A 115,343-nucleotide genomic window follows, 5' to 3' on the forward strand; every position below is an offset into this window, starting at 1 on the left:
CGGGTGCAGGCCATGGATGGCCTGCAAGCACCGCAGGGCCATGGATGGCCCTTCGGTGCGCCCCGGCGGGAGCAATGCCGGAGGGAAGGGACCCGGAGCGAAGCGTAGGGCCGGATGCAGGGACGCACGGTTTGCGCCACTTTGCCAAGACAAAGTGGCCCGCCGTAAGGGCGGAAGGGGCCAGCAGCGTCACTGCATCAAATGGATCAGCTCGCAACACGCCAGGCCAAAACGCTGGCACTGAAGACGATGAGCATATCCTTGCCTTGCAGCGGCGCTGCTGGCTGGTTGTGCCTTTGCTTTTGCTGTTTGTACATCGCCAGCCCAGACGACACGGTTCGTCCCTTCAGGAGGCTGAGTGGAGGCATTGTGTAGCTGGGTGCAGGCCATGGATGGCCCTTCGGTGGGGTCAGGTGTCCAACATTTGGGGGGCAGGTCACGTAAAGGCGAAAAGGTGACTCAGCGCCACCCTAGCAAATGGATATGCCCTCAAACTTCAAGGCCAACTCCAAGTACGATCACCCGCAGCCAGGATTGCGACCGCTTCGCGGCCGATCGCAGCCTGGCGGCAGCGGCTACAAGTCGGGATCCCTCAGCAACGGTGCAAACCCCCTCAACAAAATTGCGACTTGCAGCCATCCCGCCGACACGGGAAGCTACCCCCCTGCCCCTGTATCGGAGACCTGGCCTTGGACTGGCACACCCTGCTCACCCGCGAGCGACTCGGCAAGCCCCTGCACAGCCCTGAAGAACTGGGCCGCAGCCCCTTCCACAAGGACCACGACCGGATAATATTCTCCGGCGCCTTCCGCCGCCTCGGCCGCAAGACCCAGGTGCACCCGGTGTCGAGCAACGACCACATCCACACTCGCCTTACCCACTCCCTGGAAGTCAGCTGCGTCGGCCGCTCACTGGGCATGCGCGTGGGTGAAACCCTGCGCGATCAATTGCCACAATGGTGCGAACCGAGCGACCTGGGCATGGTCGTGCAATCGGCCTGCCTTGCGCATGACATCGGCAACCCACCCTTCGGCCACTCCGGCGAGGATGCCATTCGCCACTGGTTCCAGCAGGCCGCAGGGCGCGGCTGGCTGGACGCCATGAGCGAGGCCGAACGCGCCGACTTTCTCAATTTCGAAGGCAACGCCCAGGGCTTTCGTGTCCTCACCCAACTGGAATACCACCAGTTCGATGGCGGCATGCGCCTGACCTACGCAACCCTCGGCACCTACCTGAAGTACCCCTGGACGGCCCGCCATGCCGATGCCCTCGGCTACAAGAAGCACAAGTTCGGCTGTTACCAGAGCGAGCTGCCGCTGCTCGAACAGATCGCCCGCAAACTGGGCCTGCCGCAGCTGGAAGACAACCTATGGGCCCGCCATCCGCTGGTGTACCTGATGGAGGCCGCCGACGACATCTGCTACGCCCTGATCGACCTCGAGGATGGCCTGGAAATGGACCTGCTCGACTACCCGGAAGTGGAGTCGCTGCTGCTCAGTCTGGTCGGCGACGACCTGCCGGAAACCTATCGCCAACTGGGCCCTGGCGACTCGCGTCGGCGCAAGCTGGCGATCCTGCGTGGCAAGGCGATCGAGCACCTGACCAACGCCGCCGCCCGCGCCTTTGTCGAGCAACAGGATGCCTTGCTGTCAGGACAACTACCGGGCGATCTGGTCGAGCATATGCACGGCCCGGCCAAACGCTGCGTCCTGCAGGCCAAGGACATCGCACGTAAGAAAATCTTCCAGGACAAACGCAAGACCCTGCACGAGATCGGCGCCTACACCACCCTCGAAATTCTGCTCAACTCCTTTTGCGGCGCGGCGCTGGAACAATATGGAGGGCGTACACCTTCGTTCAAGAGCCGGCGCATCCTCGACCTACTCGGCAACAACGCCCCCAACCCTTCGGCATCCTTGCACACGTCGTTCCTGCGCATGATCGATTTCATTGCCGGGATGACCGACAGCTACGCCAGCGAAATGGCCCGCGAGATGACGGGGCGTTCGAGCCCGGTGTAAGGAGAGAAAGGCCAGGACCACCTGCCAATAACACGTGTGGACCTGGCCATTTTTGCATGCACCTGTCAATGGAATGCGACTACAGCAAGTTCAACGGGTTAAACACACCGAATATTTGGAAACGCCCCGTTACCAATCACACCATTGACAACTTCCATACACACTACCATTTGTAAATACTTCCTCATTTTTTAGTAGGAAATTTCCGATATAAGACTTACCCACCCTTACCTCAATGTGCGGCCCGTTCTATCTGCGCTAAGGTGCAGTTTCATCCTTGCACCTTACCTGGAAAGTTCACCATGCATTCTGTATTCATTATCGACGATCACCCGGTCATTCGCCTGGCAGTGCGCATGCTTCTGGAGAATGAAGGCTATCGCGTGATCGGAGAGTCGGACAACGGTGTGGATGCCATGCAGATGGTTCGTGAATGCATGCCAGACCTGATCATCCTCGATATCAGCATTCCCCGGCTGGATGGCCTGGAGGTGCTGTCGCGCTTCCATAGCATGGCCATTCCACTGAAGATCCTGGTATTGACCGCACAGTCACCGGCATTGTTCGCCATACGCTGCATGCATTCCGGCGCCGCCGGTTATGTATGCAAGCAGGAAGATTTGAGCGAACTACTCAGTGCAATAAAAGCGGTACTGTCCGGTTACAATTACTTCCCAAGCCAGGCAATCAATCAACCCCATCACCCTGATGAGTCGCCCTGCGAACTGGAACTGTTCAAACAGGTCAATGATCGGGAACTCATGGTATTGCAATTATTTGCCCAGGGCCGAAGCAACAAGGAAATAGCCCAGGGCATGTTCCTCAGCAACAAAACCGTCAGTACTTACAAGAAGCGCCTGATGCAAAAACTCAAGGCCGGCTCCCTTGTCGAACTCATTGAAATGGCCAAGCGCAATGCACTGGTTTGAGGCCACCAATGCCTAGCCGCGGCCTGGTGTTTCTGTGCCTGCTCAGTGTCGCAGCCGAACTGTTCTCGGGATTGACGGCACAGGCTGATGACGCCCAGGCGGCTCAGTACCGATTGCTCAGCCGCTCGGAAGCGGCGAGTGTGACCCTGCCCCTGAGCGCATCGCAGCGGCACTGGATCGAAGGAAAAGGACAATTGGTGCTCGGGACCTCGGCCCCCGACTACCCGCCATTCGACATGACGGCCAGTGGCCGTGACTACGAAGGCATGACGGCAGACTTCGCCGGCATCCTCGGTCGCGCACTGGGCATGCCGATCCACGTGCAGCGCTTTGCCAACCGCCAGGAGGCGGTCAAGGCGCTGACCCTGGGACAGATCGACCTGCTCGGCAGTGCCAATGGCTTCGAGGCCGCCACCCCGGGGGTGGTGCTCTCCAGGCCCTACGCGGTGGATCAACCGGTGCTGGTCACCCGCGAGGACGAAAACCGCCCCCTGGACACCGGGATGGCCGGCCTGCGCCTGAGCATGGTCTATCACTACCTGCCCCTGGAGGAAGTCCGCAGCAGCTACCCCAAGGCGACCATTCAGTCCTACCCCTCCTACCAGAATGCCCTGAATGCGGTTGCTTTCGACCAGGCCGATGTCTTTCTCGGCGATACCATTTCCACCCACTACCTGATCAACCAGGGCCACCTGCAGAACGTAAAGATGGCCAATTTCGGCAAACACGAGCCGGTAGGGTTCAGCTTTGCCGTGCAGCAGAGCAATCGGGTCCTGTTGCAGTTGATCAACAGCACCCTGGACAACATCCCCAGCAGCGCCCGCGAAGCCATTTTCAAGCGCTGGAGCGCCGGCAGCGATGTGTTGTTGACTGACCGCAAGCTGCAGCTCTCCCAGCGCGAGGAGCGTTGGTTGATAGAGCACCCGGTGGTGCGCGTCGTGGTCAACGAAACCGCCGCACCGCTGACGTTTTTCGACACTGCCGGCAACTTTCGCGGGATTGCCGCCGACCTGCTCGAACTGATTCGCCTGCGCACCGGCCTGCGCTTCGAAGTACAGCGTGCCAGCGGCATCAGCGACATGATCGATCGCCTGAACCACGGCAAGGCCGATGTCATTGCCGCCATCTCCCCCAGCCTGCGCCGGGCAAGCACCCTGGCGATCAGTCGCCCGTACCTGGAGAACTCCTACGTGCTGCTGACCCGCCAGGGAGCGGATCAACCCATGACCCTGGAGCAATTGCAAGGACGCCGGGTGGCCCTGACCCGCGACAGCCCCCTGGTCGACGACTTGCGTCAGCGCGTGCCCGGCATCCAGCTGGTGGAAACCGAAAGCACCTATTTCTCAACCTCCCTGCTCGCCAGCGGTAATGTCGATGCCGCCATCACTGCACTGATCAACGCCAACTTCAGCCTGGCCTCCCAGCGCGACCTGACCATCCGCACCTCGGTCGGCGCGGAGCCGGCAACCTTCTCGATGGCTACCGCACGAGGCGCACAGGAGCTGGCCTCGATCCTGGACAAGGCACTGCTGAGCATCGCGCCCGAGGAACTGGGCATCATCAACAGCCGCTGGCGTGGCTACAGCACTGAAACCGATGCCTACTGGCGAAAGTACCAGCGCCTGATCCTGCAGATCATCCTGGGCACCAGCTTGCTGCTGCTGTTGTCACTGGCCTGGAACGCCTGGATGCGCCACCAGATCAAACAGCGCGAGGCCGCCGAACGCGCCCTGGGCGACCAGCTCGAGTTCATGCGCGCACTACTCAACGGCACACCTCATCCGATGTACGTCCGTGACCGCCAGGGGCTCTTGCAGAGCTGCAACGACAGCTACCTGGAGGCCGTACAGATGAAGCTCGACGAAGTCCTCGGCAAGGGCATCCAGCACTGCGCCCTGGGGGACATTTGCCATGCCAGCCAGATCCAGGCTGACTACCAGCAGGTGATGCGCGAAGGTGTGCCGTTGATCGTCGACCGCCCGCTGCTGCTCAACGACAAGGCAATGACCATCTACCACTGGATCCTGCCCTACCGAGACTCACTGGGTGAGGTCCAGGGCATCATCGGTGGCTGGATCGACATCAGCGAACGACGTCAGCTGATCCAGGACCTGAGTCTGGCCAAACAGCAGGCCGACGACGCCAACCGGGCCAAAAGCACCTTTCTGGCCACCATCAGCCACGAAATCCGCACACCAATGAACGCCATCCTCGGCATGCTCGAACTGACCCTGGAGAAAGCCCACCAAGGCCAATTGGATCGTCCGGCGGTGGAAGTTGCCTACAACTCGGCCAAGGACCTGCTGGCCCTGATCGGGGACATACTCGACATCGCCCGGATCGAGTCCGGACACCTGAGCCTTGCGCCGGAACGGGTCAGCCTGGCGGCGCTGGTGGAGTCGGTGGGCCGGGTGTTCGACGGCCTGGCACGGCAGAAGAACCTGCGCCTGCTGGTGCGGATAGCACCGGCCGCGCACTGTGATGTACTGCTGGACCCGCTGCGTTTCAAACAGATCCTGTCGAACCTGGTCAGCAATGCGATCAAGTTCACCGAACGGGGTCACGTCATCCTCGACTTGAGTCTGGCAGCGGGTGCCGGGGCGGACCTGACCAACCTGAAGCTGAGCGTCCAGGACAGCGGTATCGGTATTCGCCAGGAAGACCAGCAGCGGATTTTCCTGCCCTTCGCCCAGGCCAACCCCGACAGCCCTGTGGCGCGCAGCGGTACCGGCCTGGGCCTGGCGATCAGTCGCGACCTGTGCCAACTCATGGGCGGCAGCCTGACCTTGCACAGCGAACTCGGCCAGGGCACCAAGGTACAGATCAGCATGCCCCTGCAGGTCCTGGCCAGCCTTCCCGCGGCCCCCGCGCCCAGCTCGGAACCCTGTGCAGTCGTTGATGCGCTGAAGGTGCTGGTGGTCGATGACCATCCGGCCAACCTGCTGCTGCTGACCCAGCAACTGAACTACCTGGGCGTGCATCATCGCAGCGTCGACAATGGCCCCGCGGGCCTGGATCTGTGGCGAAGCGAGTCATTCGACGTGCTGATCGTCGATTGCAACATGCCGCGGATGAATGGCTACCAGTTCGCCCAGGCCGTGCGCGCCCGGGAAGCCAAGGAACAACGGCCACCCAGCACTATCCTGGGCTACACCGCCAACGCCCAGCCGGAGGTTCGTGAACGCTGTCGGCAGGCCGGCATGGATGACTGCCTGCTCAAGCCCATCAGCCTCAAGATCCTGGGCAAACGCCTGGCCGGGATTAAACCCTTGCCTCCACGCACCACGACGACATCCACGGCGCTATTCGACCTGCAGGGTCTGGAGCCGGTAGTGGGCAATTGCGGGGCCGACTGGTACAAACTGCTCGAACAGCTGCAACAAAGCCTGGCCAGGGACCGGATGTCCCTCGAGGCGCTCGACCCGGCCCGTCAACCCGAGCAATTGAAGGACGAAGCCCATCGCATCCTGGGTGCGGCACGAATCATCCAGGCCAGCGCACTGATCGATGCCTGTGAACAACTGGAAGCCGGTTGCCTGAGGCAGGCATCAGCGCCCACGCTCGAACGCCAGCAGCAACAGTTGATGGCAGCCATGACCGCCGTGGAGCAGGCGCTTCAGGCACACCTGCAGCCCCCGGACGCAACTGACGCTGCGGCCTATACGGGCTGAAAAAAAACGGCGGCCACTCGGGCCGCCGTTTCTTCGGGCATCAGGAAGCTGGATTGACCGGGTTTTCCGGGTACCAGGCGTCCAGCAGCGGGCTGACTTCGATCTTGGTCAGTTCGTTGCGGCCCTTGAGCCAGGCTTCAACAGTGGCGCGCTGCTCTTCGCTGACCGAGCCACGCTTGGCCAGGCAGACCAGACCGAAGTCGTCGCCGCCAACGTAGTCCAGGCCATTGGCATCCATGGCATCAGCCAGGAATGCATCGAGGAAGGCATCAATGGCTTCGTCGGACAGGTCTTCCTTGAAATCCAGGTTCAGCTCAAAACCCAGCTCCTGGAATTCATCCACGCAGAGTTTTTTGCGCAGACGGCGGGAACGGTTAGTGGCCATGAAACAATCCTCTTGAGTAATAACGCGCGGCACTTTACCAGTTTCGCCACAAGGTTGCCGGAATAAAAGCCGATAAGGCGCCCTTTCACACTCCCCCATCGGCCTGCGCCTTGGGGCATAATGCGCATTACATTTTTCTTGCCGGAGCCTTCACCTTTTCTCGCTCCGTTTTTTTTCACCCCTCGCTTGCAGGGTTTTATCGCACATGATCAGATCGTTTCGTCCTCTTCTGCTTGCCGGCCTGCTTCTGCCCGCGGCACTCACCGCCCAGGCCGCAGCCGTCAACACCACCCTGTCGCCCAAGGTCCAGCAGGCGCTCAAGACCAACAAACTGCAGGAATCGGCCCTGTCGCTGGTGATGCTGCCGCTCAATGGCCCAGGCACGCCGACCGTGTTCAATGCCGACGTCTCGGTCAACCCGGCCTCGACCATGAAGCTGGTGACCACCTATGCGGCCCTGGAGCTGCTCGGCCCGACCCACCAGTGGAAAACCGAGTTCTACAGCGACGGCCCGCTGCGCAACGGTACCTTGCAGGGCAACCTCTACCTCAAGGGCGGCGGCGATCCCAAGCTGAACATGGAAAAGCTCTGGCTGCTGATGCGCGACCTGCGTGCCAACGGCGTGCAGACCATCAGCGGAGACCTGGTGCTTGATCGCAGCCACTTCGTCCAGCCCGTGCTGCCGCAGTTCAATGATGACGGCGGCGACGAGAACAAGCCCTTCCTGGTCAAGCCCGACTCCTTGCTGATCAACCTCAAGGCCCTTCGCTTCGTCGCCCGCAACGATGGCGGCAAAGTGCTGGTATCGGTCGAACCGCCGATTGCCAACATTCGTATCGACAATCAGGTCAAGGCGGTGAACAGCAAGCAGTGCACCGGCGATGTGCGCTACAACCCGGTTCCCCAGGCTGACGGTGTCAGCGTGGTGGTCAGCGGCCAGCTGGGCGACGGCTGCAACTCGCAGACCTACCTGTCGCTGCTCGACCACCCGACCTACGCCGCCGGCGCGGTGCGGGCGATCTGGAGCGAACTGGGCGGCACCATCCAGGGCCGTGACCGCATCGACACCGTGCCCAAAAGCGCCCGCCTGCTGGCGCGCGCCTTCTCGCCGGACCTGGTCGAGATCATTCGCGATATCAACAAATACAGTAACAACACCATGGCCCAGCAGTTGTTCCTGAGCCTGGGCGCGCAGTTCCGCACCGATGCCGATGGCGACGACGCCCGTGCCGCACAACGCGTGGTGCGCCAGTGGTTGGCGAAAAAAGGCATCACCGCACCGCACCTGATCATGGAAAACGGCTCCGGGTTGTCCCGCGCCGAACGGGTCAGCACCCGGGAAATGGCAGCCCTGCTGCAAGCCGCCTGGAAGAGTCCCTATGCCGCCGAGTTCATCAGCTCCATGCCGCTGGTCGGCATGGACGGCACCATGCGCAAACGCCTCAAGCGCACCGCCATGTCCGGTGAGGCCCACATCAAGACCGGTACCCTGAATACCGTGCGGGCCATCGCCGGCTACAGCCGCGACAGCAACGGCAACACCTGGGCGGTCGCGGCGATCCTCAACGACCCGAAACCCTGGGGTGCCTCGGCCATCCTCGACCAGGTACTGCTGGACCTCTACCGCCAGCCGAAGCTGGTCAACAGCACCGCCTCGGTACAACCCTGAGGCGTCAGGGCAGCTCGGCCTCGACCCGGTCGCGGCCAGCCTGCTTGGCCGCATAGACCCCCGAATCGGCACGCAACAGCAAGGCATCGGCGCCCTCCCCCGGGCGCCAGCCAGCCACACCGAAACTGGCGGTGACCCGACCAACGCCTTCGACCTCTATGCTCCGTACTCCCTGCCATAGTTCCATGGCCAGCAAATACGCCTGGTCGGCGCTGCTGCCCGGGCACAACACCATGAACTCCTCGCCCCCCAGGCGACAGAACACATCCGTGCGCCGCAGCCGGTTGTTGATGCGCTGGCAGATGCTGCGCAGCACATGGTCGCCCATGGCGTGGCCGTACTGATCGTTGATCTTCTTGAAATGGTCGATGTCCAGCATGATCACCGCCAGGTCCTGCTGCTCACGCTGCACACGTTCCAGCTCGGCTTTGAGGCGCTCCTGGAAATAGCGCCGGTTGTGGATGCCTGTCAGTGCGTCGGTCACCGACAGGGCCCGCAGCTCTTCCTCAACCCGCTTGAGGTCGGAGATATCGGTCAGGTAGCCATGCCAAAGCGTGCCGCCATCGTCCATCGGCTCCGGCGTGGCCTCGCCCCTCACCCAGCGCAGGCCCGCCTGTGGCAGCAGCACCCGGTACTCTTCGCGCCAGGCCGTCAGGTGCTCGGCCGAATAGCGAATCGAGGTACGCACCCGGCCCAGGTCATCGGGATGGATGCGTTCGAACACCGCCGTGGCATCCTGGCGCAACAGCTCCGGGTCGATCTCGTAGATATCGCGCAAGCCCTCACTGGCGTAACTGAAGCAGGACGTGCCGTCCGGACGCAGACAAAACTGATAGATACCACCGGGCACCTCGGCGCTGAGCTTGTCCAGCAGACGGTCGCGGGCCGCCAGGGCCTCATGGATGCGCTTGCGCTCAGTGACATCGATGCAGATGGCCAGGTGCCCGACCCACAGCCCATGCTCATCGAGCACCGCCGTCACCAGCATGTTGGCCAGCAGGTGGCTGCCGTCCTTGCGCTGCAGCGTCCACTCGCCAGGCACGCTGCCGCCCTCCTGGATGGTTTCGGCAAACATCGCCTGGGCCATGCTCACCTCGCGACCATAACGCAGGCTCAGGACTCGCGCCCGCTGGTGCAGCTCCTCGGGCGACACCAGGGCTTCGAGGGTCAGGCTCCCCACGGCTTCGGCGCTGCTGTAGCCGAGCATGCGCTCAGCGCCCGCATTGAAGGTACTGATCACCCCGCGCAGGTTGGTGGCGATGATCGCCACCTGGGTCGCGGCATCCAGCACGCTGCGCAACTGGTTATGGGTGTCGCGCAGGGATTGCTCGCTGACACGCAGCTCGCCGGTGCGTTGCTCGACCAGGGTCAGGGCGCGCTGGCGCTGGCTGAACAGGCTGAACAACAAGGCGCTGAGCATCAGGCTGAGCAGCCCGCCGAGCAACACCACGGCATTGACGGCCGAAGAGCGGTTGGCCTGCATGAAGGCCAGGCTCGGACGGATATCCAGCTGGTAGTCATGATCGGCCAGGTGCAACAGGTGACTGGCCGCCAACGGCGAGGTGGTGCCCTTGTTATCCGACTGGAACAACAGCTCGTGCTGACCGTCCTGGTCCGACAGGTCATGAATGCGCACGACCAGGTTGTCTTTTTCCGCGCTGGGCAAGCCTTCGGCCATCAGTTGGCGCATGCTGATCACCGCCATGACATAACCCCGGGGATGCGCTTCAGGCTGGCGTGGCGAGAACACCGGCGCCGCCATCAGTACTCCGCGGGCGTACTGCGGGTCGACATCGGTGAGATTCAGCGGCGCCGAAACCGCCATGCTGCCAGGCTGGGAGGCGCGCGCCAGGGTGTCCTGGCGCTCAGCCTGGGACAGCAGGTCCAGACCGAACGGTTGATCCTTGAGGCTCAATGCCTGGGTGAACAGCACCGGGTAATACAACGGACGCTCGGATGCCGGTTGCAAGCTGCCGCTGTCGGTCAGTTGACGAATCTGGTAGGCAAACTGCAGCGTCTGGCTGGCCCGCTGTTCAAACTCTCTGCGCGTCGCGCCTTGCACCCGCGGTGCCCAGGAATAGGCCTGGGTGCGATGCAGCAAGGGCCGTGCATAGCCGTTGAATTCTTCAAGGGTGATTTCGGTGGCAAAGACGAAGAAGCGGCGCAGCCCGTCCAGCCGCTGCACCTGATCCTCGAAGCGCTCTTCGATACGACTGTAGCGCTCGCTGGCCAGCAACTCGAAGCGTTGGCGCAACTGCTGCTGGTACAACCCATGGGTTGCCAGCGCCAGTATCGCGGTCAACAGTCCGCCGGCCACCAGAGCCACAAGGGCCACCAGCCAGGCGGACACTTCTTCGCTGACAAAGCCGAGCATCTTTGGACGAACGCCATGCTTCGACATAGATAACACTCATAACGCCAGCATGCAGCGTTTCCCGGGCCCTGCTTCAGTTATAGCCATTAGCCACTAATGAAGCAATTGCCGGCCCGGGAGAAATTGCTCAGCGCGCCTGAATGCGCCAGGCCCGGTGGATCTTGCTGTTGCGGGCAAAGTCCGGGTCCAGGGTCTGGGCGCTGATTTCCTCCACCTTGTAGCGCTCGGCCAGATGCTCATCGAGCTGGAATTTGCGGAAGTTGTTGGAGAAATACAGCACACCACCGGGCGCCAGTCGCGCCACGGCGAGGTCAAGCAGCTCGATGTGGTCGCGCTGGACGTCGAACACGCCTTCCATGCGCTTGGAGTTGGAGAAGGTCGGCGGGTCGATGAAGATCAGGTCGAATTCGTCGCGGCACGCTTGCAACCAGGCCATGACGTCACCCTGCTCCAGGCGGTTCTTGTCGGAGAAACCGTTGAGCGACAGGTTGCGGCGGGCCCAGTCCAGGTAAGTGCGCGACAGGTCGACGCTGGTGGTGCTGCGCGCCCCGCCCTTGGCCGCATGCACACTGGCCGTGGCGGTGTAGCAGAACAGGTTGAGGAAGCGCTTGCCGGCCGCCTCGCGCTGGATGCGCATACGCATCGGGCGGTGGTCGAGGAACAACCCGGTGTCCAGGTAGTCGGTCAGGTTGACGAGCAACTTCACCCCCCCTTCACGGACTTCCAGGAACTGCCCCTGGGTGTTCTGCCGCTCGTACTGGCGAGTGCCGCTCTGGCGCTCGCGACGCTTGACCACCACCCGGCTCTGGTCAATGCCCAGGGCCTGGGGAATGGCAGCCAGCGCATCGAACAGGCGAGCCTGGGCCTTCTCCGGGTCAACCGAGCGCGGCGCGGCGTATTCCTGCACGTGCACCCAGTCCTGGTAGAGGTCGATGGCCAGGGCATACTCGGGCATGTCGGCGTCATACAGGCGGTAGCAACCGACCTGCTCGCGCTTGGCCCATTTGCCCAACTGCTTGAGGTTCTTCTGCAGACGGTTGGCGAACATCTGTCCGCCTTCGCTCAGGCGCGCCGGCTCGCTGGCCACTGCCGCAGGCGAGCGCTGGCCTTCGTTGCCATGGGTGTCACGTTCGGGCTGGCGGCGCTCGCCGGTCACAAACTGGTCGGGTTGAACCTTGATCAGCAGCAGCTTGCACGGCAGCGCGCCGTTCCAGAACGCATACTGCTTATGGCTGCGGATACCCATGCGCTTGCCCAGGTCCGGCGCGCCGGTGAACACCGCCGCCTCCCAGTTCAGGCAGGCCTGGCGCAGGCGCTCGCCGAGGTTCTGGTAGAGGTACAGCAGGCTGGCTTCATCACCCAGGCGCTCGCCGTAGGGTGGGTTGCAGATCACCAGGCCTTTCTGGTTCTGGTCCGGACGCGGTTCGAAGGTGCCCACCTCGCCCTGGTAGATCTTCACCCAGTCACTCAGGCCCGCGCGCTCGACGTTGTTGCGCCCCGGCTGGATCAGTCGCGGATCGGCTTCGTAACCACGGATCCACAACGGTGGACGGGCAAGGCCGGCCTGGGCACGGGCCAGGGCTTCGTCATGCAGCTTGCGCCACAGGGCCGGCACATGACCGAGCCAGGCACTGAAACCCCAGCGCTCACGCTTGAGGTTCGGCGCGATATCGGCGGCAATCATCGCCGCCTCGACCAGGAAGGTACCCACACCGCACATCGGGTCAGCCAGGGCACCGCCCTCGGCGGCAATGCGCGGCCAGCCGGCACGGATCAACACGGCAGCGGCCAGGTTTTCCTTGAGCGGGGCGGCACCTTGCTGCAGGCGATAGCCGCGCTGGTGCAGGCTGTGCCCGGACAGGTCCAGGGACAGGATCGCCTCACCACGCTCCAGGCGCAGGTGCACGCGCAAGTCCGGATTGAGCTTGTCCACCGACGGGCGCTCGCCGTCACGGGTGCGCAGTTTGTCGACGATGGCATCCTTGACCTTCAGGGCGCCGAAATGGGTGTTGTCGATGCCCGAGCCATGACCGCTGAACTCCACCGCCAGCGAGCCGCTGGGTTCCAGGTGGTCCTGCCACTCGACCTCGTGGACGCCGTCGTACAGCTCGTCGGCATTCTTCATGGTGAAGCGCTTGAGCACCAGCAGCACGCGGTTGCCCAAGCGAGACCAGAGGCACAGGCGGTAGGCGGTTTCCATGTCGGCCGAGCCGCGAATGGCCGAGGTGTGTTCACGCACCTCTTCAAGGCCAAGGCCGCGCGCTTCTTCGGCAAGCAGGCCTTCAAGGCCTTTGGGGCAGGTGAGGTAGAGTTCGAAACGGTCCGACATGAGGTATCCAGTGCCTTGAGCAATAAGTGGAGGGCAAACGCATTGCCCTGCCGATGTTTAATCGAACGCCTTTCCAGCGAGCGCTCGAATGGCACTGCGATGAGTGCCGGGCCGCCCGTAAATCCGGCCTTTTGCCTGGGGCAGAAAACCTTTGATCACCGGGCAGAATGAAAAATTCACGATTATCAGGGGGAAAAATGACCCTTCGTCGTATTGACTGCCTTGTTACAAATTATCACCCGGCAATGGCCAAGTGACTTCTTCTCCGATCAAACCCTGATCATAGCGGGCTTTGCGTCGCATCCTCTTCAGACGCATTTATTTACTTATCCTGTGACCCTCAGAAAGGTTACGCCCTTATGACAAAACGATCATTCACACTGTGTCGTGCATTGGTTAGAACTCATCTCAGGTTGTCACCGCAACGGGGCAACACTTTCGCTCGCGACGCCGGCAGCGAGCGCAAACCGGCAGAACGATTCTGCCCGGCCTCCTAGAGGCCGACGGGACATTACAGTCAACAAGTGAGGGCAACACCCTATGAGAAGACTTAAGCGTGATCCGTTGGAACGAGCATTTTCACGTGGCTACCAATATGGGGTCACCGGCAAATCCCGCGAGCTTTGCCCCTTTACTCTACCGTCTGTACGCCAGGCATGGATCAATGGCTGGCGCGAAGGACGCGGCGACAACTGGGACGGTATGACCGGCACTGCGGGTATTCATAGACTCAACGAACTTCACGCCGTTGGCTGAGCGAGGAACTGAATTCATTTACCATGCGCGCCCCATCCGGGCGGCGGGCTAAGGCCCAGGGGCCCCTTCAAGGGGCCCTTTTTTATGCCTGCGCTTCAGCGCGGCATGGCGGCGATGGCATCCACGGCCTCGCGAATCAGCGCAGGCCCCTTGTAGATGAACCCCGAATAAATCTGTACCAGGCTGGCACCGGCAGCGATCTTCTGCGCCGCGTGCTTGCCCTCGGTGATCCCGCCAGCGGCGATGATCGGCAGCTTGCCGCCCAGTTCACCGGAAAGCACCTTGACGATGTGGGTGCTCTTTTCCAGCACCGGCGCACCGGACAGGCCACCGGCCTCATCACCATGCTGCAGGCCTTCGACCCCTTCACGGCCAAGGGTGGTGTTGGTGGCGATCACCGCGTCCATGCCTGATTCGATCAGCGCCGAAGCCACCAGTGCGGTTTCCTCGTCGCTCATGTCCGGCGCGATCTTGATCGCCAGCGGCACATGCTTGCCGTACTGGGTTGCCAGTTGCCCACGGCGCTCGGCCAGGGCATCGAGCAGTTGCTTGAGCGAATCGCCGAATTGCAGGCTGCGCAGGCCCGGCGTGTTCGGCGAGCTGACGTTGACGGTGATATAGCTGGCCTGGTCGTAGACCTTCTCCAGGCAGATCAGGTAGTCATCCACCGCGCGCTCGACCGGGGTGTCGAAGTTCTTGCCGATGTTGATGCCCAGCACGCCGCGGTATTTGGCCGCACGCACACGGCCCAGCAGGTTGTCGACACCCAGGTTGTTGAAGCCCATGCGGTTGATGATCGCCTCGGCTTCCGGCAGGCGGAACAGACGTGGCTTGGGGTTGCCCGGCTGCGGACGCGGGGTCACGGTGCCGATCTCGACAAAACCGAAACCCAGCTGGGCGAAGCCGTCGATGGCCGCGCCGTTCTTGTCCAGCCCTGCCGCCAGCCCCACCGGGTTGGCGAACTCCAGGCCCATGACCGTGACCGGCAGCGATGCCGGGGCCTTGGTCAGCAGCCCGTTCAGGCCCAGGCGGCCACCGGCGCCGATCAGGTCCAGGGACAGGTCATGGGAGGTCTCCGGAGAGAGCTTGAACAGCAGCTGGCGGGCCAGGGTATACATGGGCGGGCTTAGCTCGACGTGAGTGAGGTGGGCGATTATAGCGGCGGCGTCGTCCGGGGGACAGCGCCGCCTTGGCATATGCGTTGCTTTGTTACAGACAACCCCGGCCCGCCATAAGGCACGGCCAGACCTCGATACGGGCACGACCTTGTGAATACAGACACCCCCACTTCCCCCCTGGCCTGGGTCAACGGCAGCGACGCGCCGGAGAAGCACAGCCTGGATATCGGCTTCATGGCCCTGAGCGATTGCGCTTCGGTGGTGGTGGCCGCCACCCAGGGCTTCGCCCAGCCCTACGGCCTGAGCCTCAACCTCAAGCGCCAGAGCTCCTGGGCCGGCCTGCGCGACAAGCTGGTCAGTGGCGAGCTGGACGCCGCCCATAGCCTGTACGGGCTGATCTACGCCGTGCACCTGGGCATCGGCGGCATCGGTGCCACCGACATGTCGGTGCTGATGGGCCTGAACCAGAACGCCCAGGGCATCAACCTGTCGCCGGCCTTACAACGCCAGGGCGTGACCACTCCAGAGGCACTGAAGCGTTTCGTGCACCAAAGCAGTTCAAAACTGACCTTTGCTCAGACCTTTCCCACAGGTACCCATGCCATGTGGCTGTATTACTGGCTGGCCAGCCAAGGCATCCATCCCTTGCACGACGTCAGCAGCGTGGTCGTACCGCCGGCACAGATGCTTGCCCATCTGCAGGCCGGGCGCATCGACGGCTTCTGCGTCGGCGAGCCCTGGTCGGCGAGCGCCGTCGACCAGGGCCAGGGGTTCACCCTGGCCTGCAGCCAGTCCATCTGGCCGGACCATCCAGAGAAAGTCCTGGGCTGCACCCGCGCCTTTGTCGAGCAGTACCCCAACACCGCCCGGGCCCTGGTCATGGCGATCCTGGCCGCCAGCCGGTTCATCGAGCAAAGTCCGGAAAACCGCCGCAGCACCGCGCAACTGCTCAGTGGCAAGGCCTATCTGGACACATCGCTGCGCAGCATCGAGCCGCGTTTGCTGGGCGACTACCACGACGGCCTTGGCAATCGCTGGCACGACCCCCATGCCTTGCGCCTGCATGACCAGGGCCGCGCCAACCTGCCCTATCTGTCCGACGGCATGTGGTTCATGACCCAGTTCCGCCGCTGGGGCCTGCTGCGTGAAGACCCCGACTACCTGGCCGTGGCACAGCGGGTCCAGCAACTGGCGCTGTATCGCGACGCCGCCAGCGCCCTTGGCGTGCCGTGCGATGAAAGCAACCTGCGGCGCAGCCAGTTGATCGATGGCACCTGGTGGGATGGCAGCGAGCCGGCCGCCTATGCCCGCAGCTTTGCCCTGCACGCGCTGGCCGAGTCGCCCGCCGCCCTCGCCTGCCGCTGAGAAGGAGACGCTTTGATGCTGCGAATCCTGTTGATCGATGACACCGCAAAGAAAGTCGGACGCCTGAAGGCTGCGCTGGTCGAGGCCGGCTTCGAGGTTATCGAAGAGTCCGGGCTGACCATCGACCTGCCGGCACGCGTCGAAACGGTGCGTCCGGACGTGGTGCTGATCGATACCGAATCACCGGGCCGTGATGTCATGGAACAGGTGGTGCTGGTCAGCCGCGACCGACCTCGGCCGATTGTCATGTTCACCGACGAGCACGATCCCGGGGTGATGCGCCAGGCGATCCAGGCCGGCGTCAGCGCCTACATCGTCGAAGGCATCCATGCCGCGCGGCTGCAGCCGATTCTCGATGTGGCCATGGCCCGCTTCGAGAGCGACCAGGCGCTCAAGGCCCAGTTGCAGGCCCGCGACCAGCAACTGGCCGAACGCAAGCGCATCGAACTGGCCAAGGGCCTGCTGATGAAGATGAAGGACTGCAACGAGGAGCAGGCCTACACCCTGATGCGCCGCCAGGCCATGAGCAAGCAGCAGAAGCTGATCCAGGTGGCCGAACAGATCATCGCCATGAGCGATCTGCTGGGCTGAGGCGACTCTGGCCCGGCTCTTGCTAAATCATTCGTACCGGTAGCCAACGGCGGTTGCCCCTCCACGACAAAGACGTCGCCCCCCCCACTCGCACACGCGGGTCGGGTGGCGACGTCTTTTTCGTTTCAGCCCCTGTTCAACGAGGTGTTCGATGAATACGAGTTTCTGGAAGTCCGGGCATGTCCCCACGCTGTTCGCCGCCTTTTTGTACTTCGACCTGAGCTTCATGGTCTGGTACCTGCTCGGCCCGCTGGCGGTGCAAATCGCCACCGACCTGCACCTGACGACCCAGCAACGCGGCCTGATGGTGGCCACGCCGATCCTGGCCGGGGCCATCCTGCGCTTCATCATGGGTGTGCTGGTCGATCGACTGTCGCCGAAAACCGCCGGGCTGATCGGCCAGGTGATCGTCATCGTCGCCCTGTCCTGTGCCTGGCACCTGGGCGTGCACAGCTATGAACAGGCCCTGCTGCTGGGTGTGTTCCTCGGTGTCGCCGGCGCCTCCTTTGCCGTGTCCCTGCCGCTGGCTTCGCAGTGGTACCCGGCCCAGCACCAGGGCAAGGCCATGGGCATCGCCGGTGCCGGCAACTCCGGCACGGTGTTCGCCGCCTTGCTGGCGCCGGTGCTGGCGGCCAGCTTCGGCTGGAACAACGTGTTCGGCCTTGCCGTGATTCCGCTGCTGCTGACCCTGGTACTGTTCGCCCTGCTGGCGCGCAATGCCCCCGAGCGGCCCAAGCCCAAGGCCATGGCCGATTACCTCAAGGCCCTGGGGGATCGCGACAGCTGGTGGTTCATGTTCTTCTACAGTGTCACGTTCGGCGGTTTCATCGGCCTGGCCAGCGCCCTGCCCGGCTACTTCAACGACCAGTACGGCCTGAGCCCGGTCACTGCCGGCTACTACACCGCCGCCTGCGTCTTTGCCGGCAGCCTGATGCGCCCCCTGGGCGGCGCACTGGCGGATCGCTTCGGCGGTATCCGCACCTTGTTGGCGATGTACAGCGTGGCAGCGGTGTGCATTGCTGCGGTCGGCTTCAACCTGCCCAGCTCGGTGGCAGCGCTGGCCTTGTTCGTCAGTGCCATGCTAGGCCTCGGTGCAGGCAATGGTGCAGTGTTCCAGTTGGTGCCACAGCGCTTTCGCCAGGAAATCGGGGTGATGACCGGCCTGATCGGCATGGCCGGCGGCATCGGCGGCTTCCTTCTGGCCGCAGGTCTGGGCGCGATCAAGCAGCACAGCGGCGACTATCAGCTGGGCCTCTGGCTGTTCGCCAGTCTGGGCATCCTGGCCTGGTTCGGCCTGCACGGCGTCAAGCAACGCTGGCGCACCACCTGGGGCTCGGCCGCCGTGACCGCGGCCCGGGTCTGAGGCCCCACCATGAGCTTGCAACTGAGCTTCGCCCAAGCCAGCGCCACCGGCCCCCGGGAAGAGAACCAGGACGCCCTGCGCCTGGTCACGCCCAACGCCGAGCTGGCCGCCAGCAAGGGCTACCTGTTCGCCCTGGCCGACGGCGTCAGCCAGTGCGCCGATGGTGGGCTGGCGGCGCGCGCCAGCCTGCAGGCCCTGGCCCTGGACTACTACGCCACCCCCGCGACCTGGGGCGTGGCCCAGGCCCTGGACCGACTGCTGCTGGCACAAAACCGCTGGCTGCGCGCCAACGGCGGCGGCCAGCCGCTGCTGACCACCCTCAGTGCCCTGGTGCTGCGCGGCCGACGCTTCACCCTGGCACATGTCGGCGACTGCCGGATCTATCGCTGGGGCGCCGGGCAGCTGCAACGCATCAGCGAGGACCATGTCTGGGACCAACCGGGCATGCAGCACGTACTCAAGCGCGCCCTGGGGCTGGACCAGCATCTGCAGGTCGACTACCTGGAGGGCGACCTGCACGCCGGCGAGTGCTTCGTCCTGCTCAGCGATGGTGTCTGGGCCAGCCTCAGCGAATCGCAGATCAGGGCCGTACTGCGCGAACAGATCGACCTGCAGGACGCCGCCCGGACCCTGGTCAGCTGCGCCCATCACAGCGGCAGCCAGGACAACGCCAGCGCCCTGTTGGTCAGGGTCGACCAGTTGGGCGCCAGCAACCTCGGCGACTCCCTGGCGCAACTGCAGCAATGGCCGCTGCCCCCACCCTTGCGCCGCGGCCAACTGATCGATGGCTGGACGGTGGAGCAACAGGTGGGGCACAGCCGGCAATCGTTGCTGTATCGCGTGCGCGACAGCCAGCAGCAGGCCTGGCTGTTGAAAACATTGCCCGTTGAACGCAAGGACGAACCCGGCGCCTTGCAGGGCCTGCTGCTCGAAGAATGGTTCCTGCGCCGGGTCGCCGGGCGCTACTTCCCTGAAGCGCACCCGGTCAGCCAGCGCCAGCACCTTTACTACGTGATGCGCGAATACCCCGGCAAGACCTTGGCCCAGGTGTTTGCCGAAAACGGGCCCTTGCCGCTGGCCCAGTGGCAATCGCTTGCCCAGCAACTGCTGCAGGCGGTGGGCCTGTTGCACCGGCGCAATATTCTGCACCGCGACATCAAACCCGAGAACCTGCACCTGGGCGACGACGGCCAGTTGCGCCTGCTGGATTTCGGCCTGGCCTTCTGCCCCGGCCTGTCCGAGGACCGCGCCCACGAACTGCCGGGCACCCCGTCTTTCATTGCCCCGGAAGCCTTCGAGGGTATACCGCCAAGCCCCCAGCAGGACCTCTACAGCGTCGGCGTGACGCTGTTCTACCTGCTGACCGGCCACTACCCCTACGGCGAAGTCGAAGCCTTCCAGCGCCCACGCTTCAACCAGCCGGCCAGTGCTGCGCGCTATCGCCCGGACCTGCCCGAATGGCTGGAGCACAACCTGGGCCTGGCGCTGGTCGCCGATCCGCAACAGCGCTTTGAAACGGCCGAGCAATGGCTGTTGCTGCTCGAACAGGGCGAACGCCAGCAACTGACCGTCCGCCCGCGACCGCTGCTGGAGCGCGAGCCGCTGAAAGTCTGGCGTGGCCTGGCACTGCTGTCGCTGCTGCTCAATCTGATTCTGCTGCTCAGTCTGTTCAAAGGCTGACGGCCAACATTGCCAATGAGGAAGTCACTATGAATGCAAAAGTCTGGCTGGTAGGCGCGGGCCCTGGCGATCCGGAGCTGTTGACCCTCAAGGCGGTACGTGCCCTGGCCGAGGCCCGGGTGGTACTGATCGATGACCTGGTCAACCCGCAGATCCTCGAACACTGCCCGCAGGCGCGGGTGATTGCCGTGGGCAAGCGCGGCGGCTGCCGCTCCACGCCGCAGGCGTTCATCCAGCGCCTGATGCTGCGTCATGCCCGCCAGGGCCGTTGCGTGGTGCGCCTGAAGGGTGGCGATCCGTGCATCTTCGGCCGTGGCGGCGAAGAAGCCTGCTGGCTGCAGGCGCACGGTGTGGAAGTCGAGGTGGTCAATGGCATCACCGCCGGCCTGGCGGGTGCCAGCCAATGTGGTATTCCCCTGACCCTGCGCGGGGTCAGTCGCGGCGTTACCCTGGTTACCGCCCACACCCAGGATGACAGCCCGCTGAACTGGCAGGCGCTGGCAGCGGGGGCCACCACCCTGGTGATCTACATGGGGGTAGCGCGCCTGGCCGATATCCAGCAGCAATTGCTCGCCGCCGGAATGCCCGGCAACACGCCGGTGGCGATGATCGAGAATGCCTCGCTGCCCCAGCAGCGCGCCTGTCGTAGCCAACTGCACCGGTTGCTGCAACGTGCCGCCACCTTCGAACTCAAGAGCCCGGCGGTGCTGGTCATTGGCGAGGTGGTCAATGCCGCCAGTGCGCTACAGCTGCAGCCACAAGCGCTCGACAGTACGGCGCTCGACCTCCTCTTCACTCAACCAGATGCGCCGCTTGCGCTGCTCGCGCAGTAGCGGTATCTGATCGTCATAGTGCTTGCCGGGGCTGCCATCGGCGGCGATAAAGCCGGATTGCCCTGGCGCCGCCAGCTCGAAGCCGGTCACGTTGCGCCCATCGAGCACGACCATGTTGTTTTCCGTGCCCAGGTTCATGCTTGGCGCCAGGGCATGCTCTTCGCTTTCCAGCGCTTGTGGAACGCCGAGGAAGTTCTTGTGGGCAAAGCGCAAGGTCGAGACCCCCTGGCGCCAGGCTGCCACCTGCGGACCCTGCTCGCGCTTGAGCTGGGCGACGCTCAGGCGCAAGGCCTGGAGCATCAGCTCGTCGACATCGCGCCCCTTGAACAGATCGAACGGCAAGGCCTCGCCCTGCTCTTTCGCCCGGATCGCCCGGTACAGGACCTTGGTCCCTACTGAAATATTGTGGCTGCCCGGCGAGCTGGCGCCAGGTGCGCTGTAACCGCTGTCGGTAAACCAGCCGGCCTGCGCGGGCGGCAGTTGATCGGCCAGGGTCAAGCTGAGCATCTGTCCAAGCCAGAGACGAAAAATCGCTGTGGCGGGCTGGTCGTAGAAACCGTCGCGATTGCTGTCCAGGTCTTGATAATCCCAGGCCGCCAACGCCTGGCGGACCGCTGCAAACTCCGCGGGCGAACGCTCGCTCAGCGCCAGCAAGCGCGGCACGAAATAGCGCGCATTGGGGTCCTCGAACGCGGCCTCCATCATCAGGCTCCAGGCTTGCTCCGGGGTGAAGCGGGCCTGCTGCAGCCGCCCGTCGAGAACCTCGTTACGATCGGCAGCGCCCCAGGCGTACCACCACTGGTCCGGCCCCGGAAAGCCTTCTGCAGGCTTGTTGTTCCAGTTGGCAATGTAGCCGCTGGCCGGATTGAAGACCTGCGGATTGGAAGCAAACGGCAGGAAGCCCTGCCACTCGTAGTTGCCATCGCCCGGCATCGGCAGGCGATTGTCATGCCCTTGCAGACGCACCGGATAACGACCGCCAAGCGCATAACCGATGTTGCCTTGCTGGTCGGCGTAGTACCAATTGACATTGATCGCCGAGCGCTCGACCTGGGCCAGCCACTGCCCATGGTCACCAGCCTTGGCGACCTTGTTCCAGGCCATCAGGGTCGCCAGCTCCTGGCCCTCCCAACCGCGTCGGCGGGCGTAGGCCACGCCCTGGTCGGGCAGATGCTCGAACACCGCGCCCTGGACGCTGCGATACACCGTCAGTTGCTCGGCCTCCTCACCGTTGACCAGGATCCTTTCGACACGCTGTTCAAAGTCTCGGTAACGCCCCTGGAACCAGTACTGGTTCGGGTTCTGCGGGTTGAGCTGAAGTTGATAGACATCGACGTTGTCACCTGCGCCCCAGGTGCTGCCCCAGGATATCTGGCGATTGTGCCCGAACTGGATCAGCGGGTAACCAGACGGGCTGTTACCAACGGCATCATAGCCCGCCCCGTGCAGGCCGACGGAGTAGGTATAGGCCGGCTGGAAGAAGCCGAACTGCGGGCCGTTGACCATGATCGCCCGGGCGTCCTGACTCTTTTGCGCCCCCAGCACGATGATGTTGCTGAAACCGCGCCCGACACTCGGGTCAACCCCCTGAACAGCACGCACGGGCAGCGGTTGCCCAAGCGCCTTGTCGCCCGCTCGGAACACCACGGCTGCGCTGCGCCGCAACGGGTCCCACTCGCCCCGGGCAATGGTCGTCGGCGCCTGTGGGTCATCACTGGTCAGCAGCAGCTCGAACAAGGCCTGGCCAGGTTCCAGTCCGTGTTTTTCGATCAGCCCCGCCAACAGGTTGTGGTTATCCAGTTCGGTGTTGTAGTCACCAAAACGGTTGATCATGGAGCCGACGTAAACCATCGCCACATCGAAGGCCGTCCAGCGCTCGGGAGTGAAGCCGTGCACCGTGAAAGGCTTGGGCAACAAGGTGCCGGGCTGCTGTTCGACTTCGCCAAGGTGACGATTGATGCCATCGGCATAGCCCTGGAGTATCTGCAGGTCATGTGGCGCCAGCGCTGCCAACTGCTGGGCAATGGCCTGGGGCGAATACTGACGGCGAATAGCCTGGTCGAAGGCCAGATACTCCCGACCCAGCACCTCTGCCACCCGGCCCTGTGTGGTGCGCCGTGACATCTCCAATTGAAACAGACGATCCTGGGCGATGGCGTAACCGTAACCATAAAACAATCGGTACGGGCTATTGGCGTAGATATGCGGCGTGCCCCATTCATCGCGCTTGATCAGGATGTCACCCTCGGGCAAGTGCGGGGCAAGCTGACAGCCCGCCAAACCCATGGACATAGCCAGTACCACCTGCAGACGTAACACGCGACCCATAAACCCTCACATCGAGATACAGATTATCAATTTTATTTATGAATACTGTATCTCTTTAGCGCGCCTCCTCCGCCCGGAAAAGTTTGACCACGGGTTACAGAGCCTCCTCTACGAGACCCTGGACTAAACTGATTGCACTCCGCAGGGACGTGAGAGCGACAGTAAGTACTCGGAGCCTACTGTACTTCGGAGGAACCGATCATGAGTGTTACCGTTATCTGGAACTGGCCCAATTCCGTGCGGGCGCCCAAACGCGAGACCATTGGCAACCTGCTGGCGCGATCGCGGCATTACCGTCATCCCGACTCTGCACAAATTGCCTACCCCAAGACCGTAGAGATACCGCTGGGCACCTTGCCCAATGGGAGCTACCGCATTGCCATCGTAGGAGCGGGAACCGCGGGCATCACTGCGCTGTATGAACTGGCGCGGCTGGCGGGCCCAACCAAGCACATTGTGGTCGACCTGTTCGAAAGCGACCCCGACCACTTCCTCGCGCCTGCGCACCCTTCCACCCACTCGATCAGTACAGATCGGCTTAGAGCCGGCCGTGTGAGTGCGGCACATGCTTTCAGAAGCGGCGAAACCACCGCCAGCTCTGTGTATGAAGTGGGTGCCATGCGCTTTCCCGAGATTGCTGGACTGACCTGGCATTACGCGGCAAAGGCGTTTGGAATGGAGACCACGGTCAATGAATTTCCAAACCCAGGCAAAGTCCCAACCGAGTTTGTCTTTGGCGATCGCGTCGACCGCTATGAGAACGGTGTATGGCTCGACCCGGCGTCCCCCACCCGGGCCGTCTTTGCCCTGGTGATCAAATATTTTCCTGGCGTGGATATCGACAACGGCGAGCTGACGGGCGCTGCACTGTTCAAGATAGGCGGTCGCGATCCAGCGGTAGTGGCCGGCCTCCTGGCCTCGGAGAACACCCCTATACCTGATCTGGAACAGATCGGAAGGGACTGGCAAGCGTTCGTTGCCAGCCATGACCACACAACCCTGGCAGGTGCCATCCGACAGATTATGGAACACGCCGGGAGTAAAGGTGAGCTCCCCAATATCCCCGGCCTGGGGGCGGCGGAGACAGTCAATTATTGTGTAGAGCTGTTTGGCCGATTCGGTTTCGGCACCGGCGGCTTCAAACCGCTGTACAACATTTCCCTGGTGGAGATGATGCGCCTGGTGCTCTGGGATTACAGCAATGAGTACACCTTGCCGGTTGCTGAAAACAGCCAGTTCATCCGCCGCTTGTACGAGCAGTCCCGTGATATCGGCGGACCCAACCTGCAGATCAACTTCATCCCGGGCCGGGTCTGTGATGCCTATCATCATTTTCCTGCAGATAGCGGCTCACCCCGCCGTGCCAAGGTCTGGCACTACCCAACAGACAACTCGGCGCTCATCGAGAGCGAGCATGACTACGTGGTATTGGCGATGCCTCAACAGCAACTGACCCCCGTGATACGGCGCAGTGGCTTCAATCCGCAGGGTAGAGTGCATACCCGGGTCGGTGATGACCACCTGGGTTTGCCTACAGCCTCAGCCACCCAGGTTTACCCGGCACTGCAACTGGACCTCGCTACCCGCTCGGCCACCGAGCGTATTGTCAGCGCCATAGGGCAGTTGCACATGACGCGATCCTCGAAAGTGTTCGGCCTGATGTCGGATGTGGATGCAAACGACCCGCTCATCCCCCGCTTCCAAGGCAGGCCGATTCAAGCCATCGTCAGTGATACCGGTCTGTCTGCCAGCTACATGGTGCCCAGCACCCTTGGCAATAGCGACTACCTGAGTTTTCTCGTCAGTTATACCTGGGAAAATGAAACCACAGTGTTGCAACAAGACTTCGGCGACTACCCGCAAAACCCGCAATCGGCGGACGATCACGCCAGCGCCCATCAGATGTACCGGACCATGATCAACCGCGCGGATCATGACGTGTACGACCCTCAAACCGATAGCTACCAACGCTGGTGGCTGAGCACGCTGCTACCCAGGACCCAGGCCCAGAGCCATTTCGTCTACGACTGGAGCACCAATGGCAGCGCCGGTGGTTTCAAGCTGGATATGACAGGTGACCACTACCAGAGCAATTTGTGTTTTCGCTACCACACTCATGCTCAGAACCCGTCACTGAACAACCGCTTCTTCCTCGCCTGCGACAGCTACAGCCACCTGGGAGGATGGATTGAAGGGGCGTTCATGAGTGCGATCAACGCGGTGGCGGGGGTAATCGTGGCAGCCAACAGCGGCCAGGCGACCAGCCTGAACCTGGAAGCACGCAAACTGTTCACCACCCTGGATCCGGTTGCCTGAGGGGCAAATCGCAGGCAAAGAAAAGCCCGGCCTAGGCCGGGCTTTTCAGTAGGGCTTCAGACCAATTACTTGGCTTGGGCTTCTACTTGAGCTTCTACGCGACGGTTAACAGCGCGACCAGCGTCGGTGGCGTTGTCAGCAACCGGACGGGTTTCACCGTAGCCAACCGACTCAACGCGGCTCGACTCAACACCGTACTCGCTGGTCAGAACCTGCTTGACGGCGTTTGCACGACGCTCGGACAGCTTCTGGTTGTAAGCGTCAGGACCGACGGAGTCAGTGTGACCTTCAACGGTGGTGGTGGTCTGTGGGTACTGCTTCATGAAGTCAGCCAGGTTCTTGATGTCGCCGTAGCTGTTCTGCTTGACGACCGACTTGTCGAAGTCGAACTTGACGTCCAGCTCAACGCGTACGACTTCGGCAACAGCCGGGCAGCCGTCAGCGTCAACGGTAACGTTGGCTGGGGTGTCAGGGCACTTGTCGACGTTGTCGCAAACGCCGTCGTTGTCGCTGTCGGCGCAGACTTCAGCAACTGGAGCCGGAGCAGGAGCAACCTTGCCACCGCTACCACCGAAGTTCAGACCCAGACCAACGGTCGGACCCCACTCGGTGTTGCCGTTGTCGATGTTGTACATGGCTTCAACGCCAGCACGGGCGAAGAACATGTCGGTGATGTACCACTTGGCGCCAGCGCCCAGGTTGGCGAAGGTGGAGTGGTCACGGCCGTTGTTGAAGCTCTGGCCCAGGCTCTCGTGTGCGAAGCCGGCCGAAACGTACGGACGCAGTGCGTCGCCGACGGTACCGAAGTGGTAGGTAGCGTCCAGCTTGGCCTTGGAACCTTTGATGTCCTTGTTGAAGACATCGCCACGAACGTTGTGAGTTTCGTTGTAGCCCAGATCCAGGGACAGGTCGTCTGTCAGGAAGTAACCGAGGCGAACACCAGGGTTGGTGCCGTCGTTCTGAAAGTTGCGCTCGCTATCGTAGTACTGCTTGGTAACGTTGCCTTCAATCTCGACCGCGCCTTGGCCTTGTGCCAGAGCGCCGAGCGAAGTTGCGGCTACAAGAGAACCAATGGCCAAGCCCAAGGTGTTTTTCAATTTCATCCGTTAAATCCCCATCTGGTGATAGTTAAGCAGTCCCACCAACATCCGGGGGACAACTCGACGACAAGTCTAGCAGAACTTGCCGGTACGTTAGAGATATTTGCGCGCGACTAAGTTTCAGCCAGGCCCGCAAATTTCTCACGTAGCTTGTCAAGCGCACGCTTGTACCGCATTTTCGTTGCGCTCAGGCCCATATGCATGATATCGGCGATCTCCTGAAATTCCAGTTCTGCGACAAATCGTAGCACCAGGATTTCACGGTCAATCGGATTCACATGCACTAGCCATTTATCCAGCCCGCCTTTCTCTTCCGGTTTTGGCGCCTTCTCTTCCGAGGCTTCCTCGAGTGGATCAAGACTCAAGGCATCCATCAGTCGACGCTTGCGCCGCTCCTTGCGGTACTGGGTGATGCATTCGTTGTAGGTGATGCTGTAGAGCCACGTCTTGAACTTGGATTTACCCTCGAAGTTCTTCAGGCCATAGAGCACCTTGAGCATGACCTCCTGACAGACATCGTCAGCGTCCCGATCGTTCCCCAGATAACGCGCACACACGTTAAAAAGAGTCCGCTGGTAGCGTCGCATGAGCTCCTCATACGCGCGAGTAACATGAAACAGCTCCTCATGCGAACGCGCCACCAACTCCTCATCGGTGAGCTCGCGGGGGTCGTAACGCATGGGCAGCGAGTGAACTTTATTCAAATCGAATCTGGCCGACAGTCAGGTCAATGTCGCCGCTCGCCCCTACCCGGGGCAATTTTGCGGCGGCATACATTAGCAGGATTTGGCCGGTTAGCGGCTATTGACTCGCTGCTCGAGCAGAATCCGGTTGGACAATGACACTAATTCGCCATCATCTGTCAGCAGGGTCGTCTTGACCGTACCGATCTCTTCGATCTGCCCTTCAACCTCTCCAACTCGCACCTGTTGGCCGACTTGATACAGCTCGCGCACGTAGATCCCGGCCAGGATTTGTCCGGCAATTTCGCGACTTCCCAGGCCCATTGCCAGGGCAACCGCCAGACCAACGGTAATCAATCCAATGACGATTACATGGTTGAGCAAGTCGGTTTTGACCTCGAGCTGGCTAATTGCCACCGAGATACTGATGATGATGACCAGGCCCTGGGCGATGCGTCCGACACCGGCGGCATATTCCAGGCCGATGCCTTCGGCGGCACCACGGACCAGACCGTTGACCAACTGCGCCAGCAATACCCCCGCCAGCAGCACCAGGGCTGCACCGAATACCTTGGGCAGGTACAGGGCAAGCATGTCCAGGGTCGCGGATACCCGCTCAAGGCCGAGGGATTCAGCGGCCGAGACGAGGAAAATCAGCAGCACGAACCAGTAGACGATCTTGCCGATCAGGGTCGAGATCGGTACCTGGATGCCGACCCGGCTGAGCATCTTGGTCAGGCCGGTGCCGGCCATCAGGCGGTCCAGCCCCAGTTTGGCCAGCAGCTTGGACAACAGGGTGTCCAGCAGCTTGGCAACGACGAAGCCCAGCAGCACCACGACCAGTGCGCCGAACAGGTTGGGGATGAAGTTCGCCACTTTGGTCCACAGCGCGGTCATCGCGGTGACCAGGCTCTGGGTCCAGAGATCAAGTTCCATAGTCAATCGGCCTTATCAGCTTTATGAGCGGTAGCGTTACGGCGGACCGGCGCGACATGCGCCGAGCCATTGTTCACGGCGATCATCAGCGCCTGGCTCCAGCGGCCCAGCAGGCTGAACAGATCGCCCGCGCCGACCTGGCGGTTGGCGGTTTTCAGGACGCGCCCAAGGCAGGCAGCGTCGTCACGGTCCTGGCCGGACGGCGAAGCCTTGAGCAGGTCTCGCAGGGATTCTTCAAACGGATCGTGCATAGGCACCTCGCGCAATATCTGTCAAAGACGAGGTCGCCTGCACATGGGTCACATGGACCGGGCAGACAGTTTGTGACCAGATGTTCAGCATGCGCACCGGCTCACACCCAGCGCAGCCGGCGGAACAACCACCACTGCCCCAGCGCCAGACCCAGCACCAGCAGGCTGGCGAAGAGAAAACCATAGGGGCTGTCGGCACCGGGAATGCCGCCAACGTTGATCCCCAACAGCCCGGTGACGAAGCTCATGGGCAGGAAGATGCAGGTGATGATGCCGAAGCGGTACATGGTCCGGTTCATCCGCTCGGCACGCCGACGGTCCTCGCTTTCCAACACCAGGGCCGCCCGCTCGCGGGTCAGCTCCAGCTCCTCGAGGTAACGGATCAGGCTGTTGTTCAGCTCGTTCCAGTAATCGGCATCGTCTGCGGCGAACCAGCTCCACTTGTTGCGCGCCAGTTGCGCATAGATTTCCCGCTGCGGCGCGAGAAAACGGCGCAACCCGGCGGCGCGCCGGCGAATCTGTTGCAGGCTGCCCTGCTCCGGCGCGTACCGTTGGTCGACTTCGAGCTTCTCTTCTTCCAGATCGACCACTTCCGACAGGTCACTGACCAGCGCCTGGACCTTCTCGGTCAGCAGTTGCGCCATGCTCAGTAACAGCTCGGAGGCGGTTTTCGGGCCACGCCCCTCGGCCAACTGCTGCAGCAGTTCGTCACTGGCGCGCAAAGGCCGCAGGCGCAGCGAGATCACCCGCTGCGCCTGGGCGAAGATGCGTACCGAAACCATGTCCTCGGGCTCGGCCCCCGGATTGAGGTTGACCCCGCGCAGAAACAGCAGCATCTGCTCATCGGGGAGCGGCAACAGGCGAGGTCGGGTGTTTTCTTCAAGGAGCAGGTCGCAGGCGAACTCGTTCAGGCCACTGTCGTGGCGCAGCCAGGTCCGGGTTTGCGGGTGACTGCGATCCCAGTGCAGCCAGAGGCTTTGCTCTGGCTGCAGCTGGAGGTCGTCCAGTTCAGTCCGGGCAATCGAACGCGCACCGCCTTTACCATCGAGCACCAGGGCGTGAACCAGCCCCCACTGCGCGTTTTCTTCCTCGAACATTCCTGCTCCAATCAGCGGTTTAACTGCTTATTCCGGCATTTTCAGCGGACTTGGCGAAACGATCACACCATTGTTGTCGGCATAGACGTACTCGCCCGGGCGGAAGGTCACCCCGGCAAACGTCACCACCACGTTGAGATCGCCAATGCCACGCTTGTCGGTTTTCATCGGGTGGCTGGCCAGGGCCTGGACCCCCACATCGGTTTGTGCCAGGACATCGACATCGCGCACGCACCCATAGATCACCAAGCCTTCCCAGCCGTTCTTGGCCGCTTTTTCGGCGAGCATGTCACCCAGCAGCGCCCGGCGCAGCGAACCGCCACCATCGACCACCAGCACCTTGCCCTTGCCATCGAGGTCAACCTGCTCCTTGACCAGCGAGTTGTCTTCGAAGCACTTGACGGTGACGATCTGCCCCCCGAAGGAGTCGCGACCACCGAAGTTGCTGAACATCGGCTCCAGCACCTGTACCAGTTCAGGGTAGGCGTCACACAGATCGGGCGTAAGGTAATGCATGGGTAACTCCTGTCGATTGCCAAGACAATGGATGTCGCACTGCGGCCATCACACCACAAAAGGTCAGTTGCTAGCCATACCCGGGCACAGAAGAATCCAGCAATGTGCTGGCTGCAGGTAGCGAACGCATGGGATTGTGCAGCCATTGTTCAACCAGCGGCCAGACCTGGACCTGGGCCGGCTTGCTGACCAGCATATCGACGTGGCCGAAGTTGTCGAAGCCCTCTTCGCGCCCCAGGCGAACGAACTGCTTGTGCTCGCTGCCCACTTGCTCGAACAGCTTGCGGCAGGCCCATACCGGGTCCTGGTGATCGCCAGCGGCGGCCACCGCCAGTACCGGTACATTTACATCGGCAAGGCCGGCCCACCAATCGCGGTCCTTGTCGCCGAAACGACCGAACAGGCCGAACCAGCGCATGCTTTCCAGGGCCAGGCCAATCGGCTCGTCCTCCGGGCCGCGCTTGAGCCGCGCGCCGGAAATCTGCGCGAAGCGCTTGAGCAGCAGACGCCCGCCCCACTCCACCGGGGGCAGCTTCAAGGGCCAATAGGTGCGACTGACCTGGGTGCCGAAGAAGGCGGCGCTGGCCACCAGCTCATCGTCCAGGTACTGCCCGCCGAGGGCGGCGGCCAGGGTGGTGCCACCCAGGGAGTGGCCTAGCCAGTGCGCGGCACGGCCGCTCTGTTCACGGACAAAGGCGCCGATCACCGGCAGGTCGTAACGGGCATAGTCGGCTACCCGGTTTTGACGGTAATCCTGGTTGCGCGGCGACAGGCCGTGGCCACGCATCTCCGCAATCCAGACATCGAAGCCGGCACGTGCCAGGTAGGCGCCAAGGCCAATACCCCGGGGCGAATACCAGAAGCGTCGGTTGGAAAAGCTGCCGTGCAGCAGGATCACCGGCGTGCCACGCACGTCGGACTGGTCGGCCAGCCCCAAGCGGGTAATCGCCAGCTCGACGGTGCGATCCGGGCTGTTACCGGCCTTGATCCGGTAGACATCCTCGCACAGATCGCCCCGGCGCTCGGCACTGAGCAGGGCCACGGGAAAAAGGTTACTGCTGCTTTGCATAGGGCTCTTGGACAAAAAAGGGCGGGATCCATTGCTGGAACACGCCCCGGAATATCAACGAAAACCCTGCTCGCCAGGCTTGGCGAACAGGGTTTTCAGTTCGGCGGATCAGATCGCGCCCTGGCCTTCGGCGAGGAAGAACCAGGTCTCGAGCACCGAATCCGGGTTCAGCGAGACGCTTTCGATGCCCTGCTCCATCAGCCACTTGGCCAGATCCGGGTGGTCCGATGGACCCTGACCGCAGATACCGATGTACTTGCCAGCCTTGTTACAGGCCTGGATGGCGTTGGCCAGCAGCTTCTTGACCGCTGGGTTACGCTCGTCGAACAGGTGAGCGATGATCCCCGAGTCGCGGTCCAGGCCCAGGGTCAGCTGGGTCAGGTCGTTGGAGCCGATGGAGAATCCGTCGAAGTACTCGAGGAACTCGTCAGCCAGGATGGCGTTGGACGGCAGTTCGCACATCATGATCACACGCAGGCCGTTGACGCCACGGCCCAGGCCGTTCTCGGCAAGCAGGTCGACGACCTGGCTGGCTTCGCCCAGGGTGCGCACGAACGGCACCATGATCTCGACGTTGGTCAGGCCCATCTCGTCGCGCACGCGCTTGAGGGCGCGGCACTCGAGCTCGAAGCAGTCACGGAAGGATTCGCTGATGTAGCGCGAGGCGCCACGGAAGCCCAGCATCGGGTTCTCTTCTTCCGGCTCGTAGAGCTTGCCGCCGATCAGGTTGGCGTACTCGTTGGACTTGAAGTCCGACAGACGCACGATGACCTTCTTGGGCCAGAACGCAGCAGCCAGGGTGCTGATGCCCTCGACCAGTTTCTCGACGTAGAAGCCGACCGGATCGTCGTAACCGGCGACGCGCTTGTCGACGCTCTCCTTGAGCTCGGCCGGCAGGCCGGCGTAGTTGAGCAGCGCCTTGGGGTGCACGCCGATCATGCGGTTGATGATGAACTCCAGGCGCGCCAGGCCGACACCGGCGTTGGGCAGCTGGGCGAAATCGAACGCGCGGTCCGGGTTGCCGACGTTCATCATGATCTTGAACGGCAGCTCCGGCATGGCGTCGACGGAGTTCTTGCGCACATCGAAGCCCAGCTCACCTTCGAAGATGAAGCCGGTGTCGCCTTCGGCGCAGGAAACGGTCACGCCCTGGCCATCCTTGAGCAGCTGGGTGGCGTTGCCGCAACCAACGACCGCCGGAATACCCAGTTCACGGGCGATGATGGCCGCGTGGCAGGTACGGCCACCGCGGTTGGTGACGATGGCGCTGGCGCGCTTCATCACCGGCTCCCAGTCCGGGTCGGTCATGTCGGAGACCAGTACGTCACCGGCCTGGACCTTGTCCATTTCCGAGACGTCCTTGATGATCCGCACCTTGCCGGCGCCAATGCGCTGGCCAATGGCACGACCTTCGACCAGCACGGTGCCGGTTTCCTTGAGCAGGTAACGTTCCATGACGTTGGCCTGGGCGCGGCTCTTCACGGTCTCAGGACGGGCCTGGACGATGTACAGCTTGCCGTCGTCACCGTCCTTGGCCCATTCGATGTCCATCGGGCACTTGTAGTGCTTCTCGATGATCATCGCCTGCTTGGCCAGTTCGCTGACTTCGGCGTCGCTCAGGCAGAAACGGGTGCGGTCGGCCTTGTCGACATCGACGGTCTTGACCGAACGACCGGCCTTGGCTTCTTCGCCATAGACCATCTTGATCGCCTTGCTGCCCAGGTTACGGCGCAGGATGGCCGGACGACCGGCTTGCAGGGTGCCCTTGTGGACGTAGAATTCGTCGGGGTTGACCGCACCTTGCACGACGGTTTCACCCAGGCCGTAGGCGCCGGTAATGAACACCACGTCACGGAAGCCCGACTCGGTGTCGAGGGTGAACATCACGCCGGCGGTGCCGGTTTCCGAGCGCACCATGCGCTGCACGCCTGCCGACAGGGCGACCAGCTTGTGGTCGAAGCCCTGGTGCACGCGGTAGGAAATGGCGCGGTCGTTGAACAGGGAGGCGAACACTTCCTTGGCGGCGCGGATGACGTTGTCGACACCACGAATGTTCAGGAAGGTTTCCTGCTGGCCGGCGAACGAAGCGTCCGGCAGGTCTTCGGCGGTGGCCGAGGAGCGCACGGCGACGGCCATGTTCGGGTTGCCCTGGGACATGTGCTCGAAGGCGGTGCGGATTTCGTTGTTCAGACGCTCGGGGAACTCGGCTTCCATGATCCATTGACGGATCTGTGCACCGGTACGGGCCAGGGCGTTGACATCATCGACATCCAGGGCGTCCAGCGCGTCATGGATCTGCGCGTTCAGGCCACTCTGCTCGAGAAAATCACGGTACGCCTGAGCCGTAGTGGCAAAGCCGCCGGGAACCGATACACCGGCACCCGCGAGGTTACTGATCATCTCGCCCAGGGATGCGTTCTTGCCCCCCACATGCTCCACATCATGGACGCCGAGCTTATCGAGGGAAACTACGTACTCTACCAAGGTGATCTCTCCACTAACTGTGTTGGAAAAGCTCAGGTCGCCCGCCTGCCTGCTCTGAGACTGGGCCGGGCGCTTGTGGCCTGGACCTGGAAAATAAGTGAGAATGCCGAACACGATGTTCGGTAAACCGAACCTATCATATCCAAGAATTCTCACCAGCTTAAGGCCCAAGGCGCAAATGAAACGAACTGCTTTCTTTATCTCCGACGGCACAGGCATCACGGCCGAGACGCTGGGACAGAGTCTTCTGGCCCAATTCGATAGCATTCCGTTCAATAAATTCACCCGTCCGTACATCGACAGCCTGGACAAGGCGCGGGCCATGGTACAACAGATCAATGCCGCCGCCGAACGCGATGGCATGCGCCCGATCATCTTCGACACCATCGTCAATCAGGACATCCGCGAGGTGCTGGCCACCTCCAACGGCTTCATGATCGACATCTTTTCGACCTTCCTGGCCCCGCTGGAGCAGGAACTGACGGCCCATTCGTCCTATTCGGTGGGTAAATCCCACTCCATCGGCGGCAACTCCAACTACATGGAGCGCATCGAAGCGGTCAACTTCGCCCTGGACAACGACGATGGCGCCCGCACCCACTACTACGACAAGGCCGACCTGATCCTGGTGGGCGTGTCACGCTGCGGCAAGACCCCGACCTGCCTGTACATGGCCATGCAATTCGGTATCCGTGCGGCCAACTACCCGCTGACCGAAGACGACATGGAGCGCCTGCAACTGCCCAAGGCCCTGAAGAACCACCAGCACAAGCTGTTCGGCCTGACCATCGACCCGGACCGTCTGACCGCCATTCGCCACGAGCGCAAGCCCAACAGCCGCTACGCCAGCTTCGCCCAGTGCGAATTCGAGGTGCGCGAAGTGGAGAACCTGTTCCGCCGGGAGAACATCCCGCACATCAACTCCACGCATTTCTCGGTGGAAGAGATTTCGGCGAAGATCCTGGTGGAAAAAGGCGTGGAGCGACGCTTCAAGTAACCCCCTTGCGCCTGCGCCAACCCTGTAGCCGCTGCCGCCAGGCTGCGATCGGCTGCAAAGCAGTCGCAACCCAGGCACCTCGGCAGTCCTGATACACCGAGCAGGCCAGGTTTACGGCCGTTACACGGCCGATCGCAGCCTGGCGGCAGCGGCTACAAAGCCTGCACCCCATTCAACGGACAAAGAACCAAAAAAAAGCCCCGGCTCACACCGGGGCTTTTTCATTCAGCTCGGACTCAGGACGGCACCACCGCCGCCTGCCCGCTCAGGGCCAGATCCACCAGCTCGCGGTTGGCCACCGCGTACATGGCGTAATCGGTGCCGGTCGCGGCCCGCAGTTCGTCGAGCATGGCACGCCAGCGCTCGACCATGACCCGGTGCTGTTCCAGCCACAGGGCCACCCGCGCATCCATGTCCTCAGGGGCATCGGCCATCTGCAGCACGGAGATGGTGATCGCCCGCTGTTGCAGGTCGATGTCGTCGCGGAACGACTCGCGGGCCAAGGCCTGCCAGTTGTTTTCCACGCTCAGGTTACTGATTTCCTGCAAGTACCAGGTCAGGTCCAGGGCACTGCCGACGGCGAAGAAGGCCTTGGCCACTTCGGCCGGGTCCTGGCCGGTGACGTCGGACGCCTCGATGATCGGCAACAGGGTGTACAGGTGTGTGGTACCCGCCACCATGCGCGCCAGCAGTTCCGGTACGCCGGCCTCGACGAAGCCCTGGTAGCGGGTCATCCAGCGCTCGCGGGTAGGCCCTTCCAGCAGTTCATCGAGTTTCAGCCCCAGTTGCGCGATCTTCGGCCCGAAGTGCGCCACGTCACGCCCGGCATCCTGCTCGTTGCGACGGCTGCGTAGGAACCAGCGGGTCGCCCGACGGCCCAGGCGCATCAACTCGTCCATCAGGGTCAGCTGGATTTCAGCCGGCACCTGGTAGTCCAACGCCTCGATCTGACGGAACCAGTGCGGCAGGTGGAAGATGTCGCGCACGATCACGTAGGCCCCGGCGACGTTCGCCGGGCTCATGCCGGTGGACTCCTTCAGGCGCTGGACGAAGGTGATGCCCATGTTGTTGACCAGGTCGTTGGCGATCTGGGTACTGACGATTTCGCGCTTGAGGCGATGGCGACGCATGGCCTCGGTGAACTTGCTCACCAGCGACGGCGGGAAGGCGGTATCCATGTCGCGGGTCAGATAGTCGTCGTCCGGCACCAGCGACTTGAGCAGCTGCTCCTTCAAGTCGATCTTGCTGTAGGAGATCAGTACCGACAGCTCGGCACGGGTCAGGCCCTGGCCAGCAGCCAGGCGCTCGGCCAGTTGCTCTTCGGTGGGCAGGAACTCGATGGCCCGGTCCAGCTTGCCACGAACTTCCAGGTCAGCCATCAGCCGCTTGTACTCAGCGATGCGTTCCTTGGCGCGACGCGCAGCCAGGGACAACGCCTGGGTCTGCTTGTAGTTGTTGCCCAGCACCAGGCCGGCCACTTCGTCGGTCATGCTGCCCAGCAGCTGGTTGCGCTGCTTCTCGGTCATGTCGCCAGCCTGCACCACTTCGTTGAGCAGGATCTTGATGTTGACCTCGTGGTCGGAGCAGTCCACGCCACCGGCGTTGTCGATGAAGTCGGTGTTGGTGGCGCCGCCATTGAGGCCGAACTCGACCCGGCCGAGCTGGGTCATGCCCAGGTTGCCGCCCTCGCCCACCACCTTGCAGCGCAGCTCATTGCCATCGACCCGCAGGGCGTCGTTGGCCTTGTCGCCGACATCGGCATGGCTTTCTTCACTGGACTTGACGTAGGTGCCGATACCGCCGTTCCAGAGCAAGTCCACCGGCGCCTTGAGCAGCGCGTTGAGCAGCTCGGTCGGGGTCAGCTTGTCGGCTTCGATGGCGAAGCGCTCTTTCATCTGCGGGGTGATCGCGATGCTTTTCGCGCTGCGCGGGAAGATCCCGCCACCTTCGGACATGATGCTGGTGTCGTAGTCGCTCCAGGCCGAACGCGGCAGGTCGAACAGGCGCTTGCGCTCGGCAAAGCTGCTGGCAGGCTCCGGGTTCGGATCGATGAAGATGTGCAGGTGGTTGAACGCAGCCACCAGTTGCAGCTTGTCGGACATCAACAAGCCGTTGCCGAACACGTCGCCGGCCATGTCGCCGACACCGACCACGGTGATCGGGTCTTCCTGGACGTTGATGCCGCGCTCACGGAAATGACGCTGCACGCCAACCCAGGCGCCACGGGCAGTGATGCCCATCTTCTTGTGGTCGTAACCGGCCGAACCACCGGAGGCGAACGCATCGCCCAGCCAGAAGCCGTAGTCGATGGCAATGCCGTTGGCGATGTCGGAGAAGGTCGCGGTGCCCTTGTCGGCCGCCACCACCAGGTAGGGGTCGTCATCGTCATGACGCACGACGTTGGCCGGCGGCACCAGGGCGCCGTCCTTGAGGTTGTCGGTGATGTCCAGCAGGCCGGAAATGAAGATCCGGTAGCAGGCGATGCCTTCGGCCTGGATCTCGTCACGGCTGCCGCCCAGCGGCAGGCGACGCGGCAGGAAGCCGCCCTTGGCACCGACCGGCACGATCACCGAGTTCTTCACCTGCTGGGCTTTGACCAGGCCCAGCACCTCGGTGCGGAAGTCTTCCTCGCGGTCCGACCAGCGCAGGCCACCACGGGCCACGTTGCCGAAACGCAGGTGCACGCCTTCGACCCGCGGCGAGTAAACGAAGATCTCGAACTTCGGTACCGGCTTGGGCAGTTCGGGGATCAGCTTGGGATTGAACTTGAAGCTGAAGTACGACTTGTTCTGGCCCTGGGCGTCGGTCTGGTAGTAGTTGGTGCGCAGGGTGGCCTTGATCAGGTCCAGGTAGCGACGCAGGATGCGGTCTTCGTTGAGCACCTGGACCTCGTCCAGGGCCGTGAGGATCGCCTGCTCCAGGCGTTGCTGCTTGTCACCCAGGTCTTCAACGGTGAGCTTGCGCGCCAGGTAGAAGCGGGTCTTGAACAACCGGGTCAGCTCGCGGGCGATGTCGGTGTGGTTGTTCAGGGTGCTGGCGATGTACCCCAGGTCGAAGCCCAGGCGGATCTGCTTGAGGTAACGGGCGTAGGCACGCAGCAGCGCCACGTCGCGCCACGGCAGGCCGGCGGTCAGCACCAGCCGGTTGAAGGCGTCGTTTTCCGCATCGCCCTTGACGATGTGAACGAAGGCATCCTGCAGGGTGTCGTTGAGCTGCTGGATATCCAGGTTCAAGCCTTCGGCGGCAGTGAAGGCGAAGTCATGGATCCAGAACTCACGACCGTTGGCATGACGCAGGCGATACGGGAACTCGCCGAGCACGCGCAGGCCGAGGTTTTCCAGGATCGGCAGGACGTCCGACAGCGCCAGTGGCGTATCGGCGTGGTACAGCTTGCAGTGCAGTTGCTGTTTACCGACCTGGGTCAGCGGCTGGTAGAAGCTCATGACCAGCGGCTTGCGCTCGGACAGGGTCAGCAGGTGCTGCATGTCGACCACCGCCGAGTGGGCGGCGAAGCGCTCGCGGTAACCGGCCGGGAAGCCTTTCGGGAAGTCGGCCAGGATATTGGTGCCCTGGGCTTCGCCGAAGTTCTCCACCACCAGCGCCGAGTAGTCGTCCTGCCACGAACGGCAGGCCTGGATCACTTCGTTCTCCAGCTGCTGCGGATCGATGTCGATGCGGTTCTTCGGATCGACGCGCAGGATCAGTTGCACGCGCGCCAGTACCGACTCGGAGAAGAAGGTCCAGAACTCGCAGTCGCTGGCCTTCAGGCGCTCCATCAGCACCTGCTGGATTTTCTGCCGCACTTCGGTGGAGTAGATGTCACGCGGCACATAGGCCAGGCAGTAGCAGAAGCGGCCGTACGGATCCTTGCGCAGGAAGACGCGGATCTTGTTGCGCTCCTGGATCTGCACGATCGACATCACGGTGCTGAACAGCTCGTCGACCGGGGTCTGGAACAGGTCGTCGCGCGGCAGCACTTCCAGGACCTGCGCCAGTTCCTTGCCCAGGTGCGCCTTGGGATCGAAATGCGAGCGGCGCTCGACTTCGGCCACCTTGTCGCGGATGTACGGGATCGAACGCACGCTCTCGCCATACACCGAAGAGGTGTACAAGCCCATGAAACGGCATTCCTTGATGACCTTGCCGTCGGCGTCCAGCTGGCGGATCGACACGTAGTCCGGATAGGCCGGACGGTGCACGCGGCTCGGGTGCGCGGCCTTGGCGAACGACAGCAGCAGCGGCTCGTGCAGGTAGCTGACGGCGTAGTCTTCGATGCGCAGCTCGTCGGAGGTCAGGCCGGTGCGCAGCAGGCGGGTCAGGCCGAGGAAAGACTGCTCGTCATAGACCAACTGGCCACCCTGGGCATCGCCATGGACGACGAATTCCTCATAGCCCAGGAAGGTGAAGTGGTTGCCCACCAGCCACTCCAGGAAGCCCTTGACCTCGGCCTTTTCGCCCTGGACAGCGGCGTAAGGGGTCTGCTCGACCAGTTCGACGATCTGGCGCAGCTTGGCTTTCATCGGTTCGAAGTCGGCGACGGCGACACGCACCTCGGCCAGCACCTGCTCCAGTTCGCGGGTCAGCAGGTTGAGTTCGGCGGTGTTGGCACAGCGGTCGATCTCCAGGTACATCAGCGACTCTTGTTGCACGCCTTCGCCCTGGGTGCCCTTGGGCAGGATTTCCAGCAGTTCGCCCTTGTCACCACGGCGCACGCTGAGCACGGTGGTCTGCAAGGTGTGGATGCTGTAGCCACGGCGGTTCAGCTCGGTACGGACCGAGTCGACCAGGAACGGCAGGTCATGGTGCAGGACTTCGACAGCGGTGTGAGTCGACTGCCAGCCATGACGCTCGTAATCGGGGTTGTAGACATGGACCTGCGGCTGGGCAGGGTCGAAGCGCTCGATGATGCGCCAGGCAGAGAGGGTGCAACCGGCCAGGTCCGACAGGCGGCGCTGGGTGAGTTCGTCCAGAGAGATGATGCCGAAGAACTGTTCGGCGAACATCGCCACTTGTGGCAGTGACTGTTCGCTGATGTGCTGCGCCAGGGCCGCTTGCAGTTGATGCTGGAAGTCGGCTTTGCTGGCTGCGGTGAAAAACGCCATCTGTGGTACTCCGCTTGGGCTTTGTTATTGAGTGAAGCGTCGCGCACGTCCGCCATGTACGGATCAACGATAGCCAACCCGTAGCAGGAAGACGGTAAAACCATAAGAACGGGCGCAAAACGCGACTCATGAGTCACATTCACCAATCCTGCGGATGGGCATCTGCAAAAACGACTGCGCCAGAGCGGGCTGTGTCTTTACGGGTGACCATCGACAGCGCAGCTTAACGAGTGCCTGCCCGCCCCTGCTTGCGAGGCTGCGACATATTCGGTCATTGAGGTGAAGGCGCAGGTTTATCCACAGGTCCAAGACTGGCAGAATCCTGTTTCAACTTATTGATCGAGCTTTCCATGCAACTGAAAACCGCCCTGCTCTTCGCCACCCCCTGCGATGATGAAGAAGACAACATGGCCACGCTGTGCTGCCACAGCGACAAGGGCCGGATGTTCATCATGACCCGCTATCCGGACGAAGACCGCGTGGACATCACCCTCGACGACCATTACGCCCCCGTCGAAGGCTTGAAGGTCACCCTGGGCAAGGCAAGGTTGCTGATCGAGGTTGCACCGCTGGATGCCGACGCCCTTGGCGGCGACGACCACCTGGAAATCATCCTGAGCAGCGATGGCACTGACCTGGCCGAAGTCGAAGAAACCCTGCAGAACATTCTCAAAGGCACTGGCACCTACGTCAGCGAACTGTGATCGTGCCGGCGGTTCCTTGACAAGGAACCGCCGGAAAAGGCATTGTCTGACAACCTGATCAATGAGCAATACCCCATGCTTGAGCTTCAGCGCCCCGATACGCTGGTCGAACGCGTTGTCGGCGCCATCCGTGCAGAGATCGATTCCGGGCGCCTGGCGGCCGAATCGCGTCTGCCCACCGAACAGCAACTGGCCGAACAGCTGAACGTCAGCCGTTCGGTGGTACGCGAGGCGGTGGCCCAGCTCAAGGCCGATGGGGTACTGATCGCCCGCCGTGGCTTGGGTTCGTACATTTCGCAAACCCCCACCGGCACGGTGTTCCGCTTTCCGTCCAGCCAGGGTCGCAGCCCCGACCTGGTGCAAATGTTCGAAGTGCGCCTGTGGATCGAGACCCAGGCCGCCTCCGTTGCCGCCCAGCGCCGCGATGCCGCAGACCTGGCACGCATGGGCAAGGCCCTGCAGGACATGCTCGACAAACGCAGTGACTTCGCCGCTGCGGCCGCCGCCGACGTCGAATTCCACCGCGCCATCGCCGAAGCCAGCAAGAACGATTACTTCGTAGCCTTCCACGACTTCCTCCGCGGGCAACTGGCCGCGGCACGCAAGGCCGCCTGGGAGAACTCGGCGGCGCACTCGGTGGGCGGCTCGGCCGATGCCAACCGCGAGCACCAGGCCCTGTACCAGGCCATCGCCGAGGGCGATCGCCACGCCGCTGCCGCCTGCGCCGAAGCCCACCTGCGCGCCTCGGCCAAGCGCCTGAAACTGGACCTGCCAAGCATCGATTGACCCTGAACCACCCTACATAGCGGGCGCTGATGGTCAGCGCCTTTTGTTCGACCTACTTAGTCTGACAACCTGATAAGCAGACTCTCTGACAAGAATAAGCCAAGGTGACACCTGCATGATCTACGACTACTGCATCATCGGCGGCGGCATCGTCGGCCTCGCCACCGCCATGGCGCTACTGGAACGCCAGCCGGGTGCCTCGCTGCTGATCCTGGAAAAGGAAGGCAGCCTGGCCAGGCACCAGACCGGTCATAACAGTGGCGTGATCCACGCCGGCATCTACTATGCCCCCGGCAGCCTCAAGGCCGACCTGTGCAAGCGTGGCGCCCAGGCCACCAAGGACTTCTGCAGCGAGCACAAGATCAAATTCGATGTCTGTGGCAAGTTGCTGGTGGCTTCCACCCCGCTGGAAGTCCAACGCATGCACGCCCTGTACGAGCGTTCGCAGCAGAACGGCCTGAAGGTCGAGCAACTCGACGCCCGGGAACTGCAACGTCGCGAGCCGAACATCGTCGGCCTGGGCGGGCTGTTTCTCGATGCCACCGGCATCGTCGACTACAAGCAGGTCTGCGAGGCGATGGCCCGGGTCATCCAGCGCGCCGGCGGCGAAGTGCAGCTGTCGACCACGGTGCGCGCCATCGTCGAGAGCGGCGACAAGGTCACCATCAGCAGCGACGACAAGGTCTGGAGCGCCCGCCAGCTGGTGGCCTGCGCCGGCCTGCAGTCCGATCGCCTGGCGGCCCTGGCCGGGGTGAAGATCGACCATCAGATCATTCCGTTTCGCGGCGAGTACTTCCGCTTGCCGGCAAGCAAGAACGACATCGTCAACCACCTGATCTACCCGATCCCCGACCCGGAGCTGCCGTTCCTCGGCGTGCACCTGACCCGCATGATCGACGGCAGCGTCACCGTCGGGCCGAACGCCGTGCTGGGCCTGGGCCGGGAGAACTACAGGAAGTTCTCGATCAACTGGCGGGATGTCGCCGAGTACGCACGTTTCCCCGGCTTCTGGAAAACCCTCTGGAACAACCTCGGTTCCGGCACCACCGAGATGAAGAACTCGCTGTTCAAGCGCGGCTACCTGGAGCAGTGCCGCAAGTACTGCCCGTCGCTGAACGTCGAGGACCTGCTGCCCTACGAGGCCGGTATTCGCGCCCAGGCGGTGATGCGCGACGGCACCCTGGTGCACGACTTCCTGTTCGCCGAGACGCCGCGCATGGTTCACGTCTGCAACGCACCGTCGCCGGCCGCCACCTCGGCCATTCCGATCGGCCAGATGATCGCCGACAGGATCCTCAAGACCCGCTGACCCCTGCTGCACCCCATAACTACAAAGACAACAAGGAAACCTCCGATGTCGGTACATGAGGCGGCCGCGGCCGCGACAGAAACCCCGGAACAGAAAAAGAAACGCCTGCGCAAGGTGGCGGCTGCCACCATCTTCGGCTCGATGCTGGAGTGGTATGACTTCTACCTGTACGCCACCATGGCGGCGATCGTCTTCTCGAAGATCTTCTTCGATGCCAGCAACCCGGCCGTGGCCTCGCTGCTGGCCTTCTCGACCTTTGCCATCGGCTTCATTGCCCGGCCGTTCGGCGGCGTGTTGTTCGGTTACCTGGGCGACCGCTTCGGGCGCAAGCAGGTGCTGGTCATCACCTTCTGCATGATGGGCGTGTGCACTACCCTGATCGGTTTGATCCCCAGCTACGCCTCGATCGGCATCTGGGCACCGATCATCCTGGTGCTGGTGCGCATCATCCAGGGCCTGGGCGCGGGTGCCGAGCTGTCCGGCGCGGCGGTCACCTCCTACGAGCACGCCAGCGAAGGCAAGCGCGGCAGCCAGGGCGCCTGGCCGGCGCTGGGCCTGAACCTGGGCCTGCTGCTGTCGTCGCTGACCGTCTACCTGCTGACCATGAACGGCAACGAGTTCCTCCTGGCCGGCGGCTGGCGCATCCCGTTCATCTGCAGCATCGTGCTGGTCGGCGTCGGCCTGTGGGTGCGCAAGAGCATTCCCGAGACCCCGGATTTCAAGGAACTCGACAAGACCCCGGCCAAGGCCCAGGTCTCGCCGCTCAAGCTGCTGTTCAAGAACGACCTCAAGGGCCTGGCCGTGGTGTTCTTCGTGGCCATCGGCTACAACGCCCTGAGCTACATCTTCAAGACCTTCTCGCTGGCCTACCTGACCCAGTACAAGGGCGTCGAAGCCCACGTCACCTCGTTGTCGGTGACCATTGCCAGCCTGGTGGCGATCTTCACCGTGCCGTTCTTCGGCTGGCTGTGCGACAAGTGGAGCAGCAAGACCGTGCTGATGCTCGGTGGCCTGTTCTCGGTACTGTTCGCCTTCCCGTTCCTGACATTGCTCAACACCGGCGAGCCGATGATGATTTACCTGGCCATCGGCATCGGCACCGGCATCCTCGCGCCGATGATGTTCGCGCCCCAAGGCTCGTTCCTCAGTCGCCAGTTCCCGACCCAGACCCGCTCCTCGGGCTTTGGCACCGGTCGCGAAATCGGCACCGCGGTGGCCGGCGGCCTGGCGCCGCTGGGTGGCCTGGCCCTGGTGGCAAGCTCTGCGACCCACTCCACCGATGGCGTGGCGATCATTCTCGCGGTCTCGGCGGTGCTGGTGGTGGTGTTTGCCCTGTGCGATCAGGGGCGCAAGCATTCCAGCTTCAAGAACTGAAAAATCTCCCTCCATCCGCGTAGCTTCAGCCTACGCGGATTACCGACCTTCCTGCCCGCATACCCGGGCAGATTTCCACTACAGTTGCTGTGAACAACACAGCAACGTGTGGCTGGCGTATCGACGCATTTCCGGCTTCACCCTGGAGCGAGACCTGCGCCGATGGTGTCCATCTACCAACTCAAGCCCGCCTTTCAGAACCTCTTGCGCCCCTTGGTCAGGCGCCTGTACGACCGAGGCATCACGGCCAACCAGGTCACCCTGCTGGCCGGTGCCTGTTCGGTACTGCTCGGCGGCGTCATTGCCTTGTTCGCCGAGCACACATGGCTGTTCGCCCTGATCCCCTTGTGGATGATCCTGCGCATGGCCCTCAACGCCATCGACGGCATGCTCGCCCGGGAATTCGGCCAGCAATCGCACCTGGGCGCCTACCTCAATGAGCTTTGCGACATCGTTGCCGACAGCGCCCTGATCCTGCCGTTTGCCCTCATTCCCGGCGCCAGCCTGTTCGCCGTGGTGCTGGTCGCGCTGCTGGCGGTGTTCAGCGAATACACCGGCGTCATGGGGCCGATGATCGGTGCCTCGCGGCGCTACGACGGGCCGATGGGCAAGAGTGATCGCGCCTTCGTGCTCGGTGCCCTGGCCCTCGCCATCGCCCCGGGCTGGCTCGGCCCCGCCTGGATCAACGGCGTATTCGCGGCGCTTGCCGTATTGCTGGTGTACACCCTGGTCAACCGGGTGCGCCATGGATTGAGAGAAGCCACGCAAAACGCTCCATCAGCATAGGGAAGTTGCAATGCGCCACGCTCAGGACCGAACCTTCACCACCCATGACGGCGTAGAACTGTTCTACCGCCACTGGCCCGCGACCGACGCCACGCCCGGTGAGCCACGCAAGGCCGTGCTGCTGTTTCACCGTGGCCACGAACACTCCGGGCGCATCGCCCACCTGGTGGATGAGCTGGACCTGGCCGGGGTCGACTTCTTCGCCTGGGACGCACGCGGCCATGGCCAGTCACCGGGCGCGCGCGGCGACAGCCCGAGCTTCGCCACCAGCGCCCGCGACGTGCAGACGTTCTGCGACCACCTGGCTAGCACCCACGGCATCGACGAAGAGAACATTGCCGTGGTGGCACAGAGCGTGGGCGCGGTGGTCGTTGCCACCTGGGTCCATGATTACGCCCCGCGCATCCGCTCGCTGGTGCTCGCCTCCCCGGCCTTCAAGGTCAAACTCTACGTGCCGTTCGCCCGGCCGGGCCTTGCCCTGATGCGCAAGGTGCGCGGCAACTTTTTCGTCAACAGCTACGTCAAGGCACGCTTCCTCAGCCATGACCCGCAGCGGGTGGCGTCCTATGACCAGGATCCGCTGATCACCAAGAGCATCTCGGTCACCGTGCTGCTGGGGCTCTATGAAGCCGCCGAGCGTGTGGTCGCCGATGCCCAGGCCATCCAGGTGCCCACCCAGCTGCTGATCTCCGGCGCCGACTTCGTGGTGCACCGCAAGCCCCAGGAGCAGTTTTTCGAGCGTCTGGGCAGCGTGGACAAGGAAAAGCACATCCTGCCGGGTTTCTTCCACGACACCCTGGGGGAACAACATCGCGCACCGGCGGTTGCCAGCATGCGCCGCTTCATCCTGCAGAACTTTGCCCGGCCCCTGAATCGTCCCTCCCTGCTGGAGGCCGACCGCCTGGGCGCCACCTGCGCCGAGGCCGAAACCCTGGCCAGGTCGCTGCCACGTAACTCCCTTCGCGACCTGTACTGGCGAATGACCCGGGCGAGCCTGGGACTGGGCAGCAGGTTGTCGGCGGGGGTCAAGCTGGGCTTTGCCACCGGCTTCGACTCGGGCAGCACCCTGGATTACGTGTACCGCAACCAGGCGACCGGGTTGTCGCCGGTCGGCCGGATGATCGACCGCAACTACCTCGACTCCATCGGCTGGCGTGGCATCCGCCAACGCAAGGTGCATCTTGAGGAGCTGCTGCGCCTGGCCATGGGCTGGCTGCGCGAGCAACAGCGCGAAGTCCGTATCGTCGATATCGCTGCCGGCCATGGCCGCTACATCCTCGAAGCCATGCAGGGCGTGACGCCGCTGCCGGAATCGATCCTGCTGCGCGACTACAGCGACATCAACGTGCGCGATGGCAGTGCCCTGATCAACGACAAGGGGCTGGACGGTATCGCCCGTTTCGTCAAAGGCGACGCCTTCGATCGCCAGAGCCTGGCGACCTTGACGCCCAGGCCAACCCTGGCAGTGGTGTCCGGCCTGTATGAACTGTTCGCCGACAATGAAAGGGTCGCCGGCTCCCTCGCAGGGCTGGCCGACGCCGTGGAACCGGGCGGTTACCTGATCTACACCGGACAACCCTGGCACCCGCAACTGGAGCTGATCGCCCGCGCCCTCACCAGCCACCGTGACGGCCAGGCCTGGGTCATGCGCCGGCGCAGCCAGGCCGAGATGGATCAACTGGTACAGGCGGCCGGCTTTCGCAAGGTCACCCAACGGGTGGATGAATGGGGGATCTTCAGCGTGTCGGTTGCGCAACGGGTGCAATGATGAGCACCGCGGCCATCGCCTCCACCCGCGAACCCGGGCTGCTCAAACCCGCGGTGCTCTGGCTGTTGCTGCTGGCACCGCTGTTCTTCGGCACCTACGGCTTCGCCACCTGGGTCACCACGCAACGCGATGACGTCGGCGCCGTGGTATTCGGTTGGGAAGCGCACATGCCATTCTGGCCCTGGACCATCGTCCCCTACTGGTCCATCGACCTGCTGTATGGCCTCTCCCTGCTGCTGCCGCGCAGCCGCGAAGCCCTCAAGCGCCATGCCCTGCGCTTGCTCAGCGCGCAGGTGATTGCCGTCAGTTGCTTCCTGCTCTGGCCGCTGCGCTTCACCTTCGAGCGACCGGAACTCGATGGCCTGTTCGGCTGGTTGTTCGCCGTGCTCGCCGGTTTCGATAAACCCTTCAACCAGGCGCCGTCGCTGCACATCGCCCTGCTGGTGATCCTCTGGGTGTGCTATGCGCAACACAGCCAGGGACTCTGGCGCTGGCTGGTGCATGGCTGGTTCGCTGTGATCGGCATTTCCGTACTGACCACTTACCAGCATCATTTCATCGATGTCCCCACAGGCGCCCTGGCCGGTTGGCTGTGCGTCTGGCTGTGGCCGCTGGAGGGCCCCGGCATGCTGCAACAGCTGCGCGCGGCCAGGGACCGCAAACGCTGGCGCCTGGCAGGCTACTACGCACTCGGCGCCAGCCTGTTCACCCTTGCAGCCTTCGTCCTGAAGGGCGGCTGGCTGTGGCTGACCTGGCCGGCAGTATCCTTGCTGCTGGTGGCCTTGAACTATGCGCTGTTCGATGCCGCCGGGTTCCAGAAAGGCGCCGATGGCCGGTTGAGCAGTGCTGTGCGCTGGTTGCTGGCGCCCTATCTGCTGGCAGCCTGGATCAACTCGCGCCTGTGGACCCGCCAGCATCCGCAGCCTGACGAGGTTGTCGAGAATGTCTGGCTGGGACGTATTCCAAACGCCACGCAGCTGACCCACGCGCCCTTCGCCACCGTGCTGGACCTGTGCGCCGAGCTGCCATTCCCCGCCTGCCGGGTCACCTACCGCAGCGTGCCGGTGCTCGACCTGATCGCCCCGACCACCGATCAATGCCTGGCGCTGGCCCAGGCGGTGGAAAACCTGCGTCATCAGGGGCCCTTGCTGGTCTGCTGCGCCCTGGGCTATTCGCGCAGTGCCACGGCGGTGGCCGCCTGGCTGCTGCACAGCGGCCGCGCCAGCAGCGTCGATGCCGCCATCGCGATCATCCGCAAAGCGCGCCCGGGGATTGTCCTGCATACCGCGCACCGCCTGGCCCTTGAGCCATTGGCGGGCAACCCGGGGATGGCCCATGCGCACTGACATGGAACTGCATTGCGTAGCCAGCCTGTTGCGTCGCGGGCGCAGCCTGGACCAGTTGTCCACAGGGCTGACCCTGCTCGGGGTATTGCAGGGGCTCGTCCCAGGCTGGCTGGGGGCATTCAATCCCTGGGCACTGGCCGTAGCCTGCGCACTGCTCCTGCTCGGCCTTGGACAAAAATACTGGGCGCTGCGGGTGGCTTTCGATGCCGACCTGTTCCAGCGGATCGCGGACAGCCCGTTGCCCCTGGACGATTCCACCCGCGCGCTGGACAACGCCCTGGCATCACTGGGCCTGCAACCCTCCACCGGCGCGCAACGCCCCTGGCGTGATCGCAGCCGCGGCGCATTGAATCTGCTGCGCCGCCAGGCCCTGCTGCTGGCGGCGCAGCTACTCTTGACCCTGGGATACCTGCTGACGAGCCCCTGGTGGGCCATAGCCGGATAAGGACGCATATGCTCGAACCCTTGGTCGCACACCTCATCACCTCGGCAGCACGTACCCTCACCGGCGCCCGCAGCTTGTGGCTTGGCTGCGGCCCGGAGCCGGTGCAGCGCATCTACTTCGCCAACCACACCAGCCATGGTGATTTCGTCCTGCTCTGGGCCTCGTTGCCACCGCCGCTGCGCAAGACCACGCGCCCGGTGGCCGGCGCCGACTACTGGCAAACCGGCGCGATCCGCCGCTACGTCATCAACCAGGTATTCAATGGCGTGCTGATCGATCGCGAGCGCCACGATCCCCAGGCCAACCCCTTGCAACCCATGCTCCAGGCCCTGGAAAGCGGCGACTCCCTGATCCTCTTCCCCGAAGGTACGCGCAACCAGGAAGACGGCCTACAACCGTTCAAAAGCGGGCTCTACCACCTGGCAAAGGCCCATCCCCACGTGCAACTGATCCCGGTGTGGATCGCCAACCTCAACCGGGTGATGCCCAAGGGCCGGGTGCTACCGCTGCCGCTGCTGTGCACCACCAGTTTCGGCGCAGCCCTTTGCCTGCAGGACGATGAGAGCAAGGCGCAATTCCTGGAGCGCAGCCGCGCCGCCCTGCTGGCCCTGGCCCCGGAGCACAATTGACATGGACCAGCAGACCCTGATGCTGTTTGCCGGGATCGGCGCGATCCTGGTGCTGGCTTCGGTCATCGGCTTTGTGTTGAAACGGCGCTGTGCCGGCTCGCCGAATGCCGTGATCGACAACCTCAACGCCCGCATCAACGCCTGGTGGGTGATGGTGTTGGTCATCGGCATTGCCTTCTGGCTGGGCAACGGCGCGGTGATCCTGCTGTTCTATGCCGTCTCGTTCTACGCCCTGCGCGAGTTCCTCAGCCTGATTCCGACCCGGCGCAGCGACTATCCGGCACTGGCAGCGGCGTTCTACCTGGCCCTGCCCCTGCAATACCTGCTGATCTACGCCGACTGGTACGGCCTGTTCTCGATCTTCATTCCGGTCTATGTATTTTTGCTGCTGCCCATCCTCGCCTCACTGGGCGGTGACAGCGCACACTTTCTCGAACGCGCCTCCAAGGTCCAGTGGGGGCTGATGATCGCGGTGTACTGCGTGTCGTTCGTACCGGCGCTGCTGACCCTGGACATCGCCGGCTACGAAAACCGCAACCTGCTGCTGATCGCCTACCTGGTGATCGTCGTGCAGCTGTCCGATGTGCTGCAGTACGTGTGCGGCAAGTTATTGGGCAAAAACAAGATCGCCCCCAACCTGTCGCCGTCCAAAACCGTCGAAGGCTTTGTCGGCGGCCTGTTGCTGGCCTCGCTGATCGGCGCCGCCTTGTGGTGGATCACCCCGTTCAACCTCTGGCAGTCGTTTGTGATCGCCCTGCTGATCAACCTGCTGGGTTTTGCCGGCGGCATCGTCATGTCGGCGATCAAGCGCGACCGCGGGGTGAAAGACTGGGGGCACATGATCGAAGGACACGGCGGCATGCTCGACCGGCTTGACTCGGTGTGCTTCGCCGCGCCGATCTTCTTTCACCTGGTGCGTTACTGGTGGACGTGAGATCGCTCGCGGAGCAAGCCCGCTCCTACACCCGCGAGGCGGCTTGGAACTACACAAAATTACCCACCGCCATTAGTAGCGGGAGGCCCGGATGCATTAAAGTATCAGCCCCTGCCCCGGCACCCTCACGCAGATCGCCCGGGCGTTATTCCAGGAACAGTCAACGATGGAACACCGTGAGGCGCTGATCGCGCTGCGCACCTTTCTTTCAACCCAGATCCTTGGCCAGGAAAAACTCGTCGAGCGCCTGCTCATCGTGCTGCTGGCCGACGGCCACATGCTGGTCGAAGGCGCGCCAGGGCTGGCCAAGACCAAGGCCATCAAGGAACTGGCCGAAGGTGTCGAGGCGCAGTTCCATCGTATCCAGTTCACCCCCGACCTGCTCCCGGCCGACATCACCGGCACCGAGATCTATCGCCCGGAAACCGGCAGCTTCGTGTTCCAGCAGGGGCCGATCTTCCACAACCTGGTGCTGGCCGACGAAATCAACCGGGCGCCGGCCAAGGTCCAGTCGGCCCTGCTCGAAGCCATGGCCGAGCGCCAGGTCAGTGTCGGACGCAGCACCTATGAGCTGTCGCCGCTGTTTCTGGTGATGGCCACGCAGAACCCGATCGAGCAGGAAGGCACCTACCCGCTACCCGAAGCCCAGCTCGACCGCTTCCTCATGCACGTGAAAATCGGTTTCCCGGATGCCTCGGTGGAGCGCCGCATTCTCCAGCAGGCCCGCGGCGAGGCGCTCAATGGCGAGGCCAAGCCCGAGCGCCGGGTCAGCCAGCAGGCGATCTTCGCCGCGCGCAAGGAGATCCTCGGCCTGTACATGGCCGACGCCGTGGAGGAATACCTGGTGCAGCTGGTCATGGCCACGCGCACCTCGGCCAAGTTCGACCCGGAACTGGCCGACTGGATCGCCTACGGCGCCAGCCCCCGTGGTTCCATTGCCCTGGACCGTTGTGCCCGGGCCCATGCCTGGCTGGCCGGGCGCGACTTCGTCAGCCCTGAAGACATCCAGGCGGTACTTTTCGATGTCCTGCGCCACCGCATCATCCTGTCCTTCGAAGCCGAGGCCGCCGGGATCGATCAGGACCGGGTGATCCAGCGCATCCTCGACGTCGTCGCTGTCGCCTGACGCCATGCCCGAACGTTTGCTGGCCGCGCCCGGAATCCGTATCAGCCTCGCCGAGCTGATCGAGATGCGTCACCGCGTGCGCGAAGTGCAGCTGTTTTCCCGGCCCGGCCAGCGCAGCCCGCTGGTCGGCCTGCACCATTCGAAATTGCGCGGCCGTGGCGTGGACTTCGACCAGGTGCGGGTCTACCAGGCCGGCGACGATGTGCGCAACATCGACTGGCGGGTGACCGCCCGCACCCAGGAGCCCCACACCAAGCTCTTCCACGAAGAACGCGAGCGGCCGATCTACATCCTCGTCGAACAGAGCCAGCGCCTGTTCTTCGGCTCGGGGCTGATGTTCAAATCGGTGCTCGCCGCCCAGGCCGCCGCCCTGATCGGCTGGGCGGCCTTGGGCCACAACGACCGTATCGGTGGCCTGGTGTTCGGTGACAACGAGCACTACGAAATCAAGCCGCGACGCAGCAAGCAGAGCCTGCTCCAGTTGCTCAACCGCCTGGCCCGGGTCAACCAGTCGCTGCACACCGAGGCCCAGCCCCAGGCCGACAGCCTGGGCCTGGCCCTGCGCCGGGCCCGTGAAGTGCTGCGTCCGGGCAGCCTGGCCATCATCATCTGCGACGAGCGCGCCCTGAGCCCGAGCGTGGAGCAGCAACTGAGCCTGCTGTCGCGCCATTGCGACCTGCTCCTGCTGCCGCTGTCCGACCCGCTCGACCACGCCCTGCCCGCCGCCGGCCTGCTGCGTTTTGCCCAGCGCGGGGCACAGCTGGAGCTCGACACCCTCGACCCGACCCTGCGCCAGAGCTACCGTCAACAGAGCGATGCGCGCATCGAGCGCTGGGAGCTGCTGGCGCAAAAACTGCGGGTGGTGCTGATGCCCTTGAGCACCCAGAGCGAAATGATCGAACAACTGCGCGAATACCTGAACACACAACGACCGGGGAAAACCCAGTGAACCCGCTGGAGCAATTGCAGCCCTTGATCACCCCGCCGCCGATCGGCTGGTGGCCGCTGGCGCCCGGTTGGTGGGTGCTGCTGGCCTTGTTGCCATTGCTCGGCTGGGGCCTGTGGCGAGTGCGGCGCTGGCGCCCGGGCAAAAAGCCGATCGTGCGTGCCGAACTGCCCCTGGACCCGGTTCGCCTCGCGGCCCTGGCCGAACTTGCACGCTTGCACAAACCCTACGACGGCGAACCGGCCGGCGCCTGGCTGCAGCAGATCAATGCCCTGCTCAAGCGTCTGTGCCGCAACCACTACCCCGGCAGCCACAGCCATACCCTCAACGGTCGCCAGTGGCTGGCCTTTCTCGACAACCGCTGCCCGGCCGCCGGCCTGACCCGCTGGATGGTCCTGGTCGAAGGCGCCTACAAGCCCGAGTGCAAGCTCGACGACAAGGCCATCGCCGGGCTCAACCAGGCGGTCGAAACCTGGATCCGCAAACATGTTTGAACTGGCCTGGCCCTGGGTCTTCGTCCTGTTGCCGCTGCCCTGGCTGGCGCGCCTGCTGCTGCCGGCCGCCGACAGTGGCGAGCCGGTGCTCAAGGTCAGCTTCCTCGACGAACTCGAAGGCCTGGCCGGGCGCCGGGCGCGCCTGAACCTGCCGACCTGGCGCCAGCAGGCGCCCTTCGCGCTGGTCTGGCTGTTGCTGCTGTTCGCCGCCGCCCGCCCGCAATGGCTGGGCGAGCCGCTGCCGGTGGCCGCCAGCGGCCGTGACCTGCTGGTGGCGGTGGATGTCTCCGGTTCCATGGACTTCCCCGACATGCAATGGCAGGACGAAGAGGTCAGCCGCCTGAGCCTGGTCAAGGCCCTGCTCGGTGATTTCCTCGAGGCTCGCCAGGGCGACCGCGTCGGCCTGATCCTATTCGGCAGCCAGGCCTACCTGCAGGCGCCGCTGACCTTTGACCGGCGCACCGTGCGCACCTACCTCGATGAAGCGCAGATCGGCATCGCCGGCAAGAATACCGCCATCGGCGACGCCATCGGCCTGGCACTCAAGCGCCTGCGCCAGCGTCCGTCCCAGAGCCGGGTGCTGGTGCTGGTGACCGACGGCGCCAACAACGGCGGGCAGATCCACCCGCTGACGGCCGCACGCCTGGCCGCCCAGGAAAATGTCCGGATCTACACCATCGGCATCGGCGCCGACCCGGAACAAAGCGGCACCGCCGGCCTGCTGGGGCTCAACCCGAGCCTGGACCTGGACGAAGCCTCGCTCAAGGAGATCGCCGAACAGACCGGGGGCGCCTATTTCCGCGCCCGTGACGGCGAGGAACTGCGCGCCATCGACCAGGCCCTCGACCGCCTGGAGCCGGTGGCCCAGCAACCGACCCAGGCACGCACCGCCCAGGCCCTGTACAGCTGGCCCCTGGCCCTGGCGCTGCTGTTGAGCGTGCTGCTGGTGATCCAGGAACAATGGCCGGACAACCCGATGCGCCGCCTGCTGCGCCGGCCCCGCTTTCTCAGCCCCCATCCGGAGTGGCGCGAGCGGCTCAAGCGCCTGCGCCTGAGGAGACGTCGATGATCGACCTCTGGCCGCAATGGCTGCGCCTTGTCTGGCTGATCGTCCTGCCGCCGTTGGCCTGGCTGTTGTGGAAACTCTGGCACCGGCAGAAACGCGCCGGGCGCTGGCAGATGATCCTGCCACCGAGCTTTCACGCCGTGCTGCTGGGCGGCGGCAGTGGTCGCGACAGCAAACTGCCGTGGATCGCCCTGGGCCTGGCCTGGCTGCTCACCGTGCTGGCCCTGCTCGGGCCCAGTTGGCAGCGCCTGGAAGAAACCCGCCAACGCCCGGCCGACCCGCTGGTGATCCTGCTCGAACTCACCCCGCAGATGCTCGCCGAGGACGCCGCGCCCAACCGCCTGGAACAGGCCCGACGCAAAGTCCTCGACCTGCTCGAACATCGCCGCGACAGCCAGACCGCGATCATCGTCTATGCCGGCAGCGCCCACACCCTGGTGCCGCTGTCGGACGACCTGGCCACCAGCCGCAACCTGCTCGAAGCCCTGACCCCGTCGATCATGCCCCAGCCCGGCCAACGCGCCGACCTGGCGGTGCGCAAGGGCCTGGCACTGCTGGCCCAGGCCGGGCTCGGCCAGGGCCGCTTGTTGTTGGTCGGCTCGTCCTTGAGCCGCGAGGAACGCGACGGCATCAAGCAGGCCCTGGGTCGCCAGGGGCCGAGCCTGCTGATGCTGGGCATCGGCAGCGCCGAGGGCGCGCCGGTCAAGCAGGCCAATGGCGAATTCCTCAAGGACGACCAGGGCGGCATTCTCCTGCCGCGTCTGGACAGCGCCAGTCTCAAGAGTTTCGTTGGCAGCACCGGTGGCCGCTACCGCAATGCCCGCATCGACGACCTGGACCTGCGCGGCCTGCGCCTGTTCGACTCGCCCAAAAGCCTGCGCGACGATGGCCAGACCGTGCAACTGGACAGCTGGGCCGACGAGGGTTACTGGTTGCTGCTGCCGCTGTTGCTGCTGGCCGCCTGCGCCGGCCGGCGTGGCTGGCTGTTCTGCCTGCCGCTGTTGCTGGTGTTGCCGCAACCAGGCCATGCCTTCGAGCTCGATGACCTGTGGCTGCGTCCCGATCAACAGGGCCAGCGCCTGCTCGAACGACAGCTTCCCGCCCAAGCCGCGCAGCGCTTCCAGGACCGCCAGTGGAAAGGCATCGCCCTGTACGAGGCCGGTGACTACAACGGTGCCGCGCGCCTGTTCGCCCAGGGCAACAGCGCAGCCGACCACTACAATCGCGGTAACGCCCTGGCCCGCAGCGGCGAGCTGGAGGCGGCGCTGGATGCCTACGAGCAAGCCCTGGAGCGCCAGCCGGAACTGCAACCGGCACTCACCAACAAAGCGCTGGTCGAACAGCTGCTGCAACAGCGCCAGGCCCAGCAAGCCGAGCAGGCTGCCCAGGACAAACCACAGGACAGTCCCGACACCCAGACCGACAGCGCCAGCAGCGCCGAGCAGGCCCAGCAACAGGCCAACGAAAAGCCCGCGCAGCCAACCAGCGACAGCGACAAGGACGACAACAGCGCCAGTGAACAGGCCCAGCAGCTGGCCGGCAATGACGAGGACGAATCGATCACCCGCCCGCCCCAGCGCCCACTTGAAAGCACCCTGGATGCCGAACAGCGCCAGGCGCTGGAACAATGGCTGCGGCAGATTCCGGACAACCCGTCGGAACTGCTGCGGCGCAAATTCTGGTATGAACAGCAACAACATCAGGAACCCCATCAATGAGTCGCTTCTGCGTCTTCGTATTCAGCCTCCTGCTTTGCCTGCAGGTACAGGCCGCCGCGCTGCTCGCCAGTGTCGACCGCACCCGCCTGAATGCCGGTGAAACCCTGGAGCTGACCCTGCAGACCCAGGACCTGACCCAGTTCGGCAAACCGGACCTGAGCCCGCTGCAGGCCGATTTCGAGGTGCAAGGCACGCGTCAGGTCAACAGCCTGAACAACCTGGGCGACCCGTCGGTCGCCGGCACCCGCTGGATCATTACCCTGCTGCCGCGCCAGACCGGCAGCGTGGAGATTCCGGCGCTGCAACTGGGCGAGCTGCGCAGCGAGCCGATCAGCCTGCAGATCCTGGCCGAGCAGGCCGCCAGCGAGAACCATGGCCCGGTGTTCGTCGACGCAAGCCTCGACCAGCCCGAGGTCTATGTGCAGGCCCAGGCGGTGCTGACCCTGAGCATCTACCATTCGGTACCGCTGTACGACGACAGCAGCCTGAGCCCACTGCAGATCGACAACGCCAGGGTCGAGCCTTTGGGCGAATCGCGGACCTTCGAGAAAGTGATCGATGGCGTGCGCCATGGCGTGATCGAAATGCGCTATGCGATCTATCCGCAGAACAGCGGCGACCTGACCATCCCGGCCCTGACCTTCAGCGCCACCGCCGCCCAGAATGACGCCGAGCAGGAGCTCAATGCGCCCCGGGTGGGCAAACAGGTACGGGTCAGCTCCACACCGCTGGTGCTGACGGTCAACCCCATCCCTGCCGCCTACCCGGCCAATGCGCCGTGGTTGCCGACCAGCAACCTGACCCTGGAAGAACACTGGAGCCCCGATCCCGACCAGCAGCAAGTGCAGATCGGCGACTCCCTGACCCGCACCGTGATTCTCCAGACCGAGGGGCTGTCCAGCGCCCAGCTTCCGCCGTTGCCGGCCACCGAAGTCAAGGGCCTGCGCCGCTACCCGGACCAGCCGCAACTGCGCAACCAGGTCAATGACCGCGGCCTGCTCGGTGTGCGCGAGGAACGTGAAGCCCTGGTCCCGACCCACAGCGGCCGCCTCGAATTGCCTGCCCAGGAAGTCTTCTGGTGGAACACCCGTGAAGACCACCTGGAGCACAGCAGCCTGCCGGCGCGCAGCCTGCAGATCCAGGACAACCCGGCCCTGAGCGCCGACAAGCCGGTCAGCAGCGATCCGCTCGGCGTCGACACCCGTGCGCTGTGGCCCTGGCAACTGAGCACCCTGGTGCTGGCCCTGACCACCGTGCTGGGCTTTGCCCTGTGGTGGCGCGCCCGTTCGCAGCCGGCGGTGTTGCGCGCCGCGCAGGCCGGCCCGAGCCCGCGTACCCTGCTGGACGACCTCAAGCGTGCGTGCCAGGCCAATGACCCACAGGCCACCCGCCAGGCCCTGGACGCCTGGGCCCGCCAGCAACCGGAAACCCTGGCCGACATGGCCGCCCGCTTCGTGCCGCTGTCCGATGCACTGGACGGTCTCAACGGTGCCCTCTACAGCGAAACCGGGCAATATTGGCAGGGTGATGAACTCTGGCGTGCCATCGGCACCATCCCGGCGGCTGAACAGATCCAGCCGACCACGAGTGATAATGGCAGCCTGCCACCGCTGTACCCCAAATAACCTCCAGGCGTGACGCCACGGGCGTTGCGCCGGCAATCTGCGGAACCCTTCATGCGTCTGTTTCACACCTCCGACTGGCACCTGGGACAAACCCTGCATGGCCAGGAACGCGACTTCGAACACGCCTGCTTCCTCGACTGGCTGCTCGGCCAGCTCAAGCTGCGCCAGCCCGACGCGCTGCTGATCGCCGGCGACATCTTCGACACGGTCAACCCGCCGGTCAAAGCCCAGGAGCGCCTCTACGACTTCATCGTCCAGGCCCACGAGCAGCAACCCAAGCTGAATATCGTGATGATTGCCGGCAACCATGATTCCGGCTCGCGCATCGAGCTGCCGGCCCCCCTGATGCGGCGCCTGCGCACCCATGCCCTGGGTCGGGTGCAATGGCTCGACGAGGGCGTGCTGGACAGCGAGCGCCTGTTGATCCCATTGACCAACGCCCGCGGCAAGGTCGCCGCCTGGTGCCTGGCCTTGCCTTTCCTGCGCCCTGCCGAAGTGACCGGCCCGCACCTGGGCGACGATTACCTGCGCGGTATCGGCCAAGTGCACGAACGCCTGATCGAAGCCGCGCTCGAGCGGCGCAAGCCAGGCCAGGCGCTGATCGCCGTCAGCCACGCGCACATGGCCGGCGGCTCGATCTCGCAAGACTCCGAGCGCAGCCTGATCATCGGCAACGCCGAGGCCCTGCCCGCCAGCCTGTTCAGCAAGGACATCAGCTACGTGGCCCTGGGTCACCTGCACAAGCCGCAGCGGGTCAACCGCGAAGAACGTATCCGCTACAGTGGCTCGCCGATTCCGCTGTCGTTCTCGGAGATCGGTTACCCGCACCAGATCCTCGAAATCGAACTGGACGGCGCCAAGCTTGCCAGCGTCGAATCGCGCCTGGTGCCCCGTGCCGTGGCCCTGCAGCGCCTGGGCCCGGCACCGCTGGCCGAAATTCTTGAACAACTGGCCGAGCTGCCGGTGGTCGATCTGCTCGAAGACCCGCAGCGCCAACCCTGGCTGGAAGTGCGGGTACGCCTGGATGAGCCGCAGCCGGACCTGCGCCAGCAGCTGGAGAGCGCCCTGCACGGCAAGGCCGTGCGCCTGGTGCGCATCGGCGCCGAATATGCCGGCAACCGCAGCGATGAGGCGCTGGATGACAGCGCCCTGGTCGAACTGGGCCAGATGACCCCGCACGAACTGTTCAGCCGCGCCTGGACCCAGGCCTATGGCGGTGCCGTGGACGAACAGACCCTGGCCGATTTCGCCCTGCTGTTGCAGGACGTCCAGCAGGAAGAGGAACAGCCATGAAGATTCTCGCCATCCGCCTGAAGAACCTGGCATCCCTGGCCGGCCCGTTCGAAATCGACTTCACCGCCGAGCCCCTGGCCAGCGCCGGCCTGTTCGCCATCACCGGCCCCACCGGCGCGGGCAAAAGTACGCTGCTCGATGCCCTGTGCCTGGCGCTGTTCGGGACGGTACCGCGGCTGAACAACATCGGCCGGGAAACCAAACTGCCGGAGGTCGACAGCGACATCCTCACCAGCGACCCGCGCACCCTGTTGCGCCGTGGCACCGGCAGCGGCTTCGCCGAGGTCGACTTCGTCGGCATCGATGGTCGCCGCTACCGGGCGCGCTGGGAAACAAACCGCGCCCGCGACAAGGCCAACGGCAAGCTGCAGGGCAGCCGCCAGAGCCTGCATGACCTGGACAGCGATCAACTGCTGAGCAACCAGAGCAAGGGCGAATACAAGCAACTGATCGAAGCGCGCCTGGGCCTGAACTTCGAGCAATTCACCCGCGCCGTGCTGCTGGCCCAGAGCGAGTTCAGCGCCTTTCTCAAGGCCGACGACAAGGACCGCAGCGAACTGCTGGAAAAGCTCACCAATACGGCGATCTACAGCCAGTTGGGGCGCCGCGCCTACAGCAAGAGCAAGGAAGCCGAAGAGGCGCACAAGGCCCTGCAGGACCAGGCCGCCGGGGTCATGCCGTTGTCCGAGGAGGCCCGTGCCGACCTCGACCAGCGCTACAACCAGGCCCAGGAACGACTCAAGGGTGAGCAGGCGCAATTGCGCCAGCTCGAACTGCAACGCGCCTGGCTGACGGAGCTGCAACAACTGCAGGAGCAGGTTCGCCTCAGCAATGACCAATTGCACAGCGCCCGGCAGCACAGCGACAGCTTGCAGGGCGAACGCCTGAACCTGGTGCGCCTGGAACAACTGGCGCCGCAACGGCACCAGTTCGCCCGCCAGCAGGCCTTGAACAGCCAGCTCACACCGCTGGCCGCCAGCATCCAGGCCCAGCGCCAGCAGCATGAAGCACTGCAAGCGCGGCAACAGCAGCTGCAGACCGCACAACAACATGCCCAGCAAGCCCTGGCCGAGGCCCTGAGCCGCCAGAGCGAAAGCGCGCCACTGCTGCGCCAGGCCTTCGCCGAGCAGAACAGCCTGGCGCGCCTGTCCCAGGAACTGGCCAGCTGCGCGTCACTCAAGCAACAGGCCGATGAGGCCTGCAGCGAAGGCCAGCAGCAGCTGGCGAGCCTCACCGAACAACAGCGCCTCACCGAAGAACGCCTGGTCCAGATCAGTGAGCAGCTCGCCCAGAGTGCAACCCTGGCCAGCCTCGGCGATGCCTGGAACGCCTACCGCGATCGCCTGCAACAGCTGATGCAGCTGGGCAATCGCCTCAATCAGGGCCGTGCAGAACTGCCGGGGTTGCAGGCGCGTGCCCACCAGGCAAGCGCCGCCCTGGACGAACAACGCGCCGCCATCGCCCTGCTCTACCACGAAGCCCAGGCCGAGCCCGACGCCCTGGCCGAACAGATCGGCCTGCTCGGCGAGCTGCTGCACAAAAACCGCCAGCAACAACGCCAGGTGGAAGAACTCAGTCGCCTTTGGCACCAGCAACAGGACCTGGCGCAACGCCTCGCCGCCCTGCGCGAACGCCAGCAGGATGCGCTCAAGCAGCGCGAACAACTGATCAGCGAAGGCCTCAGTGGCAAAAATCAGCTGGCCGCTGCCGAACAAGCGCTGAACCTCACCCGGCAACTGCTCGAACGCCAGCGCCTGGCCCGCAGCCAGAGCGTCGAAGAATTGCGCGCACAGTTGCAGGACGACCAGCCGTGCCCTGTGTGCGGCAGCCAGGATCATCCCTATCACCAGCCCGAAGCCTTGCTGCAGAGCCTGGGGCGTCATGACCAGGACGAAGAGCGCAATGCCCAGGAGCAGGTCGACGGGCTGAAGAAACAGCTCGACGAACTGCGCACGCAACTGGGTGGCGTCAACGGCCAGATCAAGGAGTACCTGCACCAGCAGGAGCAATTGGGCGAGCAACTGCAGGGCCTTGCCCCAAGCCTGCAAGCCCATCCGCTCTATCCGTCACTGGCCGGCCAGGACAGCAGCCAGCAAGCCGGCTGGCTCGACCTTCAGGCACGACGACTGAGCGACGACATCAGCCGCGACGAACAACGCCAGAATGCCCTGCTGACCCTGCAAAAAGACGCCGCGCGCCTGCAACAGCAACTGCAGGCCGCGATCGACGCCAGCCAGCAGGCCAACCAGCACCTGAGCCAGCAACAACAAGCCCTGGCCAGCGACGAAGAGCGTCTGGAACAGGACCTGGCAAGCTTCGCCAGCCTGCTGCCGGCCGACCTGCTCGACGACCTGCGGCGCGAACCGGCCGCCACCTTCATGCGCCTGGACCAGAAACTGAGCCAGCGCATGGACCTGCTGCAACGGCACAAGGACGAACAGCTCGAACACACTGAGCGCCAGCAGACCCTGGACAAGGTCCAGCTACAGCAACAGGCCCGAGGGCAAAAGCAGCAGGAACTGCAACAGCAATACGCCGAACTTGAGCACCAGCACCAGGGCAGCCAGGCCAGTCTTACCGGCCTGATCGGCGAGCACGCCAGTGCCGAGCAGTGGCAGCAGCACCTGGAGCAGGCCGTGGAACAGGCCCGCCAGCAAGAGACCCAGGCTGCCCGGCAGTTGCAGGACACCCAGGCACAACTGATCGAACTGGCAACCGACCTCAAGGCCAGGGACGAGCGTTTGAGCGCGCTTGAACAGGAACACGGCGAAGTTCGCACACAGATCGAACAGTGGCGCCAGGGTCACCCTGAGCTGGATGACAGCGGCCTTGAACAATTGCTGGCCCTGGACGACAACGCCGTCGCCCAGCTGCGCCAACGCCTGCTGGACAGCGAAAAAGCCCTGGAGCAAGCACAGGTCCTGCTCACCGAGCGCCAGCAACGCCTGGACCAGCACCAGGCCCTGGCCTCCCTCGAATTGCCTGCCGACGCTCTGGAACAGGCGCTTGAGACCCTGCAAGGTCAACTCGCCACCTGCGAGCAGCAGTGCGCCGAACTGCGTGCCGAGCAGGCCGATGACCAGCGCCGCCAGCAGGCCAACCAGGCCCTGGCCGAACGGATTGCCCAGGCCTACAGCGAATGGCAGCGCTGGGCCCGGCTCAATGCCCTGATCGGTTCGGCCACCGGCGACACCTTCCGCAAGATCGCCCAGGGCTACAACCTCGACCTGCTGGTGCACCACGCCAACGCCCAGTTGCGCCAACTGGCCCGCCGCTATCGCCTCAAGCGCGGCGGCAGCCTGCTCGGCCTGCTGGTGCTGGACACCGAGATGGGCGATGAGCTGCGTTCAGTGCATTCGCTGTCCGGAGGCGAGACCTTCCTGGTGTCCCTGGCCCTGGCCCTGGGCCTGGCGTCCATGGCTTCGAGCACCCTGCGCATCGAGTCGCTGTTCATTGACGAAGGCTTCGGCAGCCTCGATCCGGAATCGCTGCAACTGGCCATGGATGCCCTGGATGGCCTGCAGGCCCAGGGCCGCAAGGTGGCGGTGATTTCCCATGTGCAGGAAATGCACGAACGCATTCCGGTACAGATCCAGGTGCGTCGCCAGGGTAACGGCTTGAGCAGCGTGGAGGTCAGTGGATGATTCTCTACTCGTTTCGTCGTTGCCCCTGGGCCATGCGCGCGCGCCTTGCCCTGCGCTATGCCGAGTGCCCCGTCGAGATCCTGGAAGTCAGCCTCAAGGCCAAGCCGGCTGAACTGCTGGCGCTCTCGCCCAAGGGCACGGTGCCGGTGTTGAGTGCCGGTGACACCGTGCTCGATGAAAGCCTGGACATCATGCGCTGGGCCCTGGCCCGGCATGACCCGCAAGACTGGTTGCTGCATGCCGCCCCAGTGGCGGCGCAGGCGGCCGACGCCCTGATCGCGCGCAATGACCGCGACTTCAAGGCCCAGGTCAACCTGTACAAGTACGCCGAACGTTATCCGGAGTATTCACGCCAAGCCTACCGCCAGCAGGCAGAACCCTGGCTGGCGGAGCTGGAGGCGCTACTGACGCAGCATACCTACCTGCTCGCCGATCATCCGAGCCTGGCCGATGCGGCCTTGCTGCCGTTGATGCGCCAGTTCGCCGGGGTCGAACCGCAATGGTTCGCCGAGGCGCCCTATCCGCGGCTGCGCAACTGGCTGCAGGGCTGGCTGGAGTCGGCGCTGTTCAAGGCGATCATGGCACGCTGATGGATAAAAACTGTGGGAGCTGCAGGAGCAACTGTCTTTGTGGGAGCTGGCGAAGCCAGCGATGAGGCCGGCACTGACAGCCTAGGACTGGCGAATGCTGCGCATTCGATCGCAGGCTTCGCCAGCTCCCACAGTCATGCAGTCATAGCAAGTACATATCACAGCGCCAGGATCGGCGACGAATAAAGAAACAGCAGTACCGCCATGAGACGCCAGGCCATGCTTGATCCCCTGATCGAGAAGAGTCAAAAAATTAGCGTCAAATTCAATCACATGGCGATATGCTATTACCAGCATTTTCAGCGCTGCGACTTGTGGTCCAGCGCGGCATAGAAGTTGGCACTCTGTTGCAGGTATTTCTGGGTGTAGCTCAGGGTAGAGGATTTGCGCTCGCTGGTTTCAACCTGAGCGTGGGCAGGCAGGACAACCGAAGCAGAAATGGCAGAAGCGGCGATGACCGGGAAGAGATTGAAGTTCATGGCGCTGACCTCGAAGTCTGTGGTTTGAAGTGGCCGTTGTCGGCCGTGGTCCAAACTTACGCCGCCGTTGCGGCGCACAGAAATTCATTGCAGCAGTAGCCATTATCACGGCTATTGATGATGGTCAGTCGATGAACTTCAAATCCGATGGCGCATCCTGAGGCAGCTTCTGTACGGTCTCACCGAGCATGCCGCTGCGTGGATCACGACGGATCACCACGATCTCGTTGCTCTTCTGATTGGCCACCAGCAGGAACTTGCCGGACGGATCGATGGTGAACTCCCGCGGGTGATCGCCCTCGACGCTGCGCTGCTGCACCTTCATCAGCTTGCCGCTGTCATCGTCCACGGCAAACACCAGGACCTCGTTGGCGGTGCCGCGGTTGCTGACATACAGGAAACGCCCATCGGCAGACAGGTGCAAGGCCCCAGCCGCCTTGGCCGCCGCATCGTTCTGCTCGGTCAGCGGCAAGCGCTGGCGTTCGCTCAGTTTGCCGTCCTCGTGCGCGAAGACGACCACCTGCGCGCTCATTTCCAGGGTCAGGTAGGCCTGCTTGCCATCGCTGCTGAACACCAGGTGGCGCGGCCCGCTGCCCGGTGGCAGGTCAACGGACGGGGGTTGTGCCGGGCTCAACGGGTGTTTGGGGCTGGCACCGTCGTAGCGATAGACGAATACCTTGTCGGCACCCAAGTCGCTGGCGAAGACATAATGCCCATCGGGTGAAGACACCACCGAATGCACGTGAGGACCGGCCTGGCGTTGCGGGTTGACGCCGCTGGCGGTGTGCCGGTCCTGTTGCACCGAGGCCTGCAATTTGCCGAACTTGTCCACCGGCAGCACGCTCAGGCTGCCACCTGGCTGCGGCTGCACGCCATAGTTGGCGACGAACAGGTAGCGCTGGTCATGGCTGAGGCTGGCATGGGTCGGCTCATCGCCGGCGGTGGCGACCTGATTGAGCGGCTTGAGCGTACCGTCCTTGGCGCTGATGGCAAAGCTACTGGCCTGGCCCTTGCCCGCACCGTTCTCGTTGACTGCGAATAGCTGGCGCTGGTCCACCGACAGGGTCAACCAGGACGGGTTTTCGCTCTTGAGCACCTGCAACGGGGTGACCTGGATCTGGCCGCTGTCGCTGTTGAACGCGTAACGATAGAGCCCTTCGCTGGCGCCATCGGTGTAGCTGCCCACCAGCAATTGCGCGCCGTGGGCGGTGGCAAACACACTCATGGCACTAGCGATCAGCAGACTCGTCAGTTGGCGCTTCATCGTCATCCTCGTCTGGGGCGCGAAATGCACTCATACAGACTAGTCGATGCTCGCCGCTGTCGGCAGCGATCAACCAGTCCTCGCCCTCGGCTCGGGCGGCGGCGATCTGATCGGGGGTGAAGGACCACTTCTTCAGGGTCCGGCCATCCATGGACTCGATGTACAGGCCGGTGTCGTCGAAGATGAAGTCGAAGGCGTGCAGGCCATCGACCAGGAGCATGTCGCAGAACTGCAGGGCTTGGGAAAGGGTTGTCATTGCGTGGGAATCGTCAGGTAAAGGAAACATGATACCTGAAAGCTTCGCGGGGCAAGCCCGCTCCTACAGAGCCTGTAGGAGCGGGCTTGCCCCGCGATACAAACGACGCGATCGATCAGTGAGCGAAGATCGAACCACCCTCCTTGCCCACCATCTTCTCCGGTTTGATCAGGAACCGCGCCAGTGCCGGCAGCAGCCACAGGGCCCCGAACATGTTCCACAGCAGCATGAAGGTCAGCATCAGGCCCATGTCGGCCTGGAACTTGATCGCCGAGAAGATCCAGGTGCACACGCCGATGGCCAGGCACAGGCCGGTGAACAGCACCGCCTTGCCGGTGGACTTGAGCGTCTGGTAGTAGGCCTCCTGCAACGGCAGGCCGGCACGCAGGAAGCTTTCCAGGCGGCTGTAGATGTAGATACCGTAATCCACGCCGATGCCCACGCCCAACGCCACCACCGGCAGTGTCGCCACCTTGACGCCGATGCCCATGAAGGCCATCAGGGCGTTGCCCAGCACCGAGGTCAGCACCAGCGGCAGGACGATACACAGGGTCGCGGCAAAGGAGCGGAAGGTGATCATGCACATCACCGCCACGCAGATGTACACCAGGATCAGGATGGTCAGCTCGGCCGACTTGATCACTTCGTTGGTGGCCGCCTCGATACCGGCGTTACCCGCCGCCAGGAGGAACTCCAGGCCTTCCTTGTTGTGGGTGTCGGCAAACTCCTGAACCGCCTTGACCGCACGATCGAGGGTCTCGGCCTTGTGGTCGTTGAGGAAGACCAGCACCGGCGCCAGCGAGCAGTCGGCGTTGTACAGGCCATCGGCACGGGCGATCGAGCTGTTGAGTACATCCGGGTTGCGCGACAGGCTTTCCCATTTCAGGTTGCCTTCGTTCATGCCCTTGATCATCTGCTTGGACACAGTGACCAGGGAAATCGCCGACTGCACGCCCGGGGTATTCTCCATCTTCCACATCAACTCGTCGATCGGCGCCATGGTCGAGTGGACCGAGCACTGCTCGCTCGGGGTCTTGACCATCACCACCAGCACGTCGGAACTGGTCGAGTAGTTGTTGATGATGAAGCTGTTGTCCTGGTTGTAGCGCGAGTCCGGACGCAGCTCCGGCGCGCCCTGATCGAGGTCGCCGATCTTCAGGTTCTGGCTGTACCAGAGGCCGCCGCCGAAGGCCAGCAAGGCCAGGACGATGGACACCGGTGCCACCTTGGCGCTGGCGAAGTTGGACAGCAGGCGCCAGAACGGATGCTCGCGGGTTGCATCCTTCTTGCTGCGCTCGATGGCCTTCTTGCTGATGCCGACATAGGAAATCGCCACCGGCAGCAGGATCAGGTTGGTGAACACGATCACCGCCACACCGATGGACGCACCGATGGCCAGCTCGCGGATCACGCCGATGTCGATGATCAGCAGGGTGATAAAGCCCACGGCATCGGCGAGGATGGCGATCATCCCTGGCAGGAACAGCTGACGGAAGGTACGCCGCGCCGCAGTCAGGGCGTTGTCGGCGTCGCTCGATTGCAAGGCGATACCGTTGATCTTCTGCACGCCATGGGAAATACCGATGGCGAAAATCAGGAACGGCACCAGCATCGAGTACGGATCAAGCCCGAAGCCCACTGCATGCATCAGCCCCAGTTGCCAGACCACCGCCACCAGGGTGGTGATCAGTACGGCGATGGTGCTGCGGATACACCAGGTGAACCAGTACAGCAGGATCCAGGTGATCACCAAGGCGATACCGAAGAACATCGCCACCATGATCAGGCCGTCGATCAGGTCGCCGACCTTCTTGGCGAAGCCGACGATGTGCACCTTCACATTGGGGTTCTGGGCCTGGAACTTTTCGCGGATCTTCTCTTCCAGCTGGTGCGAGAACTGCTGGTAGTCGAGCTTGATCAGCTTGCCCTGGTCCTGCGGGTCCGGGTAGGACTCCAGCAGCGGCACGTCGATGATGCTCGATTTGAAGTTGTTGGCCACCAGGCGCCCGACCTGCCCCGACTTGAGCACGTTGTTGCGCAACTGGTCGAGGCTGTCGGCGGAGCCGTCATAGGTATTGGGGATCACCTCGCCACCGGCGAAACCTTCTTCGGTCACCTCGGTCCAGCGCACGCTGGGGCTCCACAGCGACTTCAGGCCCGAGCGGTCGACACCGGGAATGTAGAACACCTCGTCGTGGACCTGACGCAGGGTCTCCATGTACGCCTTGCTGAAGATGTCGCCATCGGTGGCTTCCACCGAAATGCGCACGGTGTTGCCGAGGTTGGCCAGGTCATTGCGGTGTTCGAGCATCTTCTCGATGAAGGGGTGCTCGAGCGGGATCATTTTCTCGAAGCTGGTCGAAGGACGGATCTGCGTGGCCTGCCAGAACAGGAACACACTGACCAGCAGGCAGATGAGGATCACCACCGGGCGGTTATTGAAAATCAGGCGCTCGAGCAGCGTCGCCTTGTCCTGATGGTGGTGCTGCTGCTGATTCATGCTGAACTGCTCCTGCTGGCTCATGGCTGCACTCCTTCGGCGCCTTGGGCCGTTGCCAGGTGGATGCCGCCCTGGCCGACCAGGACCAGCCCTCCTTTGTCCTGCCCGCTGACACCCGCCAGGGCGATACGGTCGGATCGGTTGAAGACACTGAACGTCTGGCCGTCGTCGCTGCTGCGCAGGACGCTGCCACCGTTACCCACCAATACCAGGCTGCCATCATCGAGAAGCGTAGCGCTTGCCAGGCCAAATTCGAGGGCACCGCGCGCGGCTTTCAATTCGATCTGTTGCCAGGTGTCGCCAAAATCCGGGGAGCGGTAGAGATTTCCGCGCAGTCCATAGGCCAGCAGCGTGCGCGGCTGGGCGGTGCCGATCACGCCGAACAGCGAGCCCTGGTAAGGGCCTTCGAGCTTCTCCCAGCTCTGGCCGTCGTCGCTGGAGCGGAACATGCTGCCCTGCTCGCCGACGATGAACAGGCCGGCGTCCTTGATGGCAGCGATGCTGTTGAGGTGGAACTGGTCTTCGTTGTCCAGGCGGTCGCTGACATCGGTCCAGTTCTTTCCACCGTCGGTGGTTTCCAGCAGAGCGCCATAGGCGCCCACGGCAAAGCCCTGCTGCGTGTCCTTGAACCAGACATCGAGCAGCGGCGCTTCGCGCTGGAGGTCTTCGAACTGTTTGCTCCAGGTCACGCCACCGTCGCTGCTGGCGAGGATCTGCGCGTCGTGGCCGACGGCCCAGCCCTGCTTGTCATCGACGAAATACACCGCCGTCAGCAGTTGCCGGGTCGGCACCTTGGCCTGGGTCCAGGTCTGACCCTGGTCATCTGAGAAAAGGATATGGCCGCGATCGCCGACGGCGACCAGGCGTTTGCCGGCGTGGGTCACGTCCAGCAACAGGCTCTTTTCGGCCTTGGCCGATTCGGTGGAGTAGACCTGGGTCTCGGCGCTGGCCGCCTCGATCGTGTTGGCCCACAGCCCCATTGCCAGCACCAGCAAGCCGCTGGTGGCCAATGCCCATGGGCGCGCGCGCGCGGCGCCGCCGGTACCTGCCATATAAGGCACGGTCATAGATCTGTCCCCCGGTTTTTTGTTATTTGGGTCAATCTATTTGCAGGTACTGCGAAAAACCGTGTTCCAGAGCCCCGCAAACGCTGAGAGCCATCCTATCGGGGTTGGTTGAGGGCTGACAACGAACGGGACGTTATCTTTTGTTAAGCGGGAAATTTGGCGGGGGGTAAAGCAATCGCCGGCGTTGCCGGCTCCCACAGGTGATCCGTTGTGGGAGCCGGCAACGCCGGCGATGAGGCCATCAGGCCAGGCTCTTGCTCACGACTTCATACACATCGCTGGACAGCGCACCGGACGCGAGGATGCGTTCCAGCTCGCCCTTCATCAGCGCCTGGCGGGCACTGTCGTACTTGCGCCAGCGGGTCAGTGGCGCCAGCTGGCGCGAGGCGATCTGCGGGTTGAGGGCGTTGAGCTCGATCACCAGGTCCGCCAGGAAGCGATAGCCGGAGCCATCGGCCGCATGGAAGTTGACCAGGTTCTGCCCGGCGAAGGCACCGATCAGGGCACGGACCTTGTTCGGATTCTTCAGGGTGAACGCCGGATGCTGCATCAGTGCCTTGACACGTGCCAGACCACCCGGCAGGGTGCTGGCCGCCTGCACGCTGAACCACTGGTCCATGACCAGCGGGTTGTCCTTGAAGTGCTCGGCGAAGGTGTCCAGCGCCTTGGCCCGCTCGGCCTCGAACGGCGAGTTGACCAGCACGGCCAGCGCGGTCAGGCGCTCGGTCATGTTGTCGCAGGCGTCGAACTGCTCCAGGGTGGCTTCCAGCACCTGCGGCTTGCCGCTCTGCATCAGGTACGACAGGGCAATGTTCTGCAGGCTGCGGCGGGCGAAGTGCTCGGCTTCGGCCACGTAGGCGGTCGTGCGCGAGACCTCGCGGTTGGCCGTGTAACGGGCCAGCAGCGCATCGAACAGCTGGTCGGCGATCTGCTGGCGGGCAAACTCGCGGGCAGCATGGATGGCGTCCACGTCGGCGACTTCGCTGATCTCGGTGAGGTAGGCCTCACCCGGCAGCGACAGCATCTCGGCGACCATGGCCGGGTCCAGCGCGTCGTTGCCCAGCACAGTGCCCAGGGCGGTGATCAGGCGCTGGTCGAGTTGGAGCGCCTCGCCACGCTGATGCTGGCCGATCAGTTCCTGCAGCACCTGCACCGACAGCTGCTGCCCCGCTTCCCAGCGGTTGAAGCCATCGCTGTCATGCTGCATGAGGAACATCAGCTGGTCGCGGTCATAGGGGAAGCTCAGCTTGACCGGCGCGCTGAAGCCGCGCAGCAGGGACGGCAGCGGTTTTGCCGCGATGTCGACGAAGGTGAAGGTCTGCTCGGCCTCGGTCACCGACAGCACCCGCGAGGTGCCGGCCGCTGTCGCTTCGCCTTGCAGACGCAGGGCGATGTCGTTGCCCTGGGCGTCGAGCAGGCCCAGCTCCACCGGGATCACAAAAGGCTTTTTCTCGACCTTGTCGGGGGTCGCCGGGTAGCTCTGGCGGAAGGTCAGGCTGTAGGTCTTCGCGGCGCTGTCATAGTGCTCGCTGACCGCCAGGCGCGGGGTACCGGCTTGGCTGTACCAGCGCTTGAACTGGCTCAGGTCGACGCCGTTGGCATCTTCCATGGCCTTGATGAAATCGTCGCAGGTCACCGCCTGGCCGTCGTGACGCTCGAAGTACAGGTCGCTGCCCTTGCGAAAGCCCTCGGCCCCCAACAGGGTGCGGACCATGCGCACCACTTCCGAGCCCTTCTCGTAGACGGTCAGGGTGTAGAAGTTGGAAATCTCGATGAAGCTGTCCGGGCGCACGGCGTGGGCCATGGGGCCGGCATCTTCGGCGAACTGGTGGGTGCGCAGGTAGGCTACGTCCTCGATGCGCTTGACCGTACGCGAGTTCATGTCGGCGCTGAATTCCGAGTCGCGGAACACCGTGAAGCCTTCCTTGAGCGACAGCTGGAACCAGTCGCGGCAGGTCACGCGGTTGCCCGACCAGTTGTGGAAGTACTCGTGGGCGACCACCGCCTCGACCCGCTGGTGCGCGGCATCGGTGGCGGTTTCGGCACGGGCCAGCACGCAACTGGAGTTGAAGATGTTCAGGCCCTTGTTTTCCATGGCGCCCATGTTGAAGTCGTTGACCGCGACGATCATGAAGATGTCCAGGTCGTACTCGCGACCGTAGACCTCTTCGTCCCAGCGCATGGACTTCTTCAGGCTGGTCATGGCGTGCTGGCACTTGTCGATGTTTTCCGGCTCGACATAGATGCGCAGGGTCACGTCACGGCCCGACTGGCGGGTGAAGGTGTCTTCGACGCACCACAGGTCACCGGCTACCAGGGCGAACAGGTAGGCCGGCTTCATGAACGGGTCTTCCCAGGTCGCCCAGTGCCGGCCGTCGTCCTGCGGGCCGCTACCGATCGGGTTGCCGTTGGACAGCAGTACCGGGTAGCGATGCTGCTCGGCGATCACCGTTGTGGTGAACGTGCTCATCACATCCGGGCGATCGAGGTAATAGGTGATCTTGCGAAAACCCTCGGCCTCGCACTGGGTACAGAACATGCCGCCGGACTTGTACAGGCCTTCCAGCGCCGTGTTGCTTTCAGGGTGGATCTTCACGCTGGTGTCGAGGGTGAAGGTCGCGGCCTTGGGTTGCAGGGTCAGGTGGCTGTCATCAAGCTGGTAGTCGCCGGCGCCCAGGGGCTGGTCGTCCAGGGCCACGCTCTGCAGCTCCAGCTGCTGGCCGTCGAGCACCAGCGGCGGCAGGCCCGGACCACGGGCCGGGTTGCGGCGCATGACCAGCTGGGCGTGGACCAGGCTATGGTCCTCGAACAGTTCGAAGGTCAGGTGCGTCTCGTCGATCAGGTACTCGGGGGCCTGATAGTCCTTGAGGTAGATCACTTGCGGCTGTTCGGTACGCATGTGGCGGTCCTTTTTTACTGATGCACGGCGAGCTGGTACGCCGTGTACTTGCGAATGTTGATCACACCGGTGTCGAAAATCAGGTACTGGCCCTTGATTCCCAGTAGCGTGCCTTCAGCCACGGGGTTCTTGTCCAGGTTGAAGCTGACGATCTTGCTCGGGTAGGCCTGGACCGGGTAGCGGATTTCCAGCACCTGGGCATCGGTCATCGGTTGCACGGCCTGCAGGCCGAAGCGCGCCTGCAAGGCCGCGAAGCCCTCGGCGCAGCTGTCGAACAGCTGCTCGCGCACCGCCACCAGGTCGACCGCCTCGGCGTCGCCCTTGAGCAGCGCGCGCCAGTTGGTGCGATCGGCCACCTGGCTGCGGAACAGGTCTTCGACCAGCCCGGACTGCTGGCGGGTGGCGACCCGCACGATCGGCAATGCCTGGCTGGCGCCCTGGTCGAGCCAGCGGGTGGGCAGCTGGCTGGCGCGGGTGATGCCGACCTTGATGCCCGAGGAGTTGGCCAGGTAGACCACATGATCGGTCATGCAGAACTGCTCGCCCCAGGCTGGCTCACGGCAGGTGCCCTGGTCGTAGTGGCATTTTTCCGGGGCCATGATGCAGGCATCGCACTGGGCCAGCTTGGTCATGCACGGGTAGCAGTAGCCCTGGCTGAAGCTGGTCTTGGTCTTGCGTCCACAATGGATGCAGTGGATGGCGCCGAGGTATTCCAGGCGCAGGGTCTTGCCGATCAGCGGATTGACCGGCACTTCCTGCTCGCCCAGGCGAAAAGCGTACTGCACCACAGGCGCGTCAAGACGCGCCGACATTTTACTGATGGAGCCGCGGCCGAGTTCGATCAATGGATCGCATCCGACTTGAACAGGATGTTCGCTACCGGTGCCGACTTCGAGGCGCATTCCTGCGGCCCCATGTAGCCGGTGCGTTGGTCTTCGGGCAGGTTCTGCATTTCCCAGGCGATCACCGCCTGCAGCGACAGCTCCTTCTGCTCGGTGGTGAGCTTGCGCCCGTCCGCCCATTTGCCCAGTTCCACCGCCAGTTTCAGGCTCTGGTAGATTTCCGGGGTGATGTTTTCGATCATTTGCGCAAAAGTGGACATAGCGTCTCCCAAAATCAAGCCGTCAGTTTACGCCGGGCCAGCGCCCCGCCCAAGAGCCCGCTGAGGCAACCGACCAACAACCCGCCGACATGGGCGGCGTTGGCGATCTGGCCGAAGCCCAGCAGGCTGACCAGTCCGGACAGGCACAGCAGCAGCCAGACCAGCATCATTACCAGCACCCCGCGCGGCATGCGGTACACCGGGTTCGGCGCCAGCCACTGGTACAGCCAGACATGCCCGAGCAGACCGTACAGCACGCCCGACAGGCCGCCGAACAGGCTCGGCCCGCCGAACAGGTACTGCGCGGCGTTGGACACCAGGCTGAACAGCAGGGTCAGGCCCAGCAGCGGCCAGGCGCCCTGGCGCAGTTCGATGCGTCGGCCCAGCTCCCAGTACCACAGGGCGTTCATGGCCAGGTGGAGGATGCCGAAGTGCACCAGCATGGGGGTGAACAACCGCCACCACTGGCCCTCGCCCAGGCTGTGGGCCAGGGGCGTGAAGTACAGGTATTCACCCTGTACGCGAAAATCGAGGAAGGTCAGCCAGCTCAGGGTGGCGAAATTGTCGCCAAGGCCGGTCAGCCCGGCGACGATCAGGCACAGCAGCAAGACCGCGGTCGTGACCTTGCTGGCGCGCATTTGCTCGCCCAGGCCCGGGCGTGCCGGCGGCGCCAGCGTGGTGTCGGCCGGTAGCTGGAAGTCGGCGTCGCCTTCGGGAAAACGCTGGTACAGCTGGCGGACGTCCTCGGCGAGGCTCTCCGCCACCCAAAGCACCTGGTCACCGCCCTCCTCGCTGACCCGGTGCGGCACCTGCAGGCGCCGCAGCAGGCCGACAAAGCCGCTGAGATCGGTGTTCAAGGGCATGCGCAAGACAACGACAGCGCTCATTGGCTGGCCTCCGGCCGTTCCACATCGACCCAGACGAACTTGCGCGGGTCGATACGGGTTTCATTATCGAGTCGGTAAGCGACCAGCTTGCCGTACAGCACCGCACTGTAGTCCAGGCAGGCCAGGTTGGAACGGATCGGCGCCGGCTTGCCGCTGCGCCAGTAATGGCCGACGAACAGCATTGGCTCATCCTCGCCGTAACGCAGCAAGGCGTTCTTCTGGCTGTGGCTGAGTGGCGTGCTGGCGACCTTCTCCGGCAAGGCATCGGGCTGGAAGACGATGTCACCGTAGGTCTGCGGGTCTTCCTCCCAGAACTTGGTACGGAAAAACGCCCGGGTCAGGCCGTCGCCACCGGTCAGGGTCAGGCCGTCGGGCAGGCGCATGTCGGTACCGCGCAGCAGGCGGTTGCAGACCGTTGCGGCGAAGCTGTCGGACACCGCCGAGGCCTGGACGAAATGCTCATCGATGCGGCCGTCGGGGTGCTGCAGGCGCAACGGCTCGATCAGTCGCGGATCCCAGCAGGCATGCACCACGCGGAAACGCCCGGCGTCGATGAACAACGGCAGTTCGTAGAACCATTCGAGGAAGTCATGCCAGTCATGGGGATGCTGCTCGAACTGGGTCAGGGTTTCGTAGATCAGGCGCCCGTGGCGCGGGGTGTGCTCGCGCACGAACTGCTTGCCGCTCTCGGGCAATGCCGGGGTATTCCAGCCCAGGGCGTTGTATTCGTGGTTGCCCATGATGCAGTAGGCCTGCCCCGCCTCGACCATGTCATGGACGATATGCAGGGCCTCGCGGATCCGTGGGCCACGGTCGATGATGTCGCCAAGGAACAGCGCCTGGCGCTGGGCATGGCGCCAGACACCGCCCTGACGCTTGTAGCCGAGGGCATCGAGCAGGCGTTCGAGGGTCAGTGCACAGCCATGCACGTCACCGATCAGGTCGTAACTGCGGGCCGGATCGAGCATCAGTCGCCTCCACCACCCAGACGGCTGCCCCAGCCGAGTTTGGTCCGGCAGACCTCGTAGTAATTGTGGTCCAGCGGATGGATCAGGCGCAGTTTCTGCGGTTTCTTGTTCACCGTGATGGTGTCGCCGGGGGCGCAGGTGAAATGGTTCTGGCCATCACAGGAAATCTGCGGGTAGATCTGCAGGTCCTTGGACACCACGATCTTCAGCTCGCTGTTGCCGTCGACCACGATCGGCCGCCCGGACAGGGTGTGCGGATACATCGGCACGATGACGATGGCGTCGAGCTTGGGGTGCATGATCGGCCCGCCTGCCGACAGCGCATAGGCGGTCGAGCCGGTCGGGGTGGCGACGATCAGGCCGTCGGCCTTCTGGCTGCAGACGAACTGGCCATCGATGTAGATCTCGAATTCGATCATCCGCGTCGATTTGCCCGGGTGCAGCACCACGTCGTTGAGCGCATCGCCCTGGCCGATGGCTTCGGCATGGCGGCGCACTTCGGCCTGGAGCAGGAAGCGGTTCTCTACCAGGTAGTGGCCATCGAGCACCTCGGCGACCTTCACCTCCAGCTCGTCGGGACGGATGTCGGTGAGAAAGCCCAGGCTGCCGCGGTTGATACCCAGCACCGGAATGTTGTGCCGGGCCAGGGCGCGGGCGGCACCCAGCAGGCTGCCGTCACCGCCGACGACGATGACCAGGTCGCAGACCTCGCCCAGCAGCTTGCGCGACGAGGTCTGCAGGCCGTGGCCGGGCAGCACTTCGGCGATGGTGTCCTCGAGGATCACGTGCAGATGCCGTTCCAGCAGGAATTTTTTCAGTCGGCGAATGGTATCGAGCACCTGGGAGCTGCCGAGGCGACCGATAATACCGATATTGCGAAATTGCTCCATGGGGCTCCTGCTAGGCGCTGCGGCGGGTAAAAAGGCGAGGCTCGCCAAAGAGTTCGATTATGGGCGAAAGCGCCGTGCAGCGGCAAACGCCGGAGAAAATCGCCAGGGCCCCGGGCTTAAGCGCTATGCTCGCGGGATGAACCCTTTTCCCGGCCTGACCGACCTGCCCCGCCAGTTGCGCCAGCCTCCGGTGCGTGACCTGGCCTGGGTCATCCTCGCCCCGCCGATGCTGAGCCAGACGCCCTGGCCCCAGCGTCACCCGCTGGCGGCCAGCGACTGGGTGGCCGACCCCGGGCGCCTGCGCCGGTGGCTACTGGCCCTGGACCGCGACAGCAGTGCCTTGCTGGACTGGCTGGCCCAGGCCACGACCCGGCGCCTGGGCCTGTACTACGAACGGCTATGGCAGTTCACCCTGCAGCACGCCCCCGGCGTGACCCTGCTGGCGGCCAACCTGCCGATCCGCAACGCCGGGCATACCCTGGGCGAGCTGGATATCCTCCTGCGCGACGCCGACGGCGTGCACCACCAGGAACTGGCGATCAAGCTCTACCTGGGGCCACCGGGTGGTGATGGCAAGGACCCGGCGCACTGGCTGGGCCCGGGTTGCCATGACCGCCTGGACCGCAAGCTGGCGCACCTGCGCGATCACCAGTTGCCGATCTCGGCGCGGGCCGAAAGCCGCGAGGCGTTGGCGGCGCTGGAGATCGAGCAATTCAGCGCCCAGTTGTGGCTGGCCGGCTACCTGTTCTACCCCTGGCCTGGGCATGCCGACTCGCCGGATGGTGCGCATCCGCAGCATTTGCGTGGACAGTGGCTGCACCGGCGCGACTGGCCGGCGTTTGTCGAACAGCGCCCGGACGGCGACTGGCAGCCGTTGCCGCGCCAGGCCTGGCTGGCGCCGGCGCGGTGTAGCGGGGACGAGCGCTGGACGTCGGAACGCCTGGAGTGCTGGCTGCAGATGCTGGACCCGCTGGCACCGGCGCAATTGTTGGTACGCCTGGTAGAAGGCGCGGATGGGGACTGGGAAGAAGTGCAGCGGGTGTTCCTGGTGTCCGATGCCTGGCCGAATTTGCCGGGGTGACCGGCTTTACGCCTGCTGCGCAGGCGATCGCAGGCTACGCCAGCTTCCCACAAGGTCAGCGCTGGCAAAGACCAACTGTGGGAGCTTGGCGAAGCCTGCGATGGGCCCTCCATCAAACCAGGGTCAGGCGCAACGCCAGGGCGGCCAGGGTCAGCAGCAACACCGGCACGGTCAGCACGATCCCGACCTTGAAGTAATACCCCCAGCCGATCTTCACGCCCTTGCGCTCCAGCACATGCAGCCACAACAAGGTGGCCAGGCTGCCGATCGGGGTGATTTTCGGTCCCAGGTCGCTGCCGATCACGTTGGCGTAGATCATCGCCTCCTTGACCACGCCGCTGGCCGCGCTGGCATCGATCGACAGGGCGCCGACCAGCACCGTCGGCAGGTTGTTCATGATCGACGACAGCAGCGCCGCCAGCAGCCCGGTGCCCATGGCCGCGCCCCAGACGCCACCGCCGGCGAAATCGTCGAGCCAGCCGGCCAGGTAGTCGGTCATCCCGGCATTGCGCAGGCCATAGACCACCAGGTACATCCCCAGGGAGAACACCACGATATGCCAGGGCGCTTCCTTGAGCACCTTGCGCGTGGAAATCCGGTGCCCGCGCGCCGCCACGGCCAGCAGCACCGCCGCGCACACCGCCGAGATCGCGCTGATGGGGATACCCAGCGGCTCCAGGGCAAAGCAGCCGATCAACAGGATCACCAGTACCAGCCAGCCGGCGACGAAGGTGGCCGGATCCTGCACCACGCTGCGCGGACGATCCAGTTGCAGCGGGTCGTAATCGGCCGGAATGTCGCGACGGAAATACCACAGCAACACCACCAGGGTCGCCGCCACGCTGACCAGGTTCACCGGCATCATCACCGCGGCATAGCGGTTGAAGCCGATACCAAAGAAGTCCGCCGAGACGATGTTGACCAGGTTCGAGACCACCAGCGGCAGGCTTGCGGTGTCGGCGATGAAGCCTGCGGCCATCACGAAGGCCAGGGTCGCCGCCGGGCTGAAACGCAGGGCCAGGAGCATGGCCACCACGATCGGCGTGAGGATCAGCGCCGCGCCATCGTTGGCGAACAGCGCCGACACCAGCGCCCCGAGCAGCACGATATAGCAGAACAGCCGCCGCCCGCTGCCACGCCCCCAGCGCGCCACATGCAACGCCGCCCAGGCGAAGAAGCCGGCGGCATCGAGCAACAGGCTGATGATGATCAGGGCAATGAAGGTGCCGGTGGCATTCCAGATGATCTGCCAGACCACCGGAATGTCGCTCCACTGCACCACGCCGGTGAGCAGCGCCAGCAACGCCCCGCCCGTAGCACTCCAGCCAACGCCCAGGCCGCGGGGCTGCCAGATCACCAGGGTAATGGTCAGGAGGAAAATCAATGACGCCATCAGCATGGAGCGCAGCCTTGCATACAGAGGTGGGAAACGGCGGATTCTAGCGACAGATCAATACCGGGGTAATGAAATTCTGTTTCAATTGTCGGGTAGTCGTCTGTCCAGCGATTACAGTGAAATCACTACGCCGCGAAGAGCGTGGACTTCGACCTGATGACGAGGATTGACCATGACCCTGAATACCCCTCAGGCCCGCTACAACGGCCTGTCGATCACCCTGCACTGGCTGATGCTGGTGCTGCTGGCGGCGGTCTACGCCCTGATCGAACTGCGTGGCCTGTTCCCCAAGGACAGCGCCGAACGCAACCTGATGAAAGACCTGCACTTCATGCTCGGCCTGACCGTGTTCGTGCTGGTGTGGCTGCGCCTGGCCGTGCGCCTGGTCCGCCCCGCTCCACCGATCGTCCCGGCCCCGCCGGCCTGGCAGACCGGCCTTGCGCACCTGATGCACCTGGCCCTGTACCTGCTGATGATCGGCCTGCCACTGGCCGGTTGGTTGATTCTTAGCGCCGCGAACAAGCCAATCCCCTTCTATGGCTTCGAGCTGCCGGCGCTGCTTGCACCGGACCCGGACCTGGCCAAGTCGATCAAGGGCTGGCACGAACGCATCGGCAGCTGGGGTTACTGGCTGATCGGCCTGCATGCCCTGGCCGGCCTCTACCACCACTATGTGCAGCGCGATAACACCCTGCTGCGCATGCTGCCACGCGGTAACTAGGCAAAACCGCGGCGGCCCTGCAGGCCGCCGCTGTGCAGGAAGATCAGCCGTGTGCCGGGGGCGAAGGCGCCAGCCTCGACCTGCTCACGCAACACCAGCAGGGCCTTGCCGGTGTACACCGGCTCCAGCGGCAGTCCCGACTCGCGTTCGCACGCCTGCATGAAGGCCAGCAAGGGTTCATCGACCCTGGCAAAGCCTCCACGGCTGGCATCGTACAAGCAATAGTCATCCGGCCCGGCCAGCGCCTGGACCTCGCCTGATACGCCATGATCCGGTGGCACCGCCAGTGCGCCATGAACCGGATGGTCCCCCTCCTCCGCCAGCACCAACCCCGCCAGGGTGGTACCGGTGCCGGCAGCCAGCCACCAACCGTCGTAGTCCGCCCAGCCCAGCGTCGCCAGCTGGGCCCTGGCCTGCTCGACGATCAGGGCACAGCCCTTGGCACCCAACGGACCGCCGCCCCCTTCAGGCACGCAGTGCCAACCCGGATACAGGGCCTGCCAGGGTTGCCAGAAACCGGGCTGATGACGCGCCCGGTAACCGCCGTAACCCAGCCAGTGCAACTGCATGCCGAATGCCTGCAGGTCGCGCACCGTCGGGGTGTCCTGGACATGGCCGCGCAGCAGCCCTGCCGTGGCGAAGCCGAAGCGCTTGCCGGCCGCAGCCAGGGCATGCAGGTGATTGGAATGGGCGCCGCCCAGACTAATGACGCCGGGCGCACCGGCGTCCTGTGCCAGGCGCAGGTGCTCCAGCAGCTTGAACCATTTGTTGCCGCTGATCAGCGGGTCGATCAGGTCCAGGCGCAGCACCGCCAGCTCAACGCCGAACGGACGCAGCCAGTTCAACGTCAGCGGTTGCAGGGGTGCCACGGGAAGGGAATCGAAGCCGGTCATTGACGCATCACTGCTACAGGGGAGCAGCAGTCTAACAGCGCAGCGGGGTCGGCACCCCGCCGCGCCTGTGCATCAGAGCTCGGCCGCCAGGCGCGAACCCTGGTTGATCGCGCGCTTGGCATCCAGTTCGGCGGCCACATCGGCACCGCCGATCAGGTGCACCGACTGACCGGCTGCCTGCAGGCCTTCGTGCAGCTCACGCAGCGGGTCCTGGCCGGCGCAGATCACCACGTTATCCACAGCCAGCAGTTGCGGCTCGCCCTCGCCGATGCGGATGTGCAGGCCGGTGTCATCGATGCCCAGGTACTCGACGCTGTTGAGCATCTGCACCTGCTTGTTCTTCAGCCCCGTGCGGTGAATCCAGCCGGTGGTCTTGCCCAGGCCGTCGCCGACCTTGGACTTCTTGCGCTGCAACAGGAACACCTGGCGGGCCGGTGCATGGGGTTCGGCCTTGATCCCGGCCACGCCACCACGGGCCTCAAGGGCAGTGTCGATGCCCCACTCCTTCCAGAACGCCTCGCGATCCTGGCTGGTGGCCTTGCCTTGATGCACCAGGTACTCGGAAACGTCGAAACCGATGCCACCGGCACCGATCACCGCCACCTTCTGGCCCACTGGCTTGCGCTCGAGCAGCACGTCCAGGTAGCTCAGCACCTTGTCGTGCTCGACCCCCGGAATCGCCGGCAGACGCGGGGCGATGCCGGTGGCCAGGATGATCTCGTCGTAGCCGCCCGCCGCCAGTCGCTCGACGTCGACACGGGTGTTCAGGCACAGCTCGACACCGGTGGTCTGCAGTTTGCGCTTGAAGTAGCGCAGGGTCTCATAGAACTCCTCCTTGCCCGGTACACGCTTGGCGACGTTGAACTGGCCACCGATCTCGCTGGCGGCATCGAACAGCGTCACCTGGTGGCCGCGCTCGGCCGCCACGGTGGCCGCGGCCAGCCCGGCAGGGCCTGCGCCGACCACAGCAATCTGCTTGACCTGGGTGACCGGCAGGTAGTTGAGCTCGGTTTCATGGCAGGCGCGCGGGTTGACCAGGCAACTGGTCAGCTTGCCGCCGAAGGTGTGGTCCAGGCAGGCCTGGTTGCAGCCGATGCAGGTGTTGATCTCGTCGCCACGCCCGGCAGCGGCCTTGTTGACGAAGTCCGGGTCGGCCAGGAAAGGCCGCGCCATGGAGACCATGTCGGCATCGCCTTCAGCAAGGATCTGCTCGGCCACTTCCGGGGTGTTGATGCGGTTGGTGGTGATCAGCGGGATCTGCACCGCGCCACGCAGTTTGGCCGTGACCTTGGCGAAAGCCGCCCGCGGCACCTTGGTGGCGATGGTCGGGATTCGTGCTTCATGCCAGCCGATGCCGGTGTTGATCAGGGTCGCGCCGGCCTGCTCGATGGCCTTGGCCAGCTGCACGATCTCTTCCCAGTTGCTGCCGCCTTCGACCAGGTCGAGCATCGACAGGCGGAAGATAATGATGAAATTCGGCCCCACGGCCTCACGCACCCGGCGCACGATTTCCACCGCCAGGCGCATGCGGTTCTCGTAGCTGCCCCCCCAGCGGTCGGTACGCTGGTTGGTGTGGGCGGCGAGGAACTGGTTGATGAAGTAGCCTTCCGACCCCATGATCTCGACGCCGTCGTAGCCGGCGCTTTGTGCAAGCGTCGAGCAGGTGACGAAATCCTGGATCTGTTTCTCGATACCCGCCTCGTCCAGCTCGCGTGGCTTGAACGGGTTGATCGGCGCCTGGATGGCGCTTGGCGCGACCTGGCGCGGGCTGTAGGCGTAACGACCGGCATGGAGGATCTGCATGCAGATCTTGCCGCCGGCCTCATGCACGGCGCGGGTGACGATGCGGTGCTTGTCGGCTTCTTCGTCGGTGCACAGCTTGGCCGCACCGGAATACACCCCACCCTCGTCGTTCGGCGCAATGCCGCCGGTAACCATCAGGCCAACGCCGCCACGGGCACGCTCGGCGAAATAGGCGGCCATGCGCTCGAATCCACCGGGCTTTTCTTCAAGGCCGGTGTGCATCGAGCCCATCAGGCTGCGGTTGCGCAGAGTGGTGAAGCCCAGGTCCAGCGGGGCGAGCAGGTGCGGGTAGTGAGCGGCGGCCATAGTGAACTCCACAACAGGCGTAATCACGGGATGCGGGTGCCTCGCAGAGGGAAGCGGGCCCCGTCGGTTATCTGTGACCGACATTAAAGAGCCCGCCCCGAACGCTCAATGACCGAAACTTACAACTTAATGACCCTACTGCTCAGCACTGTGCTCGACGCCGACCTCAACGCGACTCCGCGTACGGCTTCAGCGGATTGACCGGCAGCGGCAGGTTGCCCTGCCACGGATCGAAGCTGTAGCGCAGGTACAGCAAGGCGCGATTGGGCGAGTAGTCTTCGCTGCGTTGCAGGGTGAAGCCGCCGCCCAGCACCCAGTGATCATCCAGGCGCCGCTCGACCAGGGCCTGCGCCAGATAGCCCAGGCCCTTGTTGTCATCACTACCGCGCAGTTCGTCGATGTTGCTGCTCAGCAACGGCCCGTACGGGTCGAGGATGTCGTCGTTGACCGAGGACACCGGGAAGGCACGCTCGGCGTCGCTGTGCGCCCAGGAATAACCCACCGAGCCTTCCAGGTACACGGACCAGTCGGCATTGCGCCAGGCATAGTTGACCGGCACGCCGAACGACAGATAACGCTGCGGGCTGTAGTAGCCGCCCTGCCCCAGGGTGTAGCCGCCCAGGTTGCGGTCGTAGTGCCAGGCCATGGCCGTGGCGCCGATACGCAGTTCTTCATCCGCCCGGTTGATCAGGCGGTAGTAATAGCCACCCAAGGCCCGCCAGCGTGTGTTGTCCTCGACGTTCTTGCCTTGCAGCCAGTGGTAGCCCAGGCTGGCCCAGACGCCATCGTCCAGCCCGCGATCATGGCTCAGGCCAAGGGTCACGCCGGTGGCTGTCACGCCGCCCCAGCTGATGCCGGTGCGCGGGTCCTTGGCGCCGGCGTAGGACAGCAACGAGTTGTTCATGGGCCGGCGCGAACCGGTCAGGGTCCAGCCGATACCGTGGGTCTTGCCATTGAAGGTGACGCCACCCAACAGGTTCTGGACCTCAAAGCCCATGGGCGAAGTGCCGATATCGGCGCTCACCCCATCGCCCTGCCAACCGGCGGCCAGGGTGATGCCATCGGCGGTTTCCTTGCCGCCGGGGCACCCGGTGGGAATGGCACCCGCAGCGTTGCGACCACGGAACGAGCAGCTGCCGAAGGCTTCGCGGTGCAGGCCGTCGGCGTCGGTGTCGAAGCTGGCCGCACGCAGCGACACTTGCTCGACCCGAGCAAAACCCAGGCCCTCGCCCACTGGCATCTGCGCATGGACCATGGTGGTCGAGGTGGTGAGGTCGGAAATGCCTTCGGCGCCATCGTTGTCGCGCCAGCCGTAATCCTGCTGGACCGTGACCGTAGGGCTCTGCCACTGGTAGAGCTGGTCGACGTCACGGCGCAAGCTTTGGCGCAGCCAGTCATCCTCGTCACTGGCGCGGCTGGCACGGGTCAGGGCGATGTCGTCGCGGGGGCTGGCCTGTTCGGCGCCGAGCAAGCCGGCGTCGCGCATCGCCAGCGCATAATAGTCCAGCGCCTGGTCCGCCTGCTGGCGCGGCACCGTACGCGCCAGGTCGCGGTACAACAAGGCATCCGGGACGGTCGTGCGCCGGGCCACATCGGCCAGCAACACCCGCGCCTTGTCAGGCTCACCCACGGCCGCCCAGGCATTGCCCAGGCGCCGGCGTCCGTCGAGCTGGTCTTCAGGTATCCGGGGTTCATGCTGCTGCAGCGCCTGGCGCGCAGCCGTGGTCTGGCCGCGCTCGATCATCACCTCGATCTGCCCCAGGCGCGCCAGCGCATCACCCGGCTGCAAGGCCAGGATGCGGGTGTAGTAGCCATCGGCAGCTTCGAGATCGCCCCTTTTTCGTGCCCAGCCCGCCAGTTGCTGCAGGTCGCCAAGCTGTTGCGCCACCGGCTGGTCGGCACCCAGCTGCCCTTGCAGCACGGCCATGGCCCCGGCAGTGTCGCCGCTGTCGTCGAGTGCACGGGCGCGGTCCACCACGACCTGACGTTGCAGGCGCTTGTGCAGGGCCTGCATGCCATCGTTCCATTGCGCGGGCGGCACGTGTTCGAGGGTGTCGAGCCCGGCCTGGTTGCGTCCGCCGGCCTCCAGGTACAGGCCGTGGGCGAAACGCGCGGTCGGCTCCCGGCCCTGGCGCGACAGCAGGTCGGCGAACACGGCATCGGCCTGGGCGCCCTTTCCCTGCATGCGCAAGGCCCGGGCCAGGTCGCTGGCCAGCCAGGGGTCGTTGGGCGCCAACTGGCGGGCCTGGCTCAACTGGCGCTCGGCGCCGACCCAGTCTTCGCGCTCCAGCGACTGCCGGGCCTGGCCGCGCAGCCGTTCCAGTTGCGAGCTGCCGCCCGACTGCCCGCCGGCAGGCAGGGCCGCCCATTGCCGCTGCCTGGCTGGCAGGCTGGCGACGTAGCGTGAATGGCGTGCCGGGGATTGCGCCTGGTACAGGCGCGACAAGGCCCGCACGGTGTTCTCGTTACCCGGTTGCAGCCGCGAGGCTTGCAGGTAGTACTGCTCGGCACGCGGCTGCTGCTTGCGGGCCATCGCCACATTGCCCAGCCCGAGCAACGCCAGCGGCTCCTTGGGATCGCGCCGGGCCGCCTCCTCGTAAGCCTGTTGGGCGGCGTTGTAGTTACCGGCGTTCAGCGCCTGGCGGCCGCGCTGCATCACCAGCCAGTATTCGGTGGAGGCCAGCAGTTCGTGCCATTTGCTGAGGATGTAGGTGTCCTGCTCTTCGGCCACGGCCTGCTTGAGCCAGTCCACCGCTTCCTGACGCCGCCCCTGGCGTGCCAGGGCCAGGCCCAGGTAGCCCTTGAGGGTGGCGTCCTTGGGGTAGGCCGCCAGCGCCTTGCGCAGGTTGCGTTCGGCGACGGCCGGCGTGCGCCGCTCCACCAGCATGCGAATGCCCAGCTGGCCGGCGCGCCAGGCCGGATCACCGGTGAGCTTCTGTTGCCCGACCAGCAGTTCCTGGACCTGTTCCTGGTGGCTGTCCCCCGGGTAGCGCTGCAAAAACGCCTGCCAGGCCCGCACGCTGGCATCGCTGATCGGCTGTTTGCTCAGGTAAGCGAACTCAAGGCTTGCGGCCTGTTTGCGCGACTGGGTTTCGCCAGCCATGCGCTGCACCACCATCAGCGCCTCGTCATTACGCTTGGCACGGAACAACTGCTCGGCGAGGAACTGCTGCAGTTCGGGGCTGCCCGGGTATTGTTTGTCCAGTGCGTAGAGGTGGTCGATGGTGGTCGGCAACTGATCGGGCAAGCGGCTGCGAATGCGCCAGTACTCCAGGGCCAGTTCCAGGCTCGGCGGCTCGCCCTTGCCGAAGGCCGCCTCATAACGCGACAGCGCCTCGTCGAAACGACCGGCAGTGGCCAGCAGGCGGATCTGCTGCAGGGTCTGCGCGCCTTCCCCGCTACTCATTTCCAGCAGGCGCGCCATTTGCCGGTCCTGCGGGCCGTCCGGGGCCAGGCGATGCAGATCGCCATACAGCTGCCGGGCGCGGTCCAGCTCGCCGGTGCGCACTGCCTGGCGGATGGAGGCGCTCAGCGCATCGAGGTTATCCGGTTCAAGCAGGCGCAGGCGCGCCAGAGAGTCTTCGACCAGGCTCTCGCGGTGGGTCGCCTCACCCAGGCGAATCTGCTGCATCAGCCATTCGCGCTGCTCGCTGCGGTCGGCCGGCTGGGCCAGCAGGGTCAGGGGCACTGCGCCGAGGCACAGCAAGGTGGTCAATCTTCGCATTGCGCATCTTCCCAGCCGGGTATCAGTCTTCCCTTGGCGTCGAATCGGTAACGACGCTCATCCCATCCCTGGCCGAACAGGCTCAGGACCCGGTTGTAGTAGCCACTGGCGGGCGCTGCCGCCAGCCGCTGGCGCTGCTGCTGCAGGCCCTCTTTCTGATTCAGCGCCGCCAGCAGCGGCAACAGGGCCGCAGAAAAGCCCACCGGGCCCTTGCCACTGCCTTCACCGCTGTCGACATTGACCGTTTCCGGTGGCACGCCTTGCTTGAGGGTCAAATCGACCATGGGCCGATAGCGTTCAACCAGCGCCTTGCGGCCGCTGGCGGCGGGGTCGAGCATGCCCAGCCACAGGTAGACGCGGATGGCATCGTAACTGCCCTTGGCGCCGTTGACCGGGTCGCTGATCAAGGTGCCGTCCTCGCGCACCGCCAACCAGTCGGGCGCCAGGCCCTTTGGCGCGCTGTGCAGCAACAGTTTGCGGCTGTTATCGGCCAGTTCTGCCCAGAGCGGCGCCAGTTCGGCAAAGCGGTCCAGCACCTGGGGCGGCAGATAGCTGGTGTTCAGCCGAGTGCCCTTGACGCCGACAAAGCCCCGGTCGCCCGGCAGCAGCATCACCCCCACGCCCGGCAGTGGTCGCAGGGTCTGCGCAGCCACCCGCCAGAGCACCTCGATGGCCAGCTCGCGATACTCGGCCACCGCCCACAGGCGCCCGGCCTCCAGCAGGCTGTAGGCCAGCCACAGGTCGGCATCGCTGGCATTGTTGCTGTCCAGCACGCGCCACTTGCCGTGTTCGTCCTGGCCCCACTTCCAGGCCGGCAGCTGCTTGCTCAGGTTGCCACCGGCGAGGTTGTTCTCGGTCCAGCTGAGCAACTGGCGAAAGCGCTCGTGGTCATTGGCCACCAGGGCGAAGAACAGGCCATAGGTCTGCCCTTCGGAGGTACTGATGCGGCCTTGGGCCGGGTCGATCACCCGGCCGTCGGCACTGACCAGCTCCGCCTTGAACTGCTCCCACGCCGGCCAGCAACTGGCGGCTGCCACAGACGCGCACAGCCACAGCGCGCCTCCCAGCAGCCATTTGGAGCCCATCATTCCTTGCCCTCGGCCAGGCGACGACGCGCCACCCAGGCCAGCAGGCGCCAGGCCACGATGCCCAGCAGCACGATGCTCAGCACCGCACCCAGGGCCAGCAGCACCGGATGATAGGAGAGCTGCACCCAGAGCATCATCCACCAGGGCAGGCGACCGACGAAGTAGGTGTCGCCCACGTAGTGGCTGCTGACGCCGCTGCTGCGGATCAGGCTGATGGAGCCGCGAATATGGTCGTTGAGCTTGCCGGGGTCGGTCAGGGCCTGGCGCAACAGCGTGTAGTCGCCACTGTCGCTGGCCAGCAGGGCTACGATGCTGCGCTGCGCGTGGTACGGCGACTGCATGCCGGTGATCGCCGCTATCGGCGCCCGCGCCACCACGTCCACCTGGCTGGCCGGCGCGTTGCCCGCGCCTTCGCGCAGGCGTTGGGCGCTGCTCGCCTCCAGCGGCCAAGGTGAGCGCGCCTGGCGCAGCCAGTCGCGGGAACGGTCCAGCAACAGGTTCAGGGCGCGCCCTTCGGCACCGCGCAGGTCATCGGGCAACGGCCCCAGCACCAGCAGGTCGGCGTCGACCTTGGCCGCCGTCGCCCAGTCATCGGACAGTTGCAGACCCAGTGCCGGATAGCCGATGCGTGAGGCCATGCCGGCGACCAGGTCGAGCATGGTGCCCAGTTGCAGTTCGTCAGGCTTGGCCGGCATCAGCAGCAGTGTTTGCGACAAGTCGGCCATGCGGCTGAACGGGAAGGCACTGCGGGCGAACGCGCGCAGGTCGGGCATGGCGATGTAGTGGTGGAAGCCCGACAGGTCGATGGTCGAGTTCTCGTCGATGGCCGCCTGCACGTCCGCCGGCAGGTAGGTCTGGCACTGCCCGTTCTGGGCATTGCCGACCTTGCTGGCGAAGCTGAAGTCGTAGCGCAGCTTGTTGCGGTCATCGACCTTCAGCGCCGGCACCAGGATCTTGTCGGACAGCGTCGAGGTGTCGGCCGAGAATACCCGGGTGCGCAGTTGCTGCAGGGCCGCACCCATGCCGTCGGAACCTGGCAGGGGAATGCTGCCGACGAAGTGGTCGTTCAGGCGGATGGTCAGACGCGACTCATCGGTGACCACCGGTGGCGTATAGCGATACAGGGTTTGCAGGGCCACGCCTTGGTTGCGCCAGACGAACAGGTCAGGCGGCAGGTTCAGCGACAGTTCGATCGGTTGCGGCCGCAGGCCGTTGACCTGCAACTGCCCCGGGTAGTCGAGCAGTTCGGCGAACCGTACCGGGCGGTCGGTGCGCACCCAGTTCGGCGCATCGTACGGCACGCGTGGCTTGAGCTCCTTCACCTCCTGTACCGCCACCCGCGAGCCACGGAACAGGTCGGTGCCCACGGCCAGGGCCGAGGCCGCCTTGACCAGGTCATCCTCATTGCGCCCCAGCACCAGCAGCACTTTGCTGTAGCGATTGTCCGGGTGGGTGATCTGCTGGATCACCGGCCCGTCCACCGGCGGGAATCGCTCGGGGTCGGCAAGAAAGGCCGGGCGCCGGTCGTTGGTGGCAAAGACAATGCTCGGCAGCGGTTGCAGGCGGGTCTGCGCCGGCAGCTGGTTGTAGAGCACCGGGAAAGTCGCCAGGCGCCATTTCGCCTTGCTGCCGAAGTAGGAGGCCAGGATGGCCGCAGCCTTCTGCTCACCAAGCCCCGGGCTGCCGGCGAAGACCATGGGGATACTCAATGGGTCGGTGTCGCGCGCATCGAAATACGGCAGCGGGAAATACGCCAGGTCGTTGTCGGTGACCAGCGCCTGTTCATCGACACGGATCACGCTTTTGCGGCTGACGTTCAGCCACAGCGAACTGTGCGCAGGGTCCTCGCAGATATCGGTGTAGTGACCGACGAACTCCACGCGCACGCGGTTGAAGTCCTGCACCAGCTTCGGATTGAGGGCCATGCGCTGCTGACGCGACTGGCCGATATCGTCGGCGCTGATCGGCACCACGCCCATCAACTCGTCGTTGAGGTACACCCGCAGGTGCGACAGGCGCGGCACCAGGGCCGGCGACGGGGTGAAGTTCAGTTCCAGCTCGACGCTGCTGGCCAATCGGTCGCGGCGCAGGCTGAACTCGATCTGATCGCTGTTGCGCACGCCCATCAACAGGCTGTCGCTGCCACGTCCCAGGCTTTCGAAGGTGTGCGCACGCAACCAGTGGGGCACCTGTGGTGCGGCGTCGGGGGTCACGGGCTGCTCCTGGGCAGCCAGCGAGAATGGCAGGCCCATGGCAGCCATCAGCAGGGTCAGGGTCCAGGAAGACAGGAACGAACGCTTCATGTCGTGCTCTTCATTGAGTCAGGGGGAATGGGACGCGGCATCCGCGGGAAGAAGCTGAGCAACCACCGCGTTGCGACAATGAGCGGCTGTGCCGGCAGGCGCACCCAGGCCGGGGCATACTCGATGACCCGGTAGTAGCCCATGGCGCCCAGCGCCAGCACATCGAAGAAACTGCGCAGGGGACGATCCGGCACATGGCTGTCGCTCCAGCCGAGCCAGTTGTCGGCCCGGGCGAAGGTGCACTGCACATAATCGATGCGTTGTTGCAGGGTCAGGTCCGCCAGGCTGATGCCCACCTGGCGATCGACTGTGCGCATGACTCTGCCTGGGAACACGAACTCGCGCCCTGCCCGCTCCAGCAGCAACAGCACCTGGCTGTCCGGTTCAAGTACGCGGGGGGTTTGCAGTTCGATCCCGGCGCCGCCGTCGGAGTAGTCATAGAGCAGGCCCGGGTACAGGTGCCCGTTAGGCAGGCGCACGGCCGCCGGCAACTTCGCCGGCACACGATGGAAGCGCCGGACCTGACGCACCTCGGCCGCCACCGCCAGGGCCGCGCCGATCAACAGCAGGTTGTAGATCACCCACAACGCGCTGACGATCACCGTGCCGTATTCGTTGCTCGGCCCGTAGGAGAAACGCCATACCGCAAACGCCAGGCCCAGCACGTTGAGCGCGGCGAGCACCAGGTAGGGCCGGGCGATGCGCCAGTCGAGCCGGTCGCTGTCGTTCATGCCGCCCTTGACGGTCACGTCGAAGGCGCCGCGCTTGGGCGAGAACAGCGCCACCAGGGTCGGACGCATGATGTACCAGGCCAGCACCGACTCGTAGACCTCGCCCCAGAACGTCTGCCGATACGGCCCCTGGACCCGCGAGTTGACCAGGCTGGCATGCAGCATGTGCGGCAGCACATAGAGCAACAACAGCACCGCCGGGGCATAGATCACATAGGCGTGCAGAAACAGGAAGGCCAGTGGCGCGGTGAGGAAGATCAGCCGTGGCAGGCCGGAGAGGAAGTGCAGCATGGCGTTGGCGTAGCACAGCCGCTGGAACAGGCTCAGGCCCTTGCCCAGCAACGGGTTGTCCAGGCGAAAGATCTGCACCATGCCCCGCGCCCAGCGGATGCGCTGGCGCACGTGGGCGGCCAGGCTGTCGGTGGCAAGACCCGCCGCCAGCGGGATACGCATGTACGCCGAGTTCCAGCCGGCACGGTGCAGGCGCAAGGCGGTGTGGGCATCCTCGGTGACGGTCTGGGTGGCAAAGCCATTGATGTCGTCCAGGGCCGCACGGCGCAACACCGCGCACGAGCCGCAGAAGAAGGTGGCGTTCCACAGGTCGTTGCCGTCCTGGATCAAGCCGTAGAACAACTCGCCTTCGTTGGGCTTGCGGCGGAACGAGCCCAGGTTGTGCTCGAACGGATCGGCGGAGAAGAAGTGGTGCGGCGTCTGCACCAGGGCCATTTTCGGGTCCTGTAGGAACCAGCCGACGGTCAGTTGCAAGAAGGCCCGCACCGGAATGTGGTCACAGTCGAACACCGCGACCAGCTCCCCGGTCAGGCGCTCCAGCGCATGGTTCAGGTTGCCGGCCTTGGCGCCGCGGTTGTCATGGCGGTCGATGTAGCCGACCCCGACCTCCCTGGCGAAGGCACGGAACGACGGGCGGGCACCGTCATCGAGGATGTACACCTTGAGCTTGTCCTGCGGCCAGTCCAGGCCCAGGGCGGCCATGACCGTGGTGCGCACCACCGACAGGTCTTCGTTGTAGGTCGGGATCACCAGGTCGACCGTCGGCCACAGGCGCCGGTCCTCGGGCAGTGCCAGCACCGGCCGGCGCAAGGGCCAGACGCTCTGCACGAAGCTCAGGATCAGCACCAGCCAGGAATAGGTCTCGGCCAGCAGCAGGATCATGCCCAGCACCAGGTCCAGGTCATTGGCCCAGTGCAGCGTGGACGTATAGCGCCACCACAGGTAGCGGCAGGAGATGGTGATCGACAGGATGATCATCATCAGCGTAGGGAATCGCCCGGGCATGTAGCGCATCAGCATCGCCATGGCCCCCAGGGTCAGGACGAACACCAGCTGGGCGTAGAGGTTGAACGGCGAGGTGATGCACGCCAGCGCGATGAGCAGCCCCACCACCGCCAGGGTCCAGTAGAACAGGCGCTGGCCTACCGAACCACTGGCCTTGATCCGTTGCTGGGTCTGCGCCAGGGCATCGCTATGGCCAATGCGGCGCGGCAAGTTGCGCATCAGTCGAACCAGCGGCTGGCGTATCCCTTGCACCAGGGCGACGGTTGCGCGGCCCAGGCGCCGTAGCCAGGCAACGCCGCGCCCACGCTTGAGGTCGGCACCCCGTGCCGGGCGCGCCGGCTTGAGCAGCAACAGCCAGAGCGTCTGCACCAGGCCACGCAACGGGTCGCCCAGGCTCGGCCGCTTGTTGGCCAGTTGCGGGTAGTACTGCCGCCAGTTGCGCAGCAGGCGTTGCCACTGCGGCGAGTCCAGGCGCAGGAACACCCAGGCCAGGACGGCGCCCAGGCTGAGCACCGCCGCCGTGAACGGACGGGCCCCACGCTGGCGATAGGTGCGATAGTGGTTCATCAGCCCTGCGCCCCCTGTGCCAGCAGCCAGGTGGCCAGGCTGCGCACGTCATGGGTGGCGAGCGAGTCTGGCGCGTAGTGGCCCACCGGACTCTTCCAGGCCAGGGCGCAGGCCATTGCCTCGTCGCGGTGGATCACCAGGGGAATCAGATGGGGCTGGCGCTCGCCCCAGAGCAGCAGCAGGTCGCGTTGCAGCTGGCTGATCGGGTCGAAACGGTTGACCAGCAGGTAGTCCTCGCCCGCCCCTTCGGTGCTCAGCAACGCATGGCAGGCGGCGTCGGCCTCCAGGACCCGGATCCGTGTCACCGGCTCAGGCAACAGCGGTACGCCCGGTTGCGCGCCCGGCAAGCTGGCAGGCATGTCCAGCAGTATCCAGTCGAAGTGCGCCTGCAGCTGTTGCAGGCGCTGCGTCCACTCATGCGATCGGGCCTGCTGGCGTTGCTCCAGCGCGGTCAGTGCGCCGGCCTCAAGTCGCCCGAACGGCAACAGGTACAAGCCCTCCACCACCTCAAGCAAGGCTTCGCTCCAGCCCCCCTCGGCGTCCTGGTCGGCAGTGGCCCAGCCCTGGGTCGCGTCCAGGGCCAGGTTGCAGTGCAGGCGCAGCAGGTTGCGAGGGTGCAGGTCCAGCATCAGTACGCGTTGCTGCAGCCCGTGCAAGGCAAAGCCCAGTGCGGCGACCATCGAGGTGGTGCCCACACCACCGCGCAGGCCGCTCAGTGCCACTACCGTCATACTTGGGGCGCCTTGTCGTCGGGCTGGGTCCGGGCCGGGCTGCTGCCGTTCGACCAGCCCTCGCTTTCGGCCAGCAACGGCCAGCGCCGGCACGCGGCCAGCAACTCGCCCTCGCGGCTGATGTCCTGGTACGGCATGTCCTCTTCGCCCAGGCGTTGCTTGAGCCGGGCAATGTCATCACTGCGTTGTCTACGGTCGTCCTGGGCCATATCGCCTCCTCGTCCTCTTCACTCGGGATACAGCATCCATTGCGTCTGCCCCTTGATGCGCACATAGGGTCTGCCCTGGTACTCGACCACCGCCGAATCGGAGTTCTCCGAAACGGCGGCCGTGGTCGGCAGGTCATGGGTCAGCGCCGCCAGGTCCAGCGGGCCGCCCTGCTGGGCATACAACCGGGCAATCAGCTCGGAGATCGCCAGGTAGCTGGAAGGCTCGCTGACGTGCCGTGGCCCTTGCTGGTCGTTCTCGCCCATGTTGATCAGCTTGATCGCCGCCGGCACATGGGTGATGGAGCGTGACGGGATCTCGCGCATGCCGGAAATCTGCATGCGGTCGCCGTGCACCGCCGCGCCATGTTCAGGCACCATCACCAGCACCACCCGCCGGCCGCTCTGCTGGATCATGTCGATGAACTGGTCGATGTCGCCGAGGAAGTTCTTCGCCCGCTCCTGGAAGGAGGCACGCCGGGTGCTGCCATCGGCATTGGTGATGCGGTTGCCGTCATGCAGGGTGATGGTGTTGTAGAACAGCGACACCGCCGGTTTCTGCTCCTTGAGCCGATGACTCCACCAGGCCTGCAGCACATCGTGGTCACGGGCGATGTTGGCGCCGTCGTACGACTTCAGTGCGGTGGGGAAATCGTCACTGCTCACCAGCGGCGCAGGCAGGTGCTGACCGGCCAGGAAGGTCATGTACTTGCGGGTGATCGGGCCGTTGTGGTTGAGCATCAGCTCGGGGCTGTAGCCCAGCTTGGCGAGGTTGTCGAACAACATGCACTGCGCATTCGCCGGCTCGTACAGCTGGATGTGATGCGGCTGCCCACAACTGGCGCGCAGCATGCGGATGGCAGCCGGGCCGCTGTAGGACGTGGCCGAATTGAAACGATCGAACACCACGTTCATGCGGCGGAACAGGGCGTTGTCACGCATCCCGGCGTCTTCCAGGTCGTCCCAGGCCAGCGAGCAGACGTTGAGCACCAACAGGTCGAAGGGCTCGGCCGTGGTGTTACGCTCGGGGAAGCGGGTGCTCTTGCCGGCCTGCTCGCGGTAGAACTGCTCAAGCCAGGCGTCGATCGCCTTGCTCTCGGCCACCGGGCTGCTGGCGCCCTGGGTCGTGCCGGTTTCACCGGCAACCGACTGCGCAGGTGCGCTGATCGCCGGCAAGGCGCCGGCCAGGTACACCCACAGCAGCAAGGCGACGCTGACCAGGGTCAGGCGCACCCAGGGCGCAATGAACAGGTACAGCAGGCCCACGGCGAAGAGCACGCCCAGTACATCCCAGTTGACGAAACGCCCGAGCAGGTCGATGACGTAGTCGACGGAAAACGCCAGCACTTCGGACTGCTCGAACAACCGGCGGATCGGCGGATACCAGGTGTCCTTGTAGAGCAGCGCGGCGCCCAGCACCACCGTCACGGCCTGGCGAATGCGCGGCAGCCATAGCCCTGGCAGGGGCAGCAGGATGCCGGCGGCGAGCAACAGGTTGAGCAGGGCATTGAAGTCCAGCAGGCCCATCCACAACAAAACGAATTTGGCCAGGAAGTACAGGTTCCACAGCCCGAGCTCCGGCCATCGTGTTACTGGCGCCGCGGCCACCGCATCAGTCATGGACGCCCTCCTTCCCGGCATCATGATTGATCCGTACACCCCGGGCGATGAGGTGACGCGGCGGCAGGCGACGATCGAGCCAGGTGGCCAGACGTCGCCCCCACAGGAACAGGACAATGGCCAGCGGTGCCGTCAGCAAGACGGTCAGGCCAATGACCCACAGCAGTTCGTCATAGGTCATGGGCGTGACTCCAGCGATTGCAGGGAAACTTTCTTGGGTTGCAGCGGCCGGAAGGCCTCGGTGTCCGGCTGCGCGTCCACCGCGTCCAGCCCCCGGGTATCCACCAGTGCCACGGCATCGGACTGGAACGCTGCCGTGGGCAGGATCTGCGACGGCAGTACGCTTTCGTACCCCGCGATCACATCTTCCCAGGGCAGGCGGAACACATTGCGCAGCGCAGCCTCGACCAGCGAGGGGCTGCAAGCGAACAGAAACAAGTACGGGACATCATCGGCCAGGCAGGCAACGTCGCCGTAACGACGCAACTGCAACTGCTGCATCACGGCAACAGGGCTCAACGTCGACAAAGGTTGCAGGCGCAGCAACTGGTGGCGAACCTCGGTGCCGACGGTGTTGTCGGCCATCTTCTTCACCGCGGCGGCGAAGGCCCGTGGCGACAGGCTGCCACGCACCTCAAGGGGGCGCAGGCGGGCCAGCAGGGCCGAGGGTTCGGCGGCCAGCGGACGCTGCCAGCGTTGCCCCTGGATGCCGCGCATCAAGGTCAGAAAACGCAGGAAGGGCGTGCCGTGGGGCACGATCAGGTTGGCGCCGCTGGCCAGCAGCAGTTGCTCTTCATGCTGACGCAGCCCCTGCAGCATTTCGCGCACCACCAGTTTGACCGCGCGGCCGCAATGGCTGCGCAACTGATACAGGCGCGTGGCGAGTGCGTTGACCTCGTCCGTACCGCTCAAGGCGAAGATCACGGTCGCCGCCTGGGCATCCATCCCCCGCTCCAGCAGCGCATCCGGGTCGTCGAACAGCTGCCACTGGGCGGTAGGGGACGCTTCGCCGCCGAGCACCACGGTCTGCGCCAGCACCTGACGTTGATCGTTTGCGGTGGGCGCCGTACGTTCTTCATCGGGAAGCGGCGACACCCGGAATCCCCTGCCCTCGTCGAGCAGCAGGAGGTCATGCGGCCCGTTCACGCCCGCCTCGTTGCTCCAGAAATGCACCAGCAAATGCCGAGCGCCCTGGGCGATGTAGACCTGGGCCAGGCCGGAAATATTGTCGTTGTGACGCACCAGGATATCGAGCAAGGCCGGCGGCGGTGAGTCGCCCACCACCAGCAGGGTACTGCCCACCGAACGCAGCCAGTCCTGGGCACGGGCACACCACAGCGCCAGGTCATCGGCCACCAGCTCGTCCCAGCCCTTGTGCGGCACCCGCACCAGCCACAACGCCCCTTCCCCGCCGCGCACCCGCGGCACGTCATGGCGCAGTGCCTGAATCAGGCGTTTGGTGGACATCGACGGCAGGTCGAACAGGGTCAGGTGCCCCGGGCCGCGATCATCGGCAATGCCCTTGAGCAAATCGCGCGAGGCGCCGGTCGCATTGACCAGCAACGCTCGCGCCGACGCCGGCAGCCCCGTCAGCAGTTGCGTGCACAACCGGTCCGCGGTATCCGGCGATTCGCAGGCTAGCCAGTAAAGACCGCCGATGCGCATTTCAACTTGTCTGTCGGGTAGGCCGGGCAATACCGGCGTCGACACATGCAATGGCTACCTCCATGGGGCACGGGTGTTTCAGTCCATAAGTCCGGCGTACGGGCAATTTCAGTGCGCGCAGTGCTCGCCAGGCGTCTGTCCCGGGTGCCGGGATCTATAAAGTTGAACGAGCCTTCAGCAAAGAACTCTAGACCCGTTTGCTCAGGTCGTAGGATGTTTGCTCGGCAACGGGAAAAAATCCGATACGGCTGCACACCCTGTCGCACAGGGTGTGCAGTACGTGACTAGCGAAGCTTGCTTGCTTTCCAACGACGCACCACCAGTTTCTCGAGCTCAACCGCGAAGAAAACCAGTACGCCAATACCCAACGCCACCATCCAGTTGCTCAATGGCAAGGGCACCGTGTGGAACGCCGTTTGCATGAAGGGCGCGTAGGATATCAGGCACTGCAGCAAGATCAAGCCAAGCGTGACCGTCAGCAATGCGCCGTTACGTAGCAGCGCCATGTTCAGCGAGAACCGGTCCTGCAGCCGGCAGTTGAACAAATAGGCCCATTGTGCGGTGACCAGGGTGTGCAGGATCATCGTGCGGATATGGTCGGTGTCCTGGCCATCGGCGACCATCCAGGCCTCGAGTGCAAAGGCCGCCGCCGTCAGTAGCGCGCCCACGAACAGCACGCGCCACACCGCATAGGCATTGAGGATCGACTCCCCCGCTTTCCTCGGCGAGCGGCGCATCATCCCGGGCTCGCCCGGTTCGAACGCCAGGGCGAAGGACAAGGTGGTGGAGGTGGCCATGTTCATCCACAGGATCTGCAACGGCGACAGCGGCACCACTGCACCGACCAGCAGGGCCATGACGATCAGCAGCCCCTGGGCCATGTTGGTCGGCAGGATGAACAGCACCGTCTTCTTCAGGTTGTCATAGACCCGACGCCCCTCGCGCACGGCATTGGCGATGGTGGAGAAGTTGTCGTCGGTCAGCACCATGTCGGCGGCTTCCTTGGTCACCTCGGTGCCCTTGATGCCCATGGCGATACCGACATCGGCCTGCTTCAGCGCCGGGGCGTCGTTGACGCCGTCACCGGTCATGCCCACCACCTGCCCGTTGGCCTGCAGCGCACGCACCAGGCGTAACTTGTGCTCAGGGCTGGTACGGGCGAACACCGAGTACTGCATGGCCAGCGACTTGAGCGTTGCGTCGTCGGTCTGCTCCAGTTCCTGGCCGGTCATGGCCCGCAGGTCGTTGCCCATGCCCAGCATGCGGGCGATGGCGACGGCGGTGTCCGGGTGGTCACCGGTGATCATCTTGACTTCGATACCCGCCTGCTTGCACAGGGCGATCGCCTCGATCGCCTCGGGGCGCGGCGGGTCCATCAGCCCGGCCACGCCGAGAAAGACCATGCCCTGGCGCACATGCGGATGATCGATTTGCTCGCCCACACCGGTTGCCGGGCGGTACGCGGCCGCCAGCATGCGCAGGCCCTGTTCGGCAATATGGCCCATCTCGCGTTCCCAGTAGGCACGATCCAGCGGCTCGGGGCCGTCTGCACCCAGTTGCTGCTCACACAGGTCCAGCAACACGTCCGGGGCGCCCTTGAGGTAGATCAGGCTTTCTCCCTCCACCTCGCAACGACGGGCCATGTACTTGTAGGCCGAGTCGAAGGGAATCTTGCCCAGGCGCTGCACGTCCACCGGCGCCAGGTCGGCCTTGCGCGCCAGCACCTTGAGCGCGCCTTCGGTAGGGCCGCCGATCACGCTCCAGCGCCCCTGCTCATCGCGTTGCAGGCTACTGTCGTTGCAGATGTCCACGGCACGGATAAAGGCCACCAGGCCCGGGTGCGCCGCCCAGTCCAGCGCCTCGGTCGCGCCGGCCAGGGTGATACGCCCCCGTGGCTCGTAGCTCTGCCCGCCCACGCCATAGAACCTGTTGGCGGTGAGCACCTGCTTCACCGTCATTTCGTTCATGGTCAGGGTGCCGGTCTTGTCCGAGCAGATCACATTCATGGCGCCCAGGGTTTCCACGGTGGGCAGCTTGCGGATGATCGCCTGGTTGCGCGCCATGCGCTGCACGCCCAGGGAGAGGATGATCGACACGATCGCCGGCAGCCCCTCGGGCACCGCTGCCACGGCCAGGCTGATCAACGACAGCGACAGCTCGCCCAGCGCATAGTCGTGCCAGAAAAAACCGATGATGAACAACAGCACCATCATGCCGATGATCAATTGGAAAATGCGCTTGCCCAGCTGGGCAATCTGCCGAAGCAGGGGCGTTTCGGTTTCATCCACCGTGGCGATCATGCGGTTGATCTTGCCCAGTTCCGTGGCGGTGCCGGTCTCGATCACTACGCCCTTGGCGTTGCCGGCACTGACACTGGTGCCCGAGAAGGCCAGGTTGGTACGGTCGGCCAGCTGCACTTCATGGTCCAGGGCTTCGGTCTGCTTGGCGACGGTCAGCGACTCGCCGGTGAGCATGGACTCTTCCACCTGCAGCTGATGCACCTGGAACAGGCGCACATCGGCCGGAACCTTGTCGCCGGGACGCAACACCACGATATCGCCCGGCACAAGCTCGCGGGCATCGATCTCAAGCTTCTGGCCGTCACGCACCACATGGGCGGTGTTACTGAGCATGCCGCGCAGGGCCGCCAGGGACTTCTCGGCCTTGTTCTCCTGGAAGAAGCCGATGGCCGCATTGATCAGCGCTACCGTGAGGATGACCAGGGTATCGGTCCAGTGCCCCATCATCGCCGTGGCCAGGGCGGCGGCCAGCAGAATGTAGATAAGCACATCGTTGAAGTGGCGGGCGAAGCGCAACCAGATCGGGTCCACGGCCTTGGCGGGCAAGGCGTTGGGCCCCAGTCGCAGCAGTCGCGCCCTGGCCTCCTGGGGGGCAAGGCCGGACTCGCTGGTCTGCAGGTCAGTCATGGTTTGCTGCGGGCTTTTTCGATACCAGGGCGCTGCACTACGTGTTTGCGGTTGCATTGATCCCATACCGTCCTCCCGGCGTTCGTCCTGAAGTGGAGGGTCAAGCAGCGATGTACGCTGGGTTGAAAAGCACACACCCGTTTTTTTGCGCCGAACTTCGCTCTCCAACCCGGTCCAATAGCGTTGATGGGCTATTTTTGCTTCCGTGCAGGTGCCCGTGATTGATTCAGATCAGCAGTGCGGGTGTAAAAAATATCTGCCGGGCGTCAATGCCGCTTACTATTAGGGAAGTAGAACGGCGCTAACCCATTGATTTGTTAAATGGCCGCTTCAGAACTCGATGAAAAGTAAAGCTTGATGCGAAAACTCCTGTTAAGCGCCCTGGCGCTGGTGGTCATTGCCGCGCTCTGCGGCTATGGGTTCTGGACCGAGCAACGGCCGGCCGGGCATTACCTGTCGGACCTGCGGATCGAGCTGGCCCTGAGCGAAGGCGTCCCCGGCGAACAGGGCAACCTGCTGGGGGTCGAGCCGCTGCTGTTTCCCGGTGACTACCAGAACCTGCACCGCCTGCACCGCAAGCTGGCTGCCTATCTCGAACAGGCTCGCGCCCAGGGCCTGGTCAATGCCCGCACCATCGTCATCCTGCCCGAGCACATCGGCACCTGGCTCTGGGCCCGGGGCGAAAAGAACGAGCTGTACCAGGTCACCCAGCGCCGTGACGCCTGGCAATGGCTGGAGTTGAGCAACCCGATCAGCTATGGGCTGGCCATGCTCGGTGCCGAGGGTGATGACTGGCGCGCCGATGCCCACCTGCGCATGAAGGCGCAACAGATGGCCAGCGACTACCAGCAGTTGTTCGGTGGCCTGGCCAGGGAGTTCGGCATCACCCTGGTGGCGGGCTCCATTGTCCTGCCCTCCCCCTATGTCGAGCGCGGTACCCTGCGGGTCGGCTCCGGGGCGCTGTACAACAGCAGCCTGGTGTTTGCCGGGGACGGCTCGGTGCTCGGCCAGCCCCTGCGCCAGCAGCACCCGGACAGTGAGATGCGGCGCTTCATCGACAGCGGTATCGACCAGCCCCTGCAAGTACTGCAAACGCCAGCCGGACGCCTGGGCGTACTGATCGGCAGCGACAGCTGGTACCCCAGCAACCAGCAACAGCTGGCCAACCAGCGGGTGCAGTTCATTGCCAACCCCGCGTTCCTGGGCGGCAAGGGCAGCTGGAATGGCCCCTGGCGTGGCAACCGTCATCAGCCCCTGGCGGCCGGGCTGGCCTTCAAACCCGGTGAAGTCAGCGAGGCCCGGGCCTGGCAGCAACTGACCCTGAACGCCAACCCCGCCGGCACGAGCAGCATGAGCGTGTTCCTGCACGGACGCTTCTGGGATGTGGCCGCCGAAGGCCAGGGCTTTGCCAACCGCGCCGGCCTCAACCTCAGCGGCAACAGCGCCCATGGCGCACGCCTGCTCAACCTGTGGCTGTAGGTTCGTCCATGCCCCGTCCAAGGATGCGCCTGGGTGACCTGTCCGTCGGTTTCATCCAGAACATGGAAGAGGCCTTGCAGCAACGCGGCATCGACCCGACCCCGCTGCTGGAGCGCTATGGCCTGCACGAGGCGCGCCTGGCCGAAGCCGGTGCGCGCTTGTCCATCCCTCGCTACATGCACCTGGGCCATGCCGCCATCGAACTGGCCGGTGACCCGGCCCTGGGCCTGCACATGGGCCGCATCAGCCGCCTGAGCCAGGCCGGGCTTGCCGGTGTCACCGCGGCCCAGGCGCCGACCGTGGGCGAAGCGGCGCGCACCCTGCTGCGCTTCGAGCCGTTGTACGCGGCCAACTACCGCGGCCATTCAAGCTTTCATGAAGACGCCAGCGGCGCCTGGCTGCGCTTCTACTCCATCAGCCCGTACAACGCCTACAACCGCTTTGTGGTGGATTCGCTGCTGTCCGGCTGGCTGGCCCAGCTCTCACGGCTGGCCGGCGTGGCGCTGATGGCAGAACGGGTGGAGATTGAATTCGAGGCGCCCGCCTACGCCGCGCACTACCAGGCGCTGTGCAGCAACCCGGTGCACTTCGGCGCCCAGGCCAACCAGCTGCGCCTGAGCCGCGCCAACCTGATGCTGCGAAACCCGGACCATTGTCCAGGCACCTGGCAGCACCTGCTGAACCTGTGTGAAGCGGAACTGGAACAGCGCACACGCATCCGCAGCCTGGGCGAGCGCATCGCCCACTTGCTGGGACCATTGCTCAATGGCGGACGGGAACCGGATCTGGAGGAAGTGGCGCGGCACCTGCAACTGCCGACCTGGACCTTGCGGCGCAAGCTGGCCGAGGAAGGCACGCAGTTTCGCGCCATCCTCAACGATACCCGCCGCGACCTGGCCATGACCTACATCCGGGACACCGAACTGGCCTTCGGCGAGATCGCCTACCTGCTGGGATTTGCCTCGGCCGAAGCCTTCCAGCGCGCATTCAAGCGCTGGAACAGCATGACCCCGGGGGAATTTCGCCGCAGCCAGCGACTTGGCGGCTGAACTACAGCTCGGTGGCGTCGTCGGCAGGCTCGGGAGGATCAAGCTCCAACGCCAGTAGTTCGAGTAGTTCTTCTTGATAGTCGTCCATCGTCTGCTCCGTCGTTTCTCGTTCATGTCTTGGATTCATCAACAAGCCTAAAGTGCCGTGATGAAAGAAAAATGACAATGACGCGTATCAACTTAACGTAGCAGCGAATGGCGTGTTTTTCCGCCCTTACAGCGGCGCCTGGTCCGTATTGCCGACAGGTGCCGCCGGGGCGGCGGTCGGTTGTGGCTCTGCCGGCGCCGCAGCGGGCTGCTCGGCATTGATCGGCGAGGCCTCGGCAGGTGGAGGCACCGGCCTTGAGCCATTGCTGTCGTCCACCACAGGGGCCGGCGCAGCCTCGGCGGCTGGAGCCGGCTCGTTCACCGCTGGAGCAGGTGCTGGCTCGGCAGCCGCTTCGGCAGGTACCGGCGCCAGGGGGGCCGGCGCAGGTTCAGGTATGCCCAGTTCCGGCGCCGGCTTTTCCACAGGCTTTTGCGCTGTGCTCTTTTGCTTCTGCTCCTTGGGCAGGAAGCTCTCGACCAGGGCGAAATAGCGCTCATAGAACTTGGCCGAGGTCACCGTCTCGCTGGCCACCTTGACCATGGAATCGTCGGTGGAGCCGATCGGCATCGACAGCGAGCCCAGCACCCCTACCCCGACACTGGCCGAGGTATTGGACTTTTTCAGCGCATAACGGTCCTGCAGAGCGTTGGCGAACATGGTCGAACGCAGTTCGTCACCGCTGTCACGGGCACAGACCACGCTGAAGCTGATCTGCAGGTGCGACTCGCCGGTCTGCTGGAAACTCTTGTTGCCGCTGACCTGGCCGGCACCGCTGCTGGTGATGATGTAGCCCTGGCTGAGCAAGGCGCGACGAGCCGCTTCACAGGTGCCCGCTTCGCTCACCGGAAAACTGCGCGAGTAGGTGCCCGAGTCGTCGAAATTCTCGTGTTCGTAGATGGCAGCTTTCTTCGAAGAACAGCCGGAAACACCCGCCAGCACCAGGGCCAGCCCGAGCGCACTGAAGACGGTCGACTTTGACATTGCAAATCCTGAGTAAAACGTTCTGTGCCTATTGTGCAACACATCGGCGGATCTCTGGAACCGTAGCCGGGCAATCACCACGGAAAATTCACTCACAGCCCCTTAAACCCCCTTGTTTGACGGGACGACACCGCTGGTCGAAAAGTACTCAACTACCAGGAAAACGCCTCACGCACGTATCAGACATGTTCGACTTTTGCGCTGACTCGCCAGCGTCTAAGCTGGCAAGTGGCCATCAATCATTCTACAGGACGACAGGAGTCAATGCGGTGAAGAACCTTTCCGTCAAACTCAAGCTGCTGCTGGGCTTTACGCCCATTCTGGTGTTGATGGCGCTTCTCGCCCTCACCGCCATCAACAGCCTGGACACCCTGACCCGGCGCGCCGAACGCCTGGTGTCGGTCAACTACATTCTCGACAACCTCAATGAAATGCGCGCCGCGCAACTGAGCTACGAGCAAACCCGCGAGGCCACCTTTACCCGCCAGCTTAACGAGGCGCATCTCCAGGCCACCCAGCTGCTGGAAGAAAACCTGGGGCAACTGCCCGATACCGACTCCCAGCGGTTGCTCAAGGCCACCCGGGATGACCTGGGCAGTTACCTGGAGCAGTTTCGCCAACTTCAGACCGCGCCAGCCGGCAGCCCGGAGCAGGCTCGGCTCCACGACCAGTTGCTGGAGACGGTGCACAAGGGCCTGGAGGCGATCAACAACCTGATCACCCTGCAGAACCGCCAGAGCACCGAGGAGTCCAGGCACAGCCGCCTATTGATGCTCGGCCTGCTGGCGTGCGCCCTGGTCCTGGGCGCACTGATCAGCGCCCTGATCATCCACCAGGTCACCCAGCCCTTGCGCCGCGCCGTGGAGATCGCCCGGCGTATCGGTGAAGGCGACCTGACCGACACCGCCAGCGAGCCGCGCCGCGACGAGTTCGGCCAGTTGCTCCAGGCCCTGGCGCAAAGCGGTCACAACCTGCGCGACATGCTGGGCCAGGCCGGGCATGTCACCCGTCAGTTGTCCACCGCCGCCCAGGCGCTATCAACCATCACCGAACAGACCAGCGCCGGTATCAGCAGCCAGAAGGTCGAAACCGACCAGGTCGCCACGGCGATGAGCGAGATGGTCGCCACCGTGCAGGATGTGGCGCGCAACGCTGAAGAAGCCAGCGAGGCCACTCGCCAGGCCAACAGCCAGGCGAACCAGGGCAACCAGGTGGTGCAGCGGGCCCTGACCCAGATCGGGCAACTGGCCGACGACATCGGTAACTCCGCCAGCGCGGTCACTCAGCTGTCAGAAGAAAGCGAACGGATCAGCAGCGTCATGACCGTGATCAACGCCATTGCCGAGCAAACCAACCTGCTGGCGCTCAACGCCGCCATCGAAGCCGCCCGGGCGGGCGAGGCCGGGCGTGGTTTCGCGGTGGTGGCCGACGAGGTTCGCGGGCTGGCCCAGCGCACCCAGCAGTCCACGGCGCAGATCGAGGCGCTGATCGTTTCCTTGCAGCAGGGCGCACAGAAGGCTGCGGACATGATGCACAGCAGCCATCAGATGGTCGGCACCACGGTTGCACTGGCCAATGAGGCGGGTATCGAACTGCAGGCGATCACCCAGACCGTCACCGCCATCCAGGGCATGAACCTGCAGATTGCCACCGCCGCCGAACAACAGAGCGCGGTGGCCGAAGCGATCAACCGCAGCGTGCTGAGTGTTCGTGACGTGGCCGAGCGGTCATCGAGCGCCTCGCAGCAGACGGCGGCCTCCTCCGTGGAGCTGGCGCGCCTGGGCAGTGAGCTGCAACAACTGGTGGCACGCTTTCGGGTGTAGCGGCGAAAAATGTGCGGCACAAAAAAAGCGACCCTGGGGTCGCTTTTTTTGTTACATCAATATGGCGCAGCGGACGGGACTCGAACCCGCGACCCCCGGCGTGACAGGCCGGTATTCTAACCGACTGAACTACCGCTGCGTGTCGTACTGGCTTGCACCTGCTGGCAGGCACAAAAAAAGCGACCTTGAGATCGCTTGATCTGCTGCATCGAGGTGTTCATGGGACCTCGAAGCGAAGATGGCGCAGCGGACGGGACTCGAACCCGCGACCCCCGGCGTGACAGGCCGGTATTCTAACCGACTGAACTACCGCTGCGTATCGCACAGGCTTGCACCTGCTTGAAACTGGGATCTGGCCTGAAGGCTTCGGTACCTTCGGACCTCAAACCGGTCATTGACCGATCTGGAGAAAAATGGCGCGGCGGACGGGACTCGAACCCGCGACCCCCGGCGTGACAGGCCGGTATTCTAACCGACTGAACTACCGCCGCGCAGTGTGGACTATCGTCCGGTTCCTCTCAGGTGACACCTTCTTGCGAACATGTCGAACCAGGAACATCTCAGGAAGTGGTGGGTGATGACGGGATCGAACCGCCGACCCTCTGCTTGTAAGGCAGATGCTCTCCCGGCTGAGCTAATCACCCGTGTGCTTCGCTGAGGTGGCGAAATTTACGCAGGTATCGAACCTAAGTCAATACCCCCGTTGAAGTTTTTTCAAAAAGGGCAAAAAAAAGGTTCTTCACGGAATTGCGGGGGGTATGGGTTTGGGTGTTGAAGCTGCGAGCTTATCCATTCCCTGCGGCGACGCTGCCGGCCCCTTCCGCCCTTACGGCGGCCAACTTTTTTCTTGGAAAAAGTTGGCAAAACCGCCTGCTCCTACATACGGCCCTACGCTGCGCTTCGGGTCCCTTCGCTCCGGCGTCTTCCGGGGCCACGCGGCCTACGACTTGCTTCGCCAAGTCTACGGCTCGAGCTCTTCGGCTACGCCGAAGGTGCTACGCACCGGCCCCTACAGACACCTCCACTCAGCCTCCTGAAGTCGCAAAGTTACGGGCGGCGCCTGAACTGGCTTTATCTTCGAAAGTCGATTGTGCAGTGGATAATCACCACCGCAAGACAAGCTTCGCACGCGAAGCGAACACAGCGACTTGCTGTCGCTTTTGCTCTGGCTTTTACTCTGGCTTTTGCTCTGGCTTTTGCTCTGGCTTTTGCTCTGGCTTTTGCTTTTGCTTTTGCTCTTCATACGCGCAGGTTCAGACGCCGCAATCTGCGACTTCAGGAGGCCGAGTGGAGGTGTCTGGAGGGGCCGGTGCGTAGCACCTTCGGCGCAGCCGAAGAACGCGAGCCGTAGACTTGCGTAGCAAGTCGTAGTGCCGCGTGGCCCCGGAAGACGCCGCAGCGAGGGTACCCGAAGCGCAGCGTAGGGCCGTATGTAGGAGCAAGCGGTTTTGCCAACTTTTTCCAAGAAAAAAGTTGGCCGCCGTAAAGGCGGAAGGGGCCGGCAACGTCGCCGCAGGGAATGGATAATCTCGCAGCCTCAACACCCAAGCCCAAGGACCCTACCCCCCCGGAATTCCGTGAAGAACCAAAAAAAGCGCTGTTACTTGTAGATCATCTTCTTGGTCATGCCGCCGTCGACCACGAACTCCTGGCCGGTAACGAAGCCGGCATTGCGCGACAACAGCCAGGCAACCATGGCCGCCACGTCTTCCACCGTCCCTACCCTGCCCGCCGGATGCTGGGCATGATCGGACTCGGTCAACGGCTCGGCGCGACGCTGGGACGGGTCCCGGGCATCGATCCAGCCAGGACTGACGGCGTTGACGCGGATCTCCGGCCCCAGGCTCATGGCCAGGGCATGGGTGAGCGCCAAAAGGCCACCCTTGCTCGCCGCATAGGCCTCGGTATCGGGCTCCGACTGCGCGGCGCGGGTCGAGGCCAGGTTGACGATGGCCCCGCCGTGGGCGCGCAGATACGGCGCACAGTGCTTGGCCAGCAGCATCGGACCACCGAGGTTGACCGCCAGCACACGGTTCCAGTACGCAAGGCTCAGGGTTTCCAGGGTGGTGTTGTGCGGATCGGCGATGGCCGCGTTGCACACCAACGCGTCCAGACGACCGAACTGGCCGAGCACCTCGGCCACCCCGGTCTTGACCTGGGCCTCATCGGCCACGTCCATGGCGATGAACCAGGCGTTGTCACCCAGCACCTTGGCGGCCTTGGCACCGCGTACACGGTCAAGGTCGGTGAGCACCACCTGCCAGCCCTCGGCGATCAGCCAGGCGGCAATGCCCAGGCCGATCCCCCGGGCTGCACCGGTGACCAGGGCGACGCGGCCGTTATGGCTGCTGTCGTCCACCGACCAGTCGATCACAGCGCCGCCAGACCGCGGGCCAGGTCGGCCTTGAGGTCGTTGACGTCTTCCAGACCCACGGCCACGCGGATCAGGCTGTCGCGAATGCCGGCGGCCTCACGCTCCTGAGGCGACAGACGGCCGTGGGAGGTGGTACCCGGATGGGTGATGGTGGTCTTGCTGTCGCCCAGGTTGGCGGTGATCGAGATCAACCGGGTGGCGTCGATGAAGCGCCAGGCGCCCTCTTTGCCGCCCTTGACCTCGAAGCTCACCACCGCGCCGAAGCCGCTCATCTGGCGCTTGGCCAGTTCATGCTGCGGATGGCTGGCAAGGCCTGCGTAGTGAACCTTTTCGATCCCCTCCTGCTGCTCCAGCCACTCGGCCAGCGCCTGGGCGTTGGCACAGTGGGCGCGCATGCGCAGGTTGAGGGTCTCCAGACCCTTGAGGAAGATCCAGGCGTTGAACGGGCTCAGGGACGGCCCTGCGGTGCGCAGGAAACCCACTACTTCCTTCATCTGCTCGCTACGCCCGGCCACCACGCCACCCATGCAACGGCCCTGGCCGTCGATGAACTTGGTTGCCGAATGCACGACGATGTCGGCGCCCAGCTTCAGCGGCTGCTGCAGGGCCGGGGTGCTGAAGCAGTTGTCGACCACCAGCTGTGCGCCCTTGGCATGGGCGATCTCGGCCAGGGCACTGATATCCACAAGCTCGGCCAGCGGGTTGGACGGCGACTCGACGAACAGCAGCTTGGTGTTGGCCTTGATCGCCTGCTCCCAACCGGCCAGGTCGGCCAGGGGCACATAGTCGACCTGCACGCCGAAGCGCTTGAAGTACTTCTCGAACAGGCTGATGGTCGAGCCGAACACGCTCTGGGAGACCAGCACGTGGTCACCGGCGCTGCACAGCGCCATTACCGTGGAGAGGATCGCCGACATGCCGGTGGATGTGGCCACCGCCTGCTCGGCGCCTTCCAGGGCGGCGATGCGCTCTTCGAAGCCGCGAACGGTCGGGTTGGTGTAGCGCGAATAGACGTTGCCTGGCACTTCGCCGGCGAACCGTGCAGCGGCATCGGCCGCTGTACGGAACACGTAGCTGGAGGTGAAGAACAGCGGATCGCTGTGCTCACCTTCCGGCGTGCGATGCTGGCCGGCGCGTACCGCCAGCGTATCGAAAGCGACCCCTTCGAGGTCGCTGTCCAGGCGCCCGGCATCCCATTCCTGTGTCATGCCGCTGCTCCTCACTCAGTTGTTGTAGAGGTCGATGATCGCGCTGACGGCCTGGTTCTTGACCTTGGAAGCGTCGTTGCGGGCCTGCTCGATCTTGTTCAGGTAGGCTTCGTCGATGTCGCCGGTGACGTACTTGCCGTCGAACACCGCGCAATCGAAGTGCTCGATCTTGATCTTGCCACCGCCGACCGCCTCGATCAGGTCCGGCAGGTCCTGGTAGACCAGCCAGTCGGCGCCGATCAGTTCGGCGACGTCTTCGGTGCTGCGGTTGTGGGCGATCAGTTCATGGGCGCTCGGCATGTCGATGCCGTAGACGTTGGGGAAGCGTACCGCCGGGGCTGCCGAGCAGAAGTAGACGTTCTTGGCGCCGGCTTCGCGGGCCATCTGGATGATCTGCTTGCAGGTGGTGCCGCGCACGATGGAGTCGTCCACCAGCATCACGTTCTTGCCGCGGAATTCCAGTTCGATGGCGTTGAGCTTCTGGCGTACGGACTTCTTGCGCGCGGCCTGGCCGGGCATGATGAAGGTACGACCGATGTAGCGGTTCTTGACGAAACCTTCGCGGAACTTGACGCCCAGGTGGTTGGCCAGCTCCAGGGCGGCGGTACGGCTGGTGTCGGGAATCGGGATGACCACGTCGATGTCGTGGTCCGGACGCTCGCGCTGGATCTTCTCGGCCAGCTTCTCGCCCATGCGCAGGCGCGCCTTGTACACCGAAACGCCGTCGATGATCGAGTCGGGACGGGCCAGGTAGACGTGTTCGAAGATGCACGGGGTCAGTTGCGGGTTGGTCGCGCACTGACGGGTGTGCAGCTTGCCTTCCTCGGTGATGTACACCGCTTCGCCCGGGGCCAGGTCGCGGATCAGGGTGAAGCCGAGCACGTCCAGGGACACGCTCTCGGAAGCGATCATGTACTCCACGCCTTCGTCGGTGTGACGCTGGCCGAAGACGATCGGGCGGATGCCGTTGGGGTCACGGAAACCGACGATGCCGTAACCGGTGATCATCGCCACCACGGCATAACCACCGACGCAGCGGTTGTGCACGTCGGTGACCGCGGCGAACACGTCTTCCTCGGTCGGCTGCAGCTTGCCACGCACCGCCAGCTCATGGGCGAAGACGTTGAGCAGCACTTCGGAGTCGGAGCTGGTGTTGACGTGGCGCAGGTCGGACTCGTAGATCTCCTTGGCCAACTGTTCGACGTTGGTCAGGTTGCCGTTGTGCGCCAGGGTGATGCCGTACGGCGAGTTGACGTAGAACGGCTGGGCCTCGGCCGAGGTCGAGCTGCCCGCAGTCGGGTAGCGCACGTGGCCGATGCCCATGTGGCCTACCAGGCGCTGCATATGGCGCTGCTGGAACACATCACGGACCAGGCCGTTGTCCTTGCGCAGGAATAACCGGCCATCATGGCTGGTCACAATACCGGCAGCGTCCTGGCCGCGGTGCTGGAGGACGGTTAGCGCGTCATACAGCGCCTGATTGACGTTCGACTTACCGACGATACCGACGATGCCACACATGCGACGCAACCCCTACTTAATGAAACTGGACTGAACAGCGCTCAAGGCGTTTTGGGCCCGAGCAACTGATCCTTGAACGGGATATCAACCGGTGCGGTGATCCCGCTGGCTAGCCACTGACTGGAGAACCCCAGGATGAGGTTTTTCGACCAGTCAGCCACCAATAGAAATTGTGGCAGCAGGCGAGACTCCTGCCACCACGGGTCCTGTTGTACCGGCCCCAGGCTCAACAGCCCGACGGCCACGGTCACCAGCAAGCCACCACGGGCGGCGCCGAAGGCCATGCCCAGGAAGCGATCGGTCCCGGAAAGCCCGGTGACGCGAATCAGCTCGCCGATAAGAAAGTTGATCATGGCCCCCACCAGCAGGGTGGCGACGAAAAGAATGGCGCAACCGCCGATGACCCGGGCCGAAGGCGTCTGGATATAAGGTTCCAGGTACTGCGACAGCGAGCCACCGAACATCCAGGCAACGGCACCGGCAATGATCCAGGTAAGCAGCGACAAGGCCTCTTTGACGAAGCCGCGCTTGAGACTGATCAGCGAAGAAATGGCGATGATCGCGAGAATCGCCCAGTCGACCCAGGTAAAAGCCACAGTGTTGCCTGCAAACGGATAAGGCGGCGCATTTTACCAGAGCGGCGGGCTGTCGGTAAGCCGTGATTTGCCGCCCGGCACAGGCCGGGCGACGAGCAATCAGCTGCGCTCGGGCTGGAAGCGCACGATAATGCCGTTCAGCTTCTGCTGGCGGCTGATGACATCACGCAGGCGCTCGGCCTCGGCGCGCTCGATCACAGGCCCCACATACACCCGGTTCATGCCGCCGGCAGAGCGGATATAGGCGTTGTAGCCCTGGCTGCGCAAGGTTTTCTGCAGGCTGTCGGCACCGGCCCGGTTGGACAGGCTGGCCAGTTGAATCGACCAACTGACCGGCAGCCCATTGGCGTCGATCTTGCCTGGCGCGGGCTTGGCCGCGCTGACTACGGTGGCGGCCGGCTTGGCCTCCACCTTGACCTCCGGCTTGGCCGCAGGCGGTGGTGTAACCGGCTTGGCGGCCACCGCCGGCGCCGGCGCAGGGGCTGGAGCCGGAATTGCAGCGGGCGCAGGTGCAATCGGGGCGATTGGCGCGCTCGGTGCCTGGGCCGGTGCCGTCGACTGCTCGACGATCACCGGCTGCTCCTCAGGCAGCACCTGGGGCTCGGGCACCGCCACCGGCTCGACCTGAACCTGAGGCATCTGCGGTGCAGCCGGTGCCTCGGGCGCCTCGACACGCACCTGGCGCATCTCGTCTTCGCGGGAAAACAGCATCGGCAGGAAGATCACCGCCAGTGCCACCAGCACCAGCGCACCGACCATGCGTTGCTTGACCACCTTATCCAGCAAAGCCATTTGCGCCCTCCTCCGTGGCCTGCCGGTGAAGCCACTGCAGGGCTTCGCCGACACAGAAAAACGATCCGAACAGCAGGATTTCATCATCCGCCGTCGCCAGCGCACACTGAGCCTCCAGGGCCTGTGCGACGCTGGAGCAGGATTTCACATCCGCGCCCAGGTTCGCCAGCACCGCTTCAAGCTCGGCCGCCGGACGGCTGCGGGCCGTATCCAGCGGTGCGACCGCCCAGCGTTCGACCAGCGCCTGCAGGGGCTGCACCACGCCGTCCAGGTCCTTGTCGGCCAGCAGGCCGAACACCGCCAGGCGTTTGCCCTTCACCGGCCGTGCAGCCAGGCGGTGAGCCAGGTACTCGGCAGCATGAGGGTTGTGGCCGACATCCATGAGGATAGTCAGGGCCTTGCCCTGCCAGTGAAAGGTGCGACGATCCAGGCGACCGACCATCCGCGTGCCCTGCAGCGCCGCGGCGATCTGCCCGGCCTCCCAGGGCAGGTCCATCAGCAGGTAGGCCTGCAGCGCCAGGGCTGCGTTTTCCATGGGCAGGTCGAGCAGCGGCAGGTCGTGCAGTTCGACCACCTGTCCGCGGCGGTCGACACCCCGCCACTGCCAGTAGCGGTCGGTGCTGGCCAGGTCGAAATCACGCCCACGCAGGAAGAACGGGCAACCCAGCTCGCGAGCCTTGTCCAACAGCGGCTGCGGCGGGTTGAGGTCGCCGCACAGCGCCGGTTTGCCCTGACGGAAGATTCCGGCCTTTTCAAAGGCCACCGACTCACGGGTATTGCCCAGGTAGTCGGCATGATCGACACCGATGCTGGTGACCAGCGCCAGGTCGGCATCGACGATATTGACCGTGTCCAGGCGACCGCCCAGGCCGACTTCGAGCACCACGGCATCCAGTGCCGACTGCTTGAACAGCCAGAACGCCGCCAGGGTGCCGGCTTCGAAATAGGTCAGGGAGACGTCGCCACGGGCCGCCTCGACAGCAGCGAAGGCGTCGCACAGCTGCTGATCGGCCGCTTCTTCGCCGTCGATCTGCACCCGCTCGTTGTAACGCAGCAGGTGCGGCGAGCTGTAGACCCCGACCTTGAGGCCCTGGGCGCGCAGCAACGCAGCCACGAAGGCACAGGTGGAGCCCTTGCCGTTGGTGCCGGTCACGGTGATTACCCGTGGCGCCGGCTTGTCCAGCCCGAGCCTGGCCGCAACCTGTTGCGAACGCGCCAGGCCCATGTCGATGGCCGAGGGATGCAACTGCTCGAGATAGGCGAGCCAGTCGCCAAGGGTACGTTGGGTCATACGGTGGCAGGCGCCGGCGGAACGACGATCGGCTCGACCACGGGGGCGACGAACTTCGGCGTCGGCAGACCCATCATCTGGGCCAGCAGGTTGCCCAGGCGCTGACGCATTTCCTGGCGCGGGATGATCATGTCGATGGCACCGTGCTCCAGGAGGAACTCGCTGCGCTGGAAGCCTTCAGGCAGTTTTTCCCGTACGGTCTGCTCGATCACGCGCGGACCGGCAAAGCCGATCAGGGCTTTTGGCTCACCGACGATGACGTCGCCGAGCATCGCAAGGCTCGCGGAAACGCCACCGTAGACCGGATCGGTCAGCACCGAGATGAACGGAATGCCTTCTTCGCGCAGGCGCGCCAGCACGGCCGAGGTCTTGGCCATCTGCATCAGCGAGATCAGCGCTTCCTGCATGCGCGCACCGCCGGAGGCCGAGAAGCAGACCATCGGGCAGCGGTTCTCCAGGGCGTAGTTGGCGGCGCGGACGAAGCGCTCGCCGACGATGGCACCCATCGAACCACCCATGAAGGAGAATTCGAAGGCGCTGACCACCACCGGCATGCCCAGCAGGGTACCGCTCATGGAAATCAGGGCGTCTTTTTCACCGGTCTGCTTCTGCGCGCCGGCCAGGCGGTCCTTGTACTTCTTGCCATCGCGGAACTTCAGGCGGTCGACCGGCTCCAGGTCGGCACCCAGCTCGGCACGGCCTTCGGCGTCGAGGAAGATGTCGATGCGTGCACGTGCGCCGATGCGCATGTGGTGGTTGCACTTGGGGCAGACGTCGAGGGTCTTTTCCAGCTCCGGACGATACAGCACGGCCTCGCAGGACGGGCACTTGTGCCACAGTCCTTCGGGTACCGAGCTCTTCTTCACCTCGGAACGCATGATCGAAGGGATCAGTTTGTCTACTAACCAGTTGCTCATGCTTTCTTTCTCCAGTAACGGTGACCGGCAGGCTCGGCTGCCAGCTCACGCGTATGCCCTTGAGCTCAATACGTGTATGTCGCGATGATGAACCGGCTCCGGCGCCTGGCCTGTAGCGAGTCACCCCGATACCGCTTCATCGTCAACCTGTATGGGCGACGCCACTGGCATCGCCCGGTAATTTCGCCCGGCAATTTTGATCGACCCATGGGCGCGATCCGGCAGCAACGGGCTGCGAAAGCTATGGACGATGGCGCGCGGCCAGCCGTCACATCGGCAACAGCAGACATCATCACGCCTGCTTCACCGCCTTGATGAAGGCCTCGATCCGAGCGGCGTCCTTGATGCCCTTGGCCTGCTCCACCCCACCACTGACATCCACCGCATAGGGGCGGACCTGGGCAATGGCGGCGGCGACGTTGTCTGCCGACAGGCCACCGGCGAGGATGATCGGCTTGCTCAGCTTCTCGGGCACCAGCGACCAGTCGAAGGCCTCGCCGGTGCCGCCCGGCACGCCGGCCACATAGGTGTCGAGCAGGATACCGCGGGCACCGCTGTACAGCGTGCAGGCAGCCTCCAGGTCATCCCCGGGGCGTACCCGCAGGGCCTTGATCCAGGGCCGGTGGTAGCCTTCGCAGTCGGCCGGGGTTTCATCGCCGTGGAACTGCAACAGGTCCAGCGGTACGACCTCGAGGATTTCATTGAGTTCGCAGCGACTGGCGTTGACGAACAGGCCGACGGTGGTCACGAACGGCGGCAGCGCCCGGACGATTTCCCGCGCCTGGCGGACATCGACGGCCCGCGGGCTCTTGGCATAGAACACCAGGCCAATGGCATCGGCGCCCGCCTCGGCTGCGGCCAGCGCATCTTCGATGCGGGTAATACCGCAGATTTTGCTGCGAACGGCGCTCATGACCTGTGAACCTCAGCTGATCTGGAAAGCCCCGGATGTTAGCAAATGGCTTGCGGGTCGTCAGCCGCCAATGACTCGTAACCGGTAAGGAAGTGTGGGCCGATGTAACGCTGGGGCAGGACGAACTCGTCCTGGTACTCGACTTGCACCAGATACAGGCCGAACGGATGGGCGGTGGGCGCGCCGGTGCGCCGATCGCGGCTCTCCAGCACTTCCCGGGCCCACTCCACCGGACGCTCGCCGGCACCGATGATCATCAGCACCCCGGCGATATTGCGCACCATGTGGTGCAGGAAAGCACTGGCACGGATGTCGATGACAATCATCTTGCCGTGGCGGGTCACCCGCAGGTGATGAATGTTCTTGACCGGCGACTTGGCCTGGCACTGGCCGGCGCGAAACGCGCTGAAATCATGGACGCCGAGCAGGTACTCGGCGGCCAGGGCCATGCGCTCGACATCCAGCGGCCGGTGGTTCCAGGTGACTTCCTGGCCCAGGTGCGCCGGGCGGATCTGGTCGTTGTAGATCACATAGCGGTAGCGCCGGGCGACCGCCTTGAAGCGGGCATGAAAATGCGCCGGCATCTCCTGGGCCCAGGCCACGCTGATGTCGTGGGGCAGATTGATATTGGCGCCCATGGTCCAGCCTTTCATGCTGCGCACGGCGCGGGTGTCGAAATGCACCACCTGACCACAGGCATGCACACCGGCATCGGTGCGCCCGGCGCAGTGCAGCACGACCGGCGAGTCGGCGACCGTGGACAGGGCCTCTTCCAGGGTTTGCTGGACACTGGGCACGCTGGTGGCCTGACGCTGCCAGCCACGGTAGCGGGAACCCTTGTATTCAACGCCCAGGGCGATACGGAAGAAGCCTTCGGGTGCCGATTCGGTCGCCTTGTTATCAATGTTTTCCAAGAAAATGCAGCCTGTCGATTTAGCAGATGGCGGGAATTATAACGACAACGGCAGCCACTTGGGCTGCCGTCGGACCTACAAGGGCAGGACTCAGACCAGACGCGACAGCATCTCTTCGGCTTCCTGGCGCTGGGCATCGCTGCCCTCCTTGCACACTTCGTCAAGAATGTCGCGGGCACCTTCATGGTCGCCCATGTCGATGTAGGCGCGGGCCAGGTCGAGCTTGGTCGCAGCCTCGTCGGCGCCGCCCAGGTAGTCGAACTCCAGGTCATCACCCAGGTCATCGCTCATGGCGGCGTCTTCGGCGGTAAAGTGGGGCTCGATCGAGGGCTGCTCCAGGCTCTGGGACAACTTGTCGAGTTCGGCGTTGACGTCCTCGAGCTCGGAAGTGAAGTGTTTGGCCGCGTCCGAGTCATCCTCCAGCGACAACGACAGGTCGAAGTCTTCCGGCAGATCCAGCTCGCTCAGCGGGTCGAACTCCGGCATGGTCTCGTCAAAGGCGGCCAGTTCGGCAGCGATATCCACAGGCTCGCCAGCCGCTGCGGGCGCCGGCTGCTCACCAGCAACGTCGAGGTCAAAGTCAGCCAGGTCATCGAGCACGATCGGCGCTGGCTCTACCGCGGCCTCAACCGGCGCCTGCGGCTCGGGTTCGAGCGTCGGGGCCTCAACCAGTGGTGCGGCTTGCAGCGAAGCATCCAGCTCGGCCTCAAGCGCGGCGTCGTCGAGCAAAGGCGGTTCTTCCAGCTCCAGACCTTGCAGATCGTCATCCAGGCTCAGGTCGAATGCGCTGTCCAGGTCCTCCTCGACCGCTGGCTGCGGCTCGACCACCGGTTGCGCCACGACCGCAGGCTCAGGTTCGGCGACAGGCTCTGGTTCCGGCTGCACCTGCGGCTCATCCTGCAACAGCTCCTTGACGTACTGGGCATCCATTTCAGCAGCCAGCGCCGCAGCACCGAGACCACCGGCCGCCGCCACGGCGAGCATGGCCGGGAAGCGACCCTTGAGGGCCTCGACATCGGCATGGTTCTTGCCGTTTGCGATCAACTGGCGCTCGTGACCAACGAAGGCGTCCCGATCACCCTGGCGGGCATAGACTTCCATCAGCTTCAAGCGCAGCTCACTGCGGCCAGGTTCGGCGGCCACGGCAGGTTCGAGCAGGTCGGCGGCATGGTTGAGACGGCCACGGACAATGCTCAGGTCCACTTCGTCGAGCAACGCATCACCACTTGGCACGGGTGCCGGCTCGGCGGCCGGCGCCACCAGCGGTGCAGCCATCGGCTGTGGCCGGGCGGGTGCCGGCTCCACCACGTTTGCCGTCACGGGTGTGCTGGCCGGTGCCTCGGCAGCACGGGCAGCCGCAGCCGAAGCGGCGACGACAGCCGGTGCCAGGGTCACGCTCGGCTGCGGCACGTCCAGGCCCTCGAAGCTGCCAAGTGGCAGATCCAGGTCCGGGCCACGCTCGCTTTCTTCGGCCAGGGCAC

At 64.2% G+C, this 115,343-nt stretch carries 85 protein-coding genes and 4 tRNA genes (1 of these 89 running past the window's edge); 36 read left to right on the forward strand and 53 right to left on the reverse strand.

Annotation, left to right across the window (positions count from 1 at the left end; translation table 11 throughout):
* The first annotated feature begins 689 nt into the window (after positions 1-689).
* The 3 genes from ACIQUS_RS09830 (at position 690) to ACIQUS_RS09840 (ending at position 6,621) form a co-directional block, all read left to right on the forward strand.
* The gene (locus ACIQUS_RS09830) at positions 690-2,021 is read left to right on the forward strand and encodes a deoxyguanosinetriphosphate triphosphohydrolase (protein ID WP_403046130.1); all 1,332 of its coding nucleotides are present in this window, start codon (positions 690-692) and stop codon (positions 2,019-2,021) included.
* Between the two features lie 302 nt (positions 2,022-2,323).
* The gene (locus ACIQUS_RS09835; protein WP_403046132.1) at positions 2,324-2,950 is read left to right on the forward strand and encodes a response regulator; all 627 of its coding nucleotides are present in this window, start codon (positions 2,324-2,326) and stop codon (positions 2,948-2,950) included.
* Positions 2,951-2,958: 8 nt separating this feature from the next.
* On the forward strand, positions 2,959-6,621 hold the full coding sequence (locus ACIQUS_RS09840) for a transporter substrate-binding domain-containing protein (protein ID WP_403046135.1): 3,663 nt from the start codon (positions 2,959-2,961) through the stop codon (positions 6,619-6,621).
* Positions 6,622-6,661: 40 nt separating this feature from the next.
* Here the strand turns inward: ACIQUS_RS09840 and ACIQUS_RS09845 are convergent, their stop codons facing one another.
* Positions 6,662-7,006 carry a YggL family protein gene (locus tag ACIQUS_RS09845; protein WP_403046138.1) on the reverse strand — a complete coding sequence of 115 codons (345 nt, stop codon included), beginning with the start codon at positions 7,004-7,006 and terminating at the stop codon, positions 6,662-6,664.
* A gap of 205 nt (positions 7,007-7,211) precedes the next feature.
* Here ACIQUS_RS09845 and dacB point away from each other — a divergent pair, with 205 nt between their 5' ends.
* Positions 7,212-8,675 carry a D-alanyl-D-alanine carboxypeptidase/D-alanyl-D-alanine-endopeptidase gene (gene dacB / locus ACIQUS_RS09850; protein WP_403046142.1) on the forward strand — a complete coding sequence of 488 codons (1,464 nt, stop codon included), beginning with the start codon at positions 7,212-7,214 and terminating at the stop codon, positions 8,673-8,675.
* A 4-nt stretch (positions 8,676-8,679) separates the two neighbouring features.
* Here dacB and ACIQUS_RS09855 read toward each other — a convergent pair whose 3' ends face one another.
* Positions 8,680-11,076: a diguanylate cyclase gene (locus tag ACIQUS_RS09855; RefSeq protein ID WP_403046145.1), complete on the reverse strand. Its 2,397-nt coding sequence runs from the start codon at positions 11,074-11,076 to the stop codon at positions 8,680-8,682.
* A 100-nt stretch (positions 11,077-11,176) separates the two neighbouring features.
* The gene (gene rlmKL, locus ACIQUS_RS09860; protein ID WP_403046147.1) at positions 11,177-13,378 is read right to left on the reverse strand and encodes a bifunctional 23S rRNA (guanine(2069)-N(7))-methyltransferase RlmK/23S rRNA (guanine(2445)-N(2))-methyltransferase RlmL; all 2,202 of its coding nucleotides are present in this window, start codon (positions 13,376-13,378) and stop codon (positions 11,177-11,179) included.
* Between the two features lie 540 nt (positions 13,379-13,918).
* Between rlmKL and rmf the strand changes: the two genes are divergently transcribed.
* Entirely contained in the window at positions 13,919-14,134 is a 216-nt protein-coding gene (gene rmf / locus ACIQUS_RS09865; protein WP_010223328.1) for a ribosome modulation factor, read from the forward strand.
* Positions 14,135-14,229: 95 nt separating this feature from the next.
* On the opposite strand, the gene ACIQUS_RS09870 is transcribed toward rmf, so the two are convergent.
* Positions 14,230-15,252 carry a quinone-dependent dihydroorotate dehydrogenase gene (locus ACIQUS_RS09870; protein ID WP_403046151.1) on the reverse strand — a complete coding sequence of 341 codons (1,023 nt, stop codon included), beginning with the start codon at positions 15,250-15,252 and terminating at the stop codon, positions 14,230-14,232.
* Between the two features lie 150 nt (positions 15,253-15,402).
* Between ACIQUS_RS09870 and ACIQUS_RS09875 the strand changes: the two genes are divergently transcribed.
* The 5 genes from ACIQUS_RS09875 (at position 15,403) to cobA (ending at position 21,084) form a co-directional block, all read left to right on the forward strand.
* Positions 15,403-16,617, forward strand: a complete 1,215-nt coding sequence (locus tag ACIQUS_RS09875; protein ID WP_403046154.1) for a CmpA/NrtA family ABC transporter substrate-binding protein — start codon at positions 15,403-15,405, stop codon at positions 16,615-16,617.
* Between the two features lie 15 nt (positions 16,618-16,632).
* Entirely contained in the window at positions 16,633-17,208 is a 576-nt protein-coding gene (locus ACIQUS_RS09880) for an ANTAR domain-containing response regulator (RefSeq protein ID WP_285862433.1), read from the forward strand.
* 151 nt (positions 17,209-17,359) lie between these two features.
* A complete protein-coding gene (locus tag ACIQUS_RS09885; protein ID WP_403046157.1) occupies positions 17,360-18,571 on the forward strand; it encodes a nitrate/nitrite transporter in 1,212 nt (403 codons plus the stop codon).
* 9 nt (positions 18,572-18,580) lie between these two features.
* The gene (locus ACIQUS_RS09890; RefSeq protein ID WP_403046160.1) at positions 18,581-20,251 is read left to right on the forward strand and encodes a protein kinase; all 1,671 of its coding nucleotides are present in this window, start codon (positions 18,581-18,583) and stop codon (positions 20,249-20,251) included.
* Positions 20,252-20,280: 29 nt separating this feature from the next.
* On the forward strand, positions 20,281-21,084 hold the full coding sequence (gene cobA / locus ACIQUS_RS09895; protein WP_403046162.1) for a uroporphyrinogen-III C-methyltransferase: 804 nt from the start codon (positions 20,281-20,283) through the stop codon (positions 21,082-21,084).
* Here the strand turns inward: cobA and ACIQUS_RS09900 are convergent.
* A complete protein-coding gene (locus ACIQUS_RS09900; RefSeq protein WP_403046164.1) occupies positions 20,995-23,376 on the reverse strand; it encodes a penicillin acylase family protein in 2,382 nt (793 codons plus the stop codon). The genes cobA and ACIQUS_RS09900 overlap by 90 nt on opposite strands.
* Before the next feature lie 237 nt (positions 23,377-23,613).
* On the opposite strand from ACIQUS_RS09900, the gene ACIQUS_RS09905 reads away from it, so the two are divergent.
* Complete coding sequence (locus ACIQUS_RS09905; RefSeq protein WP_403046166.1) at positions 23,614-25,728, forward strand: hypothetical protein; 2,115 nt, start codon at positions 23,614-23,616, stop codon at positions 25,726-25,728.
* 65 nt (positions 25,729-25,793) lie between these two features.
* Here ACIQUS_RS09905 and ACIQUS_RS09910 read toward each other — a convergent pair whose 3' ends face one another.
* From ACIQUS_RS09910 to ppsA, 8 genes are all read right to left on the reverse strand, one after another.
* Positions 25,794-26,831: an OmpA family protein gene (locus ACIQUS_RS09910; RefSeq protein ID WP_403046169.1), complete on the reverse strand. Its 1,038-nt coding sequence runs from the start codon at positions 26,829-26,831 to the stop codon at positions 25,794-25,796.
* 110 nt (positions 26,832-26,941) lie between these two features.
* Positions 26,942-27,508 (reverse strand): RNA polymerase sigma factor SigX, encoded by a 567-nt coding sequence (sigX, locus tag ACIQUS_RS09915; protein ID WP_036990388.1) that lies wholly within the window; start codon positions 27,506-27,508, stop codon positions 26,942-26,944.
* Positions 27,509-27,622: 114 nt separating this feature from the next.
* Positions 27,623-28,447, reverse strand: coding sequence for a mechanosensitive ion channel family protein (locus ACIQUS_RS09920; RefSeq protein WP_285862428.1), 825 nt, complete (start codon positions 28,445-28,447; stop codon positions 27,623-27,625).
* Between the two features lie 2 nt (positions 28,448-28,449).
* A complete protein-coding gene (locus tag ACIQUS_RS09925) occupies positions 28,450-28,698 on the reverse strand; it encodes a CrfX protein (RefSeq protein WP_403046172.1) in 249 nt (82 codons plus the stop codon).
* Positions 28,699-28,799: 101 nt separating this feature from the next.
* The gene (locus tag ACIQUS_RS09930; protein WP_403046174.1) at positions 28,800-29,795 is read right to left on the reverse strand and encodes a zinc transporter ZntB; all 996 of its coding nucleotides are present in this window, start codon (positions 29,793-29,795) and stop codon (positions 28,800-28,802) included.
* A 27-nt stretch (positions 29,796-29,822) separates the two neighbouring features.
* The gene (rraA, locus tag ACIQUS_RS09935; protein ID WP_403046177.1) at positions 29,823-30,311 is read right to left on the reverse strand and encodes a ribonuclease E activity regulator RraA; all 489 of its coding nucleotides are present in this window, start codon (positions 30,309-30,311) and stop codon (positions 29,823-29,825) included.
* A 70-nt stretch (positions 30,312-30,381) separates the two neighbouring features.
* The gene (locus ACIQUS_RS09940) at positions 30,382-31,380 is read right to left on the reverse strand and encodes an alpha/beta fold hydrolase (protein WP_403046180.1); all 999 of its coding nucleotides are present in this window, start codon (positions 31,378-31,380) and stop codon (positions 30,382-30,384) included.
* A 108-nt stretch (positions 31,381-31,488) separates the two neighbouring features.
* Positions 31,489-33,864, reverse strand: coding sequence for a phosphoenolpyruvate synthase (ppsA, locus tag ACIQUS_RS09945; RefSeq protein ID WP_403046182.1), 2,376 nt, complete (start codon positions 33,862-33,864; stop codon positions 31,489-31,491).
* 178 nt (positions 33,865-34,042) lie between these two features.
* Here ppsA and ACIQUS_RS09950 point away from each other — a divergent pair, with 178 nt between their 5' ends.
* Positions 34,043-34,861: a pyruvate, water dikinase regulatory protein gene (locus tag ACIQUS_RS09950; protein WP_403046184.1), complete on the forward strand. Its 819-nt coding sequence runs from the start codon at positions 34,043-34,045 to the stop codon at positions 34,859-34,861.
* Between the two features lie 236 nt (positions 34,862-35,097).
* Here the strand turns inward: ACIQUS_RS09950 and ACIQUS_RS09955 are convergent, their stop codons facing one another.
* The gene (locus ACIQUS_RS09955) at positions 35,098-39,963 is read right to left on the reverse strand and encodes an NAD-glutamate dehydrogenase (protein ID WP_403046187.1); all 4,866 of its coding nucleotides are present in this window, start codon (positions 39,961-39,963) and stop codon (positions 35,098-35,100) included.
* 350 nt (positions 39,964-40,313) lie between these two features.
* Here ACIQUS_RS09955 and ACIQUS_RS09960 point away from each other — a divergent pair, with 350 nt between their 5' ends.
* The 19 genes from ACIQUS_RS09960 to ACIQUS_RS10050 all read left to right on the forward strand — a co-directional run bounded on the left by ACIQUS_RS09960 (position 40,314) and on the right by ACIQUS_RS10050 (position 62,546).
* Positions 40,314-40,667: a hypothetical protein gene (locus ACIQUS_RS09960; RefSeq protein WP_403046189.1), complete on the forward strand. Its 354-nt coding sequence runs from the start codon at positions 40,314-40,316 to the stop codon at positions 40,665-40,667.
* A 75-nt stretch (positions 40,668-40,742) separates the two neighbouring features.
* On the forward strand, positions 40,743-41,453 hold the full coding sequence (locus tag ACIQUS_RS09965; RefSeq protein ID WP_403046787.1) for a FadR/GntR family transcriptional regulator: 711 nt from the start codon (positions 40,743-40,745) through the stop codon (positions 41,451-41,453).
* Positions 41,454-41,568: 115 nt separating this feature from the next.
* Positions 41,569-42,762 carry an L-2-hydroxyglutarate oxidase gene (gene lhgO, locus ACIQUS_RS09970; protein ID WP_403046192.1) on the forward strand — a complete coding sequence of 398 codons (1,194 nt, stop codon included), beginning with the start codon at positions 41,569-41,571 and terminating at the stop codon, positions 42,760-42,762.
* A gap of 45 nt (positions 42,763-42,807) precedes the next feature.
* Positions 42,808-44,136, forward strand: a complete 1,329-nt coding sequence (locus ACIQUS_RS09975) for an MFS transporter (RefSeq protein ID WP_285862418.1) — start codon at positions 42,808-42,810, stop codon at positions 44,134-44,136.
* A 162-nt stretch (positions 44,137-44,298) separates the two neighbouring features.
* On the forward strand, positions 44,299-44,922 hold the full coding sequence (locus ACIQUS_RS09980) for a CDP-alcohol phosphatidyltransferase family protein (RefSeq protein WP_403046196.1): 624 nt from the start codon (positions 44,299-44,301) through the stop codon (positions 44,920-44,922).
* Positions 44,923-44,932: 10 nt separating this feature from the next.
* Positions 44,933-46,690, forward strand: a complete 1,758-nt coding sequence (locus ACIQUS_RS09985; protein ID WP_403046198.1) for a bifunctional alpha/beta hydrolase/class I SAM-dependent methyltransferase — start codon at positions 44,933-44,935, stop codon at positions 46,688-46,690.
* Positions 46,690-48,036, forward strand: a complete 1,347-nt coding sequence (locus ACIQUS_RS09990) for a phosphatase PAP2/dual specificity phosphatase family protein (protein ID WP_403046201.1) — start codon at positions 46,690-46,692, stop codon at positions 48,034-48,036. Before ACIQUS_RS09985 ends, ACIQUS_RS09990 begins: the two co-directional genes overlap by 1 nt.
* Positions 48,026-48,481: a hypothetical protein gene (locus ACIQUS_RS09995; protein ID WP_403046204.1), complete on the forward strand. Its 456-nt coding sequence runs from the start codon at positions 48,026-48,028 to the stop codon at positions 48,479-48,481. Before ACIQUS_RS09990 ends, ACIQUS_RS09995 begins: the two co-directional genes overlap by 11 nt.
* A gap of 8 nt (positions 48,482-48,489) precedes the next feature.
* Positions 48,490-49,110 (forward strand): lysophospholipid acyltransferase family protein, encoded by a 621-nt coding sequence (locus ACIQUS_RS10000; protein ID WP_403046206.1) that lies wholly within the window; start codon positions 48,490-48,492, stop codon positions 49,108-49,110.
* 1 nt (position 49,111) lies between these two features.
* Entirely contained in the window at positions 49,112-50,044 is a 933-nt protein-coding gene (locus ACIQUS_RS10005; protein ID WP_403046208.1) for a phosphatidate cytidylyltransferase, read from the forward strand.
* A gap of 166 nt (positions 50,045-50,210) precedes the next feature.
* Positions 50,211-51,170 carry an AAA family ATPase gene (locus ACIQUS_RS10010; protein ID WP_403046210.1) on the forward strand — a complete coding sequence of 320 codons (960 nt, stop codon included), beginning with the start codon at positions 50,211-50,213 and terminating at the stop codon, positions 51,168-51,170.
* Positions 51,171-51,174: 4 nt separating this feature from the next.
* Positions 51,175-52,119, forward strand: coding sequence for a DUF58 domain-containing protein (locus ACIQUS_RS10015; RefSeq protein WP_403046213.1), 945 nt, complete (start codon positions 51,175-51,177; stop codon positions 52,117-52,119).
* On the forward strand, positions 52,116-52,610 hold the full coding sequence (locus tag ACIQUS_RS10020; RefSeq protein WP_403046215.1) for a DUF4381 domain-containing protein: 495 nt from the start codon (positions 52,116-52,118) through the stop codon (positions 52,608-52,610). The genes ACIQUS_RS10015 and ACIQUS_RS10020 overlap by 4 nt, the downstream gene beginning before the upstream one ends.
* Entirely contained in the window at positions 52,603-53,679 is a 1,077-nt protein-coding gene (locus ACIQUS_RS10025; RefSeq protein ID WP_403046218.1) for a vWA domain-containing protein, read from the forward strand. The genes ACIQUS_RS10020 and ACIQUS_RS10025 overlap by 8 nt, the downstream gene beginning before the upstream one ends.
* Entirely contained in the window at positions 53,676-55,394 is a 1,719-nt protein-coding gene (locus ACIQUS_RS10030; protein ID WP_403046221.1) for a VWA domain-containing protein, read from the forward strand. Before ACIQUS_RS10025 ends, ACIQUS_RS10030 begins: the two co-directional genes overlap by 4 nt.
* Positions 55,391-57,019 carry a BatD family protein gene (locus ACIQUS_RS10035; RefSeq protein WP_403046223.1) on the forward strand — a complete coding sequence of 543 codons (1,629 nt, stop codon included), beginning with the start codon at positions 55,391-55,393 and terminating at the stop codon, positions 57,017-57,019. The genes ACIQUS_RS10030 and ACIQUS_RS10035 overlap by 4 nt, the downstream gene beginning before the upstream one ends.
* 51 nt (positions 57,020-57,070) lie before the next feature.
* A complete protein-coding gene (locus tag ACIQUS_RS10040; RefSeq protein ID WP_403046226.1) occupies positions 57,071-58,312 on the forward strand; it encodes an exonuclease SbcCD subunit D C-terminal domain-containing protein in 1,242 nt (413 codons plus the stop codon).
* A complete protein-coding gene (locus tag ACIQUS_RS10045; protein WP_403046229.1) occupies positions 58,309-61,956 on the forward strand; it encodes an AAA family ATPase in 3,648 nt (1,215 codons plus the stop codon). Before ACIQUS_RS10040 ends, ACIQUS_RS10045 begins: the two co-directional genes overlap by 4 nt.
* Complete coding sequence (locus tag ACIQUS_RS10050; protein WP_403046232.1) at positions 61,953-62,546, forward strand: glutathione S-transferase; 594 nt, start codon at positions 61,953-61,955, stop codon at positions 62,544-62,546. Before ACIQUS_RS10045 ends, ACIQUS_RS10050 begins: the two co-directional genes overlap by 4 nt.
* Positions 62,547-62,845: 299 nt before the next feature.
* Here the strand turns inward: ACIQUS_RS10050 and ACIQUS_RS10055 are convergent, their stop codons facing one another.
* The 11 genes from ACIQUS_RS10055 to ACIQUS_RS10105 form a co-directional block, all read right to left on the reverse strand.
* Positions 62,846-63,025: a hypothetical protein gene (locus ACIQUS_RS10055; protein WP_403046234.1), complete on the reverse strand. Its 180-nt coding sequence runs from the start codon at positions 63,023-63,025 to the stop codon at positions 62,846-62,848.
* Between the two features lie 124 nt (positions 63,026-63,149).
* Positions 63,150-64,289 (reverse strand): lactonase family protein, encoded by a 1,140-nt coding sequence (locus ACIQUS_RS10060; RefSeq protein WP_403046237.1) that lies wholly within the window; start codon positions 64,287-64,289, stop codon positions 63,150-63,152.
* The gene (locus ACIQUS_RS10065; protein ID WP_403046240.1) at positions 64,255-64,545 is read right to left on the reverse strand and encodes a DUF5629 family protein; all 291 of its coding nucleotides are present in this window, start codon (positions 64,543-64,545) and stop codon (positions 64,255-64,257) included. Before ACIQUS_RS10065 ends, ACIQUS_RS10060 begins: the two co-directional genes overlap by 35 nt.
* Positions 64,546-64,660: 115 nt before the next feature.
* On the reverse strand, positions 64,661-67,045 hold the full coding sequence (locus tag ACIQUS_RS10070; protein ID WP_403046790.1) for an RND family transporter: 2,385 nt from the start codon (positions 67,043-67,045) through the stop codon (positions 64,661-64,663).
* 20 nt (positions 67,046-67,065) lie between these two features.
* Entirely contained in the window at positions 67,066-68,097 is a 1,032-nt protein-coding gene (locus tag ACIQUS_RS10075; RefSeq protein WP_403046792.1) for a WD40/YVTN/BNR-like repeat-containing protein, read from the reverse strand.
* Between the two features lie 256 nt (positions 68,098-68,353).
* The gene (gene pepN, locus ACIQUS_RS10080) at positions 68,354-71,011 is read right to left on the reverse strand and encodes an aminopeptidase N (RefSeq protein ID WP_403046243.1); all 2,658 of its coding nucleotides are present in this window, start codon (positions 71,009-71,011) and stop codon (positions 68,354-68,356) included.
* Between the two features lie 14 nt (positions 71,012-71,025).
* Complete coding sequence (locus tag ACIQUS_RS10085; RefSeq protein ID WP_403046245.1) at positions 71,026-71,856, reverse strand: DUF2797 domain-containing protein; 831 nt, start codon at positions 71,854-71,856, stop codon at positions 71,026-71,028.
* A complete protein-coding gene (locus ACIQUS_RS10090) occupies positions 71,853-72,113 on the reverse strand; it encodes a YeaC family protein (RefSeq protein ID WP_285861818.1) in 261 nt (86 codons plus the stop codon). The genes ACIQUS_RS10085 and ACIQUS_RS10090 overlap by 4 nt, the downstream gene beginning before the upstream one ends.
* Before the next feature lie 14 nt (positions 72,114-72,127).
* Positions 72,128-73,000, reverse strand: a complete 873-nt coding sequence (locus tag ACIQUS_RS10095; protein WP_403046248.1) for a rhomboid family intramembrane serine protease — start codon at positions 72,998-73,000, stop codon at positions 72,128-72,130.
* Complete coding sequence (locus ACIQUS_RS10100; RefSeq protein WP_403046251.1) at positions 72,997-73,968, reverse strand: metallophosphoesterase; 972 nt, start codon at positions 73,966-73,968, stop codon at positions 72,997-72,999. The genes ACIQUS_RS10095 and ACIQUS_RS10100 overlap by 4 nt, the downstream gene beginning before the upstream one ends.
* Positions 73,968-74,858 (reverse strand): NAD(+) kinase, encoded by an 891-nt coding sequence (locus ACIQUS_RS10105; RefSeq protein WP_285861815.1) that lies wholly within the window; start codon positions 74,856-74,858, stop codon positions 73,968-73,970. The genes ACIQUS_RS10100 and ACIQUS_RS10105 overlap by 1 nt, the downstream gene beginning before the upstream one ends.
* A gap of 136 nt (positions 74,859-74,994) precedes the next feature.
* Between ACIQUS_RS10105 and ACIQUS_RS10110 the strand changes: the two genes are divergently transcribed.
* Positions 74,995-75,939, forward strand: coding sequence for a DUF1853 family protein (locus tag ACIQUS_RS10110; RefSeq protein WP_403046255.1), 945 nt, complete (start codon positions 74,995-74,997; stop codon positions 75,937-75,939).
* 112 nt (positions 75,940-76,051) lie between these two features.
* Here ACIQUS_RS10110 and ACIQUS_RS10115 read toward each other — a convergent pair whose 3' ends face one another.
* A complete protein-coding gene (locus ACIQUS_RS10115; protein ID WP_403046258.1) occupies positions 76,052-77,338 on the reverse strand; it encodes an arsenic transporter in 1,287 nt (428 codons plus the stop codon).
* 169 nt (positions 77,339-77,507) lie between these two features.
* Here ACIQUS_RS10115 and ACIQUS_RS10120 point away from each other — a divergent pair, with 169 nt between their 5' ends.
* Complete coding sequence (locus ACIQUS_RS10120; protein WP_403046260.1) at positions 77,508-78,056, forward strand: cytochrome b; 549 nt, start codon at positions 77,508-77,510, stop codon at positions 78,054-78,056.
* On the opposite strand, the gene ACIQUS_RS10125 is transcribed toward ACIQUS_RS10120, so the two are convergent.
* The 12 genes from ACIQUS_RS10125 to ACIQUS_RS10180 form a co-directional block, all read right to left on the reverse strand.
* Positions 78,053-78,949: a 1-aminocyclopropane-1-carboxylate deaminase/D-cysteine desulfhydrase gene (locus tag ACIQUS_RS10125; protein WP_403046263.1), complete on the reverse strand. Its 897-nt coding sequence runs from the start codon at positions 78,947-78,949 to the stop codon at positions 78,053-78,055. The genes ACIQUS_RS10120 and ACIQUS_RS10125 overlap by 4 nt on opposite strands.
* Positions 78,950-79,021: 72 nt before the next feature.
* Complete coding sequence (locus ACIQUS_RS10130; RefSeq protein ID WP_403046266.1) at positions 79,022-81,058, reverse strand: FAD-dependent oxidoreductase; 2,037 nt, start codon at positions 81,056-81,058, stop codon at positions 79,022-79,024.
* Between the two features lie 166 nt (positions 81,059-81,224).
* Entirely contained in the window at positions 81,225-84,782 is a 3,558-nt protein-coding gene (gene bcsC, locus ACIQUS_RS10135) for a cellulose synthase complex outer membrane protein BcsC (protein ID WP_403046269.1), read from the reverse strand.
* On the reverse strand, positions 84,770-85,870 hold the full coding sequence (gene bcsZ, locus ACIQUS_RS10140; protein ID WP_403046272.1) for a cellulose synthase complex periplasmic endoglucanase BcsZ: 1,101 nt from the start codon (positions 85,868-85,870) through the stop codon (positions 84,770-84,772). Before bcsZ ends, bcsC begins: the two co-directional genes overlap by 13 nt.
* Positions 85,867-88,173, reverse strand: coding sequence for a cellulose biosynthesis cyclic di-GMP-binding regulatory protein BcsB (gene bcsB / locus ACIQUS_RS10145; RefSeq protein WP_403046276.1), 2,307 nt, complete (start codon positions 88,171-88,173; stop codon positions 85,867-85,869). The genes bcsZ and bcsB overlap by 4 nt, the downstream gene beginning before the upstream one ends.
* Complete coding sequence (bcsA, locus tag ACIQUS_RS10150) at positions 88,170-90,767, reverse strand: UDP-forming cellulose synthase catalytic subunit (protein ID WP_403046278.1); 2,598 nt, start codon at positions 90,765-90,767, stop codon at positions 88,170-88,172. The genes bcsB and bcsA overlap by 4 nt, the downstream gene beginning before the upstream one ends.
* On the reverse strand, positions 90,767-91,498 hold the full coding sequence (gene bcsQ, locus ACIQUS_RS10155; protein ID WP_403046281.1) for a cellulose biosynthesis protein BcsQ: 732 nt from the start codon (positions 91,496-91,498) through the stop codon (positions 90,767-90,769). The genes bcsA and bcsQ overlap by 1 nt, the downstream gene beginning before the upstream one ends.
* A complete protein-coding gene (bcsR, locus tag ACIQUS_RS10160; protein WP_403046285.1) occupies positions 91,495-91,707 on the reverse strand; it encodes a cellulose biosynthesis protein BcsR in 213 nt (70 codons plus the stop codon). The genes bcsQ and bcsR overlap by 4 nt, the downstream gene beginning before the upstream one ends.
* Positions 91,708-91,725: 18 nt before the next feature.
* Positions 91,726-93,324 (reverse strand): cellulose biosynthesis protein BcsG, encoded by a 1,599-nt coding sequence (gene bcsG / locus ACIQUS_RS10165; protein WP_403046288.1) that lies wholly within the window; start codon positions 93,322-93,324, stop codon positions 91,726-91,728.
* The gene (locus tag ACIQUS_RS10170) at positions 93,317-93,505 is read right to left on the reverse strand and encodes a cellulose biosynthesis protein BcsF (RefSeq protein ID WP_403046290.1); all 189 of its coding nucleotides are present in this window, start codon (positions 93,503-93,505) and stop codon (positions 93,317-93,319) included. The genes bcsG and ACIQUS_RS10170 overlap by 8 nt, the downstream gene beginning before the upstream one ends.
* Positions 93,502-95,034, reverse strand: a complete 1,533-nt coding sequence (gene bcsE, locus ACIQUS_RS10175) for a cellulose biosynthesis protein BcsE (RefSeq protein WP_403046795.1) — start codon at positions 95,032-95,034, stop codon at positions 93,502-93,504. The genes ACIQUS_RS10170 and bcsE overlap by 4 nt, the downstream gene beginning before the upstream one ends.
* A 239-nt stretch (positions 95,035-95,273) precedes the next feature.
* Positions 95,274-97,982, reverse strand: coding sequence for a cation-transporting P-type ATPase (locus ACIQUS_RS10180; protein ID WP_403046293.1), 2,709 nt, complete (start codon positions 97,980-97,982; stop codon positions 95,274-95,276).
* A 291-nt stretch (positions 97,983-98,273) separates the two neighbouring features.
* Here ACIQUS_RS10180 and ACIQUS_RS10185 point away from each other — a divergent pair, with 291 nt between their 5' ends.
* Both ACIQUS_RS10185 and ACIQUS_RS10190 read left to right on the forward strand, forming a co-directional pair.
* Positions 98,274-99,395: a nitrilase-related carbon-nitrogen hydrolase gene (locus ACIQUS_RS10185; RefSeq protein WP_403046295.1), complete on the forward strand. Its 1,122-nt coding sequence runs from the start codon at positions 98,274-98,276 to the stop codon at positions 99,393-99,395.
* Between the two features lie 8 nt (positions 99,396-99,403).
* Positions 99,404-100,444 carry an AraC family transcriptional regulator gene (locus tag ACIQUS_RS10190; RefSeq protein WP_403046298.1) on the forward strand — a complete coding sequence of 347 codons (1,041 nt, stop codon included), beginning with the start codon at positions 99,404-99,406 and terminating at the stop codon, positions 100,442-100,444.
* Positions 100,445-100,658: 214 nt separating this feature from the next.
* Here the strand turns inward: ACIQUS_RS10190 and ACIQUS_RS10195 are convergent, their stop codons facing one another.
* The gene (locus ACIQUS_RS10195; RefSeq protein ID WP_403046301.1) at positions 100,659-101,513 is read right to left on the reverse strand and encodes a DUF2242 domain-containing protein; all 855 of its coding nucleotides are present in this window, start codon (positions 101,511-101,513) and stop codon (positions 100,659-100,661) included.
* 269 nt (positions 101,514-101,782) lie between these two features.
* Between ACIQUS_RS10195 and ACIQUS_RS10200 the strand changes: the two genes are divergently transcribed.
* The gene (locus ACIQUS_RS10200; RefSeq protein WP_403046303.1) at positions 101,783-103,336 is read left to right on the forward strand and encodes a methyl-accepting chemotaxis protein; all 1,554 of its coding nucleotides are present in this window, start codon (positions 101,783-101,785) and stop codon (positions 103,334-103,336) included.
* 62 nt (positions 103,337-103,398) lie between these two features.
* Here the strand turns inward: ACIQUS_RS10200 and ACIQUS_RS10205 are convergent.
* The 14 genes from ACIQUS_RS10205 to ACIQUS_RS10270 form a co-directional block, all read right to left on the reverse strand.
* Positions 103,399-103,475: transfer RNA gene (locus ACIQUS_RS10205), tRNA-Asp, on the reverse strand.
* A gap of 100 nt (positions 103,476-103,575) precedes the next feature.
* A tRNA-Asp gene (locus ACIQUS_RS10210) sits at positions 103,576-103,652 on the reverse strand.
* Between the two features lie 98 nt (positions 103,653-103,750).
* A tRNA-Asp gene (locus tag ACIQUS_RS10215) sits at positions 103,751-103,827 on the reverse strand.
* Positions 103,828-103,904: 77 nt separating this feature from the next.
* Positions 103,905-103,980, reverse strand: a tRNA-Val gene (locus ACIQUS_RS10220).
* 956 nt (positions 103,981-104,936) lie between these two features.
* On the reverse strand, positions 104,937-105,695 hold the full coding sequence (locus ACIQUS_RS10225) for an SDR family oxidoreductase (protein WP_403046797.1): 759 nt from the start codon (positions 105,693-105,695) through the stop codon (positions 104,937-104,939).
* 11 nt (positions 105,696-105,706) lie between these two features.
* The gene (locus ACIQUS_RS10230) at positions 105,707-106,918 is read right to left on the reverse strand and encodes an O-succinylhomoserine sulfhydrylase (RefSeq protein ID WP_403046306.1); all 1,212 of its coding nucleotides are present in this window, start codon (positions 106,916-106,918) and stop codon (positions 105,707-105,709) included.
* 15 nt (positions 106,919-106,933) lie between these two features.
* Positions 106,934-108,439 (reverse strand): amidophosphoribosyltransferase, encoded by a 1,506-nt coding sequence (gene purF / locus ACIQUS_RS10235; protein WP_403046309.1) that lies wholly within the window; start codon positions 108,437-108,439, stop codon positions 106,934-106,936.
* Between the two features lie 41 nt (positions 108,440-108,480).
* The gene (locus ACIQUS_RS10240; protein WP_403046311.1) at positions 108,481-109,035 is read right to left on the reverse strand and encodes a CvpA family protein; all 555 of its coding nucleotides are present in this window, start codon (positions 109,033-109,035) and stop codon (positions 108,481-108,483) included.
* A gap of 99 nt (positions 109,036-109,134) precedes the next feature.
* Complete coding sequence (locus ACIQUS_RS10245; protein ID WP_403046314.1) at positions 109,135-109,827, reverse strand: SPOR domain-containing protein; 693 nt, start codon at positions 109,825-109,827, stop codon at positions 109,135-109,137.
* Positions 109,811-111,118 (reverse strand): bifunctional tetrahydrofolate synthase/dihydrofolate synthase, encoded by a 1,308-nt coding sequence (gene folC, locus ACIQUS_RS10250; RefSeq protein WP_403046316.1) that lies wholly within the window; start codon positions 111,116-111,118, stop codon positions 109,811-109,813. The genes ACIQUS_RS10245 and folC overlap by 17 nt, the downstream gene beginning before the upstream one ends.
* A complete protein-coding gene (accD, locus tag ACIQUS_RS10255) occupies positions 111,115-112,035 on the reverse strand; it encodes an acetyl-CoA carboxylase, carboxyltransferase subunit beta (protein WP_403046319.1) in 921 nt (306 codons plus the stop codon). The genes folC and accD overlap by 4 nt, the downstream gene beginning before the upstream one ends.
* Positions 112,036-112,327: 292 nt before the next feature.
* Entirely contained in the window at positions 112,328-112,948 is a 621-nt protein-coding gene (locus ACIQUS_RS10260) for a phosphoribosylanthranilate isomerase (protein WP_403046322.1), read from the reverse strand.
* A 38-nt stretch (positions 112,949-112,986) separates the two neighbouring features.
* Entirely contained in the window at positions 112,987-113,862 is an 876-nt protein-coding gene (truA, locus tag ACIQUS_RS10265) for a tRNA pseudouridine(38-40) synthase TruA (protein ID WP_403046324.1), read from the reverse strand.
* A gap of 90 nt (positions 113,863-113,952) precedes the next feature.
* Positions 113,953-115,343: the 3' portion of a FimV/HubP family polar landmark protein gene (locus ACIQUS_RS10270; protein ID WP_403046327.1), read on the reverse strand. Its footprint extends 1,321 nt past the window's final position; only the last 1,391 of its 2,712 coding nucleotides appear in the window; its start codon lies off the right edge, out of view — the gene reads right to left on this strand; the stop codon is at positions 113,953-113,955.

It is taken from the genome of Pseudomonas sp. NPDC090755, assembly GCF_044769005.1.
Lineage (GTDB): Bacteria > Pseudomonadota > Gammaproteobacteria > Pseudomonadales > Pseudomonadaceae > Aquipseudomonas.

Excerpts from the sequence above, each read along its gene's own strand:
- ACIQUS_RS10010 (WP_403046210.1), top strand. The coding sequence starts at position 50,211 with ATGGAACACCGTGAGGCGCTGATCGCGCTGCGCACCTTTCTTTCAACC.
- bcsA (WP_403046278.1), bottom strand. The coding sequence starts at position 90,767 with ATGAACCACTATCGCACCTATCGCCAGCGTGGGGCCCGTCCGTTCACG.
- ACIQUS_RS09905 (WP_403046166.1), top strand. The coding sequence starts at position 23,614 with ATGAGTGTTACCGTTATCTGGAACTGGCCCAATTCCGTGCGGGCGCCC.
- ACIQUS_RS10245 (WP_403046314.1), bottom strand. The coding sequence starts at position 109,827 with ATGGCTTTGCTGGATAAGGTGGTCAAGCAACGCATGGTCGGTGCGCTG.
- ACIQUS_RS10170 (WP_403046290.1), bottom strand. The coding sequence starts at position 93,505 with ATGACCTATGACGAACTGCTGTGGGTCATTGGCCTGACCGTCTTGCTG.
- ACIQUS_RS10050 (WP_403046232.1), top strand. The coding sequence starts at position 61,953 with ATGATTCTCTACTCGTTTCGTCGTTGCCCCTGGGCCATGCGCGCGCGC.
- ACIQUS_RS10230 (WP_403046306.1), bottom strand. The coding sequence starts at position 106,918 with ATGACACAGGAATGGGATGCCGGGCGCCTGGACAGCGACCTCGAAGGG.
- ACIQUS_RS09930 (WP_403046174.1), bottom strand. The coding sequence starts at position 29,795 with ATGTTCGAGGAAGAAAACGCGCAGTGGGGGCTGGTTCACGCCCTGGTG.
- ACIQUS_RS09885 (WP_403046157.1), top strand. The coding sequence starts at position 17,360 with ATGAATACGAGTTTCTGGAAGTCCGGGCATGTCCCCACGCTGTTCGCC.
- ACIQUS_RS09960 (WP_403046189.1), top strand. The coding sequence starts at position 40,314 with ATGCAACTGAAAACCGCCCTGCTCTTCGCCACCCCCTGCGATGATGAA.
- ACIQUS_RS09975 (WP_285862418.1), top strand. The coding sequence starts at position 42,808 with ATGTCGGTACATGAGGCGGCCGCGGCCGCGACAGAAACCCCGGAACAG.
- ACIQUS_RS10055 (WP_403046234.1), bottom strand. The coding sequence starts at position 63,025 with ATGAACTTCAATCTCTTCCCGGTCATCGCCGCTTCTGCCATTTCTGCT.
- ACIQUS_RS09995 (WP_403046204.1), top strand. The coding sequence starts at position 48,026 with ATGCGCACTGACATGGAACTGCATTGCGTAGCCAGCCTGTTGCGTCGC.
- pepN (WP_403046243.1), bottom strand. The coding sequence starts at position 71,011 with ATGCGTACCGAACAGCCGCAAGTGATCTACCTCAAGGACTATCAGGCC.
- rraA (WP_403046177.1), bottom strand. The coding sequence starts at position 30,311 with ATGCATTACCTTACGCCCGATCTGTGTGACGCCTACCCTGAACTGGTA.
- ACIQUS_RS09870 (WP_403046151.1), bottom strand. The coding sequence starts at position 15,252 with ATGTATACCCTGGCCCGCCAGCTGCTGTTCAAGCTCTCTCCGGAGACC.
- ACIQUS_RS10045 (WP_403046229.1), top strand. The coding sequence starts at position 58,309 with ATGAAGATTCTCGCCATCCGCCTGAAGAACCTGGCATCCCTGGCCGGC.
- bcsB (WP_403046276.1), bottom strand. The coding sequence starts at position 88,173 with ATGAAGCGTTCGTTCCTGTCTTCCTGGACCCTGACCCTGCTGATGGCT.
- bcsQ (WP_403046281.1), bottom strand. The coding sequence starts at position 91,498 with ATGACGGTAGTGGCACTGAGCGGCCTGCGCGGTGGTGTGGGCACCACC.
- ACIQUS_RS10105 (WP_285861815.1), bottom strand. The coding sequence starts at position 74,858 with ATGGAGCAATTTCGCAATATCGGTATTATCGGTCGCCTCGGCAGCTCC.
- ACIQUS_RS10260 (WP_403046322.1), bottom strand. The coding sequence starts at position 112,948 with ATGAGCGCCGTTCGCAGCAAAATCTGCGGTATTACCCGCATCGAAGAT.
- bcsG (WP_403046288.1), bottom strand. The coding sequence starts at position 93,324 with ATGACTGATGCGGTGGCCGCGGCGCCAGTAACACGATGGCCGGAGCTC.
- ACIQUS_RS10115 (WP_403046258.1), bottom strand. The coding sequence starts at position 77,338 with ATGCTGATGGCGTCATTGATTTTCCTCCTGACCATTACCCTGGTGATC.
- dacB (WP_403046142.1), top strand. The coding sequence starts at position 7,212 with ATGATCAGATCGTTTCGTCCTCTTCTGCTTGCCGGCCTGCTTCTGCCC.
- ACIQUS_RS10040 (WP_403046226.1), top strand. The coding sequence starts at position 57,071 with ATGCGTCTGTTTCACACCTCCGACTGGCACCTGGGACAAACCCTGCAT.
- purF (WP_403046309.1), bottom strand. The coding sequence starts at position 108,439 with ATGTGTGGCATCGTCGGTATCGTCGGTAAGTCGAACGTCAATCAGGCG.
- ACIQUS_RS10015 (WP_403046213.1), top strand. The coding sequence starts at position 51,175 with ATGCCCGAACGTTTGCTGGCCGCGCCCGGAATCCGTATCAGCCTCGCC.
- ACIQUS_RS10090 (WP_285861818.1), bottom strand. The coding sequence starts at position 72,113 with ATGTCCACTTTTGCGCAAATGATCGAAAACATCACCCCGGAAATCTAC.
- ACIQUS_RS09965 (WP_403046787.1), top strand. The coding sequence starts at position 40,743 with ATGCTTGAGCTTCAGCGCCCCGATACGCTGGTCGAACGCGTTGTCGGC.
- rmf (WP_010223328.1), top strand. The coding sequence starts at position 13,919 with ATGAGAAGACTTAAGCGTGATCCGTTGGAACGAGCATTTTCACGTGGC.
- ACIQUS_RS09925 (WP_403046172.1), bottom strand. The coding sequence starts at position 28,698 with ATGCACGATCCGTTTGAAGAATCCCTGCGAGACCTGCTCAAGGCTTCG.
- cobA (WP_403046162.1), top strand. The coding sequence starts at position 20,281 with ATGAATGCAAAAGTCTGGCTGGTAGGCGCGGGCCCTGGCGATCCGGAG.
- ACIQUS_RS09990 (WP_403046201.1), top strand. The coding sequence starts at position 46,690 with ATGAGCACCGCGGCCATCGCCTCCACCCGCGAACCCGGGCTGCTCAAA.
- bcsZ (WP_403046272.1), bottom strand. The coding sequence starts at position 85,870 with ATGATGGGCTCCAAATGGCTGCTGGGAGGCGCGCTGTGGCTGTGCGCG.
- ACIQUS_RS10030 (WP_403046221.1), top strand. The coding sequence starts at position 53,676 with ATGATCGACCTCTGGCCGCAATGGCTGCGCCTTGTCTGGCTGATCGTC.
- ACIQUS_RS10130 (WP_403046266.1), bottom strand. The coding sequence starts at position 81,058 with ATGGCCGCCGCTCACTACCCGCACCTGCTCGCCCCGCTGGACCTGGGC.
- ACIQUS_RS10035 (WP_403046223.1), top strand. The coding sequence starts at position 55,391 with ATGAGTCGCTTCTGCGTCTTCGTATTCAGCCTCCTGCTTTGCCTGCAG.
- ACIQUS_RS09900 (WP_403046164.1), bottom strand. The coding sequence starts at position 23,376 with ATGTCCATGGGTTTGGCGGGCTGTCAGCTTGCCCCGCACTTGCCCGAG.
- ACIQUS_RS10180 (WP_403046293.1), bottom strand. The coding sequence starts at position 97,982 with ATGGGATCAATGCAACCGCAAACACGTAGTGCAGCGCCCTGGTATCGA.
- ACIQUS_RS10005 (WP_403046208.1), top strand. The coding sequence starts at position 49,112 with ATGGACCAGCAGACCCTGATGCTGTTTGCCGGGATCGGCGCGATCCTG.
- ACIQUS_RS09835 (WP_403046132.1), top strand. The coding sequence starts at position 2,324 with ATGCATTCTGTATTCATTATCGACGATCACCCGGTCATTCGCCTGGCA.
- ACIQUS_RS09980 (WP_403046196.1), top strand. The coding sequence starts at position 44,299 with ATGGTGTCCATCTACCAACTCAAGCCCGCCTTTCAGAACCTCTTGCGC.
- ACIQUS_RS10075 (WP_403046792.1), bottom strand. The coding sequence starts at position 68,097 with ATGGCAGGTACCGGCGGCGCCGCGCGCGCGCGCCCATGGGCATTGGCC.
- ACIQUS_RS09840 (WP_403046135.1), top strand. The coding sequence starts at position 2,959 with ATGCCTAGCCGCGGCCTGGTGTTTCTGTGCCTGCTCAGTGTCGCAGCC.
- ACIQUS_RS10060 (WP_403046237.1), bottom strand. The coding sequence starts at position 64,289 with ATGAAGCGCCAACTGACGAGTCTGCTGATCGCTAGTGCCATGAGTGTG.
- folC (WP_403046316.1), bottom strand. The coding sequence starts at position 111,118 with ATGACCCAACGTACCCTTGGCGACTGGCTCGCCTATCTCGAGCAGTTG.
- ACIQUS_RS09890 (WP_403046160.1), top strand. The coding sequence starts at position 18,581 with ATGAGCTTGCAACTGAGCTTCGCCCAAGCCAGCGCCACCGGCCCCCGG.
- ACIQUS_RS09855 (WP_403046145.1), bottom strand. The coding sequence starts at position 11,076 with ATGTCGAAGCATGGCGTTCGTCCAAAGATGCTCGGCTTTGTCAGCGAA.
- ACIQUS_RS09880 (WP_285862433.1), top strand. The coding sequence starts at position 16,633 with ATGCTGCGAATCCTGTTGATCGATGACACCGCAAAGAAAGTCGGACGC.
- ACIQUS_RS10070 (WP_403046790.1), bottom strand. The coding sequence starts at position 67,045 with ATGAATCAGCAGCAGCACCACCATCAGGACAAGGCGACGCTGCTCGAG.
- bcsR (WP_403046285.1), bottom strand. The coding sequence starts at position 91,707 with ATGGCCCAGGACGACCGTAGACAACGCAGTGATGACATTGCCCGGCTC.
- ACIQUS_RS10025 (WP_403046218.1), top strand. The coding sequence starts at position 52,603 with ATGTTTGAACTGGCCTGGCCCTGGGTCTTCGTCCTGTTGCCGCTGCCC.
- ACIQUS_RS10100 (WP_403046251.1), bottom strand. The coding sequence starts at position 73,968 with ATGCTCGATCCGGCCCGCAGTTACGACCTGATCGGTGACGTGCATGGC.
- ACIQUS_RS10095 (WP_403046248.1), bottom strand. The coding sequence starts at position 73,000 with ATGAGCGCTGTCGTTGTCTTGCGCATGCCCTTGAACACCGATCTCAGC.
- ACIQUS_RS10000 (WP_403046206.1), top strand. The coding sequence starts at position 48,490 with ATGCTCGAACCCTTGGTCGCACACCTCATCACCTCGGCAGCACGTACC.
- ACIQUS_RS10120 (WP_403046260.1), top strand. The coding sequence starts at position 77,508 with ATGACCCTGAATACCCCTCAGGCCCGCTACAACGGCCTGTCGATCACC.
- ACIQUS_RS10190 (WP_403046298.1), top strand. The coding sequence starts at position 99,404 with ATGCCCCGTCCAAGGATGCGCCTGGGTGACCTGTCCGTCGGTTTCATC.
- ACIQUS_RS09940 (WP_403046180.1), bottom strand. The coding sequence starts at position 31,380 with ATGCAAAGCAGCAGTAACCTTTTTCCCGTGGCCCTGCTCAGTGCCGAG.
- ACIQUS_RS09985 (WP_403046198.1), top strand. The coding sequence starts at position 44,933 with ATGCGCCACGCTCAGGACCGAACCTTCACCACCCATGACGGCGTAGAA.
- ACIQUS_RS09845 (WP_403046138.1), bottom strand. The coding sequence starts at position 7,006 with ATGGCCACTAACCGTTCCCGCCGTCTGCGCAAAAAACTCTGCGTGGAT.
- ACIQUS_RS09950 (WP_403046184.1), top strand. The coding sequence starts at position 34,043 with ATGAAACGAACTGCTTTCTTTATCTCCGACGGCACAGGCATCACGGCC.
- sigX (WP_036990388.1), bottom strand. The coding sequence starts at position 27,508 with ATGCGTTACGACCCCCGCGAGCTCACCGATGAGGAGTTGGTGGCGCGT.
- ACIQUS_RS10065 (WP_403046240.1), bottom strand. The coding sequence starts at position 64,545 with ATGACAACCCTTTCCCAAGCCCTGCAGTTCTGCGACATGCTCCTGGTC.
- ACIQUS_RS10185 (WP_403046295.1), top strand. The coding sequence starts at position 98,274 with ATGCGAAAACTCCTGTTAAGCGCCCTGGCGCTGGTGGTCATTGCCGCG.
- rlmKL (WP_403046147.1), bottom strand. The coding sequence starts at position 13,378 with ATGTCGGACCGTTTCGAACTCTACCTCACCTGCCCCAAAGGCCTTGAA.
- ACIQUS_RS10110 (WP_403046255.1), top strand. The coding sequence starts at position 74,995 with ATGAACCCTTTTCCCGGCCTGACCGACCTGCCCCGCCAGTTGCGCCAG.
- accD (WP_403046319.1), bottom strand. The coding sequence starts at position 112,035 with ATGAGCAACTGGTTAGTAGACAAACTGATCCCTTCGATCATGCGTTCC.
- lhgO (WP_403046192.1), top strand. The coding sequence starts at position 41,569 with ATGATCTACGACTACTGCATCATCGGCGGCGGCATCGTCGGCCTCGCC.
- ACIQUS_RS10195 (WP_403046301.1), bottom strand. The coding sequence starts at position 101,513 with ATGTCAAAGTCGACCGTCTTCAGTGCGCTCGGGCTGGCCCTGGTGCTG.
- ACIQUS_RS10125 (WP_403046263.1), bottom strand. The coding sequence starts at position 78,949 with ATGACCGGCTTCGATTCCCTTCCCGTGGCACCCCTGCAACCGCTGACG.
- ACIQUS_RS09920 (WP_285862428.1), bottom strand. The coding sequence starts at position 28,447 with ATGGAACTTGATCTCTGGACCCAGAGCCTGGTCACCGCGATGACCGCG.
- ACIQUS_RS09910 (WP_403046169.1), bottom strand. The coding sequence starts at position 26,831 with ATGAAATTGAAAAACACCTTGGGCTTGGCCATTGGTTCTCTTGTAGCC.
- bcsC (WP_403046269.1), bottom strand. The coding sequence starts at position 84,782 with ATGCGAAGATTGACCACCTTGCTGTGCCTCGGCGCAGTGCCCCTGACC.
- ACIQUS_RS09955 (WP_403046187.1), bottom strand. The coding sequence starts at position 39,963 with ATGGCGTTTTTCACCGCAGCCAGCAAAGCCGACTTCCAGCATCAACTG.